98 protein-coding genes, 1 CRISPR repeat array and 2 riboswitches (1 of these 101 running past the window's edge) are annotated in these 115,343 nt (G+C 37.0%); of the genes, 49 read left to right on the top strand and 49 right to left on the bottom strand.

The genetic code is table 11. From position 1 onward, the window contains the following. Positions 1 to 994: 994 nt before the first annotated feature. From ACYH9I_RS02730 to nlpD, 6 genes are all read right to left on the bottom strand, one after another. Complete coding sequence (locus ACYH9I_RS02730) at positions 995 to 2,749, bottom strand: hypothetical protein (RefSeq protein WP_483558732.1); 1,755 nt, start codon at positions 2,747 to 2,749, stop codon at positions 995 to 997. Between the two features lie 373 nt (positions 2,750 to 3,122). Further along, positions 3,123 to 3,551, bottom strand: a complete 429-nt coding sequence (locus ACYH9I_RS02735; protein ID WP_483558733.1) for a hypothetical protein — start codon at positions 3,549 to 3,551, stop codon at positions 3,123 to 3,125. A gap of 18 nt (positions 3,552 to 3,569) precedes the next feature. Next, complete coding sequence (locus ACYH9I_RS02740) at positions 3,570 to 4,163, bottom strand: UbiX family flavin prenyltransferase (RefSeq protein WP_483558735.1); 594 nt, start codon at positions 4,161 to 4,163, stop codon at positions 3,570 to 3,572. Positions 4,164 to 4,474: 311 nt separating this feature from the next. Next, complete coding sequence (locus tag ACYH9I_RS02745; protein WP_141683378.1) at positions 4,475 to 5,053, bottom strand: thymidine kinase; 579 nt, start codon at positions 5,051 to 5,053, stop codon at positions 4,475 to 4,477. 119 nt (positions 5,054 to 5,172) lie between these two features. Further along, entirely contained in the window at positions 5,173 to 5,925 is a 753-nt protein-coding gene (gene gpmA, locus ACYH9I_RS02750; RefSeq protein WP_065637836.1) for a 2,3-diphosphoglycerate-dependent phosphoglycerate mutase, read from the bottom strand. A 122-nt stretch (positions 5,926 to 6,047) separates the two neighbouring features. Next, positions 6,048 to 7,154, bottom strand: coding sequence for a murein hydrolase activator NlpD (gene nlpD / locus ACYH9I_RS02755; RefSeq protein WP_483558737.1), 1,107 nt, complete (start codon positions 7,152 to 7,154; stop codon positions 6,048 to 6,050). Between the two features lie 506 nt (positions 7,155 to 7,660). Here nlpD and rsmI point away from each other — a divergent pair. The 3 genes from rsmI (at position 7,661) to moeA (ending at position 11,060) form a co-directional block, all read left to right on the top strand. Then, on the top strand, positions 7,661 to 8,488 hold the full coding sequence (gene rsmI / locus ACYH9I_RS02760; protein ID WP_483558739.1) for a 16S rRNA (cytidine(1402)-2'-O)-methyltransferase: 828 nt from the start codon (positions 7,661 to 7,663) through the stop codon (positions 8,486 to 8,488). 143 nt (positions 8,489 to 8,631) lie between these two features. Then, positions 8,632 to 9,723 carry a redox-regulated ATPase YchF gene (gene ychF, locus ACYH9I_RS02765; RefSeq protein ID WP_483558740.1) on the top strand — a complete coding sequence of 364 codons (1,092 nt, stop codon included), beginning with the start codon at positions 8,632 to 8,634 and terminating at the stop codon, positions 9,721 to 9,723. 110 nt (positions 9,724 to 9,833) lie between these two features. Next, complete coding sequence (gene moeA / locus ACYH9I_RS02770; protein ID WP_483558741.1) at positions 9,834 to 11,060, top strand: molybdopterin molybdotransferase MoeA; 1,227 nt, start codon at positions 9,834 to 9,836, stop codon at positions 11,058 to 11,060. Positions 11,061 to 11,090: 30 nt separating this feature from the next. On the opposite strand, the gene ACYH9I_RS02775 is transcribed toward moeA, so the two are convergent. From ACYH9I_RS02775 to folB, 4 genes are read right to left on the bottom strand one after another with little or no spacing between them, the layout of a single operon-like run. Beyond that, on the bottom strand, positions 11,091 to 11,519 hold the full coding sequence (locus ACYH9I_RS02775; RefSeq protein WP_483558743.1) for an EamA family transporter: 429 nt from the start codon (positions 11,517 to 11,519) through the stop codon (positions 11,091 to 11,093). A 1-nt stretch (position 11,520) separates the two neighbouring features. Next, a complete protein-coding gene (locus ACYH9I_RS02780; RefSeq protein WP_483558745.1) occupies positions 11,521 to 11,727 on the bottom strand; it encodes a hypothetical protein in 207 nt (68 codons plus the stop codon). A 57-nt stretch (positions 11,728 to 11,784) separates the two neighbouring features. Continuing rightward, complete coding sequence (locus ACYH9I_RS02785; protein WP_483558747.1) at positions 11,785 to 12,786, bottom strand: MBL fold metallo-hydrolase; 1,002 nt, start codon at positions 12,784 to 12,786, stop codon at positions 11,785 to 11,787. A 30-nt stretch (positions 12,787 to 12,816) separates the two neighbouring features. After that, a complete protein-coding gene (gene folB, locus ACYH9I_RS02790) occupies positions 12,817 to 13,185 on the bottom strand; it encodes a dihydroneopterin aldolase (protein WP_483558748.1) in 369 nt (122 codons plus the stop codon). A 98-nt stretch (positions 13,186 to 13,283) separates the two neighbouring features. On the opposite strand from folB, the gene rsmE reads away from it, so the two are divergent. The 6 genes from rsmE to purM all read left to right on the top strand — a co-directional run bounded on the left by rsmE (position 13,284) and on the right by purM (position 17,788). After that, the gene (rsmE, locus tag ACYH9I_RS02795; protein WP_483558750.1) at positions 13,284 to 14,009 is read left to right on the top strand and encodes a 16S rRNA (uracil(1498)-N(3))-methyltransferase; all 726 of its coding nucleotides are present in this window, start codon (positions 13,284 to 13,286) and stop codon (positions 14,007 to 14,009) included. Positions 14,010 to 14,245: 236 nt separating this feature from the next. Further along, on the top strand, positions 14,246 to 15,202 hold the full coding sequence (gene gshB, locus ACYH9I_RS02800) for a glutathione synthase (RefSeq protein WP_483558752.1): 957 nt from the start codon (positions 14,246 to 14,248) through the stop codon (positions 15,200 to 15,202). Positions 15,203 to 15,205: 3 nt separating this feature from the next. Then, the gene (locus tag ACYH9I_RS02805) at positions 15,206 to 15,658 is read left to right on the top strand and encodes a GNAT family N-acetyltransferase (protein WP_483558754.1); all 453 of its coding nucleotides are present in this window, start codon (positions 15,206 to 15,208) and stop codon (positions 15,656 to 15,658) included. 21 nt (positions 15,659 to 15,679) lie between these two features. Beyond that, entirely contained in the window at positions 15,680 to 16,237 is a 558-nt protein-coding gene (locus ACYH9I_RS02810) for a YqgE/AlgH family protein (RefSeq protein WP_483558756.1), read from the top strand. 3 nt (positions 16,238 to 16,240) lie between these two features. After that, positions 16,241 to 16,651, top strand: coding sequence for a Holliday junction resolvase RuvX (gene ruvX / locus ACYH9I_RS02815; protein ID WP_483558758.1), 411 nt, complete (start codon positions 16,241 to 16,243; stop codon positions 16,649 to 16,651). Positions 16,652 to 16,750: 99 nt separating this feature from the next. Further along, positions 16,751 to 17,788 (top strand): phosphoribosylformylglycinamidine cyclo-ligase, encoded by a 1,038-nt coding sequence (gene purM / locus ACYH9I_RS02820; RefSeq protein ID WP_483558760.1) that lies wholly within the window; start codon positions 16,751 to 16,753, stop codon positions 17,786 to 17,788. 157 nt (positions 17,789 to 17,945) lie between these two features. On the opposite strand, the gene ACYH9I_RS02825 is transcribed toward purM, so the two are convergent. After that, on the bottom strand, positions 17,946 to 19,511 hold the full coding sequence (locus ACYH9I_RS02825; RefSeq protein WP_483558762.1) for a hypothetical protein: 1,566 nt from the start codon (positions 19,509 to 19,511) through the stop codon (positions 17,946 to 17,948). 540 nt (positions 19,512 to 20,051) lie between these two features. On the opposite strand from ACYH9I_RS02825, the gene nifJ reads away from it, so the two are divergent. Both nifJ and ACYH9I_RS02835 read left to right on the top strand, forming a co-directional pair. After that, entirely contained in the window at positions 20,052 to 23,594 is a 3,543-nt protein-coding gene (gene nifJ, locus ACYH9I_RS02830) for a pyruvate:ferredoxin (flavodoxin) oxidoreductase (RefSeq protein WP_483558764.1), read from the top strand. 268 nt (positions 23,595 to 23,862) lie between these two features. Continuing rightward, a complete protein-coding gene (locus ACYH9I_RS02835; RefSeq protein ID WP_483558766.1) occupies positions 23,863 to 25,050 on the top strand; it encodes a pyridoxal phosphate-dependent aminotransferase in 1,188 nt (395 codons plus the stop codon). A gap of 109 nt (positions 25,051 to 25,159) precedes the next feature. Here the strand turns inward: ACYH9I_RS02835 and ACYH9I_RS02840 are convergent, their stop codons facing one another. The 4 genes from ACYH9I_RS02840 to zapB all read right to left on the bottom strand — a co-directional run bounded on the left by ACYH9I_RS02840 (position 25,160) and on the right by zapB (position 28,633). Next, positions 25,160 to 25,693, bottom strand: a complete 534-nt coding sequence (locus ACYH9I_RS02840; protein WP_483558768.1) for a C40 family peptidase — start codon at positions 25,691 to 25,693, stop codon at positions 25,160 to 25,162. Continuing rightward, a complete protein-coding gene (locus ACYH9I_RS02845) occupies positions 25,641 to 26,999 on the bottom strand; it encodes a DUF3482 domain-containing protein (protein ID WP_483558770.1) in 1,359 nt (452 codons plus the stop codon). Before ACYH9I_RS02845 ends, ACYH9I_RS02840 begins: the two co-directional genes overlap by 53 nt. A 1-nt stretch (position 27,000) precedes the next feature. Next, positions 27,001 to 28,308: a DUF2868 domain-containing protein gene (locus ACYH9I_RS02850; protein WP_160403111.1), complete on the bottom strand. Its 1,308-nt coding sequence runs from the start codon at positions 28,306 to 28,308 to the stop codon at positions 27,001 to 27,003. A gap of 79 nt (positions 28,309 to 28,387) precedes the next feature. Continuing rightward, a complete protein-coding gene (gene zapB, locus ACYH9I_RS02855) occupies positions 28,388 to 28,633 on the bottom strand; it encodes a cell division protein ZapB (RefSeq protein ID WP_483558772.1) in 246 nt (81 codons plus the stop codon). A 100-nt stretch (positions 28,634 to 28,733) separates the two neighbouring features. Here zapB and tpiA point away from each other — a divergent pair, with 100 nt between their 5' ends. Next, entirely contained in the window at positions 28,734 to 29,498 is a 765-nt protein-coding gene (gene tpiA / locus ACYH9I_RS02860; RefSeq protein WP_483558774.1) for a triose-phosphate isomerase, read from the top strand. 63 nt (positions 29,499 to 29,561) lie between these two features. Here the strand turns inward: tpiA and ACYH9I_RS02865 are convergent, their stop codons facing one another. Then, the gene (locus ACYH9I_RS02865) at positions 29,562 to 29,789 is read right to left on the bottom strand and encodes a helix-turn-helix domain-containing protein (RefSeq protein WP_483558776.1); all 228 of its coding nucleotides are present in this window, start codon (positions 29,787 to 29,789) and stop codon (positions 29,562 to 29,564) included. A gap of 161 nt (positions 29,790 to 29,950) precedes the next feature. Between ACYH9I_RS02865 and ACYH9I_RS02870 the strand changes: the two genes are divergently transcribed. From ACYH9I_RS02870 to ACYH9I_RS02905, 8 genes are all read left to right on the top strand, one after another. Next, the gene (locus ACYH9I_RS02870; protein WP_160403105.1) at positions 29,951 to 30,640 is read left to right on the top strand and encodes a LexA family transcriptional regulator; all 690 of its coding nucleotides are present in this window, start codon (positions 29,951 to 29,953) and stop codon (positions 30,638 to 30,640) included. Positions 30,641 to 30,929: 289 nt separating this feature from the next. Further along, a complete protein-coding gene (mnmA, locus tag ACYH9I_RS02875; protein ID WP_160403103.1) occupies positions 30,930 to 32,048 on the top strand; it encodes a tRNA 2-thiouridine(34) synthase MnmA in 1,119 nt (372 codons plus the stop codon). Position 32,049: 1 nt separating this feature from the next. After that, positions 32,050 to 32,697 (top strand): high frequency lysogenization protein HflD, encoded by a 648-nt coding sequence (gene hflD / locus ACYH9I_RS02880; RefSeq protein ID WP_483558778.1) that lies wholly within the window; start codon positions 32,050 to 32,052, stop codon positions 32,695 to 32,697. A gap of 47 nt (positions 32,698 to 32,744) precedes the next feature. Beyond that, a complete protein-coding gene (gene purB, locus ACYH9I_RS02885) occupies positions 32,745 to 34,115 on the top strand; it encodes an adenylosuccinate lyase (RefSeq protein WP_483558780.1) in 1,371 nt (456 codons plus the stop codon). A gap of 142 nt (positions 34,116 to 34,257) precedes the next feature. Then, the gene (gene hemC / locus ACYH9I_RS02890) at positions 34,258 to 35,178 is read left to right on the top strand and encodes a hydroxymethylbilane synthase (protein WP_483558782.1); all 921 of its coding nucleotides are present in this window, start codon (positions 34,258 to 34,260) and stop codon (positions 35,176 to 35,178) included. Then, positions 35,175 to 35,915 carry a uroporphyrinogen-III synthase gene (locus tag ACYH9I_RS02895; RefSeq protein ID WP_483558784.1) on the top strand — a complete coding sequence of 247 codons (741 nt, stop codon included), beginning with the start codon at positions 35,175 to 35,177 and terminating at the stop codon, positions 35,913 to 35,915. Before hemC ends, ACYH9I_RS02895 begins: the two co-directional genes overlap by 4 nt. An 18-nt stretch (positions 35,916 to 35,933) precedes the next feature. Further along, a complete protein-coding gene (locus tag ACYH9I_RS02900; protein ID WP_483558786.1) occupies positions 35,934 to 37,403 on the top strand; it encodes a uroporphyrinogen-III C-methyltransferase in 1,470 nt (489 codons plus the stop codon). A gap of 10 nt (positions 37,404 to 37,413) precedes the next feature. Then, the gene (locus tag ACYH9I_RS02905) at positions 37,414 to 38,313 is read left to right on the top strand and encodes a heme biosynthesis HemY N-terminal domain-containing protein (RefSeq protein WP_483558788.1); all 900 of its coding nucleotides are present in this window, start codon (positions 37,414 to 37,416) and stop codon (positions 38,311 to 38,313) included. A gap of 78 nt (positions 38,314 to 38,391) precedes the next feature. Here the strand turns inward: ACYH9I_RS02905 and ACYH9I_RS02910 are convergent, their stop codons facing one another. Together ACYH9I_RS02910 and ACYH9I_RS02915 are read right to left on the bottom strand one after the other, a co-directional pair. Beyond that, positions 38,392 to 38,715 carry an AzlD domain-containing protein gene (locus tag ACYH9I_RS02910; protein WP_483558790.1) on the bottom strand — a complete coding sequence of 108 codons (324 nt, stop codon included), beginning with the start codon at positions 38,713 to 38,715 and terminating at the stop codon, positions 38,392 to 38,394. After that, entirely contained in the window at positions 38,712 to 39,407 is a 696-nt protein-coding gene (locus ACYH9I_RS02915) for an AzlC family ABC transporter permease (protein ID WP_483558792.1), read from the bottom strand. The genes ACYH9I_RS02910 and ACYH9I_RS02915 overlap by 4 nt, the downstream gene beginning before the upstream one ends. Positions 39,408 to 39,615: 208 nt before the next feature. On the opposite strand from ACYH9I_RS02915, the gene gmk reads away from it, so the two are divergent. After that, positions 39,616 to 40,245: a guanylate kinase gene (gene gmk, locus ACYH9I_RS02920; RefSeq protein WP_483558794.1), complete on the top strand. Its 630-nt coding sequence runs from the start codon at positions 39,616 to 39,618 to the stop codon at positions 40,243 to 40,245. 47 nt (positions 40,246 to 40,292) lie between these two features. On the opposite strand, the gene gloA is transcribed toward gmk, so the two are convergent. After that, on the bottom strand, positions 40,293 to 40,700 hold the full coding sequence (gene gloA, locus ACYH9I_RS02925; RefSeq protein ID WP_091349487.1) for a lactoylglutathione lyase: 408 nt from the start codon (positions 40,698 to 40,700) through the stop codon (positions 40,293 to 40,295). 177 nt (positions 40,701 to 40,877) lie between these two features. After that, positions 40,878 to 41,378 (bottom strand): outer membrane lipoprotein, encoded by a 501-nt coding sequence (locus ACYH9I_RS02930; protein WP_483558998.1) that lies wholly within the window; start codon positions 41,376 to 41,378, stop codon positions 40,878 to 40,880. A 166-nt stretch (positions 41,379 to 41,544) separates the two neighbouring features. Between ACYH9I_RS02930 and ACYH9I_RS02935 the strand changes: the two genes are divergently transcribed. The 3 genes from ACYH9I_RS02935 (at position 41,545) to pgm (ending at position 43,997) form a co-directional block, all read left to right on the top strand. Next, complete coding sequence (locus ACYH9I_RS02935) at positions 41,545 to 41,730, top strand: hypothetical protein (protein ID WP_483558796.1); 186 nt, start codon at positions 41,545 to 41,547, stop codon at positions 41,728 to 41,730. Between the two features lie 22 nt (positions 41,731 to 41,752). Then, on the top strand, positions 41,753 to 42,256 hold the full coding sequence (locus ACYH9I_RS02940) for a replication initiation negative regulator SeqA (RefSeq protein WP_483558798.1): 504 nt from the start codon (positions 41,753 to 41,755) through the stop codon (positions 42,254 to 42,256). Between the two features lie 103 nt (positions 42,257 to 42,359). Next, positions 42,360 to 43,997 (top strand): phosphoglucomutase (alpha-D-glucose-1,6-bisphosphate-dependent), encoded by a 1,638-nt coding sequence (gene pgm, locus ACYH9I_RS02945; RefSeq protein WP_174786525.1) that lies wholly within the window; start codon positions 42,360 to 42,362, stop codon positions 43,995 to 43,997. A 949-nt stretch (positions 43,998 to 44,946) separates the two neighbouring features. Further along, a CRISPR array of direct repeats spans positions 44,947 to 45,334; the repeat unit is 28 nt; unit sequence TTTCTAAACCGCCTATACGGCGTTAAGG. Positions 45,335 to 45,949: 615 nt separating this feature from the next. Here pgm and ACYH9I_RS02950 read toward each other — a convergent pair. The 3 genes from ACYH9I_RS02950 to ACYH9I_RS02960 form a co-directional block, all read right to left on the bottom strand. Next, the gene (locus ACYH9I_RS02950; protein ID WP_483558800.1) at positions 45,950 to 46,189 is read right to left on the bottom strand and encodes a hypothetical protein; all 240 of its coding nucleotides are present in this window, start codon (positions 46,187 to 46,189) and stop codon (positions 45,950 to 45,952) included. Between the two features lie 221 nt (positions 46,190 to 46,410). Beyond that, the gene (locus ACYH9I_RS02955; protein ID WP_483558802.1) at positions 46,411 to 48,036 is read right to left on the bottom strand and encodes a hypothetical protein; all 1,626 of its coding nucleotides are present in this window, start codon (positions 48,034 to 48,036) and stop codon (positions 46,411 to 46,413) included. Between the two features lie 662 nt (positions 48,037 to 48,698). Next, entirely contained in the window at positions 48,699 to 50,330 is a 1,632-nt protein-coding gene (locus tag ACYH9I_RS02960; RefSeq protein ID WP_483558804.1) for a hypothetical protein, read from the bottom strand. A gap of 862 nt (positions 50,331 to 51,192) precedes the next feature. Between ACYH9I_RS02960 and yccS the strand changes: the two genes are divergently transcribed. Beyond that, positions 51,193 to 53,319 carry a YccS family putative transporter gene (yccS, locus tag ACYH9I_RS02965; RefSeq protein WP_483558806.1) on the top strand — a complete coding sequence of 709 codons (2,127 nt, stop codon included), beginning with the start codon at positions 51,193 to 51,195 and terminating at the stop codon, positions 53,317 to 53,319. 94 nt (positions 53,320 to 53,413) lie between these two features. Here the strand turns inward: yccS and nfo are convergent, their stop codons facing one another. Together nfo and yejK are read right to left on the bottom strand one after the other, a co-directional pair. Continuing rightward, positions 53,414 to 54,259 (bottom strand): deoxyribonuclease IV, encoded by an 846-nt coding sequence (gene nfo, locus ACYH9I_RS02970; RefSeq protein WP_483558808.1) that lies wholly within the window; start codon positions 54,257 to 54,259, stop codon positions 53,414 to 53,416. Between the two features lie 31 nt (positions 54,260 to 54,290). After that, the gene (gene yejK, locus ACYH9I_RS02975; RefSeq protein WP_091349474.1) at positions 54,291 to 55,295 is read right to left on the bottom strand and encodes a nucleoid-associated protein YejK; all 1,005 of its coding nucleotides are present in this window, start codon (positions 55,293 to 55,295) and stop codon (positions 54,291 to 54,293) included. Between the two features lie 309 nt (positions 55,296 to 55,604). On the opposite strand from yejK, the gene ACYH9I_RS02980 reads away from it, so the two are divergent. After that, a complete protein-coding gene (locus ACYH9I_RS02980) occupies positions 55,605 to 57,059 on the top strand; it encodes an MATE family efflux transporter (protein ID WP_483558810.1) in 1,455 nt (484 codons plus the stop codon). Between the two features lie 72 nt (positions 57,060 to 57,131). Here ACYH9I_RS02980 and ACYH9I_RS02985 read toward each other — a convergent pair whose 3' ends face one another. The 3 genes from ACYH9I_RS02985 to ACYH9I_RS02995 all read right to left on the bottom strand — a co-directional run bounded on the left by ACYH9I_RS02985 (position 57,132) and on the right by ACYH9I_RS02995 (position 59,732). Beyond that, positions 57,132 to 57,815 carry a tetratricopeptide repeat protein gene (locus ACYH9I_RS02985; RefSeq protein WP_483558812.1) on the bottom strand — a complete coding sequence of 228 codons (684 nt, stop codon included), beginning with the start codon at positions 57,813 to 57,815 and terminating at the stop codon, positions 57,132 to 57,134. A 145-nt stretch (positions 57,816 to 57,960) separates the two neighbouring features. Then, positions 57,961 to 58,854: a DMT family transporter gene (locus ACYH9I_RS02990; protein WP_483558814.1), complete on the bottom strand. Its 894-nt coding sequence runs from the start codon at positions 58,852 to 58,854 to the stop codon at positions 57,961 to 57,963. Between the two features lie 11 nt (positions 58,855 to 58,865). Next, on the bottom strand, positions 58,866 to 59,732 hold the full coding sequence (locus ACYH9I_RS02995; RefSeq protein WP_091349463.1) for a YicC/YloC family endoribonuclease: 867 nt from the start codon (positions 59,730 to 59,732) through the stop codon (positions 58,866 to 58,868). A 160-nt stretch (positions 59,733 to 59,892) separates the two neighbouring features. Here ACYH9I_RS02995 and rph point away from each other — a divergent pair, with 160 nt between their 5' ends. From rph to ACYH9I_RS03030, 7 genes are all read left to right on the top strand, one after another. Beyond that, positions 59,893 to 60,609: a ribonuclease PH gene (rph, locus tag ACYH9I_RS03000; RefSeq protein WP_483558816.1), complete on the top strand. Its 717-nt coding sequence runs from the start codon at positions 59,893 to 59,895 to the stop codon at positions 60,607 to 60,609. A 13-nt stretch (positions 60,610 to 60,622) separates the two neighbouring features. Continuing rightward, positions 60,623 to 61,270 carry an orotate phosphoribosyltransferase gene (gene pyrE, locus ACYH9I_RS03005; RefSeq protein ID WP_483558818.1) on the top strand — a complete coding sequence of 216 codons (648 nt, stop codon included), beginning with the start codon at positions 60,623 to 60,625 and terminating at the stop codon, positions 61,268 to 61,270. A gap of 311 nt (positions 61,271 to 61,581) precedes the next feature. Further along, on the top strand, positions 61,582 to 62,679 hold the full coding sequence (locus ACYH9I_RS03010; RefSeq protein WP_483558820.1) for a lactate oxidase: 1,098 nt from the start codon (positions 61,582 to 61,584) through the stop codon (positions 62,677 to 62,679). 997 nt (positions 62,680 to 63,676) lie between these two features. After that, positions 63,677 to 65,218, top strand: coding sequence for a type I restriction-modification system subunit M (locus ACYH9I_RS03015; protein WP_483558999.1), 1,542 nt, complete (start codon positions 63,677 to 63,679; stop codon positions 65,216 to 65,218). Continuing rightward, complete coding sequence (locus ACYH9I_RS03020) at positions 65,215 to 66,438, top strand: restriction endonuclease subunit S (protein ID WP_483558821.1); 1,224 nt, start codon at positions 65,215 to 65,217, stop codon at positions 66,436 to 66,438. Before ACYH9I_RS03015 ends, ACYH9I_RS03020 begins: the two co-directional genes overlap by 4 nt. A gap of 20 nt (positions 66,439 to 66,458) precedes the next feature. After that, on the top strand, positions 66,459 to 67,559 hold the full coding sequence (locus ACYH9I_RS03025; RefSeq protein WP_483558823.1) for an anticodon nuclease: 1,101 nt from the start codon (positions 66,459 to 66,461) through the stop codon (positions 67,557 to 67,559). A 12-nt stretch (positions 67,560 to 67,571) separates the two neighbouring features. After that, positions 67,572 to 70,673, top strand: coding sequence for a type I restriction endonuclease subunit R (locus ACYH9I_RS03030; RefSeq protein WP_483558824.1), 3,102 nt, complete (start codon positions 67,572 to 67,574; stop codon positions 70,671 to 70,673). Between the two features lie 85 nt (positions 70,674 to 70,758). On the opposite strand, the gene ACYH9I_RS03035 is transcribed toward ACYH9I_RS03030, so the two are convergent. Then, the gene (locus ACYH9I_RS03035; protein ID WP_091349445.1) at positions 70,759 to 71,463 is read right to left on the bottom strand and encodes a GntR family transcriptional regulator; all 705 of its coding nucleotides are present in this window, start codon (positions 71,461 to 71,463) and stop codon (positions 70,759 to 70,761) included. Positions 71,464 to 71,637: 174 nt separating this feature from the next. Between ACYH9I_RS03035 and ACYH9I_RS03040 the strand changes: the two genes are divergently transcribed. Both ACYH9I_RS03040 and ACYH9I_RS03045 read left to right on the top strand, forming a co-directional pair. After that, a complete protein-coding gene (locus tag ACYH9I_RS03040) occupies positions 71,638 to 73,527 on the top strand; it encodes a glucose PTS transporter subunit IIA (RefSeq protein ID WP_160403742.1) in 1,890 nt (629 codons plus the stop codon). Positions 73,528 to 73,540: 13 nt separating this feature from the next. Then, the gene (locus ACYH9I_RS03045; RefSeq protein WP_483558826.1) at positions 73,541 to 74,980 is read left to right on the top strand and encodes a 6-phospho-beta-glucosidase; all 1,440 of its coding nucleotides are present in this window, start codon (positions 73,541 to 73,543) and stop codon (positions 74,978 to 74,980) included. Positions 74,981 to 75,057: 77 nt separating this feature from the next. On the opposite strand, the gene dinB is transcribed toward ACYH9I_RS03045, so the two are convergent. The 7 genes from dinB to rluD all read right to left on the bottom strand — a co-directional run bounded on the left by dinB (position 75,058) and on the right by rluD (position 83,826). Further along, positions 75,058 to 76,113, bottom strand: a complete 1,056-nt coding sequence (gene dinB / locus ACYH9I_RS03050; protein WP_483558827.1) for a DNA polymerase IV — start codon at positions 76,111 to 76,113, stop codon at positions 75,058 to 75,060. An 81-nt stretch (positions 76,114 to 76,194) separates the two neighbouring features. Next, positions 76,195 to 77,901, bottom strand: a complete 1,707-nt coding sequence (gene cptA, locus ACYH9I_RS03055) for a phosphoethanolamine transferase CptA (protein ID WP_483558829.1) — start codon at positions 77,899 to 77,901, stop codon at positions 76,195 to 76,197. A gap of 194 nt (positions 77,902 to 78,095) precedes the next feature. Next, complete coding sequence (gene thiQ, locus ACYH9I_RS03060) at positions 78,096 to 78,797, bottom strand: thiamine ABC transporter ATP-binding protein ThiQ (RefSeq protein ID WP_483558831.1); 702 nt, start codon at positions 78,795 to 78,797, stop codon at positions 78,096 to 78,098. Then, entirely contained in the window at positions 78,775 to 80,352 is a 1,578-nt protein-coding gene (gene thiP / locus ACYH9I_RS03065) for a thiamine/thiamine pyrophosphate ABC transporter permease (RefSeq protein ID WP_483558832.1), read from the bottom strand. The genes thiQ and thiP overlap by 23 nt, the downstream gene beginning before the upstream one ends. A 14-nt stretch (positions 80,353 to 80,366) precedes the next feature. After that, positions 80,367 to 81,323 (bottom strand): thiamine ABC transporter substrate binding subunit, encoded by a 957-nt coding sequence (gene thiB / locus ACYH9I_RS03070; RefSeq protein ID WP_483559001.1) that lies wholly within the window; start codon positions 81,321 to 81,323, stop codon positions 80,367 to 80,369. An 88-nt stretch (positions 81,324 to 81,411) separates the two neighbouring features. Next, positions 81,412 to 81,520, bottom strand: a riboswitch (TPP riboswitch). 558 nt (positions 81,521 to 82,078) lie between these two features. After that, positions 82,079 to 82,843, bottom strand: coding sequence for a peptidoglycan editing factor PgeF (gene pgeF / locus ACYH9I_RS03075; protein ID WP_483559003.1), 765 nt, complete (start codon positions 82,841 to 82,843; stop codon positions 82,079 to 82,081). Between the two features lie 8 nt (positions 82,844 to 82,851). Continuing rightward, on the bottom strand, positions 82,852 to 83,826 hold the full coding sequence (rluD, locus tag ACYH9I_RS03080) for a 23S rRNA pseudouridine(1911/1915/1917) synthase RluD (RefSeq protein WP_483558833.1): 975 nt from the start codon (positions 83,824 to 83,826) through the stop codon (positions 82,852 to 82,854). Between the two features lie 92 nt (positions 83,827 to 83,918). Between rluD and bamD the strand changes: the two genes are divergently transcribed. From bamD to infA, 6 genes are all read left to right on the top strand, one after another. Beyond that, the gene (gene bamD, locus ACYH9I_RS03085) at positions 83,919 to 84,713 is read left to right on the top strand and encodes an outer membrane protein assembly factor BamD (protein WP_483558834.1); all 795 of its coding nucleotides are present in this window, start codon (positions 83,919 to 83,921) and stop codon (positions 84,711 to 84,713) included. Positions 84,714 to 85,022: 309 nt separating this feature from the next. Next, complete coding sequence (gene leuS / locus ACYH9I_RS03090) at positions 85,023 to 87,605, top strand: leucine--tRNA ligase (protein ID WP_483558836.1); 2,583 nt, start codon at positions 85,023 to 85,025, stop codon at positions 87,603 to 87,605. 35 nt (positions 87,606 to 87,640) lie between these two features. Further along, positions 87,641 to 88,132: an LPS assembly lipoprotein LptE gene (gene lptE / locus ACYH9I_RS03095; RefSeq protein ID WP_483558838.1), complete on the top strand. Its 492-nt coding sequence runs from the start codon at positions 87,641 to 87,643 to the stop codon at positions 88,130 to 88,132. A gap of 7 nt (positions 88,133 to 88,139) precedes the next feature. Continuing rightward, positions 88,140 to 89,144, top strand: coding sequence for a DNA polymerase III subunit delta (gene holA, locus ACYH9I_RS03100; RefSeq protein WP_483558840.1), 1,005 nt, complete (start codon positions 88,140 to 88,142; stop codon positions 89,142 to 89,144). Continuing rightward, positions 89,138 to 89,791, top strand: a complete 654-nt coding sequence (gene nadD / locus ACYH9I_RS03105) for a nicotinate-nucleotide adenylyltransferase (RefSeq protein ID WP_483558841.1) — start codon at positions 89,138 to 89,140, stop codon at positions 89,789 to 89,791. Before holA ends, nadD begins: the two co-directional genes overlap by 7 nt. Before the next feature lie 228 nt (positions 89,792 to 90,019). Continuing rightward, the gene (gene infA, locus ACYH9I_RS03110) at positions 90,020 to 90,238 is read left to right on the top strand and encodes a translation initiation factor IF-1 (protein ID WP_025315083.1); all 219 of its coding nucleotides are present in this window, start codon (positions 90,020 to 90,022) and stop codon (positions 90,236 to 90,238) included. Positions 90,239 to 90,357: 119 nt separating this feature from the next. On the opposite strand, the gene ACYH9I_RS03115 is transcribed toward infA, so the two are convergent. Next, the gene (locus ACYH9I_RS03115) at positions 90,358 to 91,806 is read right to left on the bottom strand and encodes an amino acid permease (RefSeq protein ID WP_483559005.1); all 1,449 of its coding nucleotides are present in this window, start codon (positions 91,804 to 91,806) and stop codon (positions 90,358 to 90,360) included. 210 nt (positions 91,807 to 92,016) lie between these two features. After that, complete coding sequence (locus ACYH9I_RS03120; protein WP_483558843.1) at positions 92,017 to 92,283, bottom strand: YkgJ family cysteine cluster protein; 267 nt, start codon at positions 92,281 to 92,283, stop codon at positions 92,017 to 92,019. A 114-nt stretch (positions 92,284 to 92,397) separates the two neighbouring features. Here ACYH9I_RS03120 and yeiP point away from each other — a divergent pair, with 114 nt between their 5' ends. From yeiP to ACYH9I_RS03140, 4 genes are all read left to right on the top strand, one after another. Further along, positions 92,398 to 92,970 carry an elongation factor P-like protein YeiP gene (gene yeiP / locus ACYH9I_RS03125; RefSeq protein ID WP_085246635.1) on the top strand — a complete coding sequence of 191 codons (573 nt, stop codon included), beginning with the start codon at positions 92,398 to 92,400 and terminating at the stop codon, positions 92,968 to 92,970. 14 nt (positions 92,971 to 92,984) lie between these two features. Continuing rightward, entirely contained in the window at positions 92,985 to 93,881 is an 897-nt protein-coding gene (ttcA, locus tag ACYH9I_RS03130; RefSeq protein WP_483558845.1) for a tRNA 2-thiocytidine(32) synthetase TtcA, read from the top strand. Positions 93,882 to 94,138: 257 nt separating this feature from the next. Further along, a complete protein-coding gene (locus ACYH9I_RS03135; RefSeq protein WP_483558847.1) occupies positions 94,139 to 94,966 on the top strand; it encodes an MBL fold metallo-hydrolase in 828 nt (275 codons plus the stop codon). 13 nt (positions 94,967 to 94,979) lie between these two features. Then, positions 94,980 to 96,200: an MFS transporter gene (locus ACYH9I_RS03140; RefSeq protein ID WP_483558849.1), complete on the top strand. Its 1,221-nt coding sequence runs from the start codon at positions 94,980 to 94,982 to the stop codon at positions 96,198 to 96,200. A gap of 66 nt (positions 96,201 to 96,266) precedes the next feature. Here the strand turns inward: ACYH9I_RS03140 and ACYH9I_RS03145 are convergent, their stop codons facing one another. The 10 genes from ACYH9I_RS03145 to coaA all read right to left on the bottom strand — a co-directional run bounded on the left by ACYH9I_RS03145 (position 96,267) and on the right by coaA (position 110,592). Then, positions 96,267 to 98,429, bottom strand: coding sequence for an extracellular solute-binding protein (locus ACYH9I_RS03145; RefSeq protein WP_483558851.1), 2,163 nt, complete (start codon positions 98,427 to 98,429; stop codon positions 96,267 to 96,269). A gap of 61 nt (positions 98,430 to 98,490) precedes the next feature. Beyond that, positions 98,491 to 101,334 carry a bifunctional [glutamate--ammonia ligase]-adenylyl-L-tyrosine phosphorylase/[glutamate--ammonia-ligase] adenylyltransferase gene (gene glnE / locus ACYH9I_RS03150; RefSeq protein ID WP_483558853.1) on the bottom strand — a complete coding sequence of 948 codons (2,844 nt, stop codon included), beginning with the start codon at positions 101,332 to 101,334 and terminating at the stop codon, positions 98,491 to 98,493. Positions 101,335 to 101,425: 91 nt separating this feature from the next. Then, on the bottom strand, positions 101,426 to 102,370 hold the full coding sequence (locus tag ACYH9I_RS03155) for a CYTH domain-containing protein (RefSeq protein WP_483558855.1): 945 nt from the start codon (positions 102,368 to 102,370) through the stop codon (positions 101,426 to 101,428). 735 nt (positions 102,371 to 103,105) lie between these two features. Then, on the bottom strand, positions 103,106 to 104,800 hold the full coding sequence (locus ACYH9I_RS03160; RefSeq protein ID WP_483558857.1) for a hypothetical protein: 1,695 nt from the start codon (positions 104,798 to 104,800) through the stop codon (positions 103,106 to 103,108). Between the two features lie 374 nt (positions 104,801 to 105,174). Beyond that, positions 105,175 to 106,662 carry a hypothetical protein gene (locus tag ACYH9I_RS03165; protein ID WP_483558858.1) on the bottom strand — a complete coding sequence of 496 codons (1,488 nt, stop codon included), beginning with the start codon at positions 106,660 to 106,662 and terminating at the stop codon, positions 105,175 to 105,177. A 450-nt stretch (positions 106,663 to 107,112) separates the two neighbouring features. Then, entirely contained in the window at positions 107,113 to 107,799 is a 687-nt protein-coding gene (locus tag ACYH9I_RS03170) for a 7-cyano-7-deazaguanine/7-aminomethyl-7-deazaguanine transporter (protein ID WP_483558860.1), read from the bottom strand. A gap of 46 nt (positions 107,800 to 107,845) precedes the next feature. After that, positions 107,846 to 108,502 carry a 7-cyano-7-deazaguanine synthase QueC gene (gene queC / locus ACYH9I_RS03175; RefSeq protein WP_483558862.1) on the bottom strand — a complete coding sequence of 219 codons (657 nt, stop codon included), beginning with the start codon at positions 108,500 to 108,502 and terminating at the stop codon, positions 107,846 to 107,848. A 29-nt stretch (positions 108,503 to 108,531) separates the two neighbouring features. Continuing rightward, a complete protein-coding gene (queF, locus tag ACYH9I_RS03180; protein ID WP_483558864.1) occupies positions 108,532 to 109,005 on the bottom strand; it encodes a preQ(1) synthase in 474 nt (157 codons plus the stop codon). Positions 109,006 to 109,008: 3 nt separating this feature from the next. Further along, positions 109,009 to 109,053, bottom strand: a riboswitch (PreQ1 riboswitch). A gap of 156 nt (positions 109,054 to 109,209) precedes the next feature. Next, on the bottom strand, positions 109,210 to 109,638 hold the full coding sequence (locus ACYH9I_RS03185) for a DUF1090 domain-containing protein (protein ID WP_483558866.1): 429 nt from the start codon (positions 109,636 to 109,638) through the stop codon (positions 109,210 to 109,212). An 18-nt stretch (positions 109,639 to 109,656) separates the two neighbouring features. Then, positions 109,657 to 110,592 (bottom strand): type I pantothenate kinase, encoded by a 936-nt coding sequence (coaA, locus tag ACYH9I_RS03190; protein WP_483558868.1) that lies wholly within the window; start codon positions 110,590 to 110,592, stop codon positions 109,657 to 109,659. 170 nt (positions 110,593 to 110,762) lie between these two features. Here coaA and yihI point away from each other — a divergent pair, with 170 nt between their 5' ends. The 3 genes from yihI (at position 110,763) to ACYH9I_RS03205 (ending at position 113,957) form a co-directional block, all read left to right on the top strand. Continuing rightward, positions 110,763 to 111,257: a Der GTPase-activating protein YihI gene (yihI, locus tag ACYH9I_RS03195; protein ID WP_483558869.1), complete on the top strand. Its 495-nt coding sequence runs from the start codon at positions 110,763 to 110,765 to the stop codon at positions 111,255 to 111,257. Between the two features lie 322 nt (positions 111,258 to 111,579). Next, the gene (hemN, locus tag ACYH9I_RS03200) at positions 111,580 to 112,950 is read left to right on the top strand and encodes an oxygen-independent coproporphyrinogen III oxidase (protein WP_483558871.1); all 1,371 of its coding nucleotides are present in this window, start codon (positions 111,580 to 111,582) and stop codon (positions 112,948 to 112,950) included. Positions 112,951 to 113,147: 197 nt separating this feature from the next. Then, positions 113,148 to 113,957, top strand: coding sequence for a hypothetical protein (locus ACYH9I_RS03205; RefSeq protein WP_483558873.1), 810 nt, complete (start codon positions 113,148 to 113,150; stop codon positions 113,955 to 113,957). A 114-nt stretch (positions 113,958 to 114,071) separates the two neighbouring features. Here the strand turns inward: ACYH9I_RS03205 and rsmC are convergent, their stop codons facing one another. Further along, entirely contained in the window at positions 114,072 to 115,112 is a 1,041-nt protein-coding gene (gene rsmC, locus ACYH9I_RS03210; protein ID WP_483558874.1) for a 16S rRNA (guanine(1207)-N(2))-methyltransferase RsmC, read from the bottom strand. Between the two features lie 88 nt (positions 115,113 to 115,200). Here rsmC and ACYH9I_RS03215 point away from each other — a divergent pair, with 88 nt between their 5' ends. After that, positions 115,201 to 115,343 carry the start of a DNA polymerase III subunit psi gene (locus tag ACYH9I_RS03215; protein WP_483558875.1) on the top strand. It continues 265 nt past the right edge of the window, so 143 of the gene's 408 nt are visible here — the first part of the coding sequence; the start codon lies at positions 115,201 to 115,203; the stop codon falls past the right edge of the window.

The raw sequence follows: 115,343 nt of genomic DNA on the forward strand, positions 1-115,343 counted from the left end.
AAGATATTATGTTTTATAATTATACGTTTGATTTTATTTGAATTAAACGCCTACACGGCGTTAAGGATATCATCGTTGAGTATAACAATATCGGTGAATTTCTAAACCGCCTACACGGCGTTAAGGTAGAGCTCAAGATTTGATAAATCTTGCTGTATAAAGATAAACAACAATTTTGGTTTTGAAAACCTTTTTTTGAGGTGTTTTATAATTTATTGATTTTATTTAATTTTAAATTGTCGTTAAAAAAAGGGTTTGAGCGGTTAAATTTTTTTTATTAGGGCGCTATTCGTGGTTTTGTTGAGTTGTTGTATGTCGGCGCTTTGCTTAGGTTGTTTAAGTTATTGATTTAGCTTAAAAATAGCAAAATAAAAACTTCAATAAAATCAATACCTTTCCTGACCACTTTTTGGATGTAATTGCATTGCTTTTTTACACAAAAGTAACTCATCAAAAAACACCTACGATTATGTTGTCTGTCCTATTCCAGCGTCAGAATGTGCCGACAACAGAGCGAGGTTAGCACGCCAAACAGGACGTTTGGCGAGTTTGTGGTGCGTCTGGAACAAATTTGAACACCTGAGCATAGCGAAGGTGGCCTCGAAGAGGCGAGTATCAGGATGATACAAGTAGTGCCGTAGGCCACATTCTGTAGCCAAAGCGTGGGATTGCAAAGGGAATTCGCTTTAATTCCCTTTGCTCGGACGTGGTCACTGTGGCTATTTTGTTCACCCAAGGTCAAAACGTCCGAAACCTTGCCGTACTATAAATAGACCACAAATTTAAACCGCCACAGCATTATCCACTAGGATTGCCATCGACACTTTCAGCGTCGTCGGCGGCGGGGGGCGGCGCGATTGTGGCTTTGCCACAACTGCGCAACCCTAAGGGAAAACGCCCCAACTTACGCGGGGGCTTGATTCTTTTCTATATTATCCTCTCAGGCACCATAACCACCCCCGCACCCTAAGGATTAAGGACTAAGAAATAAAAGCTAAGGTGTGACGCAAACAGCAGGATCGTTGTCGTTAGTACTCCTGTCTTTCTCGATAAGGCCGGCGAACGAGACAAGGAAGCCTTCGTTATTACCTACTGTGTCGCTTGTCCAATAGTCGTAGTCGATGAAGCCCACACCGTATTTGAACATGATGCCCCACTCCGTGAAAAATCCAGCACCTATGTGACGCATATAATTATCACCAGATGAACTAGGTGTGGCGCCGACAGAACCTTGGCACCATGAACCGGAATTAAAACCAGAACAAGTCGCATTAGTTAAATCTCTTACCCTAGCAAGACGATAACCCAAACGACTACACCAAGAGAAGTGCGCAGACTGAGTAGCCAGTTTATTACCCAGATGGACGAACCACTGCCTTAACACAAACCCATACCTCACCTCATTACCATGACTATCCCTACCCACCAACTCAAATCTCTGTGGTAAACTTAGTATGGCAAGATTATCAGCTTTAGGACCGCTTAACTTAACACGTGCAACAACTTTTCCTCTATCAATACTAGGAATCCATTCATCACGAGGTATAACATTTCTCACTGTAGCCGTTATTCCACCACGAGTGACCGGAGACCACGTCAACTGACTTACATCGACTCCACCTATGTCTAAATCAAAATACAATCCATCAGCACCTGTAGTTGGAAAGTTTCGGTCGTAAGATGATGAATACGTTGACTGAGTTAAAAAACCCTTTGTAGGACTCCATATGTTAGATGGGCCGGCGTACTTGGAATCGTCAAGCTTACTACCCCAAAAGAAAGAAACATTATCACCAGTACCACCGAAGTACAAATTCGGCCTTGCCGACTGCGCAAAGTAACAACCACCAGTAGAATCCGGCTTGATGTAATACTCTACACTGCCTCCAATAAATGTACTACTATTTGGTACACCATACCGTGTAGTTAAACTCCCCCCTATACTACTTAAGGTTACCTTATAAGGGGCACTACATTTACTTAATGTATCACCACGACTAACAGTTGTGCCATCTTTATCCTTTATTGTTAAATCTATACTCCCTGATGCTGTTACTCCATTAACCCCCTGTCCATCTCCATCATCATCTCCCCACTTCCCTTGGCTAATTAGACTATTTAAACTGGTATATGTTCTACCCGACGGCAATACCGTATGAATATCATTAAATGTTATTCCAGCAGGAACCATTATCGGGTTTGTCGAACTCGATGTGTTAGTAGATGGCGTGATACGCCTTCCATCTGGCAACTCTATTGCCAAAAAGGTATCCGTATTAGTTGCCTTTGTCTGTCCTCCATCAAACGTTAAATACGGCGCACTACCCTCTATGACCCTTGATGTATGTGCCGTTAATGCCATAGAACACTGCGAATACGACAATAACAACAATGCCACGAAGAACAACGCCGATTTAAATAACAATTTAGATAACAATGAAGGTCTAAACCATAATAGCGGCTTGAATACTAATGACGGCCCTAATAACCACTTGGATATCGACGATAATTTTACCGAACATGTGGCCGATGACCTGACCAAAGCGGTTTCCGACGATATTTCCAAGGATGTTGCCGAAGTACCCGCCGAAAACATCGCCAGTAAAGACCTCGATGACGGCGTCCATTTCGCTACGCGAAATGACTTCGCTGATGAAAATAAGAACTGTGTCTGATTTAGACTACGGTGATATTGAAAAAGATTTTGGGCGTAGGTTTGGCATGCCAGATGCCAGATGCCAGATGCCATAAATGGTAACGCATTTTGCTTATCCTGTCAAGTAATTTTTTGTTTTATTTACACTTTTTATAATTGTCCGCTCGACTAACGAGCACTCCCTTGCTTTAAGGGCGATTAAATTATAACCGGTTGAGTGATAATGCGCTACTTTTTTTGTTAAAAATTTGTAAAGTTTTGTTAATTGCGGGCGGTTAAGCTTTTGTTGGCGTGTTTTGGGGAATGGTTTTGGTGAGGTTTTTTGGATAAAAAGCACTAAATAAAAACTTCAATAAAATCAATACCTTTTCTGACCGATTTTTGGATGGTAATTGCGTTGTTTTTTAACAAAAAAACACCCCAAACTTTTTCAGGGTGGACGAAGGATCTTTTTATTTTATCTGTTTTATTGTTTTACCCAATGCGTTTTTTTGGCAAATCCTAACAAGTTGTTGGTCATTTTTATGCTTTGCAGTTCTAATGCCCAAATCGGCGCTTTGATGACTCTTGCAAAAGGAAACGCTCGATAATATTGCCTATAGGCTTGTTCGGCTTGTTCATTTTGTAATTGGGTTGCTTTAGCTTGGAATTGGATGCCTTGGATTTGTGCGATAGTTTTGGGAGTGATGCTAATTGTTCCTGCCACCTGAGGGTGCATTATCATGGCTTTGGCGTGTTGGGTTTTTAGTTCGGAAAGAAGATATAGGTGCATTAGCTGTTCATTAAACACATAGAAGGTGTTGCATGCCCATGGGGTGTTGTCGGGTAAGATGACACTGAGCGTCAATACGTGGTTTTTTTTAATAAATTGGGTGATTTTAGGATCGGCTTGCATAGTTTGGGCTTGTGCGAGTTATTCGGGTTTGTTATTTAGGTGCAGGTCTTCACCCCAGCGTGGTAGTGTTGGGATATCAATTCCAAATAAGTCGAGCGCTCTGGCAACACTGTGGGTGATGATGTCATCAATGTTGTTAATATGTTGATATAACGCAGGCACAGGTGGACAAATAACGCCACCCATAAGGGTGATTGTTTCCATGTTTTTTAGATGTGCTAGGTTAAAAGGCGATTCGCGGACCATTAGCACTAAGCGACGGCGTTCTTTTAATACAACATCGGCAGCGCGAGTCAGTAAATTATCAGATAGGCCTTGTGCTATGGCGGCAAGCGTGCGCATTGAGCAAGGGGCAATTAGCATGCCCATAGTTTTAAATGAGCCACTTGCAATGGCAGCACCAATGTTGTTAACCGGATAGACCTTGTAGGCCAGTGATGCGATTTGAGCTAAACTTAGATCGGGCGCTTCGTGAGCACGCGTGATGTGTGCCGCTTTTGAGATCACTAAGTGTGTTTGGATGTTGAGTGGTTTTAAAAGCGTTAGGGCTTTTATTCCGTACGCAAACCCGGTTGCGCCACTAATGCCAATCACTATCCGCTGTTGTGTCATGTTGGTTCCTTTATTAATATCAAATTGCAATAAAAATTGTTAATCACTATTTTCAGTAGTTAACCAATCAAATGATACTTTAAAAAATAAGCGATACTAAAGCTTGCTATGAAAGGATTGACTATACCTATCTATTGATAGTGAATCAAGTAGCAGATAGTTACGAACATGGTTATTCCATTAACAATATATAAATTAGGGGGGAGCTGGTTGTTTATTGGGTTGAGTTTATTCACACTTTTTCACTATCCTATAGGCTCACTGATAAATGTAGTCTATATGTAGGAATAAGTGTGAAATATATAGAAAGATCAGCTTTTAGGTCTTATTTGACCTGCTTTCCAATGTTTTCGGCATACTGAGTGGTATTCGCTGTCGCCAAGATGGATGGAGTTACCAAATTTTACAATTTGTCCGTCTTCACCTTCTAATAAGATCATGGTGGCTTTTTTTCCACACCAACATACGGTTTTGAGCTCTCTAAAGTTGTCGGCAATTTCGAGTAGTGTTTTTGAACCTTCAAATAAATGTCCCATATAATCGGTTTTGATACCAAAAAACATGATGGGTACGCCTTGTTCGTCACAAACATCTGATAGTTTCCAGATGGTGTTGCGTGACAGGAATTGGCTTTCGTCAATGAGTATGCAGGCGTAGTTGCTTTGTTTGATGTGCTCTATGATGCTATCAACCGTTGTGTCATCAAGCTGTAACGCTTTTTTGCGTAACCCTAAGCGAGAGACGATTTCAACTGCGGAGTCACGCGTGTCAACCGATGATTTAAGCAGTAACGTTTGCATGTTGTTACTTAGGTAGTTGTGGTCAATTTGAAGTAATTCGGTAGATTTGCCGGCATTCATTACGCCATATATATAGTAGATCTTAGACAAAATAACGCTCTCAAAATTAAAATAAGTCAGTCAATAAAAATGAATGAATAAAAAGCCATTATGCAGATAATAAAAAAGGTAAGTTAAATAACCTACCTTTTTGTTTGTTTAAGGAATAATTATTTTGCTTTACCTTGGTTTGCAACCGCTGCTTGTTTTGCCGCGATTTCGTCTGCGTTGCCTAGGTAATAGTGTTTGATAACTTTCATGTTGTCATCAAATTCGTACACTAATGGCACACCTGTTGGGATGTTAAGTTCAATGATGTCGTCATCGCTGATATTATCTAGGTGTTTTACTAATGCACGTAGTGAGTTACCGTGAGCGGCAATAATAACACGTTCACCTTTAGCTACACGTGGGGCAATAGTTGATTCCCAGTAAGGTAATACGCGTTTGATGGTTAATGCTAAGCTTTCGGTTAATGGTAGTTCTGATTCAGGTAATTTGCTGTAACGAGAATCGTGACCTGGGAAGCGTTCGTCTGATTTTTCAAGTGCTGGAGGCGTGATTGCAAAGCCACGACGCCATAATTTTACTTGGTCATCACCATATTTTGCTGCTGTTTCAGCTTTGTTTAAACCTTGTAATGCACCATAGTGACGTTCATTTAATTTCCAACTTTTTTCAACCGGTAACCATGCTTGATCAACTTCGTCTAAAACGTGCCATAAAGTGTGAATTGCACGTTTTAATACTGATGTGTAGGCATAATCAAATGTGAAACCTTCTTTTTTTAGCAATTTACCTGCTTCAGCCGCTTCTTTGTTACCTTTGTCAGATAAATCAACATCAGTCCAACCACAAAAACGGTTTTCTTGGTTCCAAACACTTTCTCCATGTCGAATAAGCACTAATTTTTTTACAGCCATGAGTATAACTCCTTTATTACGTAGATTTAATTTTTAGTATATCCTGTTCTTTTATGGATAGACTTAGCTGTTGCTGAGCATATCCATTGGTTTTGCGCTAACCAATTAACGCAAAACGCTTGTTATTTTGGTAAGTATTTTAACGGGTCAACTGATTGCGCTTTGTATCGAATTTCAAAGTGTAATCTAACCGACGAGGTACCTGTTGCCCCCATTGTGGCAATTTGTTCACCTGCCCGCACGGTTTGTTGTTCTTTAACTAATATAGATTGGTTGTGCGCATAAGCCGTTAAGTAATCATCGTTATGTTTGATGATAATTAAATTGCCATACCCCGGCAACGCATTGCCCGAATACACAACTCGTCCATCTGCCGCTGCCATCACTTTGTCGCCAAGTGAACCCGATATATCAATACCTTTGCTTGCACTTGAGAATTTTTCAATAATTTTACCTTTTGATGGCCATTGCCATGCAATGTTAGCAACATTCGATTTTGGAGGAGTTGTAGTTGGTATACTGCTAGCTGAATCTAATGGTTCAGTAACGGTTTCGGTTGTTTCGGTCGTAGTTGGTTGTTGATTTTGATCCGTGGTGGTAACCGAAGTCGTTGTTGTTTTGGTTATTGTTGGTTTGGTTCTTGCCTGACTTGCCGCAATGCTTGAGTCATCTTTATTGGCCTTGCTTGATGTTGTGTGATTTGTTGTGGTTTTTTGGGTTACAACAACCGTTCCCCCACTGACGTCTAACACTTGTCCAACATTAACAGCAAAAGGTTCTTTGATGTTGTTTTTAGCCGCTAATGAGCGGTAATCATTACCTGTTACCCACGCAATGTAAAATAAGGTATCACCACGTTTAACTGTGTAGGTGTCGCCTTTATATCCCCCTTTGGGAATATCTTCATAATTACGGTTATAAACAATGCGCTCGTTACTAATTACCGTGCCATGGTGGTTGTTGTCGCTGGCATTATTAGTAGTATGAGCTGTTTGTGTGTTTGTTACCGCCGTCTGTGTTGATGAAGGTGGATTATACGTAGTAGGAGTAGAAGATATTCTTCCCCCTGTTGAGATGTTAGCTGGTGGTTTAGTATAGACAGAGGACGTTGATGGTCCACCTGCGCCAGAAATGTCTTCAATTTCGGCCTGCTCGGTTTGTGTACAAGCAGCAATCAGCAAACTTAAGCAACTTAATGTCAGTATTTTTTTCAAAGCAACACCTTTCATTCGTGAATTTTATTTTTATCTAATTTGCGTTCAATAGCGTTCTATTTGCACATTTTAGCGTTTTTACAGCAAAAAGCTATTATCAAATAAGTTATTATCAAAAAAATTATTATATTGATTACTTATCGGTTAAATCAACAAATTCATCAATCATTTGCCTATTCTAACCGATATTTTTAGCCCATTCTCTTTTCTCATCAACGTTAATTAGTCTATTTTAGTGATTGATAACCGTGAGCATGCATATTAATTTGATTATCACACCATTATTTATCTGTTTTTATTAATGTGACTTAATTCTTTTTAAAATCCTTTATTAATCAATCTATAAGCGAAAGCCATATGCAGGTAAGTTGCTATTAGTTAGTTATTTTTACACTCGGGATGTTCGCTATTTCGTTTGCTTTGTTGGATTTATTTTGAAAGTAATGAGTATATACAATAAAATAGGCTTTCGTACAGTATCTTTACCGTATTTCTATAAAAATTTAATGTGAATTAAAATAATGACTTTATATATCGTTGCAACACCAATCGGAAACTTAGATGATATTACGCTGAGAGCAATCAATACACTTAAAAGCGTTGATCTTATTGCGGCTGAAGATACTCGCCATAGCGGTCTACTTTTACAGCATCTTGGTATTAAGGCGAAGCTGTTTGCTTTGCATGATCATAATGAGCAAGAAAAGTCTCACCTTCTGATTGAGAAATTAAAATCCGGCTTGTCTATTGCCTTGATTTCAGATGCTGGTACGCCATTAATTAATGATCCAGGATATCATTTGGTTAAGGCTTGCCGTGATAGTGATATTCAGGTCGTCCCTATTCCCGGTGCTTGTGCTGCTATTGCGGCATTGTCTGTTGCTGGATTGCCTTCTGATAAATTTAGTTATGAAGGCTTTTTGCCGGCAAAAAGTAAAGCTCGGCAAGATAGTTTGAGCCAATTAATTGATGAGCCGCGTACCATGATTTTTTATGAATCAACCCACCGTTTGTTAGATACGTTACAAGATATGCAAACCGTTTTTGGCGCAGATAAACGCGTTGTGTTGGCCAAAGAACTCACCAAAACATGGGAAACCATTGTCAGCTTTACCGTAAATCAGCTTATTGCATGGCTAAACGAGGATGCCAATCGGCAAAAAGGCGAATTTGTTTTGATTGTTGAAGGTCATGCAAAAACAGAGAATGATGTTGATCAAAAAGCCATTAATACCCTTAAGTTATTGCAAAAAGAGTTACCCCTTAAAAAAGCCGCTGCGATCACGGCCGAAATTCATGGGCTAAAGAAGAATCAGCTTTATCAAATTGGATTGATGTTAGAAGAATAATTTTACCAAGCTAATAGTAAAACGTTACGATTGAATTACTAAACAAAGTAAAATCAGCAATAAGATCATTGGTACAAAGTGCGTTATTTGATATAATCCCCCGCAATTTTTATAACATTTTATGATAAAAGGTAACAAACAGTATGGGATTTAAATGTGGGATTGTCGGATTACCGAATGTAGGTAAATCAACGCTTTTTAACGCACTAACTAAAGCAGGCATTGAGGCAGCTAACTTTCCGTTTTGTACTATCGAGCCAAATACTGGCGTTGTACCAATGCCCGATCCACGTTTAGATGAGCTGGCTAAAATTGTCAAACCGCAACGCACTTTGCCAACAACCATGGAATTTGTTGATATTGCTGGATTAGTTAAAGGTGCGTCGAAAGGCGAAGGTCTTGGTAATCAATTTTTGGCCAATATTCGTGAAACCGAAGCGATTGGACATGTTGTGCGTTGTTTTGAAAACGAAAACATCATCCACGTTGCGGGTAAAATCGATCCTGCTGAAGATATCGAAATTATCAATACCGAGCTAGCATTAGCCGATCTTGAAGCGTGTGAAAGGGCAATAACTCGCCAACAAAAACGTGCTAAAGGTGGCGATAAAGACGCTAAATTTGAACTAGAAATCCTTGAAAAGTGTTTACCTCATCTTGAGCAAGGCAAGAAGCTACTCTTATTAGATTTTAGCAAAGAAGAACTTGAAGCCATTAAATACCTTAGCTTTTTGACATTAAAACCAACCATGTACATTGCAAATGTTAATGAAGACGGTTTTGAAAATAATCCTTATTTAGATAAAGTCAAAGCAATAGCAGAACAAGAAAAGGCTGTTGTGGTACCTGTTTGTGCGGCGATTGAAGCAGAACTTGCCGAGCTTGACGATGCTGATCGTGACGAGTTTATGCAAGATTTAGGCTTAACCGAGCCTGGTTTAAACCGTGTGATTCGTGCTGGATATAGTTTGCTTAATCTGCAAACTTATTTTACTGCTGGCGTTAAAGAAGTTCGTGCATGGACAATTTCGATTGGCGATACGGCTCCACAAGCAGCAGGCAAAATTCATACTGACTTCGAAAAGGGCTTTATCCGTGCGCAAACCATCGCTTTTGATGATTTTATTAAATATGGCGGTGAGCAAGGCGCTAAAGAGGCGGGCAAAATGCGTGCTGAAGGTAAAGATTATGTCGTGCAAGATGGCGATATTATGAATTTCTTATTTAATGTGTAGTTGATAATTTTACGTCGCCTTTTGGCGGCGTTGTTATATGGGTTACCTATAAATCTTATCAAATCTACGAATCTGTAGTGGATTGATAAACATAAGGATATTTAACTTTTATGTTACTCACTTTTCAACAAGCCAAACAACAAATACTGCAAAGCGTATCCACCATAAAATCACTAACTAGCGAAAAGGTTGGGTTATTTGATGCGCTAGATCGGATCACCGCTGAAAATGTGGTTTCGCCTATTAATGTGCCTGGATTCGATAATTCGGCAATGGATGGTTATGCTGTTCGGTTAGCTGATCTTAAGCAATCAACGTTGTTACCACAAGCGGGCGCGATTTTTGCTGGTGACGATATAAGCAATCTTCATTGGCCAAAAGGCACCTGTTTGCGCATTATGACAGGTGCTCCAGTGCCAAATGATGCCGATGCGGTTGTTATGCAAGAGCAGACCGAAAAATCAGATTTGGGTATCACTTTTTTAAGAGAGGTGAAAGCCGGCGATAATATCCGTCGTATGGGTGAAGATGTTAAACAAGATGCAATCACTGTCAACAAAGGAACGAAATTAACAATACCGACACTATCAACATTGGCAACATTAGGCATTGGTGAGCTTGTTGTATTTAGAAAGTTGAAAGTAGCTATTTTATCAACCGGTAACGAATTAACCCCCATTGGTGAACCATTATCGGGCAATGGTGCTATTTATGATAGCAATCGTTTTACGTTAAAATTATTATTGAGCAAGCTTAACTGCGAGGTGGTTGATCTGGGTATTATTGCTGATGATCCCATCCAAATTAAACAAGCGTTAATGACAGCATCAAGTCAGGCTGATTTGGTGATAACCAGTGGAGGGGTTTCGGTCGGTGATGCCGATTATACCAAAGCGGCTTTAGAAGAGTTGGGCACAATTAACTTTTGGAAAATAGCAATAAAACCAGGCAAACCGTTTGCTTTCGGTAAAATTGGCAATGCATTATTTTGTGGCTTGCCGGGTAATCCAGTTTCGGCTTTGGTAACATTTTACCAATTAGTGCAACCGTTGATTTTAGCGCTTTCAGGGCTTGAAGATTTGTCCATGGAGTTGAGCTTTAAAGTTAAAACAGCAACAAATCTTAAAAAAAGCGTTGGTAGGTTGGACTTCCAACGTGGTGTGTTACAAATCAATGCTCAGGGTGAATTAGAAGTGAGCACAACTGGGCAGCAAGGTTCTCATATTACGCAGTCATTTAACCAAGCAAACTGTTTTATTGTGCTTGAACAAGAGCGGGGCAATGTTGCTAAAGGTGAACTAGTTACTGTTGAGCTGTTTAATGCACTACTAAAGTAGCTTTTATTTAGATTAATGCACTATTAACTATCAAAATAGTGCAACTAATATCGCGCCAGCTGCAATCATGGCAACACCAATCCCCGCTAACAATGAGATCTTTTCGCCAAATAGAATTACGGAAAACACAACCGCAAAAACAACACTTAATTTATCAATTGGCGCAACTTGTGACACTTTGCCTTCTTTAATTGCCATAAAGTAAAACAGCCAAGATAGTGCACCAGCAATACCACTAAGCACAATAATGAGTAAGGCTTTTTTGTCGTTAAAAAAGGTATTGATAAGGTTGAGCTTTCCTTGTATAACCACAACGCCGACTAAAAAAATGGCCATAACAATAGCACGAATAGCGGTTGCGGTGTTTGCATCAAGATGTTGTAGGCCTATTTTTCCCAAAATAGCAACACTTGCTGCTGTTATAGCAGAAAGTAGCGCATAAATAAGCCAAGCACTCATATTAGTATCTGTCGATTTTGAATAGATATTGTTGATTATTCGAATTAGTCTCACATTGTTGTGATTTATTCATTACACCACGACAATCTTCTAAAACTCCGTGAGCTTTTGACCAGTGATAGGTTTTGCCTTTGTCGTTTTTGCCACCACAACCAACTAATGTCAAACTAAACACTAAACAAGATAAACCAATAATGGTAGATTTCATTTCGTCCTCCTTTTTGCAAACATATAATTAACCGTATTACGTTTGTTTTTATTTGGGTTATTTTACTCTAGAATCAATATGATTAATAGCTTGGCTGCCGCCTATTTTTATGAGGTTAAAACAACGTTCGGCTTTGTGAGCGTTTAACAATTGCGGGGGAGCATCTAATGATTCATCGGCTAGCTCAAATGCTCCCCAATGGATGGCTATTGCACAATGACAATTGAGCTCGTCATATAACTGTACGGCTTGTTGTGGATCAATATGTTGTGATTGCATATACCAACGTGGTGCATAAGCGCCGATAGGAATTAATGCTAAATCAATTGATGGAAAGTGTTTAGCAATCTCTTTTAGCTCAGAAGAATAACAGGTATCGCCCATAAAATAGACCGTTTTTGATTGGTTTTGATCATCAATATTAGATTGAATCACCCAACCACACCACAAGGATTTATTTATATCAAACAAGCTACGATTGCTCCAGTGTATAGCAGGAGTGGCCGAAAAGCGAAGTCCATCAACCGTCACACAATCCCACCAATCTAATTCAATAACATGCTTAGCTCCCCATTTTAGTAAGGTTCTTTTTAACCCTAAAGGAACCATCACAACAATATTAGGGAAACGTGCAAGTAATTGGTGAATGCTATGATAATTAAGGTGATCATAATGGTTGTGTGAAATGACAATAAAATCAATTTGTGGTAATTGCTTGATGCTTAAAGCTGGCGGTGTTCGGCGTTTGGGACCAATCCATTGCGATGGCGAAGCTCGTTTAAAAAAGATTGGATCAGTCAATATCATTTTACCACTTAAACGAATTAAGGTTGTCGAGTGACCAATCCACCAAACTCTATCATCAGACAAGTTAAGATCTATTGGTTCAAACCATGATTGATTAAAAGCGTAATAACCTGCTTTAGGAGGTAATACTCTACGCGTTAAACGCCAACGTATAAATTCGCCTATTTTAATTTTAAACGATCCATTATACCGAAAGCCTTTAGCTGTTTGACGCATTTTTTTAGTCGTTAAATCTTGTTTAAGTTTTGTCATGGTTATCGTCTTTTTAACTAGTCAGTGGTTTTAATGTGCCGCACGTTCAATCACTACCGCAACATTATTAGCATTAGCAATTGCACTAGGTTTAGACACTTTGACTTTTAACCATTGCACCGCGAATTTTTGTATGATTAATTTGGCAACCTGCTCTGCCACCGATTCTATCAATTCAAATTTATTTGATTCAATAAATTGGGTGATCGCTTGGCTAACTAAGAAATAATCCAAACAAAATGATACTTTGTCGCTTTCACCAGCGGGTTTATTGTCCCATGCCATTTCTAGATCGAGTATCAGTTTTTGTTTGATGGTCTTTTCCCACGCATAAACACCTATGGTGGTTAAAACGGTTAATCCTTCAATTAGTACCCTATCTTTGCTGTATGTATTCATGCTAGATTCCAAAAGCCTAGTTTATTTAAATAGAGATTACCGAATCTTGATAAATTACGCTATAATTTATTGCAATATATTTTAAGATACTAGCAATTATGACGCGAATTTTTCAACCTTTTACGATTGTTCAAAATAGCCTTATTACCCTAGATGATAATGCATTTAACCACCTTATTCGTGTGTTACGCATGAAAGTGGGCGAAGAAATCACCCTATTTGACGGAACAAATCAAATTACTCCAGCGGTTATCTGCGATGTTAATAAAAAATCGGTAACCGTCAAAACATCTTCGTCTATTTTAGACAATCGCGAATCACCATTAGAGATTCATTTGGGGCAAGTGATATCTCGTGGTGAAAAAATGGAATTTACGATTCAAAAATCAGTAGAGTTAGGCGTTAGTAGTATTACGCCCCTACTTTCTGAACGCTGTGGGGTTAAATTGGATGCCGAAAGGTTAGATAAAAAAGTCCAACAATGGCAAAAGATCGTGATTTCAGCTTGTGAACAATGTGGTCGTAATGTTGTGCCCGTCATCCACCCTGTAACAAAACTTGAAACTTGGTGCGCCAGTTTAACAACGCAGTTACGCTTAAATTTACATCCTAAAGCCAAGCATGGCGTTAAGCAATTACCTAGTGATAAGCAGGATATTAGTCTATTAATTGGCCCAGAGGGTGGTTTGTCAGATAGCGAAATTAACATGACACATGATTATCAATTCACTGATATTTTGCTTGGCCCACGCGTGTTACGTACCGAAACAGCAGCACTCACTGCCCTAACCGCTTTGCAAGTACATTTTGGTGATTTAGGATAATATAAAGTCGTATTGCTTACTCTATTCTCTATTGCGATAGAGAAAATTAACTCGACATTGCTAATGTTTGCTTTGCATCTTAAGCTGTAACGAGTATGATAGTTGCAAGCACACTTTTAATAGTGATTTAAAGCACTAATTATCGCATATTCAAACTAACCCAGTAGACAAGTATAGGATAATACGCGTTATCAATCATTGTTCGCTAAAACCCAAAGAATCAATAAGGAGTTACCATGATTAAACTTGGTATTGTTATGGACCCAATTAGTCATATCAATATAAAAAAAGACACGAGTTTTGCCATGTTGCTTGAAGCACAAAAACGCGGTTATGCGCTTTTTTATATTGAAATGAACGACCTTTTTCTAGACAATGGCGAAGCTTATGCCACAACTCGTTCTTTGACGGTTTATAACGATAAAGATCATTGGTTCGAGCTCGGGCAAGAACAAACCATTCCACTCAGTGACCTTGATACGATTTTAATGCGTAAAGATCCGCCTTTTGATACTGAATTTATTTATGCTACTTATATTTTAGAACGCGCCGAAGATAAAGGTGTGTTAGTAGTTAATAAACCACAAAGCCTGCGCGATTGTAACGAAAAGCTGTTTACTGCTTGGTTTGCACAATTTACACCACAAACGCTAGTTACACGCCAAACAAAACAAATTAAAGCGTTTTTTCAAAAATACCATGACATTATTTTAAAGCCGTTAGATGGTATGGGAGGATCGTCGATTTTTAGAATCAAACAAGACGATCCTAATGTTTCAGTAATCATTGAAACATTAACTGAACATAATACGCGTTATTGCATGGCACAAAACTTCATTCCTGCAATTAAAGACGGTGATAAACGTGTTTTAGTCGTTGATGGCGAACCAGTACCTTATTGTTTAGCACGAATCCCACAAAAAGGCGAAACGCGTGGTAACCTCGCTGCTGGCGGGCATGGAGAAGTGAGAGCATTAAGTGAAAGCGATTGGCACATTGCTAAAAGCATCGCCCCAATTTTAAAAGAAAAGGGCTTGCTGTTTGTAGGACTTGATATCATTGGTGATAAGTTAACTGAAATTAACGTCACCAGCCCAACTTGCGTTCGTGAAATTGAAGCGGCCAACCCTGATCTTTCAATCACCGGTATGTTAATGGACGCAATCGAACATCGACTAAATAAAAAGAGTTAAACAATGATTAGAGAATATAAACCCGAAGATTTAAACAGCGTCATGGCAATATGGCTGCAAGGTAATTTGCAAGCTCATGACTTTATCGATCCTGAATTTTTTAAACAAAATTATGATTTAGTAAAAATGCTAATCCCAATGTCCACTTTATATGTACAAGATCTTAATGGCATAAAAGGGTTTATTGGTTTAACTGAAAACTACATTTCAGGCCTGTTTGTTGATCAAAATTACCGTCATCAAGGTGTCGGTAAAGCGTTAGTTAATAAAGCCAAACAGCGCCATAATGAACTGTTAGTGCATGTTTATAAAAAAAATACTGCGGCGATTGATTTTTATCTTACTCAGAATTTTGATATTGTTTCAGAATCGATCAATGAAGAAACCAATGAGCCTGAATTATTAATGCGCTGTCATGTTGAGCATAACGTTAAAATTGGCAAATGTGCATTATAAAAGTTACCTAAATGTGAGATTATGAATTTAAAAGATCATTTTATTATTGCTATGCCAACATTGGATGACTCGTTGTTTAGTCGTTCTGTCATTTATATTTGCGAACATAACCGCGATGGTGCCATGGGCATTATGATTAATAAACCGATTGTTGAGCTTAATGTAGAAACCGTTCTTACACGATTAGAAATTACGGCGCCAAAAAGCTGTGCTGAATTAGAGCATCCTGTGTTTTGTGGCGGTCCACTTGCTGAAGAGCAAGGATTTATTTTGCATACACCTCAACAAGAATTTGCTTCTAGCATTCAAATTTCAGATGATGTAATGATTACAACTTCGCTCGATGCGCTCAAATCAATCGGCTCCCCCGAGCAACCGCAAAATATCTTTTTGGCTTTGGGATATTCGAGCTGGCAATCATTACAACTTGAAGGCGAAATTGCCCGTAATGATTGGTTAGTCACGAATGCTGATCCTAAAATTATTTATGAAGTATCTATTGATGAACGTTGGCAAAAAGCAGCCGAATCACTTGGTATCAATATCAATACTATTTCACACCAAATGGGTAATGCATAACCTATGGCTACAATTATTGCATTTGATTTTGGCACGGCAAGTATTGGAGCGGCTATTGGTCAAGATATTACTAAAACAGCCAATCCTTTGTGTTCTTTTAAAGCACGCGATGGCGTTCCTAACTGGCAAGCTATCGAAAAAATATTAAATGATTGGAAACCGGATTTTTTAGTCGTTGGGCTACCTTTAAATATGGATGGAAGTGAGCAACCATTGACTGCACGAGCACGTAAATTTGCTAATCGTCTACATGGTAGATTTGGTTATCAAGTACATTTGCAAGATGAGCGATTATCGACCGTTGAAGCAAAATCCCATATTTTTGCTTCACGGGGTTATCGTGCGCTGGAAAAAGGCCATGTAGATGCAACTTCTGCCATTATTATTCTAGAAAGCTGGTTTGAAAATAATTAGCAATTTTAATTAATTGGTTATTTTGTAAATAATTAATCGCCATTAAATTTCATCCTTGCTAAAATAGTAGCCCAGTTTCTATTGTAAGGATTGCTTCCTGTGTCAAATAATAAATCTCTCAGTTATAAGGATGCCGGTGTCGATATTGATGCTGGCAACGAACTTGTTAATCGCATTAAATCTATCGTTAAAGAAACCAAGCGACCTGAGGTTATGGGTGGACTGGGTGGCTTTGGCGCACTGTGTGCTATTCCACAAAAATATAAAGAACCTATTTTGGTATCAGGCACTGATGGTGTGGGTACTAAATTACGTCTTGCCATGGATTTAAACCGCCATGAATCGATTGGTATTGATTTAGTGGCAATGTGTGTTAACGATCTAATTGTACAAGGTGCTGAACCTTTATTCTTCCTTGATTATTATGCCACCGGCAAACTTGATGTCGATGTAGCAACCACTGTAGTGACTGGCATTGCCGAAGGTTGTAAACAATCAGGCTGTGCTTTAGTGGGCGGTGAAACGGCCGAAATGCCAGGTATGTATCACGGCAACGACTATGATTTGGCAGGATTTTGTGTTGGCGTCGTTGAAAAGTCTGCCATGATCGACGGTAGCAAAGTGCAAGACGGTGATGCATTAATTGCATTAGCATCAAGCGGCGCTCATTCTAATGGCTATTCGTTAGTACGTAAAATTATTGAAGTTAGTGGCGTAAACCCTGCTACCGAAAAGCTAAATGGCAAACCACTTGCCGATCACTTACTTGCACCAACGAAGATCTATGTTAAGTCTGTTCTTGATCTTATCGCTCAAGTTGACGTGCACGCCATTGCCCATATTACAGGTGGCGGATTTTGGGAAAACATTCCTCGTGTTTTACCTGAAAATACTCAAGCAGTCATTAATGAAGCAAGTTGGCAATGGCCAGCCATCTTTAATTGGCTACAACAAGTAGGCAATGTTAGCCGTCACGAAATGTACCGAACTTTCAACTGTGGTGTCGGTTTAATTATCGCATTACCTAAACAGTCAGCCGATAAAGCAATTAGCTTACTAAATAACCATGGTGAAAAAGCGTGGTTATTAGGTGAAATTAAACACGCTACATCAGGCGAGCGTGTTGTAATCAAATAAATAGTATTTTCATATTATCCATCTGTTAGATGGATAATATGCCACTTTTTAGATCGTTATTGCCAGATCGTAACACTTTGTAAACATCTAGCTGTATCATTTAATAAATCGTATTTAGCTATTGTTTGGTGACCAACGAGCAAATTACTTCATCACATTAAGGGCTTACACATGCTGCTTTATTAGTATTATATAAATGACTAGAAATAGCAGTAGTATTAATGTTACCACCACCCGAACCAACGCTATACCATTCATTCCCGCCTCGCGCTTGATAAGCCCAATAGTCGTAGACGCTCCAGTCAGTACCAGGATAACCACTATTTGCGTCGCTCATAACTCCCCACTCATTAAAGAATCCTCCAACCCAGCGGTTACCGTCTCGGTAACTTAAAGCTCTTCGGTACATATTGATATTTCTGCCTGGTATACCACTATTCCAACCAATATCTGGACGATTCGCATTAGTATAATCTTCAACGCCAGGAATCCGATAACCATATCCTAAACTTCTACAAAAATTTTGAGCATTCCAATACCCATTTACTTGTCCAGGGAGAGGTATAAACCAACGCTCTATTTTAAAATTATAAATTAAGTGACCACCAATAGTATCAGAATATAATTTAAACTCTGTTGGTAAGAATCTTGTATTTGTCGAGTTTCGAGTCGGCCCAATTAGTTCAACCTTTAGAGCCCACTCCCTCTCGGGGTAACTAATACTTCCCCAACCATGTGTGGTTGCCGCACTTAATTGCAATGTTACGTTCCCTCCAGTTCCCTGTACTGTTGAGCCATTGACTGCAATAACTTGCTCTGGTGTAATTCCTGCCAACAGCAGGTAGAAAAACATTTTGTTTGAGCCTGTCGTTGGAAAATTATTGGTTGGGTTGTTAAATGGTTGCACTTTAAAACCTTTTTTTCTAACCCAATATTCCTTTTGTTCATCACCTTGTTGTGCATGTAAACTCGGCTGAGCAAAACAGACTTTTGCATTTATTCGATTCGGATTAATATAGTAGCTATGGTTCGCATTATTAAAGTAAGTAGTTTTAGGTATACCATATTCAGTTGATAAGTAGCCATCCGTTGCACTTAATGTAAGCTGATAAGGTGCATTACAAAAATTTAATTCCATATTTGGATTAGCTTTAACATCCTCTGTAATATCTTTACCACTGCTATCTTGCCACTTAATCGTCAAATTGCCTGTTGCATTGATACCTCCATCACCATCATCATCTCGCCCATAATTATATGGCGCATTAAGCAAGTTAGTTAACGAGATATTAGGGTAACTTGCAACGGGTACAATTGTTTGGATATCCGCAAAAGTATAGGTTGTGTTTGGCATCTCAATTGGGTTATTTATGTTTGATGTATCGATAGTTGCATTTGGGTAAACTGTGCTATTTATACCTTGTGGTATATAGCTGATATTTGCCAATTTTATACCTAATACCCCTTCAAAACTCATTACCTTAGTGGTTCCATCATCAAACGTTAAATACGGAGCTGTTCCTTGAATGACGTTTGAAGTTTGCACCGATAATGCCTGTAAACTTAATGAACACGGTAATAACAAAAATGGTGCAAAAAACAATGATGACTTGGGTAAGTCCGTTAAGTTCAATGATAAAAGTGAGGAAAAATTTTGCTTTTGACTACTGTAATAATTAAAAAGATTTAGAATATATGACTGCTTTTGTCTATGGTAAAACATAATATTCCACCCATTATAAGATTTTGTTTAATTTATATTTTTATAGCCATTTACTCGTTTAATGATCTGAATTTATATAAAACGTGCGAATTATAAACTGCTTAATTTTAGTTCGCTATTCCTTTTCAAATTAAATTTTGTAAAGCTTTGTTAAGATTTTTAATTAAAGATATCTTTGGGATATATATGGCTAAAATAGTCCTCTAAAACACATTTTTTTCGGCGTTTTTAATAACCAAGTGGTATAGACTTCTGAATATGTTTTGCAAAGCATAATTTAAAAAATGAACTATTTTGTAAATAGTCCATTTTTACATGTTTTATTTAATGTATTATCAACTTTTTAAGTGTTATAAATGAAGTATTCCTGATAGATGCTTGATATTAACATAAAGCATTATTTTTGCTTTTTATCTAAAGCGGTAATGATAAAAAATTTAACATAAAAATAACAAAAAGCTATCTTAGTTTCTGATACAATGATACAAATTTATAATAATTTAGTAATGTCGCAATACTTTAAAATATAAGGTTTTTTTAATGATCATATCAGACGCTAACAGTGCGGTGTCATCCGTTGCTTATCGTACAAACGAAGTCATTGCTATTTATCCAATTACTCCAAGCTCAACAATGGCCGAACAAGCTAGCACGTGGGCTGAATTTAACAAGCCAAACGTATTTGGCGATACGCCAAGAGTAATTGAAATGCAGTCCGAAGCTGGTGCTATTGCAACTGTTCATGGTGCATTAATGACAGGTGGACTAGCCACTTCGTTTACTTCGTCACAAGGTTTGCTTTTAATGATCCCATCGCTGTATAAAATAGCGGGCGAACTTACCCCTTTTGTTTTGCATGTTGCCGCACGTACTGTTGCAACTCATGCTCTGTCTATTTTTGGCGATCATTCTGATGTAATGGCAATTAGGCAAACGGGGTTTGCTATGCTTTGTTCAAGTTCTGTGCAAGAAGCACAAGATTTTGCTCTGATTTCACAAATAGCAACCTTAAATAGCCGTGTTCCTTTTGTTCACTTTTTTGATGGATTTAGAACATCGCACGAAGTAAATAAAATCTATCCACTAAGTGATGAACAAATCCATAACTTATTACCTCACGAAGCAATTAAAGCTAATCGTGAACGAGCTTTAACACCCGATAATCCAGTAACTCGCGGTACATCTGCCAATCCTGATACCTACTTTCAATGCCGAGAAGCAATAAATAAGTATTATGATGACACCTACCAACATGTTGTTGATGCCATGGACGCTTTTGCAATAGAAACAGGCAGAAAATATCAACCTTTTGAATATTATGGTGCTAGCGATGCCGAACGTATTATTGTCGTTATGGGTTCGGGAGCAAGCACGACTAAAGAAGTGGTTGACGTTTTACTTAAACAAAACGAAAAAGTTGGAGTTGTGACTGTTCGATTATTTCGCCCTTTTTCAGCCAACCATTTACTGAGCGTTATTCCTAATACTGTTAATAAAATAGCCGTTCTTGATAGAACCAAAGAGCCTGGTGCACAAGCTGAGCCACTTTATTTAGACATCATAACCGCATTTGCTGAAAGCTTATCGCGTGGTGAACGAACTTGCATGCCGTATATTGTGGGTGGGCGTTATGGGTTGTCATCTAAAGAGTTTGACCCTCGCTGTGTACTTGCTATTTTTACTGAACTTAACTTAACAAAACCAAGATCACGCTTCACTGTTGGTATCTATGATGATGTTACTGGGCTGTCATTACCATTGCCAGATCAATCTATTCCACAAAAATCTTCACTTGAAGCCTTATTTTATGGACTTGGTAGTGATGGCACAGTGTCGGCAACAAAAAATAATATTAAAATTATTGGTGATAGTTCGCCTTTTTATGTACAAGGATATTTTGTCTATGACTCCAAAAAAGCGGGTGGTTTAACTACTTCTCACTTAAGAGTTAGCTTAGATCCTATTGATTCCCCTTATTTAATTACCAGTGCACACTTTATTGGATGCCACCAAGATCAGTTTATCGATAAATACCAAATTGTTGATAAATTAAAAGACGACGGAATCTTTTTGCTTAATACACCATATAGTAAAGATGAAATTTGGCACCGTCTTCCTAAAGAAGTCCAAGTGCAATTAATTCAAAAACGAGCACATTTTTACATCATTAATGCAGCAAAAATTGCTCGTGAATGTAATTTAGGGGCAAGAATCAATACCGTTATGCAGGCGGTTTTCTTTCACCTTGCTGAAATTTTTAAAAATGATTTTAGTATTACCCAATTAAAGGAAGTCATTGCTAAAAGTTACAGTAGTAAAGGGCAAAATTTGGTTGAAAATAACTGGAAAGCGCTTGATTTAGCTATCGCTTCACTGGAGCAAATTCCACTTAGTTGTGTAGATCAAAGCAGTGCGAACATGCCACCTATTGTTCCAACGAATGCCCCTAATTTTGTTAAAACTGTGACTGCCGCAATGTTAGCTGGATTAGGTGATAATTTGCCGGTATCAGCATTCCCGCCTGATGGTACATGGCCTACAGGAACAACAAAATGGGAGAAACGTAATATTGCAGAACAGATCCCTATTTGGCAACCTGAACTGTGTACTCAGTGTAACCACTGTGTAGTTGCTTGCCCTCATGCGGCTATTCGCGCCAAAGTTGTTGAGCTTGATGATATGGTCAATGCACCAGACTCATTAAGTTCACTTGAAGTCAAAGCCCGCGATATGAAAGGACAACGCTATGTATTACAAGTTGCGCCTGAAGATTGTACGGGTTGTAATTTATGTGTTGAAGTATGCCCAGCACGTGATCGCAACAACTTTGAAATTAAAGCTATTAACATGCAATCGCGCATCGATAATTTTGATACTCAGCGCACCAATTTTGAATATTTTATGGCATTACCAGATCGTGATATAAAAACACTCGAACGCATTGATGTTCGTACCTCACAATTACTTACACCCTTATTTGAATATTCAGGTGCTTGTGCTGGATGTGGTGAAACCCCATACATTAAGTTATTAACACAACTTTATGGTGACCATTTAGCGATTGCCAATGCCACTGGTTGTTCATCAATTTATGGTGGTAATTTGCCATCGTCACCTTATACCTCCGATCGCGATGGTCGTGGGCCGGCTTGGGCTAATTCGTTATTTGAAGATAATGCCGAATTTGCATTAGGTTATCGCATTACTTATGACCAACATAAAAAACGTGCGTTACGTTTGCTTGATTATGTCGCTGGCGACATTTCGCCAGAAATTGTAATGGCGTTAAAATCATCAGAAACCTCTATCGCTGAAAAACGCCAACAAATCGTATTGCTACGTGAACAACTTGCCCACTTAGCATCTGCACAAGCACAAGAGTTAATCCAAGATGCCAATTACTTGGTTGACAAATCAGTCTGGGCCATAGGTGGTGATGGTTGGGCTTACGATATTGGATTTGGTGGGCTTGATCATGTCATGAGCTTAACCGATAACGTCAATATATTGGTATTAGACACGCAATGTTACTCCAATACAGGAGGTCAACAGTCTAAAGCGACGCCAATGGGTGCTGTATCAAAATTTGCTGATTTAGGTAAACATAAAGCGCGTAAAGATTTGGGTGTTAGCGTAATGATGTATGGTCATGTCTATGTTGCGCAAGTTGCATTAGGTTCACAACTTAACCAAACCCTTAAAGCCTTACAAGAAGCCGAAGCCTATGATGGCCCATCACTGGTTATTGCGTATAGCCCTTGTGAAGAACATGGTTATGATCTTGCTAAATCACATGAACAAATGAAGGATCTCGTTAAATCTGGTTTCTGGCCTCTTTACCGTTATGATCCACGTCGTATGATAGAAGGTAAACCAGGTTTGGTACTTGATTCAAAAGCACCAAATAGCGAATTATTATCAAGCATTTTATTGAAAGAGCAGCGTTTCCGCCGTTTAGAAACATTAGAGCCAACCATTGCAAACACTTTGCATGAGCGTTCCACTAAAATGGTAAATTCGAAGTATAAATTCTTGCAAATGCTGGCTACCTTTTCAGATATTGAGCCTCCTGCCGATAGTTGATCATAACGCATAGCTTATGATTATCCAATCAATAAAACCAGTTATTGCCTTAACAATAACTGGTTTTTTATCTCCTAATATTAAGCAATAAAGCACCAATTAAGTGCATATTTAAATACCAGATAGGAAACCAAATCTGTTTTTTTATCTATATACATATGATCTTTTTATTAAAAATAAGCAAAAAATACAATTTTTTAAAATTGGTATTAATTTTGCAATATCAATAATTAAGTACGTAAGTATCAACTAAAACATGAGGTGTATCATGGTATCTAATATCAATGTCAGTAGAAGAAAACTAATCACATTTTCTAGTGCAGCAATTGCAGGGCTATCTATTAATCAATTCCTATCTAAAGCTCACGCAATAGAAGCACAAAACTCAGTCTCATTCTCTGTTCCCATGCTTGATAAAGTGGTAATACCCAATGTTAACAATCCAGTAAGGCTAAACTTCAACGAAAATGCACTTGGAATGTCGCCAAGTGCAAAACAAGCAGCAATAAATGCCGTACCAAAAGCTAATCGTTATGCCAAAGCCGAAATGCCACTACTTAATAAACGTTTAGCTAAACATCATAACGTTGATGATGCTCAAATTTTGCTAACTGCTGGCTCATCAGAAGGTATTCGTAGTGCTATTGCCGCATTTGTTAAACCCAACACTCAGCTAGTAATTCCCGAACTTACCTATAGCGATGGAGAACATTTTGCAAAGATTTTTAATTTAAATATAACCAAAGTCCCGAGTTTGCCTGATTGGCAAATTGATATCAAAGGTTTACAGAAGGCAGTTGAAGATTATAAAGGTTTTTCAATTGTCTATTTAGTTAATCCTAACAATCCTACTTCAACTATTTTTGCAACGCATCAAATAGAACCTTGGATCAAAAGCAAACCTAAAAATACAATTTTTATTGTTGATGAGGCTTATGCTGAATTTGTTAATGATCCTGCATTTAAATCAGTCGATAAGCTAATTATACAAGGTTGCGATAATATTATCTTACTTAAAACCTTCTCAAAAATTCATGCTATGGCAGGATTACGAGTAGGTTATGTAGTTAGTTCAATTGAAAATATTAAAAATATGGCTCAATATGTCGCAGGTGAAAAGCTCAACTATTGTGGTGTTTGTGCAGCGCTGACATCTATGGATGATCAATCATTTTTGACTTATTCAAAAAAAGCGGTTGATGTATCACGCCAAATCATGGAAAAAACGCTATCAGACTTAGGGTTACACTATCTAAAATCAGAAACTAATTTTATGTTTCACAAAAGCCCTATCGATTTAAAAAATTATCGTGAACTAATGAAAAATAATTTTATATTGATTGGTAGAGATTTTGAACCAGCAACAAATTGGTGCCGAATATCACTTGGTTCACCTGGCGAAATGCTTTATGTAGCTAATATAATGAATGAATTAAAAGAAAAAGGAAAAATTTAACTATAATTATTTTTATGGTAGATAAAAAATAAGCGCTATAAATATTAATTAATTTAAAGCGCTTTTTTCGTTACAATTATTCGTGAAAAATGATAAAAAAAGAAGCTATTTAGCTACCCGTTATGCGACGAGCCATCCAGTAATGCTTCTTCCAATAATCCTCATTCAAGTTTGAATAGATAACCCCTTTTGAGGTTGAAGCATGTAAGAACTTACCATCAGCATAATAAATACCAACATGTAGGCCACTACGGCTACGGCCTGTTTTAAAGAATACTAAATCGCCAGCTTTAGGTGTATTTACTTTAACACCTAATTGAGCTTGTTCAGCTGCGCTTCTTGGTAAGGTTTTTGAAAGTCTATTTTTGAAAAAATTCATCACCAAAGCAGAACAATCACTACCGGACAAAGTTGTGCCGCCATAACGATACGGCGTATTTTGCCATTTTTTATAGTGAGATTCTATTTTAGCTAACATAGCTGAATCTGATTTGATATTTTTAGTAGAAACTTGACCTTGACTAGTACTACAACCAAATAACACAAAGAGAGAAAAGATCAATGTAGTTATTAAAAAACGTTTCTTTACATTAATGCAGTTGCTGAGCAACGTTCCTAATAGTCGATTGTCTTTTTTTGTCATTTCTTTTTGTTCCTTTATTTAACGTCGACCAATGCGGATAACGTCTTGCTACCTTTAGACTTCTAGGTAACACGCCCTTTTCCCATTCATTTTTATCTAATTTAGATAATCTAACAGGGCTCATGTCCGCATGGCTGCGATGATTTAAACTTTCTTTAAGGCGAATTAATCGTAAAGAAAGAAAACAAATAATAACATCATCAACACTTAATTTACTATATCCAGAAAGCTGATACCGCATTCTAGAACCATAATGTTTAGCAGTTTGCATTAAACTACCAACTGCTGCACCAATTAACGCAGCCGAGCCAAGCGAAATACCACCAGTTGCTAAGTCAATACTTGCACCAATTGTTGCGCCTGACACAAAACCTTTAGTCAAATGCATGCCCACCGTTTTTAGTGCATCAACATTAAAAAGGTCAGCATTATAACGACCTTTGATTAAAGGCAAGCTCTCTTCACTCTCTTGAGTTGAATCGAATTGATACAATTTTAATAATTCATTGATCGCTATTTGTTCTCGCTTTCTGACTTTATTTTGCAAATCAGTAATTGCTTGGCGATCGTCTAGTTTAGCCATTTTGTAAAAGGCAGTAACATCAACAAGCGTTTCGGCAATAATCCGATTAGCGGTTTGATTACGAGAATCACGAATTTGTGAGATTTTATCTAGCCAATTATCTAATATTTCTTTAGCTGGTTCAACCAATAAAGCAAGGCTACGATATAGTCGCTCTTCGCCATCTAAAGGTGGAAAAATAGCGTCAAACTTAATAATAGCATGAATCCCAACGCGTGACAGCAATCTTTTCCATTCCTTTTCATTTTGGTTACTATCAGCGATAAAATTTAAAACGGCTAATATTGGTTTATCACTATTAGCTAAAATAGCTAACTCATCGTGATATTTGGATAATACTGGTTCACGCACATCTATCACATAGATGGCTGCATCACTATTTAACAATTGTCTAATAACTTTAGCTTCTTGATTAAATACGTTTTCAGACTCTGGACTTTGTAAAAAAAATGTTAATTTATCAATACCATCAAGTTTTGAATTAGCGGGAACAAGTTGGTTAATGTAATCATAAAGGGCTAAACTGTCTTCTAATCCTGGGGTGTCATAAAAAACAATCGATTTACTATCTTCAAGTGGCAATGTTATTGATTCAACATGTCTTGTCGTGCCAGGGCGATCCGATACCTGACCAAAATGGTTATTCCGAACTAAAGTACGTAATAATGATGTTTTGCCAACATTGGCATGACCAACCACAGCTAATTTTAATGTTGATAACATCTTAAAGGTCCTCGCTTAACCAATCAGGTTCAGCTAACTGTAAAGATAGCAATTGCCAATTATGATACTGCTTACCTTGATTAATAAACCAAATACGACTTTGTTGCGATTTATTAATCAGTTGATTAATAAAATTCAATAGTCCCCTATCGGGTGCTCTATCGGTATCAATTGCAATTAATAATTTTTTAGCAGGTGTTAATTGCAGATAATCTAGAATTTTACTGCGCTGTTCACGAGTATTTAAAAAACCTAAAAATGAAACAAACTCTGGATGATGCCAACTTTCTTGCACATCAATGGCAACCAAAAAAGCGCCTTTTCCATCTTCAATAGAATGTGTTGGCAAATGCCATTGGTGATCGTTGTTGCCAAATTTATCGGCATCTTCAATGTTAATAAGTAATGGCTGTAATTGATTGGCTAATATTTGATAATCTGGATGTGAAATATTGAGCTTAATTTGACGGCAACTAATTAACCAATTAACACCACAAAATACCATACATAAAAATCGCACGACTAACCCGTAAATAATAAACACACCCAACAACCAAATAGCCCACGACGAACGCACTTCACCAGCATTTAAAGCATGTTCACTTAACTTTATTACATCATCTTTAGGAATGTCAAAACCCAATAATGAGGGTAAATAACCTAAATAACGAGTTAAATTAATAATGGTATCAGAACTAAGTAATGTCGTTTGCCATTCAAAGCTATAATGTTTGGTTGAAAATAACACAACTAACACCAACAATGCACTACTTAAAATCACAGTCCAAAACAGATTAAGAACAAAACCAATAAGCCAGCGAACTCGCGAACCAAACAGTTCAACAAACGCAGGAATAAGCTGTTGTACAGTCTTTTTCTGAGATAGTTTTTTCGCTAACCACAACCAGACATGAATCAACAAACTGCCACCAAAATTAGCAAAGAAAAAAAACGAACTAAGCCAAATAGATAATGTAATCAAATGCACACCTAATAAACTAAAAAGTGCCCAATACAAATTGATTGGATTTTGACTTAACGCTCCCAATGCCAAAGAGCTTCCCAAAAACACAGATAACAGCAGTAATAGCACAAAAGAAAATTTAACAGATCTTAACAGTATTTTCTGCGCCGAATATAACCCATTTTGTTTAGACAACATGGTTGCTCGCATCACAATTCGATCTGTGAGCGATATCTGTTCTACTCTTACTTGTCTATTAATATCTTGGTCAGCAAACCGTCCAGATTCGGTCTCAATTAAATGGATGGTTTCGGTCAGCCAGAGTGATTTTAGTTTTTGTTGCATTAAACTTAATCTTCGCCACTATTAACAATTAAGAATAAAAGAAACGCGACCTAAGTCGCGTTAATAAAATTCGAATCAATTATTGCGTAATTTCACCAATTTTACTTAATAAAGTTTGGATACGTTGTTGCCATATTTGTTGATCTTGTTTTAGTTTTTCGTTTTCGTCACGTAGTGCTTTCATTTCATCAGAACTATCATTGATTAGTTGCTCCAACTCGTGATTACCTCGTTTTAAAGTTGCAATTTCTTGTTGTAATGTGGTGATAGTATTAACAGTGTGTTGGATTTTATTCTCTAATTGGTTCAATATTTCTAATGACATATTTTTCCTCAGGCTCAATTTATTTGGTGTATAATGCTAATCATTATACCGAATTCATTCTAAAATCAACACTATTTTAAACCTTAAGTTGGAGAAAATTATGCGTAAACCACTTGTTATGGGAAACTGGAAGCTCAATGGTAGTATCGATATGGCTAAAAACCTAATTGCAGGACTACGGAAAGAGCTATCAAACGACACATCATGTAATGTTGCAATTGCACCACCAGTTGTCTATCTTGATTCTGTAAAGCACCAATTAGATGGAACTAACATCATTTTAGGAGCCCAAGATGTCGGCATTCATCTTTCTGGCGCTTATACTGGTGAAGTATCAGTAGAAATGTTAAAAGATATTGGTGTGACTCACATCATTATTGGTCATTCTGAACGTCGCACTTATCACAAAGAATCTGACGAATTTATTGCTAAAAAATTTGGTGTCATTAAAGAAGCCGGTTTAGTGCCTGTATTATGTATTGGTGAAACTGAAGCTGAAAACGAAGCTGGTCAAACACAAGCTGTTTGCGCTCGTCAAATTGACGCCGTCATCAAAGCGCTTGGCGTTCAAGCATTTAACGGTGCTGTTATTGCCTATGAACCTGTATGGGCAATTGGAACTGGCAAATCTGCAACCCCTGCACAAGCTCAAGCTGTTCACAAATTTATTCGTGATCATATTGCAAAACAAGATGCAAAAGTGGCACAACAAGTGATCATTCAATATGGTGGTTCTGTTAATGACAAAAATGCAGCAGAATTATTTACTCAACCAGACATTGACGGTGCATTAGTCGGTGGTGCATCTTTAAAAGCTGATGCTTTTGCGGCAATTGTTAAAGCAGCAGAATTAGCTAAAAAATAAATCACAATATAACTAATAATAAAAAAGACGTTGATAAGCGTCTTTTTTATTTGCAAATTAATATTATTTTTTTGCTTTTGGTTGATAGCGCGATGGCCAAATTTTTTCAACAGGGAATTGCAAATACTCGGAAATAATTCGTTCATACTTAGGACAATGTCGATATAATGCGTTTCTTAAAGTATCAGCTTGTAATCCACTCGCTCTCGACAATGCTCTTAAATTTCCACCTCTAATTTTAATTTCTCCCACTACTCTAGATGGGGCCCAGTCTTGATCTTGCTCTCTCATTATGAGATCCTCTATTGGTTAAACTTTTGCTGTTGTAAAGATTATCGGTATTACAACGTTCAAAAAAATATTCAAAAGATAAAAATTACAAGCAAAGAATAGCACATAAAAAAACGAATTAAAATAAAAAAAACGAAAAAGCATATGGAATAAAATGAAAAATGACAGAAAACAAAATAAAAAAAACAACAGAAGAAGAAAAAACACGAATCCTAACTAATACAGGAGTTATTGATTTTAAGAAAAGATTAAACTTAGTACTAGAAGGAGTATCGGGTAACGCATTTGCAAAAAAAGTTGGTATGTCAGAAGCTGTGATACGGGATTACCTATCAGGAAAAACCTATCCTGCATTAAATAGACTGGCGATTATTGCCCAAAAATGTGATGTACCTATTGAGTGGTTAGCAACAGGAAAAGGAGAATGTCGATTATTGGCAGAGTCCAAATATAGCAACTTTGTACATATTCCATTTCATCATTTAAACGAAACAAGTAAATCTTATTCGCAAATCGAATCAATCCCATTTGATATGACTTTAATAAAACATCAAGGTTGTAGTTGCGAAGATTTAACTGCAGTATGGGCAAAAGGCGATAGCATGGAGCCTACAATATCAAACCACGATATTCTTATTGTCAACAAAGCGCATTACAAACCAATTGACGGCTATTTGTATGCTGTTGAATATGAAGATCAAATCAGCATAAAACGCATTCAAAATCAAGGCGTCAATTTGGCACTACTTTGTGATAATCCTAAATACCCTGCCATTATTGGCGATAAATATGGTCAACAAGATTTTAAAATTATTGGGCTTGTTGTTTACCTTTTAAAAGATCTTAATTAATTTGATTTGACCTTTAAATAATAGCAGCTTTATAAGTTTTGACTGGTAAAGCTGTTTTAATCTTATGCGATCGCATTTTTTTCTGCGAAAATAAAAAAACAAAAAATCGACAAAAAGCTTCGTGAAAGTATTCGTTTAAATATAAATGTAGTATTAAGTTAATATTAAATTTGTATAAAAAATGAATCAATACAGTAATCTTTATCTGCATAACTTTATGCTTTTTTCCTTAATTATGCTAAAATTGATGTTAAATTTTTATTAATTTTACCTATTAATTATAGTCATTATGTCAAATATAAACACTCGAAAAAAAGTCGTTATCGGTATGTCTGGTGGTGTTGATTCTTCTGTTTCTGCATATTTATTACAACAACAAGGATACGATGTTGTTGGATTATTTATGAAAAATTGGGAAGAAGACGACACCGAAGAATACTGCTCCGCTGCTGTTGACTTAGCAGACGCACAAGCAGTTTGTGATAAATTAAACATCAAATTACATACTGTTAATTTTGCTGCCGAATATTGGGACAACGTGTTCGAACATTTTTTATCGGAATACCAAGCAGGCCGAACACCAAATCCCGATATTTTATGTAATAAAGAAATTAAATTTAAAGCCTTTTTAGAGTATGCCGGCGAAGATCTCGGCGCTGACTTTATTGCCACTGGGCATTATGTTCGTAAACGTGAAATAGATGGTAAAGTTGAATTATTACGTGGCATAGACACTAATAAAGACCAAAGTTACTTTCTTTACACTTTGAGCGAAACACAACTAAGCCAAAGCTTGTTTCCCGTCGGAGAGCTTGAAAAGCCTGAAGTACGTAAAATTGCCCAGCAACTTGGTTTAGCTACCGCCGCAAAAAAAGACTCAACGGGTATCTGTTTTATTGGTGAGCGCAAGTTTAGTGACTTTTTAGCCCGATATTTACCCGCTCAAGCAGGTCATATTCGCACAGTTGATGGTGAAATTATAGGCCAGCATCAAGGTCTGATGTATCACACATTAGGGCAACGTAAAGGACTAGGTATCGGTGGTTTAAAACAAGCCGATGACACACCATGGTATGTAGTTGACAAAGACCTAACCAATAACGAATTAATTGTGGCACAAGGTCATGACCACCCAGCACTATTTTCAGACGGATTAATTGCTCAACAACTCCATTGGGTTGACCGTAAAGTGGTAACCGAACCATTTAACTGTACGGTAAAAACGCGCTATCGCCAACAAGATATCGCTTGCCAAGTAATACCTCTAGCTGACGACAAAATTAATGTCATTTTTGACAACCCTGTTGCGGCTGTTACACCAGGTCAATCTGCCGTCTTTTATAAAAATGAAGTATGCCTTGGTGGCGGCATTATAGAAGAACGAATAAAAAGCAGTAAGGAGTACTAAAGTGAATAACAAATACCATCATATTGCCATCGCCCTAGCAGGTGCTACGCAAAGCGCAATATTAGTGCCACAACTTGCCAACACAGGGGTTTGTAGTGCAATACTTTATGAACGAGCAATAAAAAGCGTGTTTAAAACTTCACCGAAAACAACGGATGATGTTTATGATGGTATTGAAAATGTTAAAACAGGCTTACAAACGTTAATACAACTATTATCATCAGGACAAAAAGAACAAGTCCAAATTATTCGTTACATATTTGGCACACTTAGTATTACAAGTAAATTATTAAAAAATAACGATGCATTAGATAAAATAGACCAGCGATTACGACGCATTTCAGGGCTTTATTCGGAAATGAACGATGAAACTGTTAGTGCTAATGTTGATGATCTGTCTTATTCATTAGCGGGAATTTATTCTGACATTATCAGCCCAATATCAACTAAAATAAAAGTTACTGGTAAAATCGAATTTTTACAAAACTCATTAGTGCAAGCAAAAGTAAGAACTGCGCTTTTGGGGTGTGTTCGATCAGCCATTTTATGGTATCAAGTTGGCGGTAGTCGCTTTCAGTTTATTTTTTGCCGTAAACGTATTTGTAATGCTGCACAACAACTGCTGGACCAAATTAATCGCGCAAGCTAATTTACACTTTATAATTGATATTTCAAAATAGCAACGGAGTTAAACCGATGGAATTATCTGCACTTACTGCCCTTTCACCAATTGATGGACGTTATGGTGACAAAACAACAGAATTACGCACCATTTTTAGCGAATATGGCTTATTAAAATACCGTGTTCAAGTTGAAGTTCGTTGGTTACAAAAGTTAGCCTCTCAAGCAGATATTTTAGAGGTTCCATCCTTAAGTCAATCAGCTATCGATCACCTTAATAAAATTGTTGAGCAATTTAGTGAACAAGATGCTAAGCGTATTAAAGAAATCGAAAGAACCACAAATCACGATGTCAAAGCGGTAGAATACTTTTTAAAAGAAAAAGTCAGCACCAATGAAGAATTACATGCGATTAATGAATTCATCCATTTTGCCTGCACATCAGAAGACATCAACAACTTATCTTATGCATTAATGCTAAAAACAGCGAAAGAAACGGTATTAGAACCATATTGGAACAAGCTGATTGATAAAATCACCTCGCAAGCCAAAGCTTATCGCGATTTACCGCTGCTTTCAAGAACACATGGTCAGCCTGCTACACCATCAACAATTGGTAAAGAATTTGCCAATGTCGCTTACCGTTTAAAACGTCAACTAAAACAACTAAAATCAGTTGAAATACTGGGTAAAATTAATGGTGCAACAGGCAATTATAATGCACATATGGTTGCTTACCCACAAGTAAATTGGCATAAATTCAGCGAAGAATTTGTTAGCTCGCTAGGATTAAAATGGAACCCTTATACCACCCAAATTGAACCCCATGACTATATTGCCGAGTTCTTTGATTGTGTAGCACGTTTTAATACCATTATGATCGACTTTGATCGCGATGTTTGGGGATATATTTCGTTAAATCACTTTAAACAAAAAACCATTGCTGGAGAAATCGGCTCTTCAACCATGCCACACAAGGTTAACCCAATCGACTTTGAAAATTCAGAAGGAAATTTAGGTATTGCCAATGCAATCATGAACCATTTAGGTAGCAAATTACCTATTTCCCGCTGGCAACGCGATTTGACCGATTCAACAGTATTACGCAATCTAGGTGTAGGTATTGGTTATGCCATTATAGCTTACCAATCAACCTTAAAAGGCTTAAATAAACTTGAAGTTAATCATGATTACTTACTTGAAGAACTTGATCGAAACTGGGAAGTATTAGCAGAACCAATTCAAACCGTCATGCGCCGTTACGGCATCGAAAAGCCTTACGAAAAACTAAAAGAACTAACCCGAGGAAAACGTGTTGATGCTAAAGGCATGCAAGAATTTATTGACTCGTTAGATTTACCCGAAGACGAAAAAACACGGCTAAAACAGCTAACACCGGCTAACTATATTGGTTATGCAGTTAGCTTTGTTGACGATTTAGCCTAACTGTTTAAATGTAATTAGCCTAATGCAAATCACACTGCGTTAGGCAATATTACTATTCAAGTGATCGATATAAATCAAACGAAAAATGCACTTGCGCAGTAAATATAAATCACCTAATAAAAAAAGAAAATAGAGAAATCCATTGAACATTCGCATTGCAACACGAAAAAGCCCTTTAGCGCTATGGCAAGCTAATTTTGTTAAGCAACAACTGCTAGCTGCTCACCCTAATTTAACGGTGGAATTGATTCCGATGGTCACTAAAGGCGACGTATTACTAGACAGCCCCCTATCAAAAATTGGTGGAAAAGGACTATTTGTTAAACAGCTTGAACAAGCGATACTAAATAACGAAGCGGATATCGCTGTTCACTCAATAAAAGATATTCCTGCTGAGTTTCCTGAGGGATTAATGTTAGCAACAATTTGTCAACGCGACGAAGTACGTGATGCTTTTGTGTCAAACCAATACGCCAACTTAGACCAATTACCCAATGGTGCAATTGTAGGTACATCAAGTTTACGACGCCAATGTCAGCTACGAGCTAAATACCCCCACTTACAAATTAAAGAACTACGTGGCAACGTTGGAACACGTTTAGCAAAGCTTGATAACAATGAATACGATGCTATTATTTTAGCGTCAGTTGGACTAAAACGCTTAGCGCTTGAACACCGAATAAAACAGTATATTGATATCAATTTAATCTTACCTGCGGTTGGTCAAGGAGCTATTGGCATTGAAACACGAAGTAATGACGAATACCTATTATCGCTATTAGCTCCACTTGATGACAACCACAGCCGCCAATGCATTATAGCAGAAAGAGCAATGAATGAAGCGCTACAAGGTGGATGCCAAGTACCTATTGCCTGCTATAGCCAGCTAAATAATGACACGCTAACTTTACAAGGATTTGTTGGCTGTGTTGACGGGTCAAAAATAATCAGAGCTGAACTAAAAGGCCCTGCAAGCCAAGCCGAACAACTGGGCCACAACCTAGCCAAACAGCTATTAAACCAAGGTGCTGACAAAATACTACGGGAATTAATAGGCGAATGATTTATGTAACAAGACCCTCGCCCGATGGCGAGGAACTAACAAAACAACTGAATCAAGCCCATTTACCGGCAACTCACCTTCCCTTATTTGATATTTTACCCAGCTCTGAGCTGGTTGATTTACAGCAACAACTTAACCGCCTTTTGCCATCAGACATTGTTATTGCGCTATCGCCACAAGTAATTTATACCATCAAAGCACATTTGCCCGATTTATACTTTCCAAAGCATGTACATTATTTCGCAATTGGTAACAAAACGGCACATTTATTAAGTCAACTAACCACAACTAAAGTCAGCTACCCTAAACAAGAAGATAGCGAAGGCTTATTAGACTTACTCAAAAACATAATGCTAGCACATCGCACCGTACTCATTTTACGGGGTAACTCAGGCCGGCAATTATTAGCAGACACACTCACAACACAACAAGCACAAGTTAAATTGCTAGCATGTTATCATCGAAAGCCAATAACCTATTGTGACAATATTTTGGCTAACAATATAAACAATCAAATTATCATTATTACCAGTGTTGAACACTTAATACAGCTTGAACTTTATTGCCAAAGACAACACAAACAGCAGGCTCAGCTCGTTGTCACCAGTGAACGAATTTTAAAAAAAGCACAACAACTAAACTGGCAAAACGTTTTGCAAATAGTAGGTGCAAATAATCAAATTTTATTTAAAACAATGTTAACTCTATGTCATAATGCCAATATCAATTTTGAATAAATCTAAATGAGGTTATTTATGCCGCCAAAATATTATGGTGCCAACGCAACACTCTCAACTATTAACACAACTTCATTTAGTCAACCAACGACAACAACGAATCAAAATGAAGCGAATAAGATTATGAAAGAAGACAAAAAAAATCAAACAGGCTCACAATCTACTACAACTTTAGAATCTAAAGCTCAGCCCCAAGACAGTAATAACAGTCACACAAACAAAGTGCCGGTATCAAAACTATCAATACTGGCGATAGCATTAACCGTTTGCTTAAGTGGTATTGGCTTTTATTATGGTTACAACCAAGTTGAAATGCAAAAAAAGACCATCTCGACATTACAAACAGAACTAGCCAATTTAAAACAAACCACCAAGCAGAGCATAACAGACGACCTTAACAATAGTATTAGCGATGCGGTTAACAAACAAAATCAACAATTCAATACATTAGAACAGCGTGTAGAGCGTGAACTTGGCGATCAGCAAAAAGTACAACAACAATTAAGCAACCAAGTGAATGATACCTTAAAGCTCAACGAACAAAGCTTACAAAACATCAACGAACGTTTAGCGGCTATGTCAACCACAGATCATAAAGTTTGGTTGATTTCACAAGCAAACTATTTGGTACACTTAGCGGGACGTAAAATTTGGAATGACCAAGATTATACATCAGCACGGCTACTTCTTAAAAGTGCTGACGAAAGTCTAGCTCAAGCTGATGATCCTAGCCTATTACCTGCTCGGCAAGCGATCAGTAAAGATATTAACTCACTTGCTCAAGTAAGCTTTATTGATACTGACGGCATTATTATTAACTTAATTGGATTGTCAGATTCGCTTACCGAATTACCTTTAGTGGGTCATTACCAAGAAATCGATCTTGGCATGACCCAATATAACGAAGACTCAACCAATACAAACGACAACAAAGAACCACAAACCGAAATCGCTAACGCAGCAAGCAATCAGCATGCACAAACAAATAATACAGCTGACAATACAAATAGCGAAATATCCTCATCAACCAGTGATTGGTCTAATAATCTATTCAATAGCGCCAAGACTTTTATGGATAAATTCATCACCATTGAAAAGCTTGATAATAAAGACAACAGCTTCAAAGCATGCTTAGAACATGCTGGCCAAGATGAAAAACAAATCATCCATTGCCAAATATTAAAAGCGCCATTAAGCATAGAACAATCGCTTTACCTGCGTGAAAATATCCGTTTCCGCCTATTGATTGCAGCACAAGCGGTACCAAGGCATCAAGATCTTATTTATCAACGTGCACTTAGCGATACTGCAACTTGGGTGAATGCCTATTTTGATGGTAATGCACCAAGCGTTAAAGCATTTATTAATGAACTTGAGACTTTACAAAGTCAATCAATCAGCGACCAAAACGTTCCTGAAAATCTAACTAGCATCAGCGAACTTGAAAAACTAATGCAATCTCGCGTTCGTTCAATGTTGGCAAAATAGGAGAATAATAATGATAAAAATACTAATTATTTTCTTAGTGCTAGTGGGTGGATTTTTTCTTGGACCATTATTACAAGGACACCAAGGTTCAGCGGTATTTGAATTTTTAAATTACCGTGTCAGCATGTCGTTTAATTCATTTATGATACTTGAATTAATTGGTCTGCTTTGCCTTTACTTAATTTATTCTATTTTCAATAAAATTTTAAATTCTAAAACTGTATTAGGTAATTGGTTACGCTTAAAATCACCTAAAAAATCGATAAAACGCATTGAACAAGCGCAAATTTTATTGCTAGAAGGTGATTATCAACAAGCTGCAAGACTTTTTGTAAAAAGTGCCAAAGGAGCAAAAAACACTACTTTATCGTATTTACTCGCCGCGCAAGCGCAAATTGACAACGACGAATTAATTCCGGCCAACCAATCGCTAGAACAAGCGGCTAAAAGCTGTCAACCTAAAGAAATGTTTGCCTTTCAATTAGTACAAATTCGGTTACAACTAAAAAACCGCGAATACACTGCTGCACGTAGTGCGTTAGAACAGTTACTAAATGAAAAGCCCCGCAATGTCGAAGTGCTTAGATTAGCCGATCAACTTTATTACGAAACTGGTGATTACCAAGCTGTTATAGATCTATTACCAGTAATGTATAAAGCTAAAGCATATAGCGAATCGCAACTCGATCAGTTTAAACAAGCGGCTTATATTGCCAGAATTAAGCAATTATCGACCGACAGCGATACGCAAGCACTTATAAAATGGTGGTACTCACAACCACGAGCCATTATGAACAACATGACTTATCAAAAAGCGATGGCGACCTATCTTAATCAATTAGGCCAAAATAACGAAGCCGAAAAGCTATTAAAATCGATTAGCAAACTAGAACAAAAAGAAAGAACATAATAGAAAAACAGGGCAAATAGCCCTGTTTTTTTAACACATCACAAAAACAACAATAAACGTCTGTTCAATTGAACTAAATTAAACCACAAAATAACGAATCAGTGCCATAAAGCACATACCTGCAACTACAATGCACATTAAATTTTTCGTGATAACAGCAACAATGATGGTCGGAATTGTCGCCAAACAATATTCCACATGAAAACTAGGAAACTGCCCCTCTTTTGCCACAAACAAATTTTGCACAAACAGTGCAGTTAAAATACACAAAGGCACATACGACAAAAAACGAATCACCACATTTGGCAACTGCAACTTTCGAACCAACATAAAAGGAATCACTCTTGGCAACCAAGTGACTAAGCCACATCCTAAAATAATCAATAGACTATAAACTGTCATCTATCACGCTCCATTGCCATACCCATAAAACAGCCACCAAAAGTGCTAATTAAAATCGCCATTTCAGGTGACACAAAACGCATTAACAAAATTAACATAACAGCAACGGTAAGCATTACTAACAGTCGATTTTTAAGGCTCTTACTTTTATCGCCAATCAATTGCAAATAAAGTAAACCAATAAACATGGCAACTAAGGCATAATCTAAACCAAACAAATTAGGATCGGGTAACCATTCACCAATTACCGCACCTAAAAAGCAAGACATAATCCAAGTCAAATAAGCCGTAACATTAAGCCCATGCATCCAAGCAGCATTTACAGGCACTTTATTGGCAATGGCATTCATCACAACAGCAAAGCTTTCGTCGGTTAACAAACTACCAATACCGATATTATTTAAAAATGAAAATTTACGAAAAGCAGGTGCTGTTGCCATACTCATTAAAAAATGACGGGAATTAACTAAAAAAACAGTAAAAATAATAGCAGAAACAGGCGTAGTCACCATCATCAAACCCGCAATAATAAATTGCGATGCACCAGCATAAACAATAATAGCCAGTAATGTAATTTCAAACACAGATAGATTTGCCGACTTACCCACAACCCCTGCAGCAATGCCAATACCAATATAGCCTAATAACGTTGGAATACACGCATAAACGCCATCTTTAAAAGTCAAAGACATAATCATCCCTTACGATAACATACACCTATACAGAATATTACAAACAAGCAACAAAGCGCTTATCAACAAAGATCTAAGCACTAAATTAAACTACTTAACTCACAATAAGCAACAATATATTGCCAAATTTTGCTATAATATCGTTTAACTTGTATTAATGGCAATCAAAACAAATAACTCAATAGCAACCAACGTGGCAAACATATCTATGTATACAGGAACTCTATTTATCATCTCTGCGCCTAGTGGTGCAGGTAAATCAAGTCTTATTCGTGCTTATCTAAACCAACAACCACATCAAGCCAAAGTATCAATTTCGCATACAACACGCGAACCACGACCTGGTGAAACACATGGCGAACACTATTATTTTGTCGATCATAAACACTTTGAATCCTTAATTGATAAAAATGCATTTGTAGAATATGCCAACGTATTTGACCACTATTACGGCACATCCAAAGCCGAAATAGAACAAAGCCTATCACAAGGAATTAATGTCTTTTTAGATATTGACTGGCAAGGTGCACGGCAAGTACGCAAAAAAATGCCTCAAGCAAAAAGCATCTTTATATTACCACCTTCACTAAAAGAGCTAGAAAACCGCTTAATAAAACGTGGACAAGATAACAGTGCCGTCATAGCCAAAAGAATGCAAAAAGCGCAGGCCGAAATTTCGCATTATAACGAATATGACTATATCATTATTAATGATGATTTTGATACTTCATTAAACGCATTAAGCGCAATCATTACCACGGCTAGCTTAGAGCAACAAAAACAAGCAATTATCAACAAACAATTATTAGCTGATTTATTGAGTAGTCAATCGAATTAAAAACAAAACATATCGCCAAAACACCGGCGATATACTATTGGGACCGGTTAATGACCTAAGGCTTGATCAGCCTGATCGTTTTGAATCAGCTCTAACTTGTAACCATCAGGATCTTCAACAAAAGCAATAATCGTTGAACCCCCTTTTACTGGCCCTGCTTCGCGTGTTACTTTACCTCCGGCTTGCTTAACGGCATGACACATTTGGGCGACATCATCAACACCAATAGCAATATGACCAAATGCCGTTCCATGATCATATGTATCTGTGTCCCAATTATAAGTTAGCTCAATAACTGAGCTCGTTGTCTCATCGCCATAGCCGACAAAGGCTAATGAATATTTGTATTGTGTGTTTTCGCTTGTTCTTAGCACTCGCATCCCCATTACACGGGTATAAAAATCGATCGAACGCTGCAAATCACCAACTCGGATCATCGTGTGTAAAATACGCATTGCTTATTGTTCCTTTAAACATAACAAATAAAAATCACATAGAGTTTATACGTTAGTATTTAGACAGGCAAATTTTTGTTATTGAAAGGGGGGACATTATGAAGAATAATAATTTCAACTTAAATATTGCTCACCATCAAGATGAGCAAAATGAAGTATTATATTTTCAACTCGTTATTATTTTGATTGGTTGTTATAACGCGGTGATGCACTAATTTTCTTACCATTAGTAACTAAACGAACCTCTTGACCAGCAAAGAAGTCTTTAGCTGAACCTTTTTGTACAATAACAATATTTGATCCATTTTCTTGTTTAATTTCTAATTCAACAGCACTAGCTTGGCTAGTTTTATCTTGAATAGTATCACCCAAAATTGCACCACCAATAGCACCTGTTGCAACAGCTAACACTCGGCCAGTACCACCGCCAATAGTATTACCTAATACACCACCTAAAACCGCACCGCCTAAGTTACCTGCTACGTTTTCGCTCTTACCGTCTGATGATGCATTAGCTTGAATTTTAACTGGACGTACTGACACAATTGTACCATAACTCACTTGCTGAACTTGTTTGGCTTGATCAGTAGTATAAACATCGCCAGAATAAAGATCACTATTGCTACATCCTGATAAAATTGCAGCTAAAATAGTTAATGTGACGATTTTTTTCATAATTAATTCCTCATATCATATCGGTATCTGCTTATTATACCTTCTTTAGCATAATATTGTTTTAGAAAAACGACAACATCATTTTCATTATTTTATCGATAGCCAATACAATTTATCTTTAAGTTAGGTTATACTCAGCGCAATAGTTTATAAAGCGAACAATGAGTATATGAAACGGTTATTTTTTCCATTAATATTATCAGTTATGATAACGGCTTGCCATGATGCAAATCAAACGCCCCAAAAAAATGATAGTGCTGAATTAAAACAACCATCAGATAATTGTTTAAACCACACATCGGCTAATAATTTGCATTTAGATAGCACTCCTGCTTTAGGATGTCCCGTAAAATAATTTAATAGGCACATGTAACACAATGAAAACGATAGAAATCGACGAAGAATTATACCAATTTATTGCCGGCCAAACTAAACACATCGGCGAAAATGCATCAAGTATATTACGACGTTTATTGAATATAGATCAGCCGACCTTGGCAAAACAAAATATCATTGCACAAAAAGAAAGCCATTATACGCCTTTTAATGACTTACTAACTAGCGATACTTTCACAAATGAAAAATCCATTATTAATCGCTTTATATTATTACTTAGTGCACTGTATAACTATAATCCAGCACTCTTTGCCATTGCTGCCACCTCATTACACGGCAGCAAACGCCAATATTTAGCCAAAGACAAACAATTGCTAGAAACATCGGGTAAAAACACCAAACCCCGTGAAATCATTGGCACACCTTATTGGGTTATTAGCAACACCAACACTGCCAGAAAACAATATATTATAGAATCAATAATGAGTGACATGGGCATATCTGAAACAATGATAAACCAAGTCACCAATGCTTTTTTACCTTAACCGGACAAATAAAAACAAATAAAAGCTAAAAACGCGACACGCTTTAACTCGTTCACGTTTTTAGCCATTATAAAAATACTATTTTATGAAAGAGGATTAAAAAATGGCCAAGCAAAACCGCGCAGGAATGTTAGCTCAACCATCAGATCTTATTAACGTTGAAACATTACGAAATAACTATTATCAAATTCAACCTGACACGGATAACGCTAGCCAACTAGTCATATTTGGCACCTCTGGCCATCGTGGCAGTTCAAACAAAGGCACATTTAACGAAGCACATATATTAGCCGTAGCTCAAGCCATTGCTGAATACCGCAAAGCCAACAATATCACAGGACCATGCTTTATCGGTCAAGATACTCATGCATTATCAGAACTCGCATTAAAATCAGTACTCGAAGTCTTTGTTGCCAACGAACAAACGGTTGTCATGGCGCAAGATTGGGGTTATACACCAACGCCTGTGATATCGCATGCTATTTTAACCTACAACCAAGGCAAACAAACTCAGCTAGCCGACGGCATTGTAATAACCCCATCGCACAATCCACCAGAAGATGGCGGAATAAAATACAACCCAACCAATGGCGGTCCTGCGGATACGGACATCACCAAACAAATTGAAAACCGCGCCAACGAACTATTAAAAAACAAACTCAATGAAGTCAAGCGCGTAACTTTAGACAAGGCCATAAATTCAAATTACATTCATACCAAAGAGTACGAAACCGACTACATCAACGACCTTGAAAACATTTTAGATTTAGCGCTGATCAAATCATCATCGCTACAAATTGGCGTTGACCCACTGGGCGGTGCTGGCATCACCTATTGGCCTCGAATAGCCGAAAAATACGGTATCAACCTCAACATTGTAAATAACAAAGTCGATCCAACATTCAGCTTTATGCACCTAGATCATGACGAAGTGATTCGAATGGACTGCTCAAGTCGCTGGGCCATGGCAGGGTTATTAAAATTAAAAGACCAATTTGATTTAGCCTTTGGCAATGATACCGACTTTGACCGCCATGGTATTGTCACACCTAAAGGACTAATGAACCCAAATGCCTACCTATCAACTTGTGTCAATTACTTATTCCAAAATCGTCCACAATGGCACAAAGATATCGCTATTGGCAAAACACTAGTTACAAGCTCGATGATCGACCGCGTGGCAAACAGCCTCAACAAAAAATATCTAGAATACCCTGTTGGCTTTAAATGGTATGCCGATGGGCTTTACAACGGCAAACTAGGCTTTGCAGGCGAAGAAAGCGCAGGTGCATCGTTTTTAAGAACCAACGGCAAAGTATGGGCAACCGACAAAGATGGTATTATCCTATGCCTACTTGCAGCCGAAATGACAGCCAAAATGGGCAAAAACCCACAAGAACAGTACCAAGAACTCGAAGATAAATTTGGTGTTTCTTATTATGGACGAATCCAAGCGCCTGCATCGTTTAGCGAAAAACAAAAACTAGCTAAACTTGATGCCAGCCAACTAACCACCGACAACCTAGCCGGTGAAAAAATCACTCAATGCCTAACCACTGCACCGGCTAACAATGCTGCAATTGGTGGACTTAAAGTGATAACCAAAAATGGCTGGTTTGCCGCTCGTCCTTCTGGAACAGAAGATGCTTACAAAATTTATGCTGAAAGCTTTATAAGTAATGAGCATTTAAATACGCTACAGCAAGAGGCGCAACAAATTGTGGCTAAAGCGATTAAATAATCGAAAAAAACAAATGCAATAAAAAAACAGCAGCTATTTGGCTGCTGTTTTTTATGTAGGTTTTTATGTAAAAACACAAAATAAAAACTTTAATAAAATCAATATGTTTTCCGACTGATTTTTGGGCGAAAAATCAGGCCTTTTTGGGTTGGGGAATAGGATGGATTGGGTGCGGTGGTTTCGGACGTTTTGACCTATAGTGAACAAAATAGCTATCGTGACCACGTCCGAGCTAAGGGAATTAGAGCGAATTCCCTGACAACCCACGCTTTGGCTGCAGAATGTGGCCTGCGGCTACGCTACTCGTATCATCCTGATACTCGCCTCTTCGAGGCCACCTTCACTATGCTCAGGTGTTCAAATTTGTTCCAGACAAATTTGTCCGACGCCGGAATAGGACAAACAACATAACTATCGTTTTTGGGATGGGTTATTGTGTTTTATAAGGTTTTTTTGTTAAAAAAACAGTCAGAAAAAACTTTAATGAAATCAATACCTTTTCTGACCGATTTTTGGCGGAAAATCAGGTCTTTTTTTTGGGTTGGTGAATAGAATAAATTGGATGCGCAGGTTTCGGACGTTTTGACCTATAGTGAACAAAATAGCTACAGTGACCACGTCCGAGCTAAGGGAATTAAAGCGAATTCCCTTAGCAATCCCGCGCTTTGGCTGCAGAATGTGGCCTGCGGCTACCCGACGCCGTCGCTCGGTCTTAACGCACCGGCTATTATCCGTTCCAGACGGAGAATAGCCTCGCCAAACATCCCTGTTTGGCGTGCTAACCTCGCTCTGTTGTCGGCACATTCTGACGCCGGAATAAGACAAATAACATAACCATCGTTTTTTGGGAATATTGTTGTGTTTTTATAATTATATGGTTGATTTTATTTAAATTAAACGCCTACACGGCGTTAAGGCTCCTTATTTTTAATTCCAATTTTATCAGAAATTTCTAAACCGCCTATACGGCGTTAAGGGGTTACAGTTTTACAAGTTGGGATTCAGATCATTTCTAAACCGCCTATACGGCGTTAAGGTGGCAGCGGCTCAGCTTGATACGATTATTGCATTTCTAAACCGCCTATACGGCGTTAAGGATTGTTATCTGCTAAAGCTGCGTAATGCGTTTTTTCTAAACCGCCTATACGGCGTTAAGGATTGATTGCCGATGTAGATGGCTGCATGGTTATTTCTAAACCGCCTATACGGCGTTAAGGAGTGGTGGCGATTTCGGACGAGACAAATTTGGTTTCTAAACCGCCTATACGGCGTTAAGGTGTGGTAGTGTCATCTTCCCATATGTCAAACATTTCTAAACCGCCTATACGGCGTTAAGGTAGAGCTCAAGATTTGATAAATCTTGCTGTATAAAGATAAACAACAATTTCATCTTTGAAAACCCTTTTTTTGAGGTGTTTTATAATTTATTGATTTTATTTAATTTTAAATTATCGTTAAAAAAAGGGTTTGGAGCGGTTAAATTGCTGTTATTAGGCCGCTATTCGTGGTTTTGTTGATTTGTTGTATGTCGGCGCTTTGCTTAGGTTGTGTAAGCGATTGATTTTCCTTGAAAATACAAAAATAAAAACTTCAATAAAATCAATACCTTTCCTGACCACTTTTTGGATGTAATTACATTGCTTTTTAACAAAAAACAATTCACCCAAAATACCTAAGATTATGTTATTTGTCCTATTCCGGCGTCAGAATGTGCCGACAACAGAGTGAGGTTAGCACGCCAAACAGGGATGTTTGGCGAGTTTGTGCTGCGTCTGGAACGCATCACAAACGGTGCGTTAAGACCGAGCGGCGGCGTCGGGTAGCCGTAGGCCACATTCTGCAGCCAAAGCGTGGGTTGTCAGGGAATTCGCTTTAATTCCCTGACTCGGACGTGGTCACTGTAGCTATTTTATTCACTAAAGGTCAAAACGTCCGAAACCACTGCACTCAATTCATTTTATCCACCAACCCAAAAACACAATAGGATAACGTTTATTAATAACATTAGCCGGAAATCCACCACATACAACGATTTGGTCAAGTTTTTTAATATGCTTGATTATCGGTTTTAGGTTAAAACCTAATAATTGACTCATGACATAAAATGACTGGTTATAAGCCTTTAAAAAAAGGCCTTCTTTCAAAAAATGTATCGGATTTTCACTTAATGCTAATTTTTGTTCTATTTCCATTACATGACTTCTCTTTATTTATTTGATTTTACCCCTGAGCCACCGCCATCGACACTTTCAGCGTCGCCGGCGGGGGGCGGCGCGATTGTGGCTTCGCCGCAACAGCGCAACCCTAAGGAAAATGCCCCAACTGACGCGGGGGCGTTATTCTTTGTTAGATTGTCCTCTCAGGCACCATAACCGCCCCCGCGGCCCAAGGATTAAGGACTAAACGCTAAAAACTAAGGTGTGGTGCAAACAGCGTAAAGACTGACGGAAACAAGGGAGTAGCGGATGTTGCCGTAGTTCGAGCTGACACCGAAGCCATCGATACCTGCCGCGTCACCCGTCCAGTAGAAGTAGTCGTAGTCGAAGCCCGCACCAGCGTAGTTGTGCATGTGGCCCCACTCAGTGAAAAAAACAGCACCTATGTGACGCTTGTAATCATTATTAGATGAACTAGGTGTGGCGCCTAAATTACTATAGTTTGAATTGGTCAAATCACTTACCCTAGCAAGACGATAACCCAAACGACTACACCAAGTGGATTGGTTAGACCGATTATCGAGAACATAACCTCGATTGACGAACCACTTCTGTAACACAAATCCATACCTCACCTCATTACCACGACTATCTCTGCCCACCAACTCAAATCTCTGTGGCAAAGAGGGTACATCTAGAGGACGAGGATTATTTGTGTATATTTGAGCACCATTTGCCCTAGGACCGCTTAACTTAACTCGTGCGACAACATTTTCAAAAACATTTGTCACCGTAACCGTTATTCCACCACGAATGACCGGAGACCACGTTAACCAACGTGCATCGACTCCACCTATGAGCAAATCAAAATACAAACCATCAGCACCTGTAGTTGGAAAGTTTCGCTCGTAAGATGAAGAATCGTTTGACTGAGTTAAAAAACCCTTTGTAGGAGACCATATGTTAGCTGGGCCTGCATAGCGAGGATCATCATTAGAATCGATGCCAGTTGTACCACCAAACAACAAACTCGGCCTTGCGTAACAAACACTAGGACCACCATACGGATTAATATAATAATTCACCGTAGCTCCACTAAAACTGGTTCTATTAGGAACACCATAACGTGTCTGTAAATATCCCCTTGTACTACTTAAAGTTACCCTATAAGGAGCATTACATATACTTAATGCATCGTTACGATTAACTCTATTGCCATTTTTGTCCGTAAACGATACCGATATATTCCCCGATGCGGTAACACCATTAGCACCCTGTCCATCCCCATCATCATCACGCCAATAATTATATCGAGTGACTAAATCACTTAAATCAACTGAACTAGCCGATGACGGGACTATCATATCTATATGACTTAAATTACTCCCAACATACGGCAAACTTATTGGATTTGTTGAACTTGATGGATTGGTTGACGGCGTGATTACCCGACCATCCTGCAACCGAATAGACAACAAACTATCCGTTGATGTTGCCCTTGTTTGGCCATTGTCAAAAGTTAAATACGGCGCACTACCCACGATATACCTTGATGTATGTGCCGTTAATGCCACAGAACCCTGTGTATAGGACAATAACAACAATGATGCAAAGAATAATGCCGATTTAGATAACAATGAAAGTCTAAACCATAATGGCGGTTTTAACAACCACTTGGATATCGACGATAATTTTGCCGAAGAGGTTGTCGAAGAGCCCGCCGAAAACATCGCCTGAAAAAACCGCGATGACGGCGTCGATTTCGCTACGCGAAATGACTTCGGTGATGAAAATAAGAACTGTGTCTGATTTAGACTACGGTGAAATTGAAAAAGATTTAGAACATAGGTTTGGCAGGCCATGTGCCATGTGCCATGTGCCATAAATGGTAACGCATTTCGATTATCCTGTCAAGTAATTTTTTGTTTTATTTGAATTTTTATAATTGACCGCTCAACTAATGAGCACTCCCTTGCTTTAAAAGCGCTTAAATTATAATCGTTTAATTAATAATACGCTAGTTTTTTTGTTAAAAACTTGTAAAGTTTTGTTAAGAATCAGGTTGAACTTTTGTTGGTGTGTTTTGAGGGAATGGTTTTGGTGATGTTTTTTTGAATAAAAACCACCAAATAAAAACTTTAATAAAATCAATATCTTTTCTGACCGATTTTTGTGGGAAATAAGACCATTTTTTGGTTGGTGGATAGAATGAATTGGGTGCAGTTCATTTCACAAAAATCCCCTAAATCGGACGTGGTCACTATAGCTGTTTTTTCACCAAAGTAAAAACGCCCGAAACCTTGCCGAACTAAAATAGACCACAGCTTTAAACCACCACAGGTAATCCACACGACTGCCAACTACACTTTCAGCGTCGGCAGCGGAAGCGTTTTTTTTACTTTTAGTCATGAAATCACTGGATTCGCAGGCTTTGTCTGCTCAAAGCCCCAACTTTCTCAGGGGGCTTTATTCTTTATTAGATTAACTTCTATTGGTACCATAAACGCCTTCCGTGCCCAAAAAATTAAGGACTAAGAAATAAAAGCTAAGGTGCGGTGCAAACAGCGGAATAGCTATTGGAAACGCTGGGGCCGTTGACGGCGCCTTCGTACGAGCGGACAGCAAAACCATAGCCACCTGCCGCGCCGCTTGCCCAATAGTGGTTGTGGACGAAGTCCCCATCAGCGTAGCTGCCCACGCGGCCCCACTCCGTGAAAAAACCAGCACCTATGTGACGCATGAAATTATTACCAGATGAACTAGGCGTGGCGCCATCTACACCATTTATACATGAGAAGTCGCTACTAACACCACACCTAGCGTTAGTTAAATCCTCGACCTGTGGCAAACGATAACCCAAACTACTACACCAAGAGGATTGGTTAGACTGAGTATCCGTATTAATACCCCGATTGATGAACCACTGCTTTAACACAAATCCATATTTAACCATCACATTACCCCCACTATCCCTACCCACTAACTCAAATGTCTGTGGCAAAGACAATGGAGTAAGAGGACTAGGATTACTTGAATTCCACTGACTACGACTCACTCTAGGACCGCTTAACTTAACACGTGCGACAACTTTTCCTCTATCAGCACTAGGAATCCATCCATCACTAGGTGTAACACTTGTCACTGTAGCTATTATACTACTACCATTTGTGACAACAGACCACGTCAACTGACTTGCATTAATTCCACTTATGTCTAAATCAAAATACAAACCATCAGCACCTGTTGTCGGAAAATTTCGGTCGTAAGATGATGAACTCGTTGACTGAGTTAAAAAACCCTTTGTAGGAGACCATATGTTGGATAGACCTGCGTACTTGGAATCGTCACGGAAACCATCAACAGTAGCACCAGTACCACCAAAGTACAAATTTGGCCTTGCGTAACAAACACCAACATCAGCATACGGATTGATATAATAATCCACTGTAGCTCCACCGAAATTACTACTCCTTGGCACACCATACTGGGTAGTTAAACTTCCTCCCATACTTCTTAACGTTACCTTATAAGGTGCACTGCAAATACTTAATGTATCACTACGACTAACGGTATTGCCATTTTTATCCGTAAATGATACCGATATACTCCCTGTAGCAGTAACACCATTAGTACCTTGTCCATCTCCATCATCATCTCCCCAATAATTATACCTAGTGACCAAATCACTTAAACTCACTGAATTCACTGATGATGGGATTACCATATCTATATCTCCCAAAGTACTTCCTGCATAAGGTAATCTTATCGGATTTGTAACACTTGATGGATTAGTTGACGGTGTGTACCTTGTTCCATCCCGCAACTTAATAGACAATAAACTATCTGTTGATGTTGCCTTTGTTCGACCACCGTCGAACGTTAAATACGGAGGAGTACCCTCTATATACGCTGATGTATACGCCGTTAATGCCACAGAACCCTGTGTATATGACAACAAGAACAATGCCACGAAGAACAACGCGGATTTTGATAATAACGAAAATTTAGATAACAATTTGGGAATCGGTGATAACCTTGCCGACAACGTCGCCGATTTCGCTACGCGAAATGACTTCGGTGATGATAATAAGAACTGTATCTGATTTAGACTACGGTGAAATTGAAAAAGATTTTGGGCGTAGGTTTGGCATGCCAGATGCCAGATGCCAGATGCCATGCATGGTAGCGCATTTCGATTATCCTGTCAAGTAATTTTTTGTTTTATTTCAATTTTTTTAAAATTTTCGCTCAATTAATGAGCTTTCTCTTGTTTTAAATGCGCTTGAATTATAACCGGTTGATTAAGAATACGCTAGTTTTTGTTAAAAATTTTAAGGTTTTGTTAAGTGTGTAAGGTTAAACTTTTGTTGGCCTATTTTTTTGGGGGGATGGTTTTGGTGATATTTTTGGCTAAAAACCACTAAATAAAAACTTAAATAAAATCAATATCTTTACTGACCAATTTTTGGATGTAATTACATTACTTTTTAACAAAAAAGCAACTCACAAAAAATACCTAAGATTATGTTGTTTGTCCTATTCCGGCGTCAGAATGTGCCGACAACAGAGCGAGGTTAGCACGCCAAACAAGAATGTTTGGCGAGTTTGTGCTGCGTCTGACAAATTTGTCTGGAACAAATTTGAACATCTGAGCACAGCGAAGATGGCCTCGTAGAGGCGAGTATCAGGATGATACGAGTAGTGCCGCAGGCCACATTCTGCAGCCAAAGCGTGGGATTGCAAAGGGAATTCGCTCTAATTCCCTTTGCTCGGACGTGGTCACAATAGCTATTTTGTTCACCCAAGGTCAAAACGTCCGAAACCACCGCACCCAATTTATTCTATTCACCAAAACAAAAAGGCCTGATTTTCCGCTCAAAAATTGGTCAGAAAAGATATTGATTTTATTCAAGTTTTTTATTTGACTGTTTTTTAACAAAAAACAACGATTACAAAGTATACTTTCCCTATCTGCCTCAATATAGTATCCTATTCGCTATTATCCCATTCAAAGTTCATATACCGTGCACGGATTCATTTTGACTTTACGCAAAGTCTTTTATAGTAGCAACCTTCTTTTTAGTCTTCGAATGTTAATTAGTTTGACTGGATCGACTTTGGTTCCTTGGTATTTGGGGCAAACATCGCTTGTGATTCCCCTTACACTTGGAGTGGTTGCGGCAGGATTGACCGAGATTGATACGCGTTTATTAAGCCGTTGTATTAATTTGGTCTTTACGTTGTTCTGTTTTGCTATTGCGACTTTTTCGGTCGAGCTGTTATTTGATCTTCCTGTGTTATTTATTGTCGGTTTGGTGTCTTCGACTTTTATTTTTATTATGCTTGGGTCGCTTGGTCAGCGTTATGGGGTGATTGCTTTTGGGTCGCTTTTGATTGCGGCTTATACCATGCTTGGACATAACCTATATACCGACAATTATACGTTGCCTTGTTTTTTGTTACTTGGCGCGCTTTGGTATAATGTTGTTTCGTTAATTGAGTCGATCATCCAACCCATTCGTACAACCCAGCAGTCGCTGTCACTGTGTTTTATTTATTTGGCGCAATATCTTGATGCTAAGGCGGCAATGTTCGATCCTGATGAGACCAACGATTTTGTAAAGCAGACATTGCAGTTGACCGATAGTAATAATCAGCTTGTGAGCGCATTTAATCACACCAAGCGTTCGCTATTTAATCGGTTAAAAAGCTATCGTGGGCAGGCTTATATTAGGAAGATGCTGAGCTACTATTTTGTGGCACAAGATATCCACGAGCGCGCAAGTTCGGCACATGGAAATTATCAAGCATTGAGTCTGCATTTTAAACATAGTGATATCTTGTTTCGATTTGCGCGTATTTTAAATTTACAGGCGAAGGCATGTGCTCAGTTGGCAATGGCGATTAAGTTAAATCAGACTTATCAGCATGATTCGTTGTTTTCGCGTTATTTTTTGTATCTTGAAGAGGCAATTAATCAGTATCACGCAAGCAATAAAGCCGATATGATGATGGTGAAGGCGCTAAGAAGTTTGCATCAAAATTTGCTATCTATCGATCTGTTACTTGCCAATATTGATACCGAGCAACATTTATCAAAAGAGCAAGAAGATAATCAGTTAATTGACGAGGAGTTAACCCGTTTTCATGATATTTTTGTTAAAATCAAAGGGAATTTGACGGTTAAGTCCGCACTGTTTCGCCATGCGATTCGTATGTGTGTGGTATTTTTTGTGGGTTATATGGTCATTTGTTTTTCTGATTTATCACATGGGTATTGGATTATTTTAACCAGCTTGTTTGTGTGCCAACCAAACTATTCCACCACAAAACATCGCCTAAAATTGCGCGTAATGGGGACAATTTTGGGGATCATAGTGGGTATTCCGTTAACGTTTTTATTTCCAAGTGTACCTGAACAGTTGGTGTTAATTATTATTACCGGTTGGCTATTTTTTCTATTTAAGAATTCACAATATGCTTACGCGACAGCATTTATTACATTACTCGTGTTTTTTAGTTTTAGCTTGATTGGCGAAAGCAGTATTGCGGTGGCTGTTTCGCGCATTATTGCAACGTTGATTGGTTGTTTTATTGCTTGGTTTGCCGTGAGCTTTATTTGGCCTGACTGGCAGTTTAGAAATCTGCCTAAACTCGTTGATCGTGTTTGTCATGATGATAGTCACTATTTGGCGTTAATTGGACGCCAGTATTTGTCTGGCAAAACTAATGATCTACAATATCGATTAGCAAGACGAGCTACGCATGATAGTAATGCAGATTTATCGTCGTTAATTAGTTTGATGACCAAAGAGCCACATATGAATCCGGTGGTTATTGATCAGGGATTTCGTCTATTGACGCTTAATCATACGTTAATTAGTTATCTTTCAACTTTAGGCGCACATCGTGATAAATGTATCTCAAAACAGACGCTCGATCTGTTTGACGATTTGTCGGTCTATATTATTAATCTGTTAAGCGATAAAAAGATAGATGGCGAATACCAATTCATTAAGAAGTCTGTTGTCGATTATATCGATACCATTTCCGTCAATTCAGTAGATGACGATAAAGCCAATAATGATCTGCTTGTAATGCAACAATTAGCTTTGATTTTGGATATTTTGCCGGAAATAATTGAACTTGTAACGCAATTGGAATAATGAAACATGTTTAAACATTTATGCAATGTTTAACCTAGTTTGTGGGTAAGCATTACCCACTTTGTTTATAGTCAAATAGAAAATATAATAATTTTTATGCATTTATTTGCTGCTTTAACCAGCTTATTTCTTGCGCCCAGATGTCGGGATCGATGGTTTCTAAAATAAGGGGAATTTCATCAATTCTTGGATCTTGCATAATGTATTTAAAGGCTGCTTCGCCAATATTGCCTTTGCCTAAGCTATGATGACGATCAACATGGCTAGCAAATTCGCTTTTGGCATCGTTTAAGTGCATGCCTCGCAAGTATTTGAAACCTACAATTTTTTCAAATTCGGCAAAGGTTTCTTGGCAGGCTTTTTCAGTACGCAAGTCATAGCCAGCAGCAAAGGCATGGCAAGTGTCAATACAAACGCCAACTCGGCTTTTGTCTTCAACTTGGTCGATGATCTGGGCAAGATGTTCAAATTTATAGCCTAAGTTAGAGCCTTGCCCCGCAGTATTTTCAATAACGGCAACCACATTTTGTGTTTTATCAAGCGTGATATTAATCGATTCGGCAATACGTGCTAAACATTCATCAACCGAAATCTGTTTTAAGTCACTACCGGGGTGAAAGTTAAGTAATGTCAGCCCTAGCTGTTCGCACCGTTGCATTTCGTCTAAAAAGGCGGTGCGTGATTTTTCGAGCTGTTCTCGATCTGGGTGGCCTAAATTAATTAAGTAACTATCGTGAGGCAAGATCTGTTTGCTAGTAAAGCCATATTTTTCGCAACGCTTTTTGAAGCTGTCGATAATTGTGGGCTCAAGCGGTTTGGCGTGCCATTGTCGTTGATTTTTAGTAAATAGCGCAAATGCGGTTGCGCCAATTTGATAGGCGTTAATTGGGGCATTGTCTACCCCACCTGCTGCACTGACATGTGCACCAATGTATTTCATGTTTTGTCCTAATAACGTTGTTGGTTGATAATTAGTTGGAACCGCTATTGCGTTGTAGCTGATCACGTAAATTAGGTGGTACACCTTTAATTACTAGGGAGTCAGTTTGCGGATCCCACTTAATGCGTTCACCTAATAAATTTGAATCAAAGCTTAACGTTAATCCCCCACCACTACCGGAGAATTTTTTAAGCTGACGCAGTGCACTACGATCAACGGGAAATGTTTCTTCTAAATCATATTCACTGTTTTTAATAAATTCAATAAAGTTATTGTCAACACTGGCAGGTAGTTCGTTGGCCAGATTTTTCAGTTCAATTTCTTCGCCTGCTTGTAATTGGGCTTGGCAGTAGTTATAAACGTTTTCGCGCGCGCTGGTTTTGTCTTGCTTGTCAAATTGCATTTCTTGGCAGTAATCATCGACCGCTTTAACCAGTGTTTTGTTTTGCGCTTTTGCATCTAATCCTTCGCTAGCACCTAAATAGTCCATAAAAAAGTCAGATACTTTGCGCCCTACTCGTCCTTTTAAGAAAGTTAAATAGCGTTTTGAGTCCGCTTGGGTTTCCCATTCGGTAATGTCGATACGGGCAATAATATCGGCATGGTCAATGTCTAAGTATTGTGTTTCGCTGATATCTAAATCTTCATTCACTAACATACTTAAACAACTATTTAGTACAGCAATAATCAAGTATTCAACCGCCAAATAACGGTACTGACAAAATACAACCGTTCCCCCTTCCGCAAAAGGGTATTTAGCCAATTCGTTACGCAGTTGTTTGGTCGATTCTTGGCTAAAATGTAAGAAGTCTTGATTGCCAAGGCGTAGTTCTTTTAGTGATTGTTCAAATAAGCTATCGCTATTAAATAGTCCATAGGCTTTGCTTTTGTTGTTGTAGATACGGTTGATATCTTCGATTAGATTAACAACGGCTTGCTCATTACCTAGCATTGATTCACGAAGTTGTAATTCGATTTCGGTGTCGCTTTTTCTAATTAATTTATGCAATATGATCTTTTCTATTTGTACGCTCATCGGTGAGGTTCCTATTTTGATCGCAATAATCAGTAAGAGCGTTATTCTATCAAAGCGTCAAAAAAGTGCTATTAACAATTTATCACTCTGTTAAACTAGTGCTGTTAACTTGCATTAAATCTATACTGAAATGCATGGTTATCTGAAATTTTTTGACAAGATTTAACTACACAGTAACAATAGAAAAGTTTAGATAATTACTATAAGCTATAATCATAAAAAATAAGTAAAAATAGTAAATCCAGTATATTATTTTGGTAATATAGCCTATACGCAGCCATGATCATATCATGGATAATTCGAATAATAATGATACTGCCTTATACTCAAACGTATAGCTACCTAAAACTTCTTTACAATATTAGCAGCGGAAAAATAAAAGCAATGGTTCACTCTCTTGATGTTTATAATGATTTTAAAAATAAAAAAATCAGTTTATTATTTTGGCAATATGCACTGCCTGCGGTAATTGGCACAATTGTAAATACGCTGTATAACATTATTGATGGTATTTTTATTGGCCATTGGATTGGTCGTGAAGCATTGAGTGGTGCAGGCATTATTTTGCCAGTTATGAACCTCACTGCAGGCATTGGTATGCTGGTAGGTATTGGCTCGGCGAGCCGGATTTCGATTTTTTTGGGTCGTGGCGAAAACGACAAAGCCGAAAAAGTCGCAGGTACCTCGTTTATGCTAACCGCAGTTCTGAGTGGCATTACGCTTTCGTTATTGCTCTATTTTGTCGATCCCGTTTTACATTTTGTCGGCTCTAGTGCGACTAATCATGTATATGCTCGAGAATTTTTAGAGGTTTATTTACCGGGTAGTATTTTTATTACGTTAACGTTTAATTATAACAATATGATGCGCGCCAGTGGTTATCCATTTAAAGCAATGGTTACCATGTTTATTAGTGTAATTGCCAATATTATTTTAGCACCGATTTTTATTATTGGTTTAGGCTGGGGAATGCGTGGAGCGGCTTTTGCAACCACGTTATCCATGTTTATTAGCTTCTTATTTGTTATGCAACACTTTATCAGCAAAAACAGTAATATTAAGCTATATCGGCGCAATTTCACCCTTAACTTGACCTATATTAAATCGATTATATCAATCGGTATGTCTCCATTTGCCATGCAGGTTGCAGCTTCTATAGTGGTGGTTTTTATCAACTGGCAATTAGTACATTATGCACCACTGTCTAACGTATCAAGTGATGATGCTATTGCGGGCTATTCTAATGCCAACCGATTGATCACATTAGTAATTATGATTGTTATTGGGATTAATCAAGGTATGCAACCCATTATTGGTTATAATTACGGAGCAAAAAACTATTCGCGTGTCAAAACCACTTTTTTCTATGCCGTTAAAGTAGCAACTGTAATTACCAGTATTGGCTTTATTCTTGGGTTTTTTATTCCGGATATTTTAGTCCGTGCATTTAGTGCTGACGAGGATTTAATCTCAATATCAGCCATTGCACTACGCTATACCACACTTTCTTTTGCTTTTATTGGTTTCCAAATGGTGACCACAAGCTTTTTCCAATGCATTGGTATGGCAAAAGTATCGATTTTACTCAGTCTTTCTAGACAGATCCTTATTTTATTGCCAACACTCTATATTTTGCCATTATTCTTTGGGCTTGATGGCGTTTGGGCAGCAGCACCAACGGCAGATTTGTTATCAACTTTTACAGCTTGCTTGATACTTTATTGGTATTTTAAATCACTCAAGAAAAGACATTGTTGTAATTAATACTGCCGTTTAAGTTAATCAGGGCTTAACGCCCTTTTTAATTTGGCCCAATTTTATTTACTGAAGTTGTTTTTATTTTTGTTCACAAAATTCATGCTTAACTCCATTTTCACAAGCTTTTTTAAACAATTCTTTCGCTTTTTTGGTATCTTTTTTAACATCATAGCCATTAAAATATATCACGCCAAGATTCCATTGTGCGTAAGGATCATTTTGCTCGGCCGCTTTTTCCAACCAAATTTTAGCTAAACTATAATCTTGTTCAACAACTTTACCATCAAAATACATATCACCTAAAGAATATTGAGCATTTACATTGCCATTTTCACTCGCTTTTTGATACCATTCCAAAGCTTTCGTTATATTTTGTTCAACACCTTGGCCTTTTTCGTACATATACCCTAAATTAAATTGAGCTTCGTCGTCTTTTTCTGCTGCTTTTTGAAACCATTCAAAAGCTTTGGTGTAATCTTGTTCAACTTCTTCACCTTTATAATATAAGCTAGCGATATTAGTCATAGCATATACAATACCTTGTGCCGCAGCTTTTTCGTACCATTCTATTGCTTTTTGCGCATCTTTTGTGACAGAAATACCATAAAGGTACCTAACGCCAAGATAAAATTGTGCTTCTGGATTATTTTCTTCTGCCGCTTTTTTGTATAATTCGTCAAAACTCAAATCTCGAAAATCTTGAGCATAAGATGGGCTTGAGAAACATATGAACAATAAAAATAATGCAACTAATTTTTTCACGTTATATTCCTTATTAGCAAAACTTAATGAAGTTAAAATATATATTCTAAATTATTATAAACTAAAATTACTGAACTATTTTTAGTAAAATCAAAATAAAACCTATTAATTCCACTCAGTATCTCGTATTGTAGCCTTATTATGTCTAAGGCGATGAGTTTGTAATACTTGATAAGGTCACAAACATAAGACACAGAAAAATCAATATAACCCCAAACCACCCAACTAATGACATTTGTTCACCAATAATTAACATCGCTAATATGGCTGCAATAACCGGCTCTAACAAGCTAATAGTAATAGCTGAACTGGCTGATATTTTAGATAAACCATAGCCATAACATAAATACCCAAGAAACATGGGAATCAATGCCATATAAATGCAAACAGTCATATTGGTTAATGAGTCAAACAATGCAGATCCTGTAAGTAGCATAACAGGTATAAGTAAGATGCCACCACAACCAAAAGTCGCGCCCATGGCCGCTTTTGTTGCGATACCTTTTAACATTAATTGCCGTGCAGACCATGAATACAAGGCATAAGTGAATCCAGCGATTAAGCCTAGCAAAATGCCAATAGTGATATGATCATATTGATTTGTAGTAGAGTTATTTTCTGAAAAGGCAAGTAAAATTATTCCCAAAATGCCACAGCTAGCTCCTATTAACCATTGTTTAGTTAACCGAAAATCACGGCTAATATATTCAATAATGGCTGAAAGAATCGGCGCAGAACCAATAGAGACCACCGTTCCTATTGTCACACCAGACAACCGCATCGAGCTATAAAAAGCTAAAGGGTAAATCATTACCGCAATGGCACCAACAATAAGAAAACCAAAATGTTTGGTTAACAAATGACGCTCTTTGATTATTTTGGGTATCGCCAATGTGCATTGTAAAATGCCACCAATGCCCATTGCTAACGAGCCAATAAGTAAAGGAGAAAGCGAGGGAGCAAATGTAGCTGCTGTGCCCGTTGTCCCCCACAAAACAGATGCCAATATGACGGCTAAAATGCCAAGTATTCTATTCATTGAATAAATGATCACTCAATGTTTTGTACTTGCTCTCTGATTTGTTCAATAAGCACTTTGAGTTCAATCGCACTGGCTGTAACATCAGCATTAATTGATTTAGACGCAATAGTGTTAGATTCTCGATTAAATTCTTGCATCATAAAATCAAGCCTGCGCCCTACTGCTTCGTTCTTTTTCAAGATTGAATAAGTTTCTTTTACATGAGTCATTAATCGATCAAGTTCTTCGGCAACATCAATGCGCTGTGCAACCATAACAATTTCTTGTTCTAGACGGGAATTGTCAAGTTCAATATTGGCTTCTTCTAATTTACTTTTTAGCCTTTCTTTTTGCCATTCAAGAATTTGTGGCATCCATTGGCGGATTTTGTCAACTTCTACGGTAATCGCTTCTAATCGTTTGATAATAAGATCACAAAGCGCTTTACCTTCGCGCTCACGTACCGCAATAAACTCATCAATTGCGGTGTCAAGTAGAGCTAAAATTTCTTGTGAGATAGTATCTAAATTTTGCTCTTTTGCCGACATAACACCCGGCCAACGTAATACATCAATAGGGTTAATTTGAGCTGTATCTTGTTCAGTTTGAATCCAACTTGCAGCATTAATTATCTGTTTAGCCAGTTCTTTATTTAATGAAAGTTCTTGATGTTGTGCTGAAGGATCTAATTCAAAACGCAAATTACATTCGATTTTACCACGAGTTAGGCGATTACGTAATTTTTCGCGAACGATAGGTTCAAGTGAACGAAATTGCTCAGGCAAACGAATATACGTTTCTAAGTAACGTTGGTTAACTGAGCGTAATTCCCAAGAAGCCGTTCCCCATGGTTGATTGGCCTCTTTTCTTGCATAAGCAGTCATGCTTGAAATCATAATAACATCCTAAATTTGTAAAAAACTTGCTGGGCATTGTATCATAAATTCTGTATAATGCGCTCTTAGCTTAGGCTAAACATCGCTTAAATCTTGTTGATGTCCTCCTAAATGATTAACTCAAAACGATAATTTTTAATTAAAACTGCTGGAGAATTGCATGCGCCCGTCTGGTCGATCTGCGGAACAAGTCCGCCCAATCAAAATAACCCGTCATTATACTAAGCATGCAGAAGGTTCTGTATTAGTCGAATTTGGTGAAACCAAAGTACTTTGTAATGCCACTGTTGATGAAGGGGTCCCCCGCTTTTTAAAAGGACAAGGCCAAGGGTGGGTAACGGCTGAATATGGCATGTTACCGCGTGCAACCAATTCACGTACCCAACGCGAAGCAGCTAAAGGCAAACAAACTGGCAGAACAATGGAAATTCAACGGTTAATTGCTCGTTCATTACGAGCAATGATTGATCTAAAACTGCTCGGTGAGCATACAATTACACTTGACTGTGATGTGATTCAAGCCGATGGTGGTACTCGAACCGCATCAATTACTGGTGCTTGTGTTGCTTTAAACGATGCTATCAACCAAATGCTTGCCAATGGAAAAATAAAACAAAACCCAATTAAATCATTAGTGGCCGCAGTATCTGTTGGTATCGTTGAGGGCGAAGCGATTTGTGATTTGGAATATATAGAAGATTCAAACGCAGAAACCGATATGAATGTTGTTATGACAGATGATGGTCGTATGATTGAAGTGCAAGGCACTGCCGAAGGCGAACCATTTAGTCATGACGAATTATTAAAACTGTTAGAATTAGCAAAAAATGGCATCGCAACAATTATTGATGCTCAAAAACAGTCCTTAAAAGATTAATTGGAGAAAATCGATGAAATCATATAAAAGTGAATTTATTGAATTTGCTTTAAATAGACAAGCATTAAAATTTGGTGAATTTACCTTAAAATCAGGACGCAAAAGCCCCTACTTTTTTAATGCAGGATTGTTTAATACCGGTAAAGATCTAGCTTTATTAGGTCGTTTTTACGCAGCTGCACTCATGGATGCCAATTTAGAATACGATGTTATTTTTGGTCCAGCTTATAAAGGTATTCCTATTGTTTCATCAACCGTTGTTGCACTCTCTGAACAGCATAATATTGATGTGCCTTATTGCTTTAACCGCAAAGAAGCCAAAGACCATGGTGAAGGTGGTAACTTAGTTGGTAGTTCAATCTATCAGCAACGCGTTATGCTGGTTGATGATGTTATTACCGCCGGTACCGCAATTCGAGAATCGATGAGAATATTAGAAGATAACCAATCAAAACTTGCTGGTGTGCTCATCTGCCTAGACCGTCAAGAAAAAGGTCGTGGTGAACTATCCGCAATTCAAGAAATTAAACAAACCTATCATTGTGATGTTATTTCAATTATTACGCTTGATGATTTGATCCAATACCTCTACAAAGATCCAGCGCGAAAAGAGCAAGTCATACAAGTTGAGGCTTATCGGGCTGAATATGGAATAAAATAAGCTATTAGTATTTGAATATACAATGGCAATATATAATTATTGAAAAACCTCGAATAATATCGAGGTTTATTTTTTGTTTAGCAAAAAAATAAGCTTTTTATTGAATCCCTTTACAGCAAACTAAAAAACCCCACTAACTCATTGCTATTTTCTTTATATTTCAGGCTATGATCTGTACTTAACAAAGCGCCTACAAAGATGAATATAAAAAAGTGCTATTTTGTCAAAAATGTTTTTTATTTAATTTTAAATAAAAAATAGCTGTGATATAACCGTACTGTTGTATTAACTCTCATAATTAGGAGCGAATCATGTCATACCATACAAGTAATGAAGAACACGCTATAGAGATCGTTAATATTGCTTCCTTAGAAGCATTAGTTAAAGCAAGAATGGAGGCTGGGGCTTTTGGTTATATCCGTGGTGGTGCCGAAGACGAATGGACAATGCGAGAAAATACCTTATCGTTTAATCGCAAAAAAATTATTCCTCGTGTATTACAAGGTATTGATCACGCAGATTTATCAACAAAATTGTGGGATATCCCCTTAAAAACACCCATTATTCAAGCACCATCAGCTGCCCAAGGATTGGCTCATGAGCAAGGCGAAAAAGACACCGCTAAAGGCGTCGCTGCGGCTGGTTCTATTTTCTGTATTAGTACTTATGCAAATACATCTATTGAAGATGCCGCAAATGCCGCGCCCAATGTACCGTATTTTTTTCAACTCTATATGAGTAAAGATGATGATTTTAACCGTTTTATTATCGATAAAGCCGTTAAAGCAGGCGCAAAAGCAATCATTCTAACAGTTGATTCAACGTTAGGCGGTTATCGCGAAGAGGATATTGTTAATAAATTTCAATTTCCACTCCCTATGAAAAATCTCAGTGCTTACAGTCAATCAAACGGCAATGGTGATGGTTCAGGTAAAGGCATTAGTGAAATTTATGCCGCAGCAAAACAAGGTATTGTTCCTTCTGATATTCAAAAAATTAAAGAAATGGCAAATTTACCTGTTATTGTAAAAGGAATTCAATCACCTGAAGATGCATCAATTGCAATATCAGCCGGAGCTGATGCGATTTGGATATCAAATCATGGTGGGCGACAATTAGATGGCGCTCCCGCTTCATTTGAGGTATTGCCTAGTATTGCAGCTACTGTTGCCAAACGTGTTCCAATCATTTTTGACAGCGGTGTACGACGTGGCGAACATGTATTTAAAGCATTGGCAAGTGGCGCTGATCTTGTTGCTATTGGACGCCCTATTCTTTATGGTCTGAATTTAGGTGGAGCTGAGGGAGTAAAATCCGTCTTTGATCATCTTAACAAAGAACTGTCTATTACCATGCAATTAGCTGGCACAAAAACGATCGAAGATATTAAAAATACCCTATTAATTTAATGGTAGAAATTACTTGCTTCGGTTACAGTAGTTAAAAAAATGACTGTAATGAATATACATAAAACAAAATTATCGCCGTATCATCAACAAGTGCTATGGCGATAATACCCTAGAAAAAATAACCATCATTATTGATTTGGCTAAACGTATATGACCAGTTGCTATCCAACCACTGAAACACCCAAAAACCTAATGAAGTATCAATAAACATGTCACCCATTACATATACAACACAAAAACAAGCGGCGTAATTTTACTAACTTGTATGCTTATTATGAAGTAGTTACACAACTGTTACGTTTTAGGCTATATTTTTGTAAAAAACATTCAGGATTCTATACCGTTTCGTGATTAATTAAAACTGCCTACACGGCAGTGAACTAGAAGTTAATATACTATCAATATTGTATGTAAAAAGGCAAATAGCTATTTAGGTTTTAAAAACCCTTTTTTGAAGTGAGTTTTTAATTATTTGATTTTATTTATTTTTAAAATATGGCAAAAAAAAGGGTTCTGGTTTTTAGTTTTTGGACTTTATGATGACGTAGTACTACCCAAACCTAAAACTCAAAAGACCAATTTGCTTAGATTTTTAATAAAAACCTTAAAAATAGCGTTAAGCGTTTTCGAATTTTATCTACCTATAAATAGAAAAATAGCCTATATCAATTAACTTATTTTCTATCTTTCTTAAAAGATATTGGATGATGTTCATCAACAACTTTCAATCAGCAATAGAATCAAGGAGCGCGACCAGATCGATGTTTTTTTGATATGTGAAAAATGGAAGAAATTATTAACCTTAGATTTATTCAAAATAAAGCAATAAAAAAGCCCGCAGATAGAAAAATAACAACAAATCAGCTATGATATAGACCTATAACAGTTAGCAATAAAATGACTAATAAAGAAGTAAAAATCGATTACTTTCTTATTAGGCAATACCTATTTTTTATTTAGGAATTTTGAAAATATGACTTCTAATAACGCCCAATCAATGTCCGGAACGCAACAACGTGATCAACTACAACGCCAAATATGGAAAATTGCCGACGAGGTTCGCGGTGCTGTCGATGGTTGGGATTTTAAGCAATATGTTTTAGGTTCATTATTTTACCGATTTATTAGTGAAAATTTTGCCAATTATATTGAAGGTGGTGAAGAAGGTATCGATTACAGCACATTATCCGATGATGTCATTACCGATGAAGTTAAAAAAGACGCAATAAAAACCAAAGGCTATTTTATTTATCCTAGCCAATTATTTTGTAAAATTGTAGCTCAAGCCAATACCAATTCAAGTTTAAATACTGATTTGGCCAATATTTTTAATGCAATTGAAAGCTCAGCTAATGGTTACCCGTCAGAAAGCGATATTAAAGGATTATTTGCCGATTTTGATACCACCAGTAACCGATTAGGTAATACAGTTGCCGATAAAAACAAACGATTAGCGGCGGTACTTAATGGTGTTGCCGAACTCGATTTTGGTGATTTTGCCGACAATCAAATCGATCTGTTTGGCGATGCTTATGAGTATTTGATTTCTAATTATGCCTCGAATGCCGGTAAATCTGGTGGTGAATTTTTTACACCACCGAATGTATCGAAACTAATCTCACAATTAGCCTTACATAATCAAACAAAGGTCAATAAAATCTATGACCCAGCGGCAGGTTCGGGTTCTTTATTATTACAAGCGAAAAAACAGTTTGATGAACATATCATTGAGGATGGATTCTTCGGTCAAGAAATTAATCATACCACCTATAACCTTGCTCGAATGAATATGTTTTTACACAATATCAACTATGATAAATTCGAAATTGCTTTAGGCGACACATTACTTAATCCAAAGTTTGGCGACGAAAAACCATTTGATGCAATCGTTTCGAATCCACCCTATTCAATTAAATGGATTGGCAGTGACGATCCAACCTTAATTAATGATGACCGATATGCGCCCGCTGGCGTGCTAGCACCAAAATCGAAAGCCGATTTTGCCTTTATTATGCACGCACTAAGTTATCTGTCCGAGTGTGGGCGAGCTGCGATTGTTACCTTTCCGGGGATATTTTATCGTGGTGGTGCGGAACAAAAAATTCGCAAATATTTGGTCGATAATGATTTTGTCGAAACTGTAATCTCGCTCGCACCCAACTTATTTTATGGAACAACGATTGCGGTTAATATTTTGGTGCTTGCCAAAAATAAAACCGTCAAAACGACACAATTTATTGATGCCAGCAAACTGTTTAAAAAAGAGACCAATAATAATGTGCTCACTGATGAACATATTCAAGAAATTATGCAAGTATTTGATAGCAAGCAAGATATCGAATATTTTGCTAAATCAGTCGATAATCAAACCATTGCTCAAAATGACTATAATCTATCCGTCAGTTCGTATGTTGAAGCCAAAGATACCCGTGAAGTGATTGATATCACCCAGCTTAATGCCGAAATAAAAGATACGGTAGCTAAAATTGATAGCTTACGTTCCCAAATTGATGCAATTGTGGTGGAGATTGAAGCATGATTAAGAGTAGCAATATAACTGAGTTGCTAAAAGGTGTTGAGGTTGAGTGGAAGACGCTGGGGGAAGTGGCTAAAATATCTTCAGGAGGAACACCAAAAACAAATATTTCTGAATATTATGGCGGTGATATCCCTTGGTTGCGAACACAAGAAATAAATTTTGGAAATATTTGGGATACAGGTGTAAAAATTACAGAAAAAGGAGTAAATAATTCAAGCGCAAAATGGATACCGAAAAATTGTGTAATTATTGCTATGTATGGTGCTACAGTTGGAAAAGTAGGTATTAATAAAATACCCATGACGACTAATCAAGCATGTGCAAATATAAATCTTGATAGAAAGATAGCAAATTATAGATATATATTTCATTTTTTATCTAGTAAATATACATATATAAAATCACTTGGTACTGGTACACAAACAAATATTAATGCTCAGATTATTAGAAAACTTGAGATCCCCATCCCCCCTCTACACGTTCAAACCGAAATCGTCCGTATTTTAGACACATTTACAGCCCTCACAGCAGAGCTCACAGCAGAGCTCACAGCGGAGCTTACCACACGTAAAAAACAATACAACTATTATCGGGATAAATTGTTGACCTTTAAAGAAGATGAGGTTGAGTGGAAATCTTTAGGTGAAATTTGTACTATTGGTGATGGTTTGCATGGAACCCCAAATTATGATAATTCAGGTGATTATTATTTTATTAATGGTAATAATCTTAATAATGGAAAAATAATTTTTAATAATAATACAAAAAAAGTTGATGACATAACTTTTAAAAAAAGTAACAAAACATTTACTGTAGAAAATACCGTTTTTTTATCAATTAATGGAACAATTGGAAATGTTTCACTTTTTAATAATGAAAAAATTGTTTTAGGAAAATCAGTTGCTTATTTCAAAATAAGGTCAGAAAGTTTATCTGTAAAGTTTTTATTTTATTTTTTACAAACAGGTTATGCCCAAAAGTATTATGAAACTCAGAAAACAGGTTCTACAATAAAAAATTTAGGCTTAAAAGCATTAAGAGAGTTTAAAATCCCCATTCCCCCCCTCAAGGAACAAGCCCGTATTGTCGAAATCTTAGACAAATTCGATGCGCTCACCAATTCAATCACCGAGGGTTTACCGCGTGAGATTGCATTACGCCAAAAACAATATGAATATTATCGGAATTTATTATTAGACTTTCCGAAAGTGCAAGAATAATAAGATAGAGTTATAAAAAAATGAATACCACATTAAGGAATATTGCTGAAAAGCTGGATAAAAACAATAGAAAAGTCCAATTAATCTATGCCTTTAACGGTACAGGTAAAACGCGTTTATCTCAAACCTTTAAGAATTTAATTATATCGCAGCATAAAGGCGATAAAGAGAATAATACCGCCTTAACAAGGCACAAAATCCTGTACTATAACGCCTTTACTGAGGATTTATTTGCTTGGGATAATGATAAACACCAAGAGGGTAAACATCAATTAATCATTCAACCTAACTCATTTACTGACTGGATTTTGAAAGACCAAGGACAAGACCAAAATATTGTTCGTTACTTTCAATCCTATACTCACCAAAGATTACTGCCACATTTCAACGAGGATTTTTCTGCTATTACTTTTTCGCTAGCTGGGGATAATGATCAGCGTATTGATAATATTAAAATCTCTAAAGGCGAAGAAAACAATTTAATTTGGAGTGTTTTTTTTACACTGATTAACTTAGTTATCGCAGAGCGCAATATTACTGACAAAAGCGAACGCTCGACTAATGAATTTGACCATTTACGCTATATTTTTATTGATGATCCCGTCAGTTCATTGGACGAAAATCACCTTATCCAATTGGCGGTAGATATTGCCCAATTAATCACATCCTGTGAATCTGACATTAAATTTATTATTACGACCCATAACCCGCTGTTTTATAATGTGCTTTATAATGAATTAACTTCAAAAGATAGTTATATTTTAAGACGATTTGAGGACGGTAAATTTGCATTAGAAGAGAAAAAAGGCGATTCAAACCGTAGTTTTTCCTATCATCTTTATTTAAAACAGTTGCTGCAAGAAGCGGTTAAGGAAAATAAAATTGAAAAATATCATTTTACCCTATTACGTAACTTATATGAAAAAACCGCCTGTTTTTTAGGCTATCCGCAATGGTCAGACTTATTGCCTGACGATAAACAACTTTACTTAACACGGATTATCAATTTTACCAGCCATTCAACCTTATCTAATGAAATGGTTTCCGAACCTTCTGAACCTGAAAAGCAAACTGTTGCATTTTTACTTAATCATTTACTTAAAAATTATAATTTTAAATAGCTGGAATAGAATATGACGACTTATACAAAACCAATTGCCGAAACCAATAGCTATATTATTTTAGATAACTACGACAAGCTTGAAGAAACAGCAGCTGTTTATCAGACTGAAACGGATTTAGAAAACGAATTTATTCATGATTTAACTCGACAAGGCTATGAATATTTACCTAATTTAAACACGCATGCAAAGTTATTAGCCAATATTCGTGAGCAGTTGCAAACACTAAACAAAATGCAATTTACCGATGATGAATGGCGACGTTTTGTATTAGAGTATTTAGATAAACCCAATGAATCGATGATCGATAAAAGTCGCAAAATCCACCACGATCATATTTATGATTTTGTTTTTGATGATGGTCATATCCAAAATATCAAGCTGTTAGATAAAAAAGATGTCGCCAATAATAAATTACAAGTTATCCGTCAATTTCAGCAAACTGGCAATTATGCAAATCGTTATGATGTGACTATTTTGGTGAATGGCTTACCCCTTGTGCAAGTTGAATTAAAAAAGCGGGGTATTGCCATTCGTGAAGCCTTTAACCAAGTGCATCGTTACAGTAAAGAGAGTTTTAATCAAGACAATTCACTGTTTAAATATTTACAACTGTTTGTTATCTCAAATGGCACCGACACCCGCTATTTTGCTAACACCACTAAGCGCGATAAAAACAGCTTTGATTTTACAATGAATTGGGCAAATGTTAAAAATGAACCGATAAAAGATCTAAAAGACTTTACTGCCACCTTTTTTGCCAGCCGCACGCTGTTAAATGTGTTACTGACTTATTCGGTGCTTGATGTGAATGACACATTGTTAATTATGCGCCCTTACCAAATTGCCGCCACCGAGCGTATATTGTGGCAAATCATTAGCGCTTATCATGCCAAAAAGTGGAGTAGCTTACAAAGTGGCGGTTTTATTTGGCACACAACAGGATCAGGCAAAACATTAACCAGTTTTAAAACGGCACGCCTTGCAACCGAATTAGAATTTATTGATAAAGTCTTTTTTGTGGTGGATCGTAAAGATCTGGATTATCAAACCATGAAAGAGTATCAAAAATTTTCAAAAGATAGTGTCAATGGCTCAAATAGTACCGCTGGGCTTAAACGCAATATTGAGAAAACCGATAATAAAATTATTGTCACAACGATTCAAAAACTTAATAATTTGATGAAAAGCGACGATAGTTTGGCAATCTATGATAAACATGTGGTATTTATTTTTGACGAAGCGCACCGCTCCCAGTTTGGCGAAGCGCAAAAAAACTTAAAGCGTAAATTTAAAAAGTATTACCAATTTGGTTTTACTGGCACGCCGATTATGCATACTAACGCAATAGGGACGCAAACCACGGCAGATGTTTTTGGTCGTGAACTACACGCTTATGTATTAACCGATGCAATTCGTGACGAAAAGGTACTAAAATTTAAAGTTGACTATAATGATGTGCGCCCTAATTTTAAATCGATAGAGCAAGAACAAGATCTCGAAAAACTTAGCGCTGCTGAAAATAAAAAAGCACTACTCCACCCAAACCGTATTGAGCAAATCACACAATATATTTTGAATAATTTTAAACAAAAAACACACCGCTTAATGGGCAAAAGTAAAGGGTTTAATGCCATGTTTGCAGTGAGTAGTGTCGATGCGGCTAAACTCTATTATGAATCATTCAAAAAATTACAAAAAAATGCCAATCAGCCATTAAAAATAGCCACCATATTTTCTTATTCTGCCAATGAAGAACAAGATGCACAGGGTAATTTTGCCGATGAAAGTTTTGAAACCGATGCCTTAAATCAAAGTGCTAAAGAGTTTTTAGCTGCTGCGATAGCAGATTATAATCAGATGTTTAAAACTAACTTTGATGTCAGTTGCGATCAATTTCAAAACTATTATCGTGATCTGTCTTTAAAAGTCAAAAATCAAGAAGTCGATCTATTAATTGTCGTTGGCATGTTCTTAACTGGCTTTGATGCGCCAACGCTCAATACGTTATTTGTCGATAAAAACCTGCGATATCATGGGTTAATTCAAGCCTTTTCACGCACCAATCGTATCTATAATGCCACTAAAACCTTTGGCAATATTGTGGCGTTCCGTGATTTAGAACAAGCTACCATTGATGCAATAAAAACATTTGGTAAAAGCAATACTCGTGAAGTGGTGTTAGAAAAAAGCTTTAAGGAATACATGGAAGGGTTTACTGATAAAAGTTCAGGTGAATTGCACCATGGCTATTTAGCTATCGTTGCCGAATTGCAAGACAAATTCCCACGTCCTGACGAAATTATTACCGACAAAGATAAAAAAGCGTTTGTTAAATTATTTGGCGAATACTTGCGTGCTGACAATGTGTTGCAAAATTATGATGAATTTGTTGCATTAAAAGATTTCCAACAATTAGATATGACTGATGAGCAAGCGGTTTTAGCGTTTAAAAACAAGCATTATGTGACTGATGAAGATCTGCAAAAAATGCAAGCAGTTAAACTACCGACTGATCGCGCAATTCAAAATTATCGTTCAACCTATAATGATATTCGTGATTGGCTACGCCGAGAAAAAGAAGCCAATCAACAAGATCAGCAAAGGGTTGACTGGGATGATGTAGTTTTTGAAATAGATCTATTAAAATCACAAGAGATCAATTTGGATTATATTCTTGAGTTAATTTATGAACAAAATAAACAAGAAAAAACCAAACAGGACATTGTCGAAGATGCTCAGCGATTAATTCGATCAAGCTTAGAAAATCGAGCTAAAGAAGAGCTAGTTGTCGAATTTATAAAACAAACTGATCTTGATGCTATTCCAGATAAAGCCTCGATTATTGATGCGTTTTTCTTGTATGCACAGCAAGAGTTACAGGTAGAGCTTAATTCCTTAATTGAAGAGGAAAATTTAAATGAAGCAGCCACAAAACGCTATATTGCATCGTCGTTAAAGCGAGAGTATGCAACTGAAAATGGCACAGAGCTGAACGAGATTCTACCTAAAATGAGCCCACTGAATCCCCAATATTTAATTAAAAAGAGCCGAGTCTTTGAAAAAATCGCCGCATTGGTTGAAAAGTTTAAGGGTGTTGGTGGTAGAATTTAATTGTTAACAGTTAAATTTGCTAATAATTAAAGGAAGATGAATGATCGATTTCTTATTCATCTTCCTAATAACTCATCACTGAAACTTACTTTGAGTGATTTTGTATGCAAAATCTTGCATTTTCATAATGATAAATGATTTTTGAAAAATCAAATGGTTCACCTGATGAAGTATAAAATATTTCTTCAACACAAAGTGCTGGCTCACCGGCTTGCAGTCCTAAATATTGCGCCATTTCAGCATCAAGCTTTATTACTTGCATATATTTATCAGAAAAACCAATATTAATATTGTAATTTTCTTGAATATAATTAAAAATTGAATTTTCAACGATCTCTTTATTTAAATAACAAATGAGCTTTTTGCGATAGTATGACTGCTCTAAGCCATATAATTTGCCTTCAACGTAACGTAATCGCTTAACAAAATAAACTTCTTCATCGTCATCACATTGTAGGTTTTCTTTAACCTTTGAACAGGGCTTGATAATATCGACATTAAATACTGTCGATGAACCATAAACATCTTCTAAATCAACGGTAAAACCATGACTTTGTAAAAAATTGAGGTAGCCTCTTTTTTTGCGTTCACGAACAAAAATGCCACTGCCTTGCACTTGATAAATAACGCCTTGTCGTTCTAGACAATTAAGTGCTTTGATAATTGTGCTACGACTTACCTGATACTGATTAATTAACCCTTCAATATTGGCAAGTTGGGTGCCCTTAGCTAATTGCTGCTGATAAATCGTCTGTTTGATTTTTTTTGCAACATCCTGATATTTAATCATTTTTATATCTTTTATTTAATGAAAAATTTAAACATTATTTTATACAAGTTATTTTAACTTTTAAATTAAATGATGTAAAAGTCGATCAAGATCACAAACAATATAATTGGTAATTAACAATTTTGAAATTGTCGATAAAATAACCTTACTAAATTGCTTTTAGGAGTATTATGGATGTCTTCAAAAATTAGAGATTATAACAAACTAGCTGTCGATATTTTAAATGAGCTAGGCGGTGAAAATAATATTGTGACCGTTTCTCGCTGTGCAACGCGTCTTCGCCTTGTTACCCAACATACACCAGATCACGCAAAAGAGAACATCGCTAAATTGCCGGGCGTGATTACCGTTGTTGAAAAAGGTGGTCAAATCCAGGTGGTTATTGGTACACATGTTGATAAAGTTTATAACGCCTTTACTCAACTGATTAATACTGATAAAAAAGTAACGAATGACGATAAAGCGAATATTTTAAATCGTGTTATTGCGACGATGTCAGCTGTTTTTGCGCCGTTTGTTTACGTTTTAGCCGCTTCGGGGATTTTACAAGGGATCTTAATTTTAATTAAATTAGCCTTTCCTGAACTTGAAACAACTAGTACTTATAAAATTTTTGACTTTATTTCTTGGGCACCTTTTTTCTTTCTCCCAATTTTTATTGCTATTACTGCTTCACAACATTTTCGTTGTAATATTTACATTGCGGTGGCTTGTTGTGCCGCATTACTTTCACCCACTTGGACAAAATTGGCAGAATTAATCAAAGCAGGGACAGAAATCGATTTATTTGGTATTGCATTATCAGAAACGCCTTATAACTCAACCGTACTACCGCCACTTTTTTTGGTGTGGCTACTGTCGTATTTAGAGCGATTTTTGGAACCACGATTACATAGTATTATCAAACCTCTTTTAATGCCTTTAATCTGTTTAGTGATTATGGTGCCATCAACACTTATTGCTATAGGACCAATAACTGCAAACGCAGCTCACTATATTGCTAATGGTTATAATTGGGTAGTTAATCTTGCGCCTTTCATTGCGGGTGGGTTGATTGGTGCTGTATGGCAAGTATTGGTTATTTTTGGTGTACATTGGGGAATAACACCTGTCATCACCGAAAATATCAATCAATATGGGCAAGATTCTTTCCAAGCATTCCAAACTATTGCCGTAATTGGTCAAGTGGGTGCTGCACTAGGTTTTTATATAAAAACTAAAACACAAGAAATGAAAGGTGTTTCATTATCTGCATTTATCACTGGTTTATTTGGTATCACTGAACCTGCTATTTATGGTGTAAACTTACGTTTTAAAAAGCCATTTATTTATGGATGTATCTGCGCATCTTTGGGTGGCATTGTTGCTGGGTTCTTTACACCTTATTACTATACTTATGCAGCACTACCAGGACCATTAACCATTGTCAATGCCATTAAACCCGATAATATGAGTTCATTTTTTGGTGTGGCAATTGGTTCAGCAATTGCATTAATTGGCCCTGTAATTTTAATCCAAATTTTTGGCACTGGCGAAACGATACAAGATAATTTTAACAACCAAAAAACTATCAATAACCAAGACGATAATCCTAAAATTCTTCTTGATGAAGTTGACATTAAAAGCCCAATGACAGGTCATGCTTTACCATTAAGTGAAGTGCCCGATCCTGCTTTTTCAAAAAAACTAATGGGTGAAGGAATTGCAATTGAACCTACTGATAATCACGTTTATGCGCCTTTTGATGCCGAGGTAACTGCGGTATTTGAAAATTCTAAACATGCCATTGGATTAACATTAGATAATGGCGTTGAGTTATTAATTCATGTGGGAATTGATACGGTTAATTTAACCAATAATGAGTTTGCATATCACGTTGAATTACACCAAAAAGTTAAAAAAGGTGATTTACTAATCAGCTTCAATCCTGAGGCAATCAAGCAAGCTGGCTACCCGTTAATTACCCCAATTATTATTGTTAATACCGATCAATTCCAATTCATTTCATTAACTGATAAAACAGAAGTTACAGTTGATGATATCATATTTAAAATTAAGCAATAACAAGGAATCAAAAATGACTAAAAAACCATTTTTATGGGGCGGTGCTTTAGCCGCTCACCAATTTGAAGGTGGCTGGAACGAAGGCGGTAAAGGACCAAGCGTGGTTGATGTTATGACTGCAGGCGCACATGGCGTTGCAAGACAAATCACCCAAGATATCGAAGCAGGTAAATTTTATCCAAACCATACCGCGATTGATTTTTATCATCATTATAAAGACGATATCAAACTATTTGCCGAATTAGGTCTTAAATGTTTACGTACCTCGATCGCCTGGACTCGAATTTTTCCAAAAGGTGATGAGCTTGAACCAAACGAAGAAGGACTTCGCTTTTATGATAACGTTTTTGATGAATTAATTGCGCACGGCATTGAACCTGTTATCACCTTATCGCATTTTGAAATGCCGTTACATATTGCTCGCCAGTATGGTGGTTTTAGAAACCGTAAAACAGTCGAATTTTTTGAACGTTTTGCCACTGCATGTTTTGAGCGTTATAAAAATAAAGTCAAATACTGGATGACATTTAACGAAATCAACAATCAAATGGATACCAGTAACCCTATCTTCTTTTGGACTAACTCGGGCGTACAAGTTAAACCGGGCGAAAATCCGCAAGAAGTCCTGTACCAAGTTGCTCACTATGAACTATTAGCCAGTGCTAAGGCAGTGATTGCTGGTAAAAAAATCAATCCGGATTTTCAAATTGGTTGTATGGTGTCACATGTGCCAATTTATCCATATTCTTGTAACCCTGAAGACATGATGGCATCAGAAATTGCTATGCATCAACGCTTCTTCTTTCCTGATGTTCACGTTCGTGGTTATTACCCTGCTTATGCTTTAAAAGAGTTTGAACGTGAAGGCTATAAGCTAGATATCACCGATGAAGATCTAACTTACTTAAAACAAGGCACCGTTGATTACATTGGCTTTAGCTACTATATGTCAACGGTTGTAAAAGCGGATGCCAAAAATGATAATCGCGATAACATCGTTAACGGTGCACTACCCAATGCAGTTGAAAATCCTTATATTAAAAGCAGTGATTGGGGCTGGCCAATTGACCCTGAAGGTTTACGTTATACACTCAATCGTTTGTATGATCGTTATCAATTACCACTGTTTATTGTGGAAAATGGTTTTGGTGCAATTGATGAACTTGAAAATGGCAATCAAGTGCACGACAAACCACGTATTGAATATCTAGGTGCACACATTAAAGCCATGCAAACTGCAATGGATTATGATGGCGTTGATGTGATTGGCTATACCGCATGGGGGATTATTGATGTCGTATCATTCACCACTGGCGAAATGAAAAAACGTTATGGCGTGATTTATGTTGACCGTGACAATGCTGGTAACGGTAGCATGAAACGTTATAAAAAGGATTCATTTGAATGGTATAAACAAGTGATTAGCACCAACGGTGCAAGTTTAAAATCATAATTATCAGTTAACAGAAATATTATTACGAGGATGCACTAAGATTTTGCCTGCATCCTCATTTTTTTGATAAAAAATACCTAAAACGGAAAAATTAACTGTTTTTCAACTTGTGGATCAATTAACGTTACATGAAAACCAATTAACCGAACACCACGACCATTACGTCGTTCTAACCAAACTTTATGCGCTTGTTCAATCAAATCGGCTTTATCTAATTTAGACCATACATGCTCTTGAGTTGTCAGTTGAAAATCGTCAAACTTAAATTTGACACCTTGCCGAGCGATCGATAAGTCAGCACGCACTTTACTTAATCGTTTTTCTATCTCTTCAAATAATGGGTCAAACTGCAATAAACACTCATCCCAACTATGGATGTCGTCAGTTAAAGTACGCTCTACCCCAACGGATTTACGTTGCCTGTCATTATAAATTTCGCGATCATCAATACCTTGGCATCGCTCATACAATATGCGTCCAAATTTACCAAATTGATTGAATAATTTTGTTACGTCGTAATTAACGACATCTTTACACGTAAATAGCCCTAATTGTGCCAGCTTCTTTTCTGTGACTTTACCTACACCAGGGATTTTTTTTAAAGGAAGCTGCGCAATAAAACCATCGACCTCATCAGGTGTTATCACATACTGGCCATTAGGCTTATTCATATCTGAAGCAATTTTTGCAAGAAATTTAAGTGGAGCAACACCAGCAGACGCCGTTAATTCAAGTTCCTTAAAAATAGCTTGGCGAATATCTTGAGCAATTAAGGTAGCTGAACCGTAACAAAGCTTGCAATCGGTCACATCAAGGTAAGCCTCATCAAGCGATAAAGCCTCTATAGATTCAGTATACCGCCTAAAAATTTGGTGGATCTGTTTTGACACTTCTTTATAAACCGCATGCCTACCTGGTATAATTTTAAGATTAGGGCACAATTTAATAGCTTGTGCCATTGACATAGCACTATGTATACCATATTGACGAGCTAAATAATTGGCAGTGGCAACTACACCACGTTTACGGGGATCACCCCCAACCGCAATGGGCAAATTGCGATAACGGGGATTATCTCTCATCTCAACGGCGGCATAAAAACAATCCATATCGACATGAATAATTTTTCGCATAAAACGGCTTCACAACACCAAAAAATACTGTATAAATATACAATATCACAACTAAAACTGTTGTGTAAATAGCCTTTACGGTTACTTAGCCAATTTATCAAAATCAATTAAACCATTTTTATCATAAGGATCGCCAATCCAGCGCGTTGATTGATGAAAATTAGGATTAACAATACTTTTTTCAGGAACGTATAAGTTATAGCTTAACCCCGCTAAATCAGACCACGTGTGAATCAAATCTTGCGTACTAAATTTGCGATCCACATAATGTTGATAATGATTCGGATGAGTTGCTACCCATGTTGGTGATTGCCACAGCATAAATGGCACAGTATACATGGTGCGAGTTGGTGCTTTTTCGTTTCGCCCTAAGATATTGTGTGGAGAGGTTTGATAAACATCTTCGCCATGATCTGAAAAGTACAACATAAAGCCATTTTCTTGGCTATCTTTAAAGATATTAAAAAGCGTTGTCGTAATATAATCGTTATAACTTATGGCATTATCATAAGTATTATACACATCGACTTTATCGTCATCGATATTAAATGTAATGCCTGTTTTATCTTTAAAACGATCATGCTCACCATCTTTTGGGTAACGGAACGCGTATTTCATATGCGTGCCTAGCAAATGAATAACAATGAATTTCTTCTCACTTGGATCATTCAACACTTTTTTAAATGGTTCAAAAACGGACTCATCATATCGCCTTGCACTTTGATTACGATCGTTATTCATATAAAACTGTTCATCCGTTTGCTGAGAAAACATCGTTAACATCGTATTACGCCTAGTCATCGTTTGCTGATTGGTGATCCAAAACGTTTTATAACCAGCTTGTTTCATTAAATGGATTAAAGACGGCGTTTTTAAATATAAATCTGGGTGCTGTTCATCAGCAAAAGTTAACGCTTGTTGCAAAATTTCAATAGTATAAGGTCTTGATGAAACCACATCATTAAATACCACAAAATTCGGATTATCTTTTTTAAACTGCTCAATTTGTGGTGTAGTATCCCGCCCATAACCATAAATGCCCATTCTATTGCGTGTTGTTGATTCACCTATTACTAGCACTAACGTTCTTGGGGTATTACCGTTGGCATCTTTTAAATTTTCTAACGGGGGTAATGTTTGCAAATGGTTTAAAATATCTTCCATATTTGATAATTGTGAACGATAGGCTAAATAACTATTAAGTAATTGCCATGGTACGGTTGTTTCCATACGTGTTAGCAGATGCGATCCCGCTTTCTTGATAGATGATTTTTTTATTGTGACACTAATAAACACCGGCATAATGGCATAAATCACAATTAACATTGATACAATCCATTTAGTATAGCTTTTGACATAAACTGGTTTTACTTTAGTCCACAGAAAAATCCCAACCAAGCTATAAATAATCAAAATCACAACTAATTTAATGCTCAAATACTGCTGAATAAACTCACTAGACTCAGTAAAGTTTGATTCCGCCATAATAAAAAAGACACTTTGCGAAAATTCCTGTCGATAAATAATAAAATATCCGATAGAAATCAAAGACAAACTACCCACAATCATCCCCAAAACAGTCGCAATACTCCGCGTATAGTTAGGAAAAATTAAAACAGGAATAAGCCAAATCAAACTATAAATAATAGAATCACGCAATCCAATAACATTAGAATGACCAGAAAAGAAAATATACAATTGCAACGCACTAGAAAAATAAGTAAAAAATAGAATATTAAAGATAAGTGCTGATCGACTAAAAGAACAATTTGCTTTGGTGTTTTGCATAGATATTAAATAAGTTTGTTATTAATTATTAAAAACAATCTACGCAAAATAGATTAATAAAACCTTAAGATATAACAATTTTAATTTAAATAATAAGTTATCAACAATAAATAGTCGTGAGTTAATAATTTAGAAGAATAATCGATAAATAGTCAGCTAAAGACCTTTATTTAGCCCCTAACGACTACTGTTTATTAAACGTTAAAACCCAACATTTTGGCAATGTGATTATTTTCAGATTGTTTTAGTTGTTTTGGCAAACCATTAAAAACAATCTGCCCATTATCCACAACCAAACAACGCGAAAAGTAACTGAGCGAATCATCAAGATAATGTGATACCATCATTAAGGTTAAATTAAACTTATCACAAATTTGATTAACTAATGCTAACATTTCATAACGTAGAGCTTGATCAAGCGCTGAAAACGGCTCATCCAATAATAAAATAGGCCGATGTTGAATTAAACAACGCGCAAGTGCCACTCGCTGGCGTTGCCCACCTGATAACTGTTCTGGATATCGTTTGCCAAATCCATCCAATCCCACTTGAATTAAAATGTCACAAATAGTCTGTTGCTCAGTTACCGTTAATTTTAATGATGGCTTAAGTCCTAAAGCAATATTTTGTTCAACAGTTAAGTGACTAAATAAATTGTTATCTTGAAACAACATTGATACAGGGCGTTTGCCAGGGAGTAAGTTATTTGCGTATTGTTTATTAAGAATGATATCGCCCGATTCTGGATGAATAAATCCAGCAATTAAATTTAATAAAGTACTTTTACCTGCACCACTAGGTCCAACAATGACGACACGTTCTTTTGTTGGTATATCAACATTAAAGTGTATTTTAAAATTATCATATTGATAATTAATTTGATTCAGTTCGATCATAATCTATCACAGCCAACAAACTAAAAGATAATATTAACAATAATGCAGCCGTTACGGTACTTTCTTGATAATGATAATGAGAAATCTGTTCATACAAATAATAGGGTAGCGTAATGACAGACTGCCCACCAAACAACGCAACAATACCAAAATCACCCAATGACAATATCGCAGAAAAAGCAAAACTCTGAATGATTAATTTTTTTAGCGCCTTGTATTCGATCAAATAAAAATGTAAAAACCCATTAATATTAAGTGATTGGCTTAATTGCCAGTAACGTGAAGTCACATCATACATTGGTGCGGCAAGATTTTTTAATACAAAAGGTAATGCCATTAACCCATTACACAACATAATTAAGACACAAACAAGCACAGAACTATAAGCATACGAAAATAACATTAAAAACATACCCGACGCCAGTGCCATACTTGGAATAATTAAAATCAGCGTTCCAATCAACATTAATCGATTACTCCACTTTATTTGCTGATTAATCAATAGGCGGCTGTTGGTATAAAGTAATAATAAAGCAAGTAGCATAGCAAGCATTGCCGATCCCAAAGCAATTAATACCGAAAACATAACAGCATTTTGAAAAGTCGCCGTTAAAAATGACAACTTAAAAAAATAAATCCCTTCAATAAGTATTGTAATGATGGGTAAAATAATAAATAACCCACCAATAACAATAATCACCATACTCAACAACGCTAAGTGAAACGAAACCGGCACACAATAATTTTTCCTAACGCAGTTCACACTAAGTCTTTTGTTATAATTTGTTTTTTGCATCAACCGCATAAAACTAACGCAACAAACTAACTGCAAACAGGCTAAAAATACAGCTTGCATCAAATCAAACTCACGAATAGATTGATAAATAGCCACTTCAATTGTGGAATATTTTGGTCCACCACCAAGCGTTAATACTATGGCAAAACTCGAAAAACAAAGCATAAAAATAAGCGATGCCATCGGGAACAATTGCCGACGTAGCAGTGGCCATTCAACCAATTTAAAATAAGTAAAACTCGAAAAATTTAACTGCGTCGCTAACTGTTTGTGTGCGACTGGCACGTTATTTAAGGTTTGGTAAAATAAACAACAAGCATACGGAAAATTAAGAAACACATGCGCAAGTAATATACCTTTTAAGCCATAAATGGATGTAATAAATGGCAACCCCAACCAATTGAAAACCCCAGCCAATAAGCCATGTTTTCCATAAACAGACAGCAGCCCCGTTACAACAACAAGTGTGGGTAAAATAAAGGTAATAGGCATTATGCGTAACAATAACCGTTTACCCCAAAAATTGACCATTGATAAAGCTTTCGCCATTAATATGGCCAATAGGACAGATAATAATGTCGATAGCATTGCTTGAAATACTGTTATCCAAATCAAATGCATCAAATAACTATCAAAATAGACAGTTACATTATTAGATTTGATAGCGACCAAGCAAAGCGCACATAGTGCTGTGCCTAATACAATTAAGATGAAGCTTGCAGCGCTAAAACCTGGAAGTAATGTTCTTAATTTCAACATTGGGCTAAATAAAACTACTTACTAATGGTGGCTTTCCATTCACGTACCCACGCTTTTTGATTCTGTTCAACTTGCTTGGCATCAAACTCAAGCGGTTTATTGACTGGCTTAATTTGTTGAAAAGCTTCGGGTAATGGAATATTAATAATTGGATACATGAAATTTTTTTCAGCAAATTGGCGCTGTATTTCAGGGGTTAATAGATATCGCAAAAATGAACGTGCAAGTTCTGGTTGTTGACTATACTTAGTAATGCCCACAACTTCAACTTGGCGGTAATGGCCTTCATCAAAAATAGCCGCCGCATAACGATGATCATTATCATTCATAATATGCGCAACAGGTGAAGTGCTATAACTAAGCACAAAATCGGCCTCTCCTTTCAAAAATAGACCATAAGCTTCGCTCCAACCTTTGGTCACTGTCACGGTATTATTAGCTATTTTTTGCCAAGCAGATGCAGCATCATCACCGTATATCTTCTTCACCCAAAATAATAAACCTAACCCTGGTGTACTGGTTCTTGGATCTTGATAAATAATATTCCAGTTGGCTTGATTATCAACTAGCTCGTGCATACTCCTTGGTGGATGATTAATTTTTTGTTGATTATAAATAAATGCAAAATAGCCAAAATCATAAGGCATAAAATCACTATCCCACCAGTCGGTATTTAAATTATTGGGCTTACTAATTTTATGAGGAATAACAATACCCGCCTGTTTGGCTTGGTCTAAAAGGTTATTGTCTAACCCTAAAATCACATCGGCATTGGTTCTATCGCCCTCAAGACGAATTCGATTTAAAACCGCTACGCCATCGCCTAATGCAACAATTTCAAGTTGGCAATCGCACTGCGCTTCAAACCCCTGTTTAATCGCCTGACCAGGTCCCCATTCTGAAATAAACGAATTGTAACTATAAACGGTTAATGTAGGTTTTTCGTTGGTAGCATTGGCGTTATTGAGCATAAAAAGCGCAAACAAGCCTAAAGGTAATAAGACATTTTTAAAAAACATTTTGCCTCCAAAATAGCAAATAAAAGACAAAAGGTTTGAGCAGGTATAATAACTCAAATCCCTCCGCTGGCATGATCCAGTTCAGGTTCGACGGGTTATGTTAGCCAATCTAACATTCTCAGCCCTACTGGGCACCCCGTTGAGAACGCCGAGTAGTTTAGAGGTTAGAGTGGGGATTGTAAATAACGAAAGTGATAAAGGGGGTGGTTTGTGTTTTTTTTAAGCATCAAAATAAAAATATGATTAAAATCGATATCTTTTTCAGACGTTTTTTTAGTTAGTTAAATGGTTCTTATTATGGTTCCCTATTCGTAGTTTTGTTGATTTGTCAGATGTTGGCACCTTGTCAAGTTTGTGTAAACGATTGATTTTCCTTAAAAACACCAAACAAAAAACTTCAATAAAATCAATACCTTTCCTGACTGATTTTTAGCAAAAAAACTTGCGTAAAAATCAATCAAGGCTATTAAGTTTGTCTTGTTCTGGTGTCAGAATAATGCCAACAACAGAGTAAGGTCACCACACCAAACAAGGATGTTTGGTGTGGCTATACTTCATCGGGAACACAAATTTGTTTGAAGCGAAGTTGAACATATGAGCAAAGCAAAAGTGACCTCTTAGAGGCGAGTATCAAGATGATACAAGTAACTATAAAAAGACCACATCATACAGCCTTGCGTTGTTTTTTAAGGAGTTTGGCAAAAAACTCACTCAAACCAAATCATCGATGCCATCCGCCCTGTTTTATTTTCACGACGGTATGAAAAAAACTTGTCTTGTTCAGTATAAGTACAAAAATCACCTCCAAAAATCTTAGTTACTCCTATTGACTGTAAGCGTTGTTTAGCAATTAAGTAAAGGTCGGCTAAGTATTTTTGTTCAGCAGGGTTGATTAATTTAAAAGCAATTTTTGCATTGCGGTCGATTTTTTCAAATTGTTCCTTGACGTCAATACCAACTTCAAACTTTTTGGCGCTGATTGCTGGCCCAAGCCATGCGATGATGTTTGACCGTGGCGAGGCAAATTTTTTGACGGTTTCTTCCAGTATTCCATTACATAATCCTCGCCATCCTGCATGTGCTGCCGCAACTTCGTCACCATTGGTTGTACAAAACAAGACTGGCATACAATCGGCAGTGAGTACGACGCAAACTTGTTTGGGTTGATGGGTATAAGATGCGTCGGCTTCTATGGTTTGGTTAGGAATGTTGCCTGTTGCTGTTTGTAAAGCGATTTGCGATATATCCAGCGTTATGGTGCTGTGGGTTTGAGTTAACCAATAGGGTTCGCTAGGTATCTGTTCGGTTTGTATTAGGCGCTGACGGTTTTGCGCTATGTGTTCTAAATTGTCGCCTGTTCGACTCCCCATATTTAAGCTCGCAAATGGCGCCATGCTGACACCGCCTATTCGTGTTGTAGTGAAAGCTCGGACGTTTTTGGGCGCTATCCAATACGGGTAAATCGATTTTATCATGTTGATTACCAATCTAGTTCATCTTTGTGTTGTTCGGTGTCTTCTTGCAAGGCTTGAATTAGTGTCTGCATGTCTTGCGGTATTGGTGCATTCCATTGCATGAGTTCGCCTGTGATGGGGTGATACAGGCTTAACATAGTGGCATGTAGTGCTTGACGGTCAAAGTCGCGCAAGGTTTGAATAAACGATTCGCTTGCGCCTTTGGGCGGTCTTGGGCGTCCACCATAAAGTGGATCGCCAATTAATGGATGAGCAATATGTGCCATATGTACACGAATTTGGTGAGTTCGACCTGTTTCTAAGCGTAAACGTAATCGGGTATGTAAGCGGTACTTTTCCATCACTCGGTAGTGTGTAACCGCTGGTTTGCCGGTCGGGAATACCGCCATGTGGGTACGTTTGGTCGGGTGGCGAGTGATGGGTTGATCAACCGTACCCCCTGCGGTGATAATGCCCATAGCAACTGCTTCATATTCACGGGTGATTTCTCGGTGTTGAAGCGCATCAACTAAATGTGTTTGGGCGTTAATGGTTTTAGCAACAACCATCAGGCCAGTGGTATCTTTGTCAAGTCGATGAACAATACCAGCTCGCGGTACACGCGCTATGTCCGGATGATAATGTAATAAAGCATTTAATACCGTTCCATCAGGATTGCCGGCACCAGGGTGTACGACTAAATCACGCGGTTTGTTGATAACTAAGATGTCGTCATCTTCATAAACAATATCGAGTTTTATGTCTTCAGCCTGGTGATAGGTTTCTTCTTCGATTTCGGCATTGATTGTGATTTTTTCACCACCTAAGACCTTTTCTTTTGGTTTGTTAACTATATTGTTATTAACAGTGACTTTATTATTGACGATCCAATCTTTTATTCTTGATCGTGAATAATCGGGGAAAAGTGCTGACAACGCTTGATCTAAGCGCATTCCTAATTGGTGTTGTTCAATTTCGGTTGATAATTTTAACTCATGCATGTGTAATTTATCTATTTTAAGCTGTTTTGTTTTAGAGTATTATATACCAATCATCGCCTTTTATGTTTAATTATATTTGGATTGAAAACTGAATGAAATTGCGCTTACACTCTTTGTTAGCTATCGCTTTAACTGGCATGCTAATTGGTTGTACTTCTTCTAAGCCAGATGTTGAAAATGTACCCGAAATTGAGCTTTACAATAAAGCTAAATCAGAGCTTGAAAATGGGAATATTAAATCCAGTATTAAAGTATTAGAGTCATTGGATAAAAATTATCCATTCGGTCCTTATTCACAACAAGTGCAGCTTGATTTGATTTATGCTTATTATAAGTCTGCCGATTTGCCGTTGGCGATTGCCTCAATTGACCGATTTTTAAAATTGAATCCAACACATCAAAATATTGACTGGGTTATTTATATGCGTGGCCTTTCAAATATGGCGCAAGATGACAATATGATCCAAGGTTGGTTTAATGTTGATCGTTCAGATCGCGATGCTAATTACGCGGCAGCTGCGTTTAAGGATTTTACGTATTTAGTGTCTAGCTTTCCAAGTAGTCAGTATGCCGCCGATGCACAAAAGCGTCTTGTATTTTTGAAAAACAGATTAGCGCGCTATCAGTTAAAAGTAGCTCAGTTTTATACTAAACGCGGTGCTTATGTAGCGGTAATTAACCGCGTGACTGACATGCTATCGATGTTCCCAGATACCGATTCGACTAAAGAAGCCTTGCTGTTAATGCGTAATGCCTATAACGAATTAGGGTTAGTCAACGAAACACAAAAAGTCGATCAACTCATTCAAGCCAACCTTGAAAACATGCCAAAAGAAGAGCAACGTTCATTTTTATCACGCTTTACTAGCGTTTTTAATGGTGGTTAGGCTGTTTTAGATTTGAGTTCCAACCATTAATAATTCTGTATAACATTAATTGCTATTTAAGTTTGATTAAATGGCAATTAATTAGCAAACTCAAATGGAACATTATTAGCTGAAGCTTCAGAAATATTGATTCCATTGTTGTAGGTATTAGAGAAAACAATATGTGGAATAAAAAAGTTATTATCTAATACTCTATAGTCATATTTTAAACTAACTCTTGATTCACATATCGTTTGTAAAACGTGTAAATAACCAATACAATTAGCAACATATTTTTATTAGCAATAGTAGATAGGACATTAACTCGTCATGCAAGAACAATACCGCCCAGATGAAATTGAAGCCACAGTGCAAAAACACTGGCAAGACAATAAAACTTTTCACGTTACCGAAGATCCATCAAAAGAAAAATATTACTGTTTATCGATGCTACCTTACCCATCTGGGCGTTTGCATCTTGGTCATGTTCGCAATTACACCATTGGCGATACCATTTCACGTTACCAACGCTTAAACGGTAAAAATGTACTACAACCAATTGGTTGGGATGCATTTGGTTTACCTGCTGAAGGGGCTGCTGTTAAAAATAATACTGCACCGGCAAAATGGACCTACGAAAATATTGCCTATATGAAAAAACAATTACAGCTTTTAGGCTTCGGTTATGATTGGGATCGCGAAGTGACAACTTGCCGCCCAGAATATTACAAATGGGAACAATGGTTTTTTACCAAGTTATACGAAAAAGGTCTAGTTTATAAAAAAACATCTGCGGTTAACTGGTGTCCAAATGACCAAACCGTACTTGCTAATGAGCAAGTGGTTGAAGGCTGTTGTTGGCGTTGTAGCACCCCCGTTGAACGCAAAGAGATCCCACAGTGGTTTATTAAAATCACCGAATATGCCGAAGAGCTACTTAATGATTTAGATACCTTAGAGAGCTGGCCAGAACAAGTTAAAACCATGCAACGTAACTGGATTGGTCGCTCTGAAGGGGTTGAATTTGATTTTGCTGTTGAAAATTATGCCGATAAATTACGTGTTTATACAACGCGCCCTGATACTTTAATGGGGGTTAGCTTTGTGTCAGTTGCAGCAGAACATCCTCTTGCACAATTAGCTGCAAAAAATGATGCAAAAATTGCTGAGTTTGTTGCTGAATGTAAAAACACCAAAACCGCCGAAGCCGATATGGCAACAATGGAAAAGAAAGGCATTGCAACTGGCTTTTATGCTATCCATCCATTAACAGGCAAAAAAGTCCCTGTTTGGATTGCTAACTTTGTGCTAATTGAATATGGTACAGGTGCGGTCATGGCTGTGCCGGGTCACGATGAGCGCGATTATGAGTTTGCCTCAAAATACAATTTACCAATTAATCCTGTTATTTTAACTCAAGACGGCAATGCGCCCGACTTATCTGAAAAAGCATATACTGAACATGGCAAATTATTTAATTCTGGCGAGTTTGATGGTCTGGATTTTGATCAAGCGTTTAATGCAGTTGCCGATAAATTAATTGCGCTAGGTATTGGTCAACGTAAAGTTAATTACCGTTTGCGTGATTGGGGAGTTTCCCGCCAACGTTATTGGGGGGCGCCTATCCCAATGGTGACGCTTGAAGACGGTACAACGATTCCAACACCAGAAGATCAGTTACCGGTTATTTTGCCAGAAGACGTCGAAATGAACGGTATCACTAGTCCAATTAAAGCCGATCCTAACTGGGCAAAAACAACGGTGAACGGTCAGCCTGCTCTACGTGAAACCGATACGTTTGATACCTTTATGGAGTCATCTTGGTATTATGCCCGTTATACTTGTCCACAATTTGACGAAGGTATGTTAGACGAAAAAGCGGCTAATTATTGGTTACCTGTTGATCAGTATGTCGGTGGTATTGAGCATGCGATTATGCATTTGCTTTATTTTAGATTTTTCCATAAATTAATGCGTGATTTTGGTTTAGTATCGTCCGATGAGCCAGCAAAACGCTTACTATGCCAAGGCATGGTACTCGCCGATGCATTTTATTATACCAGCCCAACCAATGAACGTATTTGGGTTTCACCAACCGACGTCACTATTGAACGTGATGAAAAAGGTCGCATTGCTAAAGCCGTTGATAAACATGGCAATGAGCTAGTCCATGCGGGTATGACGAAGATGTCAAAATCCAAAAACAATGGAATCGACCCTCAAGAAATGGTTGAAAAATACGGTGCTGATACGGTTCGATTGTTTATGATGTTTGCTTCGCCAGCAGATATGACTTTGGAATGGCAAGAATCTGGCGTTGAAGGTGCCAACCGATTTATTAAACGTGTGTGGCGTTTAGTGTATGAACATGCACAAAAAGGTCAAACCGCTAAACTTAATGTTGCCTCTTTGGATAGTGAGCAAAAATCATTACGCCGTGAGCTACATAAAACCATTGCTAAAGTGAGTGATGATATTGGACGCCGCCAAACGTTTAATACCGCTATTGCCGCTGTCATGGAGTTTATGAACCGCTTACAAAAAGCACCACAAGAAACCGAGCAAGATCGTGCACTCATGAGTGAAGCATTAAATGCGATTGTTCGTTTACTTTACCCTATGATGCCACACGCTTGTTTTGTTATGTGGCAAGCTTTAGGTCATAGCGAATCTATTGATAACACAACTTGGCCTGTTGCTGACCAATCAGCAATGATTGAAGATGAAAAACTTATTGTTGTGCAAATCAATGGTAAAGTCCGTGGTAAATTTACGGTGCCAGCTGATGCTGATCAAGATTTTGTTGTATCACAAGCGAAACAAGAACCCAATATTCAAAAATACTTGAGCGATGTTACTATCCGTAAAGTGATTTACGTTCCGGGTAAATTATTAAATCTTGTTGTGAGTTAAGATTGTTTGATAACTAAATTTAGGCGATTATAGATATGAAAAAGTATGTAGCATTATTTATGTTATTAGCGATATCCTTAACAGGATGTGGATTTCACTTACAGCATGAAACAGAAGTCCCGACGCGCTTTAAGACAATTTCTTATACTAGCTATGACCCTTATGGGCGATTGTCTCGTAATATTAAAGAGTTATTACACGATAACAAAGTGACGTTAACAAATAATGCAACAGCTCAAGTGCCATCACTTAGGATGGTAAGTGAAAATCTAAGCCGCAATACCATTTCGATTTATCAAGATGGTAAAGCTGCCGAATATCAATTGGTATTAACCGTTGAAGCACAAGTAGTTATTGAAGGTCAACAAATATATCCAATCAATGTTCGTATATTTAGGACGTTTTTTGATAACCCATCGCAAGCATTAGCAAAAACAGTCGAGCAAGATTTAATCGAAGATGAGATGTTTAAACAAGCCGCTAAGCAAGTCATCCGTAAATTAAAATCGATTGATGCGGTAAATTAAAGTTGTCATGATTAAAATTAATGCCGATCAAATTAGCCATAAATTGGGATCACCCTATTATTTGATTTTAGGTAGTGATCCTTATTTACAACATTATGTTCAAACCGAATTACGAAAGGCCTTTACTCATGCTGGCTTTGATGAACAACTGACGTTTGTGATTGATAATCAGACCGACTGGACAGCTATTTTAGATAGCTGTCAGGCGATGAATCTGTTTTCTAGCCAGACCTTGATTTTTCTTGATTTTGGTGAGGGTGCATTGAATGCAGGGATCACCGCCAAACTCAATACGTTAAGCGAAGTTTTAACGCCCGATATTGCACTGGTAATTACCCTTAATAAAATCACAAAAGCACAAGAAAATGCTGCTTGGTATAAGGCACTATCAGATAAGCTTGTGGTTGTTAACTGTGTTACACCTGATACTTTGCAGTTACCTCAATGGATTAAAAATCATTTGCAGCAACAACAAATAACCATTGAGCCCAAAGCAATAGAACTGCTTTGTTATTATTATGAGGGGAATTTGCTGGCATTAACGCAAATTATCGCACAATTAAAGCTGTTATACCCAGATCAAAATATTTCTTATGATGAAGTTGAAAGTAATATTAACGATTCGGCTATATTTACCCCATTTCATTGGACTGATGCAATGATTGCCAATAAAACTAAGCGGGCTATTCATATTTTACAACAATTGAAGATGAATGAGTTTGAGCCATTATTTTTATTGCGGATTATCCAACGCGAGCTGATATTGTTGATTAATTTAAAAAAAGGCTTGCAACAAAAATCACTAAAACAAGTCTTTGATGAGTATAAAGTCTGGCAAAATAAAAGAACCATTTATACCAATTATCTAAACCGTTGCGATCTGAAAAGCCTGTTTAATCTACTAGCAAAGCTGACCGAAATAGAAATCAGCTTAAAACATGATAATCAAGCGCGAATATGGGATGACATGTTTAGTTTATCGATACAGTTTATGGGATTAGATAAATGTTAACTGCCTTATTAGGGGGAACTTTTGATCCAATTCATTATGGACATCTTCGCCCTGCTATTTCGTTAGCTAGCGAAGTTGGGTTAAAACAAATTAGTTTATTGCCCAACCATATTCCGCCCCATAAACCACAGCCCGAAGCGAGTACCGAGCAACGTTTGGCGATGTTAAAATTAGCTATTGAAAATTTACCGTTATTTGCATTAGATTTAAGAGAGCTTTTACCTAAAGCTTCAACCCGCCCTTCTTATACCATTGAAACGCTTCAAGCGTGGCGACAAGAAAATGGGGATAGTGAAGGATTAGCTTTTATTATGGGGCAAGATTCATTATTGAGTTTGCCAACCTGGCATAAATGGAAAACGTTACTTAATTACTGCCACTTGCTAATTTGCCGTAGACCAGGTTATGCTGAGCATACCGATAATATTGAACTACAACAATGGATTGATGAACATCAAACCCAAAAAGTTCAAGATTTACATGATTTACCGCAAGGATATATCTTTTTTGCGCACACCCCACTTGAAGATATTTCAGCGACTGAAATCAGGCAAAATATCAACAATCAAAACTGCTGTGAAAATCTATTGCCACCGAAAGTATGGCATTATATTCATCAGCAAGGGCTTTATAACGCAAAGAAATAATATAAAGGGCTTTACATCTGGCAGTTTTTTCGGCATTATTTCGCCGCTGTGTTTATATATTTTAAATTCAGTTTTTTTTGTGTTTATACTTAACTTTGCTTAGTCATCTAATACAACATCAATCAGATGGTAATAGCACGTTATTGTTTTGCCGTTAAACACTTAAACGTAGCAAAACAGTTAGTCAGTTAAATATATTTAATTTGTATTTATTATTAAGAGGCCCCAATGGCAAAAGAAGATAACATTGAAATGCAAGGTACTATACTTGATACACTTCCAAACACGATGTTTCGTGTTGAACTTGAAAATGGTCATGTCGTTACTGCACATATTTCTGGTAAGATGCGAAAAAACTATATTCGTATTTTAACTGGCGATAAAGTTACTGTTGAAATGACACCTTATGATCTGTCTAAAGCACGTATCATCTTCCGTAGTCGCTAATATCGTTATCAAAATAAACTATTTAAAATTATATAACAGTTTATTTCTCTCTTTTTTAATAAAAAAATCCGTCGACATTTGTCGACGGAAAAGTGAAGAATTGGAACTAAACTAGCGAATTAATCCTCTCTGGAAAAATCCATCTGTTTATATTTAACCCATTTTGTCTTTTTAACTATCTTGTAGCCAAAGTAAATCATTAAAAATAATGGGATACCAATATAGGTCGCGATCACACCCTTCCAATCAATGGTATCTTGCAAGAAAGCTTCGTAATTTTGACCAAGCGTAATAATTAAGCATAATACAAAAGCGAAAATAGGGCCAAATGGGAAATAGCTTGATTTATATGGTAATTGATCAACATCATTACCTTGAATAAAGTAACCCTTTCTAAAACGATAATGGCTAATTGCAATACCTAGCCAAGCAATAAAGCCTGTCATACCTGACATATTAAGTAACCATAAATAAACAGCCTGATCTTTATACATCGAGGTTAAGAAACAAAGCATGGCCACAAATGTTGTTGCTAACAACGCAGCACGAGGCACACCTGACGATGATAATTTTGCAAAGATTTTAGGCGCTTTACCTTCTTTAGCAAGAGCATAAAGCATACGCGTTGAAGCATAAAGCCCTGAGTTACCGGCTGATAATACCGATGTTAAAATAACTGCATTCATAAATGCCGCCGCAGATAATAATCCCGCATTCTGGAATACTAGGGTAAACGGACTTACGCTAATGTCGGTTTCGTTATTACGCAACAAGTTAGGATCGGTATAAGGAATAATCATGCTGATAACAAAAATCGCAAGGATATAAAACAGTAGTATTCGCCAAAACACTTGGCGCATAGCTTTAGGTATGTTTTTTTCTGGATCTTTTGATTCACCAGCGGCAATCCCAATAAGTTCCGTGCCTTGGAATGAAAATCCAACCACCATCGCCACACCAATCATTGCTGAAAATCCGCCAGCAAAAGGCGCTTCTTCAATTGTCCAATTTTGCCAACCAGCCCCTTCGATGCCTCGAAAGATGCCAATAATCATTAATAAACCAACTACAATAAAAATAATCACAGTAACAACTTTAATTAATGAAAACCAAAATTCTGCTTCACCAAAACCTTTAACTGAGATATAGTTTAAGCAAAAGATGATGCTTAAAAATAATAAGCTCCATAACCAACTATAAGGTCCTGCATCAAACCAATAAGAGATAACTAATTGAGCTGCAACTAAGTCTACAGCAACCGTAATTGCCCAGTTGTACCAATAGTTCCAGCCAATGGCAAAACCAAACGCTTCATCGACATAACGTGAACCGTAAGTTGCAAAAGTACCTGAAACAGGTAAATAAGCTGCTAGCTCACCAAGACTGGTCATTAAAAAATACACCATCACACCTATAATGGCATACGAAAGCAATGCCCCCCCAGGACCTGCCTGAGCAACGGTTGCACCTGATGCGACAAAGAGCCCAGTTCCGATCGAGCCTCCAATAGCTATCATGGTTAAATGGCGGGCTTTTAAATCTCGTTTTAATTTGTTTTTCATAATTATTTTCTTCTGTCTAAAGAGATTAAGTTTGATAGTAAAATTAATCAATTAATTAATTAATGTGCTTATAAAGCTATATATAACGACCAATCAAACTTAAAAATTATTGATATCTATCATTGGATAATGAAGTGCGGGGAGTTTATCAAAAAAAATACTATGCGAGATAAATAATTCTAATAATCTAACTGTTTTGTTAAGTTTAAGCAATACTTAACCTTTAGTTAGCTGTTCTAATTGAGTTAAATAATTTAACGCTTGTGTTCGATTATTACCGCACATTTCGAAACAAGGTTTTAACCGACCACAAACCGAAGGCCTTGATGGGTGCAAAAATAACTTACATTGATAATTATTATCTAAATGAATGCAAGCAACGCCAGCAGGCTTCCCTTTAGGCATACCAGGAATAGTTGATGAAATCGATGGCGCAATACAACAAGCACCACAGTTTTGCCTGCATTTGAATAAATCTGCCATAGTTTTTCTTTAATTTAAGGCGCTTGAATAAATTTTGATGGTGACAATAGCAAGTTAGCGGTAAAATAGCGAGCTAATTTTTAACTCTTTTATTAATTGTGAAGAATAAATATTATGGCTAAAGCAAATGAAATAAAACGTGGCGATGCTGTCACCTATAATGGTAAATTATTATTGGTTAAAGATATTGATGTTCAAAGCCCAAGTGCTCGTGGTGCAAGTACACTTTATAAAATGCGTTTTACCGATGTCAAAAATGGCGGTAAAGTTGAAGAGCGTTTTAAAGGTGATGATATCCTCGAAACGATTGAACTATCGCGCCGTCCAGTTAGTTTTTCGTATATTGATGGTGATGAATATGTGTTTATGGATAATGAAGATTATACCCCGTATATCTTCAAAAAAGAGCAAATTGAAGATGAATTACTGTTTATTCCAGAAGGTGGCATGAATGGTATTCAAGTCCTAATGGCAGATGGCGAAGTGCTTGCTTTAGAATTACCGCAAACGGTTGATCTCGAAATTGTTGAAACATCGCCAAGTATTAAAGGTGCTTCAGCTAGTGCACGAACTAAACCAGCTACGTTATCAACCGGACTTGTTATCCAAGTTCCTGAATATATTGATAACCACGAAAAAGTTAAAATCCATATTGCTGAACGCCGTTATATGAGCCGTGCCGAGTAACCAACAAAACTGTAATGAATATATATAATCAAAATAAACTACACAAACGATTGCGTCGCTTGACTGGCGAGGCAATTGCTGACTTTAATATGATAGAAGCAGGTGATCGTATTATGGTCTGCTTATCAGGCGGTAAAGATAGTTATACTTTGCTTGATATCCTGATTAACTTGAAAATCAGCGCCCCCATAAACTTTGAACTAATTGCCGTTAATTTAGATCAAAAGCAGCCAGGTTTCCCCGAACACGTTTTGCCTCAATATTTACAATCCCTAGGTATTGAATACAAAATCGTGCAAGAAAATACCTATGGTATTGTCAAAGAAAAGATCCCAGAAGGTAAAACAACTTGCTCGCTTTGTTCACGGCTGCGCCGAGGAATATTATACCGCACAGCTACCGAACTTGGCGCAACAAAAATAGCCCTTGGCCATCATCGTGATGACATTTTAGAAACACTGTTTTTAAATATGTTCTATGGCGGTAAACTCAAAGCAATGCCACCGAAGCTAATGAATGATTCAGGCGAACATATCATTATCCGACCACTGGCTTATTGCAAAGAAAAAGACATCGCCAAATACGCTGAAATTAAACAATTTCCGATTATTCCTTGTAATCTTTGTGGCTCACAACCCAACTTACAAAGGCAGGTAATTAAAGAAATGCTCAATGAATGGGATAAAAAGTTCCCTGGACGCATTGAAACCATGTTCCGAGCAACACAAAATATCACCCTATCCCATCTGTGTGATACCAATTTGTTTGATTTTAAAGGAATTAAAAAAGGTGATCTTGCTGTTAATGGTGGCGATATCGCTTTTGACCGCGAAGATATGGTGCCAACCGTTGGCTTTGATGCTTCAGAGCTTGAAGAACAAGATATGATTTTATGGAAGGAAGCAAAATAGCTAATCCAATCAATAAAGTTTATTGTTCCGCTAAATAACTTTCAAAATTAACCCAGTCTCAAAAGTTATCGGTGAATTTTTTTAATTCACCGATAATATCCCCCCTAAAATTTATGATCTTGCTCACGCATTAGTAAAAAACCACGTTTTTTTATTGTAGAATTATGTATCGTAAAATAAAATTGAAACGTTCCAATTTTAATAAATAGATAAAAACAAAACTCGATAGTGGCAAACTAAACTTATAGGAGAACAATGTGAAACTACAATTTTTGGGAACGGCTGCATCCGAAGGTATTCCCAATCCTTTTTGTAAATGCCAAATATGCGAAAAATCGCGCATTATAAAAGGAAAAAACATACGCACGCGTAGTTCTGTTGTCATTGATGACATAATGCAAATTGATTTTGCTCCAGAATTTAGCTATCAAGTGATGCGTGAAAATATCGATGTCACCAAAATAAAAGATCTGCTGTTCACTCATACTCACCCTGATCACTTCAATGTAGGGGATTTGTTTAGCCGTATGGTGGACTATGGATTTAATATCACCCATCCACTTTATGTGTACGGTAATGATATTGCAATCAATGGTTGCTTAGATGTATTACCAGGATATAGCCACGAACGTTTTGTGTTCAACTTATTAGTACCATATCAATCGGTTATAACATCGGCCGGATATACAGTTACACCACTACTTGCTAATCATGCTAAATGGGAATTTTGCTATATCTATTTAATTGAAAAAGACGGCAAAACCATACTTCACGGTCATGATTCGGGATATTTCCCTGAACTAACTTGGCAATGGTTAAAAAACAGTGGTAAAAAAATCGATTTAGCGATTTTTGAATGTACTTATGGATATAAACAAAATCATCGTACTAATAATCATATGAGTATTGAATCAGTAATATCGGCACAAAAACGAATGCTTGATGAAGGAAATTTTCATAGTAGTACGCAACTCATCACTTCTCATCACTCTCACAGCAGTGGCTTTATGCACGATGAATTAGTTGAGATTTTTAAACCTTACAATATTGAAGTTGCTTACGACGGCTTAATAAAAATAATTTAATAGGGAACTTACTATGTTCAAAATACCTCGTTTACTAATAATGATGTTTTTACAATATTTTGTGCAAGGTGCATGGAATATGGTTATTGGTGCGGTACTTTCCGCTTATGAGTTAAAAGAGATCGTTGGTTCAACTTATTCTGTATTAGGAATTGCAACCATTATTTCACCACTATTTATTGGTATGATTGCAGATCGATTTATTGCCTCACAAAAGATGATGGGGATACTACACATTATTAATGCAGGTGTACTATTTTTAATTCCTAATTTTGTTGAAAGTAGCAATACTGTTGGCTTTTTAATTATGATCTTTATTGTTGGATTACTCTTTTATCCAACTACGGCGTTAGCCAATAGTGTCAGTTTTAGGCATATTGATGGTGTACGTTGGTTCCCGATCATTCGTGTGTTTGGCACCATTGGTTTTATGGTTGTCGGTTTTATTCTTGGCTATACTGGTTTTTCAACATCAATTAACTCATTTTTACTTGCAGCTGGGGCTTCGATCGTATATGGTGTTTACTGCTTTACCCTACCAAACACGCCACCAACAAGCAAAAATAAGAAATTTTCAATCCGCGATGCGCTGTGTTTAGATGCATTATCATTATTTAAAGATAAATATTTCACCATCTTTATGTTATCAACCTTTATACTGATGATAACAAAAACTGCTTATAGTGCTTACTTGCCGGTATATTTACCAGTACTTGGTCTTGAACCAGCATCAATGATGCAAATTGCTATCGCCACCGAAGTTTTATTTATGTTCCTTTTATCATTCTTATTGGGACGCTTTGGCTTTAAAAAGATTATTTTGTTCGGTGCCATTTGCTGGGTCATTCGTAGTTTAATGTTATCTTTCGCTGCGACTACTGATAGTGGTACACTCTTTTATGTTATTGTTGCATTATTGTTACAAGGAGCTTGTTGGGACTTCTTCTTTACCGCTGGAGATATTTATGTCGATAAAAAAGCAGGCCCTGAAATTAAAGCTCAAGCTCAAGGTTTACGTCTTATTATATCCAATGGGTTTGGTCTATTTATGGCGGCATCAGTATGCGGATTTATCAATAACCGAGTAGTTACGGCAAAAACCTTACCAAATGCAGGTCCACAATGGCAAGAGTTTTGGATCTACCCAGCTGCTGTAGCCGCTGTCGTTGCTGTTGGTTTTTGGTTTTTCTTTAGAGATAAAGATATTATTACAACATCTAAAACCACTTCATAATTAAAACACAATAAATAAAGTAAATATTGATATAACAAATGCCATACTGCTAATATATTAACCTTATTAGCAGTATTCTTTTTTTATATGAGAGTTAATTTTTAAAACAACCTGCTCGGAACTATATTGTCCTTTAATCCACTTTGATAAATAATGACCAATAATATGTTCAATATGTCTTAAATTAATAGCTTGATTACCTATATAGTTTTCTCGTTTTCCATTGGCATACTGTAATTGTGCTAATTTCAACCAAGGATAACTTTTTATAATGCGTTGGTTTTGAAGAATACTATTTTGTGCGGTTGTACCGCCTAATAATGCAATTTGCTCACTGATTTCTTTAGAATAAATCCAATCAAAAAATAGTGTCGCCGAAACTGTTTTTTTACTATATTTTGAAATACCTAATGAGCCACCACCAAATAGTGGACTATTACCAGGCACTTGAGCATACCCCACTAATGGCAAAATATTTCGATGATTGATATAACTGAATAAATTAACATAGACCATTATCATAGCCAACCGACCTTGCTCAAATTGATTAACTGACTCTTGCCACCATGCCGTATCTACTTTGTTTGCAATCTGCATAAAAGACTGTAATTGTGTCAATGTTTTAACAGCTATTGAACAATCCAAACCTAATTGTTGATTGCTAAATAGCCCACCTCCCTGAGCGTAATAACGTACTAGAAATTCAGATGCAATAATTTCGTCATTACCTAAGGTTATGCAACTACCAAATTCTATTGGTGATTCAGGATTTTGTGCTTGATTAAAAAAGCCAGCAATTTGATTAAATTGTTTAAAATCAACAGGTACATCTAAATGTTGACGATATTTTTCAAAATAGGTTCGTTTAATTAAGGGATCTTCAAACAGATCTTTACGATAAAATAACATCTGCACGCTGGGATCAAAAGGCAGTGCATAAGCCGTATTATTCACATAACTATATCGTTTAACAATGTCAGGTAAATAGCGACTGAATAAATTAGTTAAGTTAAGATTTAAATCAAATAATGGTTTAAATACCTTTGGGGCAAACCAAGGCAATCCTGCCATATCAATACGAATAATATCAATTTGTTTATATTGCTCAAGCTTATTGAGAATATGATAAATTTTATCAAACGGTTCGATAATTAAATTAACTTTTATTCCGCTCATTTTTTCAAAATGTGGAAGTAACTTTTTTACAGCCTCGGTTGATGGACTAGGTATAATTAATACATTGATTTGCTCATTGCTATTAAATTTGGTATTAGCAACCTGATCAGACAATAAGAAAAAGCCTTTATTATCTAATTTAGAAACTGGCTCTCCTTTGATTAAGCTAATGATTTGCTGGCTTAACATACCATAATTCATATGATATTGATAAAAATTGTTTTCATAAAAAAAACTATCATCAGTAAGCGTATAAATAGGCGGACAAAGTTGCAAGCTACCAAAATAACTAGCATTCCGTAAATAACGCGCACGCTCAATATCCATGGTAATAAGCGCATCAAAAGGTTCAGATTCTTTTGTAAAAAAACTGAAAGACAAATTATAAGTCGTATTTGACGGAATTGATTCAATACTTTTTAATTCAATAGGATAATGTTGTGCATTAAAAGCTTTTTGCAGACCTTTTTTAAAAGATTGTGCATGAGTATGATGATCAGAATTACTCAGTAAACCAATACGTTTATAATCATGTTTCATTATCTGACTAGCAATATCAGCGCCAGCCTTCTCATAATCCAACGTAATAAATTGCACAGCCGATTCAGGTTGGCGATAAACAAAAATAATTTTTTCTTTAGCTATTTTTATTTTTTGATAATAACTATTGGCATTGTCTAAAGTACTAACGGCTATCACTGCATAATCGCGCTTAACAGCTATCTGTTCAATAAGTTTTTGTTCTAGCTCTCTGGAATCATAAGTTAGGTATAACGTTAATTCATAACCAAGTTGATTTAAATCATGAAATAATCCATCATAAAGATTAGCATATTGTTGAGATGAGATATTAGGCAAAACAACCGAAATCGTCTTTGCCGCACCTTCTTTTAGTATTTTTGCTTGTAAGTTAAGCTGATACCCTAGCTTTTGAGCAGCATCTTCCACTAATTTAATTTTTTTAACACTAACATTTCCACGACCATTAAGTACATTTGAAACCGTACCATGAGATACCCCTGCTTGTTTAGCTATATCTTTGATCGTTGTCATTTAGTTTTAAACTCCAAAATTAAACAAATTTTTTTACCAAATTAAGCTGCTAACACAAATATCAGGTTAACCACTTTTGCCAGCTCTGATTAACAATATGTCTTTCTTGCTTAAAACACGAGTTCTCAATCGTGCTTGGTAAAACTTGCAGTGCTAATTGATGGATTTCGTTACGCATATCAATATAAGCTTTAGTTAACTGCTGGGCTTCTTCGTTATCCATAATTTGGTAATTTGCCGCGAGTTCTAAAATGCGGACATTGTCGCTCCATGTTGTCATTTTGGGATATTGATAGGCATAATTAAGCACTAGATATTGCGATAAAAACTCAATATCACCAATACCACCCTCATCAATTTTTAAGTTAAATAAATTGTTTTGAGTGCTACCTAGATGTACTCTCATTTTTTCACGCATTTCACGCACTTCTTTTTTTAATACAACTTCATCACGCTTTTTACAAAGTACATTATGCCGAATTTGGTTAAAGCGTTTGATTAATTCACCTTCACCATATACAGCTCGAGCACGCACCAAGGCTTGATGTTCCCATGTCCAAGCTTCATTCATTTGGTAATCTTCAAACGAATCTAAACTACAAGCAAGAAGCCCTGCATCGCCTTGAGGACGAAGTCTAACATCAACTTCATATAAAATACCAAAGCTAGTACGCACATTAAATAGATGGATGATACGTTGCACAAGGCGTAAATAAAATTGACGACTGTCGATCTGCTTATCACCATTGGTCACACTATTAGCTGGGCAATTATGTAAAAAGACTAAATCAAGGTCCGAACCATAACCCAATTCCCAGCCACCTAATTTACCATAGGCAACCACAACTAGTCCTTTATCATTATCGGCTAAATATTCCGGTCTTCCATAACGAGCAACCATTTGATTCCAAGCCATTTGTACCACAAAATCTAATAAGGATTCAGCCACATAAGTTAGATGATCGCTAACTTTCATCGTGGTTAACACATGCTCAACATCAGCGGCGGCGATATGCAGTAATTGCATCTGCTTAAATTGGCGTAATGCTTCAAGCTGTTGCTCCTCATCATCCAACTGAATGCGTAATAAATACTGATAAAGCTGACTTTTATACTCATTAGGTGCAACGGTTTGGTACAGCGAATTGATATCAATAAGCTCATCTAACAATATAGGATAATGAGCAAGTTGATCGCTAATCATTGGCGATGCGCTACATAGACGAATTAATTGCTTTAAAGCGGTTGAATATTCAAGTAACAGCTCTAAATAAGTGGTACGACTTACAATATTCACTAGCAATGGCAAAATCCTTGCTAGCACCATTGTTGCTTGCTTTTCGCTACAGACAGATTCTAACAAGCGTGGCATTAACTGATCGAGGATTTCACGCCCCCGTACGCCAATGGTACGTTTACCTATATCATCACGAAATTGCACTAACATTTGGTAGATCTGCGTAACTTCTGTTTCTGAATAGGTAGGTAATATTACACTAACATCGCTTATTTGAAGATCAGGCACCCAAAGATCGTCAAATTGATCGTTATAAGGCTTTGTGGTTGAGGTAGATTCTGATTCGTTTTCGCCAATAAGTTCATTAAAAATTTGGCGATTATATTCCATTCGTCCAGATAAATCTTTTTCAAAATCATGCCAATTGTCAAAACCCATACTGGTGGCTAAGCGAATTTGATCAAGTGCATCGTCTGGTAATGTTTGAGTCTGTTCATCGGCAATGGCTTGTAGAAGATTTTCACAACGGCGCAAAAATAGATAATTTTCTCGTAACAATGATACTTCGTTCGATTCAAGTAGTCCTTCTTGTTCAATCACATGAAGCGCATTTAATAGCGAACGAGTTTGTAACCTAACCACTCGCCCACCGCGAATAAGTTGAAACACCTGTACAATAAACTCTATTTCACGAATGCCACCAGCGCCAAGCTTGATATTATTTTTTAAACCACGGCGACGTACTTCACGTTCAATCATGCTTTTCATATTACGCAATGATTGTAAAACACTAAAATCAATATAGCGGCGATAAACAAAAGGCTTCAGCATTTGATACAGTTCGCATACATAAGGGGCGCTCTGATCGCCAAGCACTTTAGCTTTAACCATGGCATAACGCTCCCAATCTCGACCTTGCTCTTGATAATAATCCTCCATGGCAGAAAAGCTAAGCACCAAAGGCCCACCATCGCCAAGCGGACGCAAGCGCATATCAACACGATAGACAAAGCCATCTTCAGTGATCTGATCAAGCGATTTAATTAAGCGTTGACCTAATCGAGTAAAAAAGACAGCATTATCAAGCTCCCGCCGACCGCCTTGGGTTTGCCCATGCTCGGGATAAGTAAAAATCAAGTCAATATCGGACGAAAAGTTCAGCTCCCCGCCACCTAATTTCCCCATACCTAAAATCAGTAAAGGTTGTGCTTGGCCTTGAGCATTGCAAGGGGTTCCCCACTCTTTGCAACTAAGTTGATACAACCAATTACGCGCAGTGACAATGATCACTTCGGCCAATTCGGTCAGTTGCAATAAAATCTGCTCATCATTGCTTATTCTAGCCAATTGTGACCACGCAAGGCGCACCAGCATAAAATGTCGAAATAACCGCAGTTTTTTCATAAAAATAGCTTCATCGGTCACATCTGCCAATTGCGCATCTAACCAAGATTGATAAAATGGCCTTTCATCTGCTTGCGGTGGATTTTGTACTATGTCAGCAAACCAGTTAGGGAATCGGTTAAAAGCATCAACCAAAAAATCACTCTGCACCAAAATATCAAGGTGAGCTTGCACTTGAGCTAGATTGCATTGTTGAAGTTGAGTGGTGACTTTTTGCTTTTGTTGTTCAAACAAAGAAGAAAACGACGAGTTAAATTCTGACATAGGCAAGCTCTCTTAGAAATTAGTACTCTAAATAGCATCAGCAAAACAAGGTTATATTATAAATGACTTTTGCTACTGATATAGTTATTCCTTACAAATAATGCATACTGGCTATCAGCATCAATTTTAATTTGGTATTTATCTCACTAAAAGCAAACGCTTTTATTGAACTAATAGATAATAATGCCGTTTGCCATTGGGCAAATTCCGGTTCGTGAGATAGTGGTTTATTGGTTAACTCATCATTTACCTGATTTAATGTTTGCAGGTAGTATGCTAAATCATCCACTTCTAACGCATATTCTTCGTTTTGTTGCCAAAACTCGAGCAACTCAGCTAAATCACATTGGCTTGAAAGCACATAAACGCATTTTTTAGGTGCCAGATTGTTCAGTAATCGATAACCTCTAGAAGCTTTACTTTGTGAAAATAGATGCAAATTAAATCGAGTTAGCTCAATAGCAAAATTTAGTAAATCTTGTTTATTACCTTGTTTGATTTCCAGTTCAACTTCTTTAATGAGGATAGACTGATTATTTGAGCTGATTTGCCCTTGATCTAACGCAACTTCAATTTCGCTATTGGCAAACGAAATTAACCACGCTTGTCGTTCAAAATCGGTGGTAAAGAGAGGTTGTAAATCCCGTTGTAGTAGAGCAACATCACAGCCATTTGGTAATGCATGGCAAGGCAATACGGTTAAATCGGGGACAGAATCAGGTAAATCAACATTAAATTCTGCACGCTCATGCAACCCCGCAATCGATTTTTTGTCACGTTTTAATGTGATTTCAAAACGTTTCACTAAACCATCATCACTCCCCCTTACGCGAAGTCCACAACCATGATTACGTAAATAATGATCGTTGGTGTCATAATAAGTATTGGTTAAATTTAGCTTTGTAAAACTTCGTTTTGTTGATGATATTGCCGAAAATTCGGCTTTGTCACAATCTAACCATTGTTCTAAAAAAGATTTAAAACTAGCTATATCGCTGGTATTGATTTCAAACTTTAATTCGATTTCGTTACTCATTGTTCTGTTTTATATTGGTTATTTTGCTATATCATATATTGAATAATTTAAGAAATATACTTAAACATGCATTAAGTGTGGGGGGATAGATGTTTGTGGTTTTGTTGATTTGTTGTATGTCGGCGTTTTGCTTAGGTTACATAAGCGGTTGATTTTCTTTAAAAACACAAAAAAACAAAAACTTCAATAAAATCAATACCTTTCCTGACCACTTTTTGGATGTAATTACATTGCTTTTTAACAAAAAACAATTCACCAAAAAACACTTAAGATTATGTTATTTGTCTTATTCCGGCGTCAGAATGTGTCGACAACAGAGCGAGGCTATTCTCCGTCTGGAACGACAAATTTGTCTGGAACAAATTTGAACATCTGAGCAAAGCGAAGATGGCCTCGAAGAGGCGAGTATCAGGATGATACGAGTAATCATAGCCGGTACGCACCGGCGTCGGGCAGCCGTAGGCCACATTCTGTAGCCAAAGCGCGGGATTGCTAAGGGAATTCGCTCTAATTCCCTTAGCTCGGACGTGGTCACTGCAGCTATTTTGTTCACCCAAGGTCAAAACGTCCGAAACCTTGCTGTACTATAAATAGACCACAAATTTAAACCGCAACAGCGCAACCCTAAGGAAAAATGCTCCCAACTTACACGGGGCTTTATTCTTTGTTAGATTATCCTCTATTTACACCATAACCGCCCCCGCTGCCCAAGGATTAAGGGCTAAGAAATAAAAACTAAGGTGCGGTGCAAACAGCATAGTAGCTGAAGCTAGCCCTGAGCCCGTTAACGGCGCCGCTGTCCGAGTAGACATTGAAGCCATTACCACCTGAGGCATCGCCCGTCCAGTAGCTGCCGGGGACGAAGTCAGCATCAGCGTAGATACCCATGCTGCCCCACTCCGTGAAAAAACCAGCACCTATGTGACGTTGGTAAATATTATTACTAGACGACGGCGTGGCACCTACTACGCCTTGACAATATGAACCTGAATTAAAACCAGAACAAGTCGCATTAGTTAAATCCCTAACCTCTGACAAACGATACCCCAAACTTCTACACCAAGAGGATTGGTTAGACTGATTACGCACACTAACACCACGATGGACGAACCACTGCTTTAACACAAATCCATACCTCACCTCATTACCTCGACTATCTCTACCGACTAACTCAAACGTCTGTGGCAAAGATGGCACAATCAATGGATTAGGAGTAGCTGACTGTAACTGAGAGCTATCCGCCCTAGGACCGCTTAACGTTACCCGTGTTACATAACTGGATTTATCTCTAATCCATTCATCGGCTTGTAGAATATTTCCATGTGGGTCTGTGAATGCACCAGAACGCGGCTTTGTCCAACTTACCGTTGCTCTTATACTACCATTCGTGACAACACACCACGTCAACTGACTTCCACCTACTCCACCTATGTCTAAATCAAAATACAACCCATCAGCCCCCGTTGTCGAAAAGTTTCGGTTGTAAGATGATGGACTTGTTGACTGAACTAAAAAACCCTTAACGGGACTCCATATGTTAGCTGGACCTGCGTAGCGAGGATTATCATTAGAAACGATGTCAGTAGTACCACCCATTAACAAATTCGGCCTTGCGTAACAAACACGAGCAACAGTGTTATACGGATTGATATAATAATCCACCGTAGCTCCACCGAAATTACTACTCCTTGGCACCCCATACAGGGTAGTTAAACTTCCCCCTGTACTTACTAACCTTACCCTATAAGGAGCATTACATATATCCAATGCATCACTACGATTAACCGTATTCCCATCCTTATCCGTAAACGATACCGATATACTCCCTGTAGCAGTAATACCACTTGTACCCTGTCCATCCCCATCATCATCCCCCCAATAATTATACCTAGTGATTAAATCACTTAAATTCACTGAACTAGTTGATGATGGGACTATCATATCTATATCATCCAGAGTATTCCCTGCATAAGGCAATCTTATTGGATTTGATACACTTGATGTATTAGTAGACGGCGTGATGACTTGACCATCCTGCAACCTTATAGACAACAAACTATCCGTTGATGTGCTCCTTGTTCGACCACCGTCGAACGTTAAATACGGCGCAGTACCCTCTATTTCCTTTGATGTATTTGCCGTCAATGCCATAGAACACTGCGAATACGACAATAAGAGCAGCAACGCAAAGAACAACGGCAATTTAGGTAATCTAAATAATTTAAGTAAGTCTGGTAATTTAGATAGAAAAGATAAGTGTCTCGGCCTTGGCGATAACTCTGCCGATAAACACGGCGACTTCGCTAAGTGCAATGATTTTGATAATTTAGGTGATAAAAATAAGAACTGAGTCTGATTTAGGCTACAGTGAAATTGAAAAAGATTTAGGGCGTAGGTTTGGCATGCCAGATGCCAGATGCCAGATGCCATGCATGGTAGCGCATTTCGATTATCCTGTCAAGTAATTTTTTGTTTTATTTAAATTTTTTAAAACTGACTGCTTAACTGGTGAGCTCTCTCTTGTTTTGAAAGAGATTGAATTATAACCGGTTGATTAATAATGCGCTAGTTTTTTTGTTAAATGTTTGTAAAGTTTTGTTAAGAACAAGGTTGAGCTTTTGTTAGCATTTTTTGGGAAATGGGTTTAGTTATTAGGAATCGATAGCACTGTTGTGGTAGTTAATCACAACAGTGCCACTCCAACTAACTGGCTTGAGGCTTAACATTGGGGGGCTTGGTTCTTTGGTTGATTGATCTCTATTTACACATAAACACCCCACAGTCCAAGGATTAAGAACTAAACACTAAGGTACGGTGCAAAAAGCATAGCCTCCTCCGGAAATATTGTACTGATTCACATAACCTTCTCTGCGAATATATAAGTGGACTGTATTTGATATTGCATCACTGGTCCAGATGTCACCACGACCAAAACCAGCAGCATCACCGTAATAGGATACATCGCTCCACTCACTTAAAAACCCAGCGCCTATTCGACGCTGGTAATATAGAGTGCCTGACGACGGTGTGGAGCCATCTATACCTCCTACACATGGAAAATAAGAATTATGTATACCACATTTCGCATTGCTTAAATCCCTTATTTGCGAAAAACGATACCCTAAACTACTACACCAAGTTGTTTGCTCAGGAACAGTAGTATATTTCTCTCCCCGATGGACAAACCACTGCTTCAACTCAAATCCATATTTAACGACCACATTACCATTACTATCCCTCCCCTCCAACTCAAATACCTGTGGCAAAGATGGAACTATAAGTTGACTAGGATTACTTGATTGTATTTTAGCACTATCCGCCCTAGGACCATGTAACGTTACCCGCGTTACATTTTGGGATTTATCAGTAATCCAATCATCGTATGTAGTGTAACCCGAGCACCATCGGCATGGGATGGTGAATGAGTCTGAACGAGGTCTTACCCAACTCACCGTTGCTGTTATATCAGTACCATTGGTGACCGTAGACCAAGTTAGTTGACTTGCATCGGCTCCACCAACATCTAAATCAAAATACAATCCATCAGCACCCGTAGTGGGGAAATTGAGACTATAAGACGATGGATTAATTGACTGCGTTAAAAAACCATTAGCAGGATCCCATATGTTAGATGGACCAGCAAAGCGGGGGTTATCGCCATAGGAATTAGTGCCACCAAATACCAAACGTGGCCTTGCATAACAAACTTTAGGCTGTTGTGAATTCGGATTGATATGATATGATACCGTACTTCCACTAAAAGTACTTCTATTTGGTACACCATACTCTGTAGCTAAACTACCATCTGTACTACTTAATGTTACTTTATAAGGTGCCTTACAAATATTTAATGTATCATTACGACTAATGGCTTTACCGTTTTTATCCGTAAACGATACTGATATACTCCCCGTTGCAGTAACACCATTAGCTCCCAGTCTATCTCCATCATCATCTCCCCAATTACCTTGAGTTACCAAGCTACTTATACTCACAGAGTTGGTTGATGGTGGGACTATCATTTCAATATTAGCAAGAGTATCACCTGCATTAGGTAAATGAATTGGCGTCATCACTGAGTTATTATTTTGTGGAGTGAGAACTTGACCGTCCGATAACTTAATACTTAATAAATCATCAGTTGTAGTTAATTTAGTGACGCCACCATCAAGCGTCAAATACGGCGCAGAGCCATTAATAACCTGTGAAGTCCGAGACAACAACGCCTGTGAACTCACTGAATATGGCAATAACAACAATGGTGCAAAAACTATGGCTGATTTGGATAACAAGTTGGAAATCGACGGCAATTTTGGTGATTTCGCTAGATTTGATGATAAAAAGCAAAATGGAGTTTGTTTTTGATTACGCTGAAACTTAAATAGATTTAAGGTATAGCACTGCCAATGCCTGTTATAATGATAGCACACAATATCCGACCTCCTGTTAATTTGTGTTTTATTTTTATAGTTGTTCGTTTTTTTAATGAGCTGTATTTTGCTAAAAAATCATCAAAATTATAGCTAACTAAATACTAAAGCGCCAATTTTTGGCAAAATTTCCTAAAAACCTAGCGCAGGATGCAGAATGAAGCCTTCGGCTGCCCGACGCCGGATAAAAGGCTATATTAACCTTTGGATGTTGTGAGATATTGGTGTGTTTTTTCAGTATTAAACATAAAACTCATCTAAAAATAATAAATGAGTTTATGTTTATTTAGGTAAGTAACTAAAATTTAGATTTTAATGATTAATTGTTTTGGGCGCTGAAACTAATTTTTTTAGAATAAAATTTAAAATCACTCCATAAAGAGGCAAAAAGAATAATCCACAAATCAGAATTTTAAAGCTATAGTCCATTAACGAAATTTCGGTCCAATGATTTGCCATAAATTCATCGCTACTTTGATAAAATGCGATAGCAAAAAAGACAATAGTATCAATACCATTACCAAAGATTGCTGATGCTGTTGGTGCAACCCACCATGATTTATTTTTTCTTAAATAGTTAAAAACAGTGATATCCATCAATTGCCCAACCAGATAAGCGGCAAAACTCGCTAGCGCTATTCGAAATACAAAGCTATTAAATTCAGTCAATGCCGACAAGCCAACCCAATGTGTCTCAAAAAATAATACCGAAATAAGGTATGAAAATAGCAATGCGGGGATCATCACCACAAAAATGATCTTTCTTGCCAAACTTGCACCATAAATTCGAATGGTCAAATCGGTGGTTAAAAAGATAAACGGAAAAGTGAAAGCCCCCCATGTGGTGTGAAAACCAAAAATATCAAATGGGATTTGGACTAAATAATTGCTTGAAGCAATAACTAAAATATGGAAAAAAGCCAACCAGTAAAGCGCTTTTTGCTGTTGCCCACGGGTAAAGTTTTTTTCTATCGATTCGAAATGATTCTTTAAGTACATCTTTTTTCCTTTTTAATGGGGTGAGAGAACCCAGTTATTAATAAATCTATCTAGCCCTAGCCATATATTCTTGCAAGCCCTTATCGCGCAGCAAACAGCTAGGACACTTGCCACATCCCCCTTCAACCCCGTAATAACAGGTGTGGGTATGTTGTTGGACATAATCAAGATAGCCCAGTTTATCGGCTATTTCCCATGTTTGTGCTTTGGTCAAATACATCAGTGGTGTAATAAGATTAAACGCATAATCCATGGCTAAATTCATCGATACATTCATTGATTTAATAAAGATATCACGACAATCTGGATAACCACTAAAGTCGGTTTCACAAACTCCAATAATAATGTCAGAAATGCCCTGCTGCTTGGCATGGCATCCAGCTAATAGTAAAAAGAGCATATTACGCCCATCCACAAAGGTATTAGGATAATCGCCATCTTGAGCTGCTTTAATTTCTTGTGAGTCGTCGATGAGCGCATTATTCGTGGTTTGTTTGATAACTGATGTATCAATGACAGTTTGCTTTATACCTAAATCTTTAGCGATCCATTTGGCTTTTTCAAGCTCAATGGCATGACGTTGACCATAATGAAAGCTGATTGCCTGAACATTTTCACGTCCATAATCGGCAATGGCTTGCAGTAAGCAGGTAGTTGAATCTTGCCCGCCAGAAAATATAACGAGTGCTTTACGAGTTTGCATTAACGGTTCCTGTTTGGATGGATTATAAATTAGCGATTATCCACTTTTTCTGGATACATATCGTGATTAGCTAATCGATTTGCCGCAACTTGTTGCCAATGGGTACCTGATTTGCCATAGTTGGCATAAGGATCAATCGAAATACCACCGCGTGGTGTAAATTTGCCCCAAACTTCAATATATTTAGGATCCATTAATTTAATTAGATCTTTCATGATGATATTAATACAATCTTCGTGATAATCACCATGATTACGAAAGCTAAATAAATAAAGCTTTAGCGATTTACTTTCAACCATTTTGATATTGGGTATGTACGAAATATAAATCGTTGCAAAATCAGGCTGACCAGTGATAGGGCAAAGGCTAGTAAACTCTGGGCAATTAAATTTAACAAAATAGTCGTTATTCGGATGTTTATTATCGAACGTTTCGAGTATTTCAGGACAATAGGTTGTAGGATAGCGAACAGACTGATCGCCTAGTAGTGTAATTTTATTCATGATGTTTCCTTAGTTTTTTAGCGTGGGAGGTTTACGAACCACGTAACAAGCCGCACACCATACTCTTTTTAAATATAAAAGTCTAGTGTGACAAAGAATACAAAATATCAAACTAACCTCATCAACAGTAACTATTGATGGGGTTAATGATAAAAACATAGTGGAAAGGCAATCGACGCGGGTGAATAATCTACTTGTTACCGCTTATCTTAATTTTAATTCTTGATAAAATTTAGCTAATTCAGTTTTTGCTTCATTGAGTTCTTGTTCGGCCTCGGATAATTTTGCTTGTTGTTTGGCAATTTTGTGTTCATCACCTTTTGTTTTTGCCTGATTTAATTCTTGGGTTCTTTTGACAACTTTATCTGTCTTTTCTTGAATTTTTTTATTATATTTTTCTTCTAACTTATCATTTGAACAATAATTATTGACATCATGTAATGCCTTTTCAAGCCCTTGAACTTGATGAGAGTTATTATTTTTTTTAGCATAATCAATCTGTGATTCAATATTTTGTTTTTTGCTTTCACACGTTAATCCTTCAGAATGTTCTGAAGCATAAGCGCCAAGCGAAAATAAACCCACAAAAGTAATAATGGTTACTTTAGTTATTACTTGAATTACTGACTTCATATCAATCCCCCCTTTACCTTATTTTCTTAACTGAACCAAATCCACTTTATGATCTTTACCTTTAGTCAGGATTAAACTCGCCCTTTCTCTTGTAGGTAAGATGTTTTCAACCAAATTTAATTCATTAATTTCATGCCAAAGGCGATTAGCAATGTTGACGGCCTCTTGTTCTGGCAGTTTTGAGTAGTGGTTAAAGTAAGAGTTGGGATCACTAAATGCACCAGCTCTAAATTTTAAAAAGCGGTTCACATACCAATCATGTAATAACGAAACCTCGGCATCAACATAAATGGAAAAATCGACATAATCAGAAACAAAAACACGGTTATTTGCTTGCGGATAATTCAAGGTGCTTTGTAGTACATTTAATCCTTCAAGAATCAAAATATCTGGACTATCAATCACCATTTCTTCACCTTCGACAATATCATAAACCAGATGAGAATACACCGGTGCTTTAACGTTAGCTTGTCCTGACTTTATATCCGCAACAAAATTGATCAGTTTTTTAATATCATATGATTGTGGAAAGCCTTTTTTGTTCATTATTCCACGTTCTTCAAGGCATTTATTGGGGTATAAAAATCCATCGGTTGTCACTAAAGCTACTTTACGATGCTCTGGCCAACGCGTTAACAATGCCTGCAATACCCTTGCTGTTGTGCTTTTGCCTACTGCAACGCTACCGGCAATACCGATAATATAAGGGATTTTGTGACTTTTGCCTAAAAACTTAGAAAGTACCGCCTGCCGGCTAAAGCTATTACTAATATAATAATTAAGTAACCTTGATAAAGGTAAATAGATGTCACTGACTTCATCCATCGATAAGTCTTCATTAATGCCTTGTAAAGAAGTTAACTCGTCAGGGGTTAACGTCATCGGTACAGCATTACGCAAACTTGCCCATTCTTGACGGTTAAATTGCATATAAGGGCTCAAATGATTTTTCATTTTATTTTGTTCTCTAATTCGATCTGACAAATTTATTGGGCTCAGATTATACATAAATCTCTTTTTTTACAATCTTAAATTAGCATGGCTGCTTCATCATAGCTATATTTAAGACTTACTGATAAAATACGCTGGTTAAATGATTAACCCTAATATTAAACAGAGATTGTATGTTAAAGAATAAATCGAAACAAAAAACTAAAAAAAGCCGTCAAGAGATTAATGAAGAGTCTCGTGAGCTAAAGCGCAAACGTAAGCACAAAGGCTTACCAAGTGGCTCTCGCTTTAATAATCAAGATAATAACAAAAATAAAAATTCGACAAGCAAAAGCAAAGATCCACGCATTGGCAGTAAAAAACCGATTTCATTAGTTGTTGAAAGTGCTAGCAATGCAATAAAACCCGTTAAACAACCAAAACCGGCTAAAACAGTTTTATCGCCACAACAAGAATTAGAACAATTAGAAAACGATCCAAAATTAGATATGTTACTGGATCTAGTCGAGCAAAATGCCAAACTCACTAAAGATCAACAAACTTATCTTGATAGCAAATTAAATCGTATTGATGAGTTGATGCAAGAGCTGGGTTATACTGATGATGATTTCGAAGATGAAGACGAAAAGAAAGAAGATATCGTTAGTTTATTAAAACGAAACTCATAAGAGACAACTGTCATTAGTACTTATGAGTATCTTCTCAATGCAAGCAGAAATACGATCCTAATCATTTAATTTCTGCTCATAATTTAAAATTAAAAACTATTATTTTTTATAAAATCTATTAATAACTTAAAAAGCGAGCGAATCATAATGCCAATATTAATTATGTTAAGTTTATATTTTGGGTTATTAATCTGCACATTGTTATATTTAAATAAAACTAATCGAATTAAAATTAAAACAAAAATCAGAAACCAACAAAAACAACCATTAAAAATTCACAAAAATAACAACATTAAACACAGCCCTAAACGGAAGCAAAAGCATGACTGATATGCAATTATGGGATCAGGCGTTAATTGAAAAATATAACTATTCTGGTCCAAGATATACCTCTTACCCTACTGCACTTGAATTTAATGAAAATTTTAATGAGCAAGATTTTTTATCGGCAGCAGCACGTTACACAACAAAGCCATTATCGCTTTATGTGCATATTCCGTTTTGCCATAAGCTTTGTTATTTTTGCGGTTGTAATAAACTCATTACTCGCCAAACGCAAAAAGTCACCAAATACTTAGATATTTTAGATATTGAAATTGCCAAGCGTGCCAAATTGTTTAACAATCGAACAGTAACCCAAATGCACTGGGGTGGCGGTACGCCGACTTTTTTAACTGATGATGAAATCACTCGACTAATAACTTCGCTAAAAAAGCATTTCAATTTTGCCGATAACGCTGAACTTTCGATCGAAATCGATCCGCGAGAAATTACCCCACAAACTATTGATCATTTAGCTCACGTTGGATTTAATCGTTTAAGCATGGGAATTCAAGATTTTAATCATGAAATTCAAAATCTAATTAATCGCGAGCAAGATGAAACATTAATACGTTCTCTTATTAATCAAGCTCGCAAAAATAATTTTGACTCAATTAGTTTAGATCTCATTTATGGCTTACCGAAACAAACAGTTACTAGTTTTACCGAAACGCTCAACAAAGTGATTGATATCTCGCCCGATCGTTTAAGTGTATTTAATTACGCCCACTTGCCGAGCCGTTTTGCAGCACAACGTAAAATTAAAGATGCTGATTTACCTAATGCTAATCAAAAATTACAGATTTTATACACAAGTATTCAAAAACTAACCGAAGCGGGATATCAATTTATCGGCATGGATCATTTTGCCAAACCTACTGATGAATTAGCGATTGCTCAACAAGAAAATCAGCTACACCGTAATTTTCAGGGTTACACAACGCAAGGAGATGCGGATTTACTTGGGCTGGGTGTGTCAGCCATTAGTATGTTAGGTGATAGTTATGCGCAAAACCAAAAAGATCTTAGAGCTTATCAAAGTCAAGTTGAACAAAAAGGTCATGGGTTATGGAAAGGATTTAATTTAAATCAAGATGATATCATTCGTCGAGATGTAATCAAGCAGCTTATTTGCCACTTTTATTTAGATAAAAAAGCAATAGAAGAACAATTTCATATCCAGTTCGATAACTATTTTGCTGAAGACTTAAAATTACTCGCCCCATTGCAACAAGATGGATTAGTCACAGTAAATGACAAGATAATTAAAGTTCAACCTAAAGGGCATTTATTGATACGCAATATTTGCATGTGCTTTGATATTTATATGCGAAAAATGGCAAGGCAGCAACAGTTTTCCAGAGTTATTTAATTTGATATCGTTTTTCAAATTACTGAAACAACGCGAGTGATTCCTATAAAATAAATATTATGATAAGATTTTGTCCAAATTAATAAAAGAAAGTAATAACTTGTTAATTTATTGTGTTATTAAAGGTTAGCCTTTAATAACACAATTTTATTCTTTAAACATGAAATTTTATTTTTAATAAGGAGTATATTTATAAAATGGGATTGACGAATAAATTAGTGGAAGTATTTCCAACTCGCCCTTTAAAAGTTATGAAACTAAAGCAAGAAGGCTCATTCCATCAAATAAGAAGAATAAGTGCAGCAATAATTTTATTTGTGTTAGCTGTGTTTATAGGCATAAGAAATTATCCTGGATTAATTGATGATTATAAAATATCACGGAATCCAGTTGTGGTTAACTATGACGTAGAAGGAACATGTCGTGCAAAACGTTCGGTTGATAACTGTTCAGTGAAAATTACCACTGATACAGGACAAGTTATTGAGCGTGATTATACTTTCATTGGAGGGAAAAAAGGAAATTATCAAGTTGTAACTATAGCTTCGGCCGATGATCCATCTCTAGTAACAATCGATTTAGCTATTGAGAATATGCGAACTGTATTTGTGGCTACTACTGGTCTTATTCTTTTGTTGTTGTTGGTTACATGGATGAGTTTAGGATGTTTCTTAAGAACACATAAAATGACAAAAGTTATCAAGGAAATTAACGGGCAAAAATTAACACCTGTTATTGTGCCAGTTAAATTAGTTTCTTATGGTAAAACAGTAACAGCTTTATATCGTGCAAACAATGCACAAGGAATAAATGCTAAATATGCAGCCAATTTTAATAAAGACTCAAACGGTGGACCAATCATTATAGGTGATAGGATTAGAAATAAATGTAATGTGTTGGCCGTAGTCGGAGAAAGCAACTCTGTTCCTATTCTTCTTGATCAAGAATTTACGCGCTGTGATTTTACCTATAATGAAATGCAGGCATTAAAAGAAGCTCTCTCTTAATCCAGATATGATATCAAGAATAGTGAAATCAGTTTAAGTTTAAATATTTAAATTTTATACATAGGGCGATAACATCGCCCTATTTTTTTAAACAAAATAAACAAACTGCACTTATTAATGGCTTGCTAGATAAACCTTAAATTTTGTCGTTTGGGCAATCACTTCAACGCTTTTGAATGTTTCATCTAAAATGGTTTGATACGGTAAAAATGAATTTGCCACAATGCACAAATAGCCATTTAATTTTAGGTGTTTTTTCGCTTCTTTGATTAACGTATTAACGGCCGTGTAATCAGTCTGTTTACCGTCATGAAAAGGTGGATTCGAAACAATAAGATGATATTTATCATTTAGATTTGAAAAAACGTCACTCGCTACAACTGTGGCATTAACATGATTACGGTTTAACGTGGCTTTACTTGATTCAATTGCTGCACTGCTTACATCAGATAACGTTAATGTAATATCAGGATATAATTTACCTAGCACCGTGGATAAGATGCCTGAACCACACCCCACATCTAATACATTACCTTTAATAATATCAGTACGATCCATCAATGCATTTAAGAGTAATTCACTACCGGTATCTAACCCTTTTTGGCTAAAAACACCGGGTAAACTTTTGATTTCAATATTTTGATTTTCAATAGTTAAATGATAACTTAACCACCACTCATCAAGATCAAAGGCCAAACGGCTATCCGCCTGAAAATGATATAGGCCACAACGCCTTGCACTATCGATTTTTTGAATTGTCCCAAAATCACTCAATAAAGCTTCCACGCTTTTTACACCTGTTCTATTTTCACCAATGATAAAAATATCACTGCCTTTTGGCATATTATGCAATAAATAAGAGAGTTGAAACTGCGCTTCGCTTTTTGTTTTTGGCCAATAGTAAATTAGCGTATCCATACCGGCATAGAGTTCTGCTTCTGGCAATAATGAAAAATAAGTATTCTTGCCACGAGCACTATTTTTTAAACGCAAATAAGTATGAAATTGCGTGCAATGAATCTTAACTTGATTTGCTGACATGATAGCGGGATAACTGTCTTGAATATCACCAACGATGATCACATTTTTATCGTTAAATAATGTTTGATGACGTTCAAGTACTTGACTTGCTGGCGTAAAAGCAGATGTTGCCATATTTCCTCAATGAAAAACCTTTATAAATTGATGCGTTGATTATACAATTAACTATCTTTAATCTCTAATAAAAAACAGTAAGTCAATAATGACACAACAAGATTGGTACCTCAAGCAGTGTAATATAACGCAATATGTTTTGCGCAACACAAATGTCTTTAAAGGCGAAATCGCTACCCATATCAGCGATAATATCCGGCTAATTGTCGTTGCCAAAGAGCAGCCAACCCA

Source organism: Gilliamella sp. X-23 (assembly GCF_057063545.1).

Bases quoted from the DNA above. Each gene is read 5' to 3' on its own strand.
- ACYH9I_RS02730 (WP_483558732.1), bottom strand. From the start codon at position 2,749: ATGGCATCTGGCATCTGGCATCTGGCATGCCAAACCTACGCCCAAAAT.
- ACYH9I_RS02735 (WP_483558733.1), bottom strand. From the start codon at position 3,551: ATGCAAGCCGATCCTAAAATCACCCAATTTATTAAAAAAAACCACGTA.
- ACYH9I_RS02740 (WP_483558735.1), bottom strand. From the start codon at position 4,163: ATGACACAACAGCGGATAGTGATTGGCATTAGTGGCGCAACCGGGTTT.
- gpmA (WP_065637836.1), bottom strand. From the start codon at position 5,925: ATGGCTGTAAAAAAATTAGTGCTTATTCGACATGGAGAAAGTGTTTGG.
- nlpD (WP_483558737.1), bottom strand. From the start codon at position 7,154: ATGAAAGGTGTTGCTTTGAAAAAAATACTGACATTAAGTTGCTTAAGT.
- rsmI (WP_483558739.1), top strand. From the start codon at position 7,661: ATGACTTTATATATCGTTGCAACACCAATCGGAAACTTAGATGATATT.
- ychF (WP_483558740.1), top strand. From the start codon at position 8,632: ATGGGATTTAAATGTGGGATTGTCGGATTACCGAATGTAGGTAAATCA.
- moeA (WP_483558741.1), top strand. From the start codon at position 9,834: ATGTTACTCACTTTTCAACAAGCCAAACAACAAATACTGCAAAGCGTA.
- ACYH9I_RS02775 (WP_483558743.1), bottom strand. From the start codon at position 11,519: ATGAGTGCTTGGCTTATTTATGCGCTACTTTCTGCTATAACAGCAGCA.
- ACYH9I_RS02780 (WP_483558745.1), bottom strand. From the start codon at position 11,727: ATGAAATCTACCATTATTGGTTTATCTTGTTTAGTGTTTAGTTTGACA.
- ACYH9I_RS02785 (WP_483558747.1), bottom strand. From the start codon at position 12,786: ATGACAAAACTTAAACAAGATTTAACGACTAAAAAAATGCGTCAAACA.
- folB (WP_483558748.1), bottom strand. From the start codon at position 13,185: ATGAATACATACAGCAAAGATAGGGTACTAATTGAAGGATTAACCGTT.
- rsmE (WP_483558750.1), top strand. From the start codon at position 13,284: ATGACGCGAATTTTTCAACCTTTTACGATTGTTCAAAATAGCCTTATT.
- gshB (WP_483558752.1), top strand. From the start codon at position 14,246: ATGATTAAACTTGGTATTGTTATGGACCCAATTAGTCATATCAATATA.
- ACYH9I_RS02805 (WP_483558754.1), top strand. From the start codon at position 15,206: ATGATTAGAGAATATAAACCCGAAGATTTAAACAGCGTCATGGCAATA.
- ACYH9I_RS02810 (WP_483558756.1), top strand. From the start codon at position 15,680: ATGAATTTAAAAGATCATTTTATTATTGCTATGCCAACATTGGATGAC.
- ruvX (WP_483558758.1), top strand. From the start codon at position 16,241: ATGGCTACAATTATTGCATTTGATTTTGGCACGGCAAGTATTGGAGCG.
- ACYH9I_RS02825 (WP_483558762.1), bottom strand. From the start codon at position 19,511: ATGTTTTACCATAGACAAAAGCAGTCATATATTCTAAATCTTTTTAAT.
- nifJ (WP_483558764.1), top strand. From the start codon at position 20,052: ATGATCATATCAGACGCTAACAGTGCGGTGTCATCCGTTGCTTATCGT.
- ACYH9I_RS02835 (WP_483558766.1), top strand. From the start codon at position 23,863: ATGGTATCTAATATCAATGTCAGTAGAAGAAAACTAATCACATTTTCT.
- ACYH9I_RS02840 (WP_483558768.1), bottom strand. From the start codon at position 25,693: ATGACAAAAAAAGACAATCGACTATTAGGAACGTTGCTCAGCAACTGC.
- ACYH9I_RS02845 (WP_483558770.1), bottom strand. From the start codon at position 26,999: ATGTTATCAACATTAAAATTAGCTGTGGTTGGTCATGCCAATGTTGGC.
- ACYH9I_RS02850 (WP_160403111.1), bottom strand. From the start codon at position 28,308: ATGCAACAAAAACTAAAATCACTCTGGCTGACCGAAACCATCCATTTA.
- zapB (WP_483558772.1), bottom strand. From the start codon at position 28,633: ATGTCATTAGAAATATTGAACCAATTAGAGAATAAAATCCAACACACT.
- tpiA (WP_483558774.1), top strand. From the start codon at position 28,734: ATGCGTAAACCACTTGTTATGGGAAACTGGAAGCTCAATGGTAGTATC.
- ACYH9I_RS02865 (WP_483558776.1), bottom strand. From the start codon at position 29,789: ATGAGAGAGCAAGATCAAGACTGGGCCCCATCTAGAGTAGTGGGAGAA.
- ACYH9I_RS02870 (WP_160403105.1), top strand. From the start codon at position 29,951: ATGACAGAAAACAAAATAAAAAAAACAACAGAAGAAGAAAAAACACGA.
- mnmA (WP_160403103.1), top strand. From the start codon at position 30,930: ATGTCAAATATAAACACTCGAAAAAAAGTCGTTATCGGTATGTCTGGT.
- purB (WP_483558780.1), top strand. From the start codon at position 32,745: ATGGAATTATCTGCACTTACTGCCCTTTCACCAATTGATGGACGTTAT.
- ACYH9I_RS02895 (WP_483558784.1), top strand. From the start codon at position 35,175: ATGATTTATGTAACAAGACCCTCGCCCGATGGCGAGGAACTAACAAAA.
- ACYH9I_RS02900 (WP_483558786.1), top strand. From the start codon at position 35,934: ATGCCGCCAAAATATTATGGTGCCAACGCAACACTCTCAACTATTAAC.
- ACYH9I_RS02905 (WP_483558788.1), top strand. From the start codon at position 37,414: ATGATAAAAATACTAATTATTTTCTTAGTGCTAGTGGGTGGATTTTTT.
- ACYH9I_RS02910 (WP_483558790.1), bottom strand. From the start codon at position 38,715: ATGACAGTTTATAGTCTATTGATTATTTTAGGATGTGGCTTAGTCACT.
- ACYH9I_RS02915 (WP_483558792.1), bottom strand. From the start codon at position 39,407: ATGTCTTTGACTTTTAAAGATGGCGTTTATGCGTGTATTCCAACGTTA.
- gmk (WP_483558794.1), top strand. From the start codon at position 39,616: ATGTATACAGGAACTCTATTTATCATCTCTGCGCCTAGTGGTGCAGGT.
- gloA (WP_091349487.1), bottom strand. From the start codon at position 40,700: ATGCGTATTTTACACACGATGATCCGAGTTGGTGATTTGCAGCGTTCG.
- ACYH9I_RS02935 (WP_483558796.1), top strand. From the start codon at position 41,545: ATGAAACGGTTATTTTTTCCATTAATATTATCAGTTATGATAACGGCT.
- ACYH9I_RS02940 (WP_483558798.1), top strand. From the start codon at position 41,753: ATGAAAACGATAGAAATCGACGAAGAATTATACCAATTTATTGCCGGC.
- pgm (WP_174786525.1), top strand. From the start codon at position 42,360: ATGGCCAAGCAAAACCGCGCAGGAATGTTAGCTCAACCATCAGATCTT.
- ACYH9I_RS02950 (WP_483558800.1), bottom strand. From the start codon at position 46,189: ATGGAAATAGAACAAAAATTAGCATTAAGTGAAAATCCGATACATTTT.
- ACYH9I_RS02955 (WP_483558802.1), bottom strand. From the start codon at position 48,036: ATGGCACATGGCACATGGCACATGGCCTGCCAAACCTATGTTCTAAAT.
- ACYH9I_RS02960 (WP_483558804.1), bottom strand. From the start codon at position 50,330: ATGGCATCTGGCATCTGGCATCTGGCATGCCAAACCTACGCCCAAAAT.
- nfo (WP_483558808.1), bottom strand. From the start codon at position 54,259: ATGAAATACATTGGTGCACATGTCAGTGCAGCAGGTGGGGTAGACAAT.
- yejK (WP_091349474.1), bottom strand. From the start codon at position 55,295: ATGAGCGTACAAATAGAAAAGATCATATTGCATAAATTAATTAGAAAA.
- ACYH9I_RS02980 (WP_483558810.1), top strand. From the start codon at position 55,605: ATGATACTGCCTTATACTCAAACGTATAGCTACCTAAAACTTCTTTAC.
- ACYH9I_RS02990 (WP_483558814.1), bottom strand. From the start codon at position 58,854: ATGAATAGAATACTTGGCATTTTAGCCGTCATATTGGCATCTGTTTTG.
- ACYH9I_RS02995 (WP_091349463.1), bottom strand. From the start codon at position 59,732: ATGATTTCAAGCATGACTGCTTATGCAAGAAAAGAGGCCAATCAACCA.
- rph (WP_483558816.1), top strand. From the start codon at position 59,893: ATGCGCCCGTCTGGTCGATCTGCGGAACAAGTCCGCCCAATCAAAATA.
- pyrE (WP_483558818.1), top strand. From the start codon at position 60,623: ATGAAATCATATAAAAGTGAATTTATTGAATTTGCTTTAAATAGACAA.
- ACYH9I_RS03010 (WP_483558820.1), top strand. From the start codon at position 61,582: ATGTCATACCATACAAGTAATGAAGAACACGCTATAGAGATCGTTAAT.
- ACYH9I_RS03015 (WP_483558999.1), top strand. From the start codon at position 63,677: ATGTCCGGAACGCAACAACGTGATCAACTACAACGCCAAATATGGAAA.
- ACYH9I_RS03020 (WP_483558821.1), top strand. From the start codon at position 65,215: ATGATTAAGAGTAGCAATATAACTGAGTTGCTAAAAGGTGTTGAGGTT.
- ACYH9I_RS03025 (WP_483558823.1), top strand. From the start codon at position 66,459: ATGAATACCACATTAAGGAATATTGCTGAAAAGCTGGATAAAAACAAT.
- ACYH9I_RS03030 (WP_483558824.1), top strand. From the start codon at position 67,572: ATGACGACTTATACAAAACCAATTGCCGAAACCAATAGCTATATTATT.
- ACYH9I_RS03035 (WP_091349445.1), bottom strand. From the start codon at position 71,463: ATGATTAAATATCAGGATGTTGCAAAAAAAATCAAACAGACGATTTAT.
- ACYH9I_RS03040 (WP_160403742.1), top strand. From the start codon at position 71,638: ATGTCTTCAAAAATTAGAGATTATAACAAACTAGCTGTCGATATTTTA.
- ACYH9I_RS03045 (WP_483558826.1), top strand. From the start codon at position 73,541: ATGACTAAAAAACCATTTTTATGGGGCGGTGCTTTAGCCGCTCACCAA.
- dinB (WP_483558827.1), bottom strand. From the start codon at position 76,113: ATGCGAAAAATTATTCATGTCGATATGGATTGTTTTTATGCCGCCGTT.
- cptA (WP_483558829.1), bottom strand. From the start codon at position 77,901: ATGCAAAACACCAAAGCAAATTGTTCTTTTAGTCGATCAGCACTTATC.
- thiQ (WP_483558831.1), bottom strand. From the start codon at position 78,797: ATGATCGAACTGAATCAAATTAATTATCAATATGATAATTTTAAAATA.
- thiP (WP_483558832.1), bottom strand. From the start codon at position 80,352: ATGTTGAAATTAAGAACATTACTTCCAGGTTTTAGCGCTGCAAGCTTC.
- thiB (WP_483559001.1), bottom strand. From the start codon at position 81,323: ATGCTCAATAACGCCAATGCTACCAACGAAAAACCTACATTAACCGTT.
- rluD (WP_483558833.1), bottom strand. From the start codon at position 83,826: ATGCATGAGTTAAAATTATCAACCGAAATTGAACAACACCAATTAGGA.
- bamD (WP_483558834.1), top strand. From the start codon at position 83,919: ATGAAATTGCGCTTACACTCTTTGTTAGCTATCGCTTTAACTGGCATG.
- leuS (WP_483558836.1), top strand. From the start codon at position 85,023: ATGCAAGAACAATACCGCCCAGATGAAATTGAAGCCACAGTGCAAAAA.
- lptE (WP_483558838.1), top strand. From the start codon at position 87,641: ATGAAAAAGTATGTAGCATTATTTATGTTATTAGCGATATCCTTAACA.
- holA (WP_483558840.1), top strand. From the start codon at position 88,140: ATGATTAAAATTAATGCCGATCAAATTAGCCATAAATTGGGATCACCC.
- nadD (WP_483558841.1), top strand. From the start codon at position 89,138: ATGTTAACTGCCTTATTAGGGGGAACTTTTGATCCAATTCATTATGGA.
- infA (WP_025315083.1), top strand. From the start codon at position 90,020: ATGGCAAAAGAAGATAACATTGAAATGCAAGGTACTATACTTGATACA.
- ACYH9I_RS03120 (WP_483558843.1), bottom strand. From the start codon at position 92,283: ATGGCAGATTTATTCAAATGCAGGCAAAACTGTGGTGCTTGTTGTATT.
- yeiP (WP_085246635.1), top strand. From the start codon at position 92,398: ATGGCTAAAGCAAATGAAATAAAACGTGGCGATGCTGTCACCTATAAT.
- ttcA (WP_483558845.1), top strand. From the start codon at position 92,985: ATGAATATATATAATCAAAATAAACTACACAAACGATTGCGTCGCTTG.
- ACYH9I_RS03140 (WP_483558849.1), top strand. From the start codon at position 94,980: ATGTTCAAAATACCTCGTTTACTAATAATGATGTTTTTACAATATTTT.
- ACYH9I_RS03145 (WP_483558851.1), bottom strand. From the start codon at position 98,429: ATGACAACGATCAAAGATATAGCTAAACAAGCAGGGGTATCTCATGGT.
- glnE (WP_483558853.1), bottom strand. From the start codon at position 101,334: ATGTCAGAATTTAACTCGTCGTTTTCTTCTTTGTTTGAACAACAAAAG.
- ACYH9I_RS03155 (WP_483558855.1), bottom strand. From the start codon at position 102,370: ATGAGTAACGAAATCGAATTAAAGTTTGAAATCAATACCAGCGATATA.
- ACYH9I_RS03160 (WP_483558857.1), bottom strand. From the start codon at position 104,800: ATGGCATCTGGCATCTGGCATCTGGCATGCCAAACCTACGCCCTAAAT.
- ACYH9I_RS03170 (WP_483558860.1), bottom strand. From the start codon at position 107,799: ATGTACTTAAAGAATCATTTCGAATCGATAGAAAAAAACTTTACCCGT.
- queC (WP_483558862.1), bottom strand. From the start codon at position 108,502: ATGCAAACTCGTAAAGCACTCGTTATATTTTCTGGCGGGCAAGATTCA.
- queF (WP_483558864.1), bottom strand. From the start codon at position 109,005: ATGAATAAAATTACACTACTAGGCGATCAGTCTGTTCGCTATCCTACA.
- ACYH9I_RS03185 (WP_483558866.1), bottom strand. From the start codon at position 109,638: ATGAAGTCAGTAATTCAAGTAATAACTAAAGTAACCATTATTACTTTT.
- coaA (WP_483558868.1), bottom strand. From the start codon at position 110,592: ATGAAAAATCATTTGAGCCCTTATATGCAATTTAACCGTCAAGAATGG.
- yihI (WP_483558869.1), top strand. From the start codon at position 110,763: ATGTTAAAGAATAAATCGAAACAAAAAACTAAAAAAAGCCGTCAAGAG.
- hemN (WP_483558871.1), top strand. From the start codon at position 111,580: ATGACTGATATGCAATTATGGGATCAGGCGTTAATTGAAAAATATAAC.
- ACYH9I_RS03205 (WP_483558873.1), top strand. From the start codon at position 113,148: ATGGGATTGACGAATAAATTAGTGGAAGTATTTCCAACTCGCCCTTTA.
- rsmC (WP_483558874.1), bottom strand. From the start codon at position 115,112: ATGGCAACATCTGCTTTTACGCCAGCAAGTCAAGTACTTGAACGTCAT.